Source organism: Streptomyces sp. NPDC057438, assembly GCF_042802995.1.
In the GTDB taxonomy this organism is placed as follows: Bacteria; Actinomycetota; Actinomycetes; order Streptomycetales; family Streptomycetaceae; genus Streptomyces.
Genome location: NZ_JBHVDD010000019.1, coordinates 1 through 113,171, shown reverse-complemented (window position 1 = coordinate 113,171; position 113,171 = coordinate 1). Strand labels below are relative to the sequence as shown.

Below are 113,171 nucleotides of genomic sequence, written 5' to 3'. Positions count from 1 at the left end.
CGTCCGACCTTCGGGCAGCCGCCCTCCTCATGTGTCCCTGCGCGCCGCCTCGCGTCTCCGCGTGGTCACAGACCCCGGCGCGGGTTCGGGGGCAGGGGCGACGGGATGTGGTGCATTCCCGTCTGTCCCGTGGGGATGCGCCCGACCGGCTGCCACACGGCCGTCGTGCCGGACGTGTGACCGGGCTGGGTCTCGCGCTGGGTGGCGAGGTGCCCCGCCGCGTGCCGGGCGCCGTACGAACCGGAGGTGTACGACCCGGTGGTGCGTGGTCCGCCGGAGCCGTGCGACAGGGTGCCGAAGCCCGTGAACCCCAGATCCTCCTCCCCGTGCCGGTCGCCCGGCAGGGTCCGGTAGCTCCTGACCCACTCCGCGTAGAGCGTGTCGTAGATGGGCGTGGCCGAAGGGTCCTGGGTCGGCCGCATGGACGGGATCGACTGGTAGGACGGGCGGCGGGGAGCGTCGTATGCGTGCACGCCTGTGCCAACGACCCCGCCCCGGAAGGGATGCGCTGCCTCAACCATTCAGCCTCCGGGAAGTCGGGCTCCGGGAAGGGATCACACCCCGAGGGGCGGGTCGTCGGGCTCCGGCGGGCGGTGGGCTCAGGTGCCGGCCAGCGGCAGGGTCGCCGCCACCAGCTTGCCGTTCGCCGCGGCCTTGTCGAGCGCGTCCCGCAGCAGGTCCTCCCGCGGCTGCCGCCCGATCGACCCCACCGGCGCGGCGAACATGAGGACCTGCTGGTGCTTGTTGGCGGCGGCCCGCCACGCGTCGGCGACCTGCAGGGCCTGGTGGGCCTGCCACCACGCGACCGGCGAACCACCGGTGGTGCCCGGCTGCAGGATGGCGTGCAGCTGCCCCATGGCGAGCAGGACCGACCAGCCGTGCAGCACGGGCGGCACGGAGTCGATCTGGGGGAGCGGCATGAAGCCCTGCTCGATGAGCAGCGGCAGGAAGTCGTCGCCGGCACCGGTGGTGCCGGGGCGGGCGATGGGGGCGGTCGGTTCGACGACCAGCGCCGGGTGCAGCTCGCCGCTGAGCAGGATCAGTCCGCTGGTGACGCCGAGCACGGCCTGCTCGGGCGCGGCCTGGGCCGGGCTGTCCCCGGCGATGGAACGGGCGGCGCCCTGCAACTGCTCCTCGGTGACCTGGACGACCTGGGAGGGCAGACAGGTGGAGTGGGCGAAGGCGAGCACGGCTGTCTCGTCGCCCACGAAGAGGACGGTGCTGGTGCGCTCCTGCTCGGAGTCGCCGGGGGTGCGGCACGACGTGCAGTCGTAGCCGCCGGGGGCGTTCTCTCCGGCGAGCAGCCGGTCGGCCTCTTCGTCGCCGATCTCGGCGCGTACCTCGTCGCTGACGTCGAGCATGCGCGGCACGGTGGCTCCTCGGGATGCGGTGCGTGTCGGTGCCGGGTGGCGCCCGGCCCATGAGCACGGAGGTTCCGGCTCATGCAGAAGACAACGGGCGATCTGTGGCCGGAGTCACGCCCGACGACGAACGGAATCGAACCAACCGCAGCGCAGGGTGAATCTCTGGGCGGAATCGGTCACTCCGCGCCAACTTCCGGGAGGTCCGGGGAAGTTGATCCGGTGAGGTGGGTCACAGGTCAACGGGTCACTTGGTCGACATATCCGGAAATCAGGGAATGAATTGGGTGGCTTGATCTGGCCGCTACTTGCGGTAACGGTGAACTGGCCTCGCAGGACAAGCGATTGCTTGCTGACAGCTCGTCAATCTCCCTACATTCCCGGCCGTGTGCAACGAGCACCGCTCGGGTACGTCCGCCGGCCGCGCAGAGCCAGACAGCGCGCAGCACCACCTCCGGCGGACGGGGCGGAGCGCGACACCCGCGTCCATGCGCGGGAAGCGCCCCGCTCCGGGGGACCCCGGGTCCGTGGAGAGGGATCTTCATGTCCGAATGTGCCGATACCACGCGCGGCAGCTCTCGCAGGACGCGTACGACGGCGGTCCTCGCCGGGGCGGCGCTGCTCGCCCCGCTGGGACTCCTGGCCCTGACCGGCACCGCCTCGGCGGCCGACAGCGGGGTGTGGGACCGCATCGCCAAGTGCGAGAGCGGCGGCGACTGGCACATCAACACCGGCAACGGCTACTACGGCGGCCTCCAGTTCGCCGCCTCCACCTGGCGCGCCTACGGGGGCACCGCCTACGCGGCGACCGCCGACCGGGCCTCCCGGTCCCAGCAGATCGCGGTCGCCACCAAGGTCCAGCGGGCCCAGGGCTGGGGAGCGTGGCCCACCTGCTCCCGCCGTGCCGGGGCGACCGGCAGCGCACCCGGCGCGCCCTCCGCCGACGCCGCCACCACCGGACCGACCCGGCGAGCCGCTCCCGCGCGGCCGGAGAAGTCCGCCGGGCAGGCCCCGTCACGTCCCCTCGGCCACGCGGACCGGGGCTCGTCCCGCGGCGACTACACCGTCCGGCAGGGCGACACGCTGAACGGCATCGCCGCCCGGCACGGAACCACCTGGCGGCAGGTCTACGCCGCCAACCGGGCCGTCATCGGGGGCGACCCCGACCTGATCGTGCCGGGCCAGCGGCTCGACCTCTGAGCCGTCCGCCGGGCCCGTCAGGGGAGTTCGGCCGCCTCGCCGCCGAAGACCACCGTCCCGCGCCGCAGTTCGTACACGAGGACGCCCGGCACGTCCCGCAGCCCCGGCGGCAGGCGCTGCTCGGCGACGACCACACAGGCGTCGAGGCGGCCCAGCAGCGCGTACGTGTGCGCCGCGACCGCCGGTGACATGCCCTGGGAGGGTTCGTCGACGAGCACGACCCGCAGCGCGGGCACCGAGAGGGCACGGGCGAGGGCGAGCATGCGCTGCTCTCCCCCGGAGAGGGTGCCGGCGCGGCGGGGGAGCAGGGGCCCGAGCCGCGGATAGGCGTCCAGGGCGTACGAGAGGTCCGGCGTGGCCAGTTCCAGGTTCTCGCGCACGGTGAGCGAACCGAAGACGGCCCGCCGCTCGGGGACGAGGACGAGGCCCCGCCGGGCCCGCTCGTACGCCGGTGTCCGGGTGATGTCGGTCCCGTCCCACACCACGGCGCCGCCGGCGAGCGGGACCGTGCCGGCGAGGGCTCGCAGCGCCGTCGTCCGGCCGGAGCCGTTGCGGCCCAGCAGGACGGTGAGGCCGGGGCCCGGGGCGGCGAGGGTGATGCCGTGCAGGGCCTCCAGGGGGCCGTAGCGGACGCGGACGTGGCGCAGGGAGAGGAGGGTCACCGGTCCACCGCCGGATCGAGCGGGCCGTGCGGGCCCGGTGCGCGCAGGACGTGGCCGGCGGGGCCGGAGGTGACGATCCGGCCCGCCGCCATGACGTGCACGACGTCCGCGATGTCCGCGACGAGGTCCAGGTCGTGCTCGACGACCAGCAGGGCCGTACCGTCGTCGGCGAGGGCGCGCAGCACCCGGGCGAGGGCGGCCACCTCGGCCGTGTCGAGCCCGGCGGCGGGCTCGTCCAGCAGCAGCACACGGGGACTCCCGGCGAGGGCCCGAGCCAACTCGACCCGCCGCAGCGTGCCCGTCGGCAGCCCGGCCGCCGGCTCCGTCCGTACCGCGCCGTCCAGCCCGAACAGCCGCAACGCCCGCTCCACGGCCGCGGGATCCGCGACACGCCCCTGCTCGGCGCCCACCCGTACGTTCTCCGCCACGGTCAACGACGGGAAGACGGCGAGGTGTTGGAACGTCCGGGCGATGCCGAGCCGCGTGCGCGCGTGCGCCGGAAGCCGCGTGATGTCCCGCTCGCCGAGCCGCACCCGCCCCTGCGCCGGCCGCAGCGTCCCGGCGAGACAGTGGAAGAGGGTGCTCTTCCCGGCCCCGTTGGGTCCCACCACCGCACTGACCCGCCCCGGGAGGACGTCGAGGTCGACACCGTCGAGGGCGGTGAAGCCGCCGTAACCGACGCGGAGGTGGCGGGCCTGCAGGAGGAGGGCCGGGGGCGGGGCGGCCTTATGGGCTCGGGGCTGCACGGGTTCGGTGCCGGTGCCGGTGCCGGTGCCGGTCTCGGACGGGGACGGAGGCGGTTGGCGCGGAGTGCCGGGTCGCTCCCCGTGGCGAGCTGTGGGCCCGGGCTCGCCCGACCCTTCCGGCGACTCTCTCGCGCCGGCGGAAGGGTCGGTTTCGGTCCCGGCCGGTCCGGCGGCGCGGGCGGTGCCGGGCGTGTTCCTGGTGTGCGGCGGCTGTGGCGGCTGTGCCGCGTCGGATCCGCCCCGGCCCGCCTCGGCCGTACGTGGCTCGCCTTGGCTCGCCTCCGGCGCGTGCGGTGTGTCCGGGGCCGTTCCTGTCGCGTCGGGCTCGTTCCCGGCCGGTTTCTCGGCGCGGACCGCGCCGGGCTCGTTCCCGGCCCGTGGCAGCAGCGGAGCATCGGGCCCGCCTCGGTCTGCCTCGGTGGTGCTCGGCGCGCCGCGGTCCGCCTCTGCCGTGCACGGCCCGCCCCCGGCCGCCGTCGTCGCACCCAGGCCCGCCCTCGCGGCACCCCCGCCGCTCGCCCTGTTCGCCCGGACCCGCTGCCGGGCCCGTACCCCGGTCGGCGTCAGTGCGTGCCGGCCGCCAGGCCCGGGACGCAGTCGCGCCAGCGCCTCGTGGGGACCGCCGGGGAAACGGCCCACCAGGGCCGCCAGGAGGCCGATGAGCGCCGCCGCCACGCCGCCCTTCGTCCCCGCGTCCAGGCCCACCAGGAGGGCGGCCGCCGCGAGGGCGCCGAGCGTGCTGTCGGCGCCCAGGACGACGATCGCGGCGAACCAGAGGAGGCCGCGGACGGGGTCGTAGGCGGTGGGGTCGAAGGCGCGGACGCCCATGGCGAGCATGCCGCCGCCGAGGGCGGCCAGCGCGGCGCCCGTCACGAACATGGCCAGCTTCAGCGACGGCACCCGCACACCCGCCGCCGAAGCGCCCGACTCGTGGTCCCGCAGGGCGGAGAGGGCCCGACCGGTGCGGCCCCGGCGCAGGGCGTGGGTGGCCAGCAGGGCCAGGGAGAGCAGGATCAGCTCCAGGACGTAGTAGGCGCGGTCCCCCTCGAAGCCCGTGGGACGGGTCGGGGCCGGACCCGAGGTCGCGTAGGGCTGGGCGAGGACGAAGCGGCTGACGCCGACGCCCACGGCGAACGTGGCGAGGGCCAGCGCCAGACCGTGGCGGCGGATGGCCGGACCGCCGGTCAGCAGACCGAGCGGGGCCACCAGGAGGACGGCGGCCAGGAGAGCGGCCGGCTCGGGGAGCGCCGGGAGGAGGGGGAAGCGGCCTGCCGACAGCAGGGTCGTGAGGAGCGCGCCCAGGCCCGCGTACGCCGCCTGACCGAGGGAGATCTGGCCGCCCCGGCCCGTCACCACCACCAGGGAGAGCAGGACCACGCCCAGCGCCGGGACCTGGACGGCGGTGCGCAGGTCCTCGCCCGCGAAGCCCAGCGGGATCAGGAACAGCGCGAGGGCCACGATCCAGGCGCCGGCGGGGGTGCGGGCCCTCGGGGCAGCCGTGCGGGGCAGCGCGTCGCTGGTCCCCACACCGGGCAGGACGAGGGCCGCGACCAGCAGGGCGACCACGAAGAGGTTGGCGCTCACGGCCTGGAGCAGCGGCTCCGCCGGGCCCGACGGGTGGAACCGGGTCAGCTGGCTCTGGGCGACCCCGATGCCGAGCGCGACCAGCACGGCCACCGGGAGACTGCGCATCCGGGCGGCGACCGCCACGGCGAGCACCTCCATCACCAGCAGCGGCATGCCGTACGGGTCGAGGCGGACGTAGGGCGCCAGGAGCACCCCCGTCAGGCCCGCCGTGAAGGAGCCGAACGCCCAGCCCGCGGCGGCCACCCGGTCCGCGTCGACGCCACCGAGGACGGCGAGGGAGCGGTCGTCCACGACGGCCCGCAGTTCCCGGCCGAAGCGCGTCCGGCGGGTGACCACGCCCACGGCCACCGCGACCGCCACGGCCACCGCCAACGGGCCCCACGGGTCGCCCGGCACCAGCGTCGGCGCGTCGTCCCGCGCCCCCTGCCCCCACACCAGCACGGCCCCGCCGACGAGGAGGACGAAGACGCCGATCGAGGCGACCAGCGTCCGGGCCGGGTCGCCGCCGAGCACGGCGAGCGGGCGGAAGACGAGGCGTTCCAGGGCCAGGCCGAGGGCGGGGGCGGCCAGCAGCAGGGTCACGAGGGCACCGAGCCAGAGCGGCCACCCCCACTCCACGGTGCACTGGCGCAGCAGATACGCGCACACCATCGCGATCGCCCCGTGCGCGAAGTTGAGCACGCCGGTCGCCCGGTAGGTGACGATCAGGCCGATTCCGGTGAGGGCCGCCGCGCTGCCGACCGACAGCCCGGCCAGCGTGAGCTCGTACGTCAGCGAGGCCATCAGCTCTCCGGGGGCCCTGCGGGGCCGCCTGCGCCCGGTGCCTCGCAGATCGGGCAGGGGCGCAGTTCACCGCTCGCCAGGACCCGTGAGTCCACCGGCACCGCCTCCGCCTTCCCCGCCACCAGCGGGCAGTCCGCGCGGTGCCAGAGGGTGCCGCCGGGCACCATCAGCAGCCTGCCGCTGGTGGCGAGCGGCGCGGTGGCCGCCTGCCCGGCCGCCTCGGCCTCGGCGCCGAACGGTTCGGGGGCGACCAGCAGGCCGTACAACTCCTCGACGCGCGAGGCGGCCAGGGCGTCCCGGCCGTGGGCGAGGAGGACCGCGCCCGCGATGATCAGCGCGGCGCCGGGGACCGTGCAGGAGGCCAGGTAGGGGAGCTGACGTTCGGCGAAGCGCTCGCCGGAGACCCCGTACCAGCCGACGACGCACAGCACCGCGCCCCCTGCGAGCGCGGCCCAGCCGGCCCAGCCGGCCCAGCCGGCCCAGGCGGCCCGGAGGACGGGGTACGCGGTGCGCGGTCGGGCTGTCCGCATCAGGGCCTCCACACGTCGTGTGTCTGTCCATCTCAGCCGATGGCTTGCACTATGCCCCCTGCAACCTGACCCTGAAAGCACCGGGCGCGCACCGCCCGGACCGACACCCGGTGGTGAGCCAGATGGTTCTCGGGAGCGACCTCAGGCGGGCGAACGGACGGCGGGCCCACGGCCCGCGTGCGGCGGGACGGGGTACGGCCCTCGCGGCCGCCCTTGTTCTCCTCCTCGCCCCGGCCCTCGCGGCGTGCAGCGACGAGAGCGGGGGAGGCGGCGACACGGCGCCGCCCACGCCGACCGTGGAACGGACGACGGCCGAGCCCGGTGAAACGACCGTGTCCGCGAGCGGACCCGCCGACACCGCGGCCGCCGAGAAACAGATCGAGAAGAACTGGAAGACGTTCTTCGACCCGTCCACCTCCACCAAGGAGAAGCAGGCCGTGCTGGAGAACGGCGAGGAGATGGGCCCCGTCCTCGCCGCGTTCAGCGGAGACAAGCGCGGCGGGCAGGTGGAGGCCGAGGTCAAGAAGGTGACGTTCACCTCGGCGACCGGCGCCGACGTGACCTACACCCTGCTGCTGGAGGGTGCCACGGCCCTGCCGGACGCGGCGGGCACGGCCGTCGAGCAGGACGGCACCTGGAAGCTCTCCGTCAAGACGCTGTGCGGACTGGTCGCGCTGAGCGGCAATGCGACACCGGGTCCGGGCTGCTGAGACGGTCGCCGCCGCGCTGCTGCTCCTGCTGGTGACGGCCTGCGGCAGCCGGCTCCCGGAGAGCGACTTCGAGCACCGGGGGCGCACCACGGCGCCGGCGGACACCGCGCCGCTGCGCGTCGGGATCATCACCAGCGTCACCAGCCCCGTCGGCGGCACCGCGTTCACCGGGCCGCGCGACGGGGCGAGGGCCTACTTCGCCGCGCTCAACGCCCGCGGCGGTGTCGACGGCCGCCGCGTCGAGGTACGGGAGTGCGACGACGGGGGCAGCGGCGTCGGCAACAACGAGTGCGTGCACCGGCTCGTCGAGGAGGACGGCGTGGTCGCGCTGGTCGCCACCACCGCCCTCGACTACGCGGGCGCCGCCCGGGTCGCCCGCGCCCGCGTGCCCGACATCGGCGGCCAGCCCCTCGGCCCGGCCTACGACACGTATCCGTACCTCTACAGCGTCTACGGCAGCCTCGCGCCCCGGAACGGCACGACGGGCTGGGGCGGGAAGCAGTACGGCGGCACCGAGGTCTACCGCTACTTCCGGCGCGAGCACGGCGCCCGTACCGCGGCCGTCGTCTCGTACAACCAGCCCGCGTCGGCCGCGTACGCGCGCCTGGTCGTGCGGGGACTCAGGGCGGAGGGGTACGAGGTCGTCACCGAGCAGGTCGACTTCGCGCTGCCCAACTTCCGCGCGGTCGCCGCCGACATCGAGGAGCGGGGCGTGGACCTGGTCTTCGACGCCATCGACGGCCACGGCAACGCCCGGCTCTGCGCGGCGCTGGACGCGGCGGGCGTCGACCTCACCGCCAAGGTCACCAACGTGCAGAACTGGACCTCCACGATCGCCGAGGACCACGCGGACGCCCCGCGCTGCCGCAACGCCCTGTGGGCCACCGGCTCCAGCCGCAACCACGCGGACCTGCGGGACGAGGCCGTACGCGAGTTCCGGGACGCGACGAAGACGCTGAAGGCGCACTCCCAGTGGCAGCTGGAGGGCTGGGCGGCCGCGATGTGGTTCACGGACGCGGCGCGCTCGTGCGCCGGAAGCCGGGCAGGCGTCACGCGCGCGTGCGTCGACCGGTTCATGAACCGCGACGAGCCCTACAGCGCCGACGGGCTGCTCCTGCCCGTCCGCTTCGAGCGGCTCACCGAGCCCCCGCGCACCCGTCGGAGCTGCGTGTCCGTGGCCCGCTGGCAGGACGGGAAGGGCTGGGTCGCCCAAGGGGACATGAACGAGAACTGCTTCGACGTCCCGCAACTCCCCTACAGCCCCTGATGCGTTGAGCGGCGAACAGGTTCCCTCGTCCGGCTATCGATCGGGCAACCGTTCCGGCACAAGTTGATGATGCCTTCCAACCATCCCCGGGGAGACCGGGTCTAACCGGGTGGTGGTGGACCAGCACCGCCATGGACGGATGACCGGGGAAATCAACGGATGACCAGCGAAATCTGGGGATTCGGGGGACGCATGCACATTTCATTCCTCATACACAACGCGTACAACATCGGTGGAACGATCCGCACGACGTTCAACCTCGCGAACACGCTGGCCGAACAGAACGACGTGGAGATCGTCTCCGTCTTCCGCCATCGTGACGGGCCGGTCTTCGACGTCGACCCGAGGGTCCGGCTGCGCGGCCTCGTCGACATCCGCAAGGGCGGCGCGGACAAGGGCCACGCCGACCTGGAACGCCCCGCCAAGGTGTTCCCGCGCGCCGAGGGCCGGTACGGCCAGTACAGCGCCCTGACCGACCGGCGCATCGCCGAGTACCTCTCCTCGGTCGACGCCGACGTCCTGGTCGGTACCCGCCCCGGGCTTAACGTCCACATGGCCCGGCAGACCCGCCGCGGCCCGGTCCGGGTCGGCCAGGAGCACCTCACACTCGACAGCCACTCCCCGGCCCTGCGTGCCACCCTGCGCGGTGCCTATCCGCGGCTCGACGCGCTCACCACCACCACCGAGGCCGACGCGCGCGCGTACGGGAGGATGCGCCTGCCCGGCGTGCGCGTGCAGGCCGTGCCCAACCCGGTGCCCGCGCCGGGCGTCGACCCGGCCGACGGCTCCGGCAAGTGGGTCGTCGCCGCCGGGCGGCTCGCCCCCGTGAAACGCTACGACCTGCTCGTGCGGGCCTTCGACAAGGTCCGCCGGGAGCGGCCCGACTGGCGCCTGCGGATCTACGGCAGCGGCAAGCAGAAGGAAAATCTGCGTTCCCTCGTCGACACGATGGGCCTCTACAACCACGTGTATCTGATGGGCCCCGCCACCCCCATCGAGCCCGAGTGGGCCAAGGGTTCCATCGCGGCCGTCACCTCCAGCCTGGAGTCCTTCGGCATGACGATCGTCGAGGCCATGCGCTGCGGACTGCCGGTGGTCTCCACCGACTGCCCGCACGGCCCCGGCGAGATCATCGAGGACGGCGTCGACGGCCGCCTGGTCGAGGTCGGCAGTGTCGAGGCCATCGCCGACGGCCTGCTGGAACTCATCAACGACGACGACAAGCGGCGGCGGATGGCGCACGCCGCGCTCCAGGACTCCGAGCGCTTCGACCCGGCCCGTATCGCCGAGCGGTACGAGACGCTGTTCGGCGACCTGCTCGCGCGGGGCGGCGCCTCGCCGGTGGGCCGGGTGCGCGGCTCACTGCACCGCACCCGTGGCGCTCTGCTCGGCAGTGCGTACGCCGTTCGGGATGCCGGACGTGCCGCGCGGTCCGCGATCAGGAAGGGCCGCACGGCATGATGATGACGGCTCCACGGCAGCCCACGCACCGCGACGACCCGGGGGACCGGGCCACACCCCCGCGCGCCGACTGCGCCGCCGACCTCGCCGGCGGCCTGACCTTCGACATCGCCGACCCGGGCGTGACCGACGCCGCCCACCTCGTCCTCCTCCGGCGCCGCGGCGACCGCAGGACGCGCCTGCCGTTGACCCCCGCCGGCAACGGCCGGCTGCGGGCCGCGCTGCCCAGCGGCACGGACCTCCCCGAGGGCCGCTGGGACGTCTACCTCCAGATCGCCGACGACGAGCCGCACCGGCTCGCCCCCGGCCTCAACGACCTGCGCTCCCTCGTCGACCGCACCCCGGCCCCCACCGCCGGCCGGGTCGCCGTCCGCATCCCGTACGGCACCAAGCACGGCAACCTCAGCATCCGCAGCTGGGAGCGCTCCCCGCACGCCGAGGCGGGTGCGCTCCACATCGGTGACGGCGGACTGGAGGTCACCGTCCGGGCGTACGGCGCCGAGCCCACGCCCGAGGCGTACGCCGAGTTCACCGACCGGGCGGGGGCCTCACCCGCCGTCCGGGCCGGCCTGACCCCGGACGACCGGGGCGGCCTCCGCTTCACCGTGCCCTACGGCGAACTCCGGCCCGGCACCTGGGCCCTGTGGCTGCGCCCGCGGGGGGAGTCCGGCCCGCGGGCGCGCGTCGCGCGGCTGCTCGACGACATCGTCGAGAAGACCTCCGTCCTCGTCTATCCCGGGAAGCGGGTCGAGTCCGGGCACGGGCCGGTGCGGGCCGTGCCGTCCTACACGGCCGACAACGACCTGTCCGTCACGGTCACGGTCGTCCCCGTGAGCTGAGCCAAGCGGGCCGCGGTGGTCGAGGACACAACCTGTCCTCGACCACTGCCACACTCCTCCCATGTTGGAGACATCGGCACGGCTGCTCCGCCTGCTCTCGCTGCTGCAGGCCCACCGCGAATGGTCCGGCTCGGAACTGGCCGGCCGCCTCGGGGTCACCGCGCGCACGGTCCGCCGCGACGTGGACCGGCTGCGCGAGCTGGGCTACCCCGTCAACGCCAGTCCCGGCACGGGCGGCGGCTACCAGCTCGGCGCCGGGGCCGAGCTTCCTCCGCTGCTCCTCGACGACGAGGAGGCCGTCGCGGTGGCCGTCGGGCTGCGCTCGGCCGCAGGCCAGGGCATCGACGGCATCGGCGAGTCCTCCGTCCGCGCCCTCGCCAAACTCGAACAGGTACTGCCGCACCGCCTGCGCCGCCGGGTGGGCGCCCTGAACGCCTTCACCGTGCCGCTGCTGCGCGGCCCGCAGCTCTCCGCCGTCGACCCCGAGGTGCTCACCGAACTCGCCAACGCCTGCCGGGACGCCGAGCGGCTGCGCTTCGAATACCGCGACCACGGCGGCACGGCCACCCGGCGTACCGTCGAGCCGCACCGTCTGGTGTGCACCGAGCGCCGCTGGTACCTGGTCGCCTGGGACGTGGACCGCGCCGGCTGGCGCACCTTCCGCGTCGACCGCGTCAGGCCCACACCGCCGCACGGCCCGCGCTTCACCCCGCGCGAGCCACCCGCCGAGGACCTCGCCGCGTACGTCTCACGCGGGGTCTCCACGACCGTGTACGCCGCGCACGCCGTCGTACGGCTGCTGGTGCCCCTGCACGAGGCCGCCGAACTGATCTCGCCCTCGGCGGGCACCCTGGAGGCGTACGACGAGCACAGCTGTCTGCTGCGCACCGGGGCGCCGACCCTGGACGTGATGGCCATTCACGTGATGATGACCGGCGTCGACTTCGAGGTCGTCGAACCGGCGGAGCTGACCGGGACCATCAGGACTCTCCGGGACCGGCTGTCGGCCGCTCTTGACCGAACCGGGGATGCGGCGTCCGCTCCTGGCCCTTCCGGGTCTGGGGCGGCGTGATCGCCGCGAACCTCGGATGGTGCAGGTCGAACGCCGGTGCCTCGGAGCGGACCCGGGGCAGCGTGACGAAGTTGTGGCGCGGCGGCGGGCACGAGGTCGCCCATTCCAGCGACCGGCCGTAGCCCCAGGGGTCGTCGACGTCGACCCGTACCCCGTACCGGGACGTCCGCCAGACGTTGTAGAGGAACGGCAGCGTGGACAGGCCCAGCAGGAACGCGCCGATCGTCGAGAGCGTGTTCAGGGCCGTGAAGCCGTCGGCGGCCAGGTAGTCGGCGTACCGCCGGGGCATGCCCTCGGCGCCCAGCCAGTGCTGGACCAGGAACGTGGTGTGGAAGCCGACGAACAGCGTCCAGAAATGGATCTTGCCCAGCCGTTCGTCGAGCATCTTCCCGGTGAACTTGGGCCACCAGAACGAGAAGCCCGCGAAGGTCGCGAAGACGACCGTGCCGAAGACGACGTAGTGGAAGTGCGCGACCACGAAGTACGAGTCGGTGACATGGAAGTCCATCGGGGGCGACGCCAGGATCACCCCGGTCAGGCCGCCGAACAGGAAGGACACCAGGAAGCCGGTCGCCCACAGCATCGGTGTCTCGAACGACAGCGAGCCCTTCAGCATCGTCCCCGTCCAGTTGAAGAACTTCACCCCCGTCGGCACGGCGATCAGGAAGCTCATGAACGAGAAGAACGGCAGCAGCACCGCGCCCGTGGCGAACATGTGGTGCGCCCACACCACGATCGACAGCCCGGTGATCGCCATCGTGGCCCCGACCAGCGTCAGATAGCCGAAGATCGGCTTGCGGCTGAAGACCGGGATGATCTCCGTGATGATCCCGAAGAAGGGGAGGGCGATGATGTAGACCTCGGGGTGCCCGAAGAACCAGAACAGGTGCTGCCAGAGCAGCGCGCCGCCGTTGGCGGCGTCGAAGACCTGCGAGCCGAACCGCCGGTCCGCCTCCAGCACCAGCAGCGCCGCGGCGAGCACCGGGAACGCCATCAGGATCAGGATCGACGTGAACAGCGTGTTCCAGGTGAAGATCGGCATCCGGAACATCGTCATCCCGGGCGCGCGCATCCCGATGATCGTGGTCAGGAAGTTCACCGCGCCGAGGATCGTCCCGAACCCCGACAGCGCGAGCCCCATGATCCACATGTCGGCCCCGATTCCCGGTGACCGTTCCAGGCTGTTCAGCGGCGCGTAGGCGAACCAGCCGAAGTCGGCGGGCCCGGACGGCACCAGCAGTGAGCCCATCACGATCAGCCCGCCGAACAGGAACAGCCAGTACGACAGCATGTTCAGCCGGGGGAAGGCGACATCGGGCGCGCCGATCTGGAGCGGCATGATCTCGTTGGCGAACCCGGCGAAGGTCGGTGTCGCGAAGAGCAGCAGCATGATCGTGCCGTGCAGCGTGAACAGCTGGTTGAACTGTTCGTTGTCCACGATCTGCGTGCCCGGCCGGGCCAGCTCGGCACGCATGACCAGCGCCATCAGACCGGCAGCCAGGAAGAAGAGGAACGACGTGACCAGGTAGAGGTGGCCGATCTTCTTGTGGTCCGTCGTGGTCAGCCAGTCGACCACCAGCCGCCCCGGCGCCTTCGCCCGGACGGGTCGTGCCACCGCCTGTGCGGTCTCGGTCCCCATCGCTCGCCCCTTCGCCGCCGCGTCCTGGGCCCGTGCCGCACGCCATGATGCTCGCGCCCCCGCCGCTCCGGCAGGGGGCGTACGGGGGAAGTGTGCGGGAACCGTGAATTTCCCCTGAGGTGGGGGCTTCCGGCAGCCGTCCGGGAATCGGTGGGAAAAGGCTGGACATGCACCGGACGCACACGTCCCGGACTGCTTTCCTACGGGCTATTCGCGATGGTGCCGAAGCGGCCGCGAATTGCGTCCGGCAGCGCGAGGAAGGCGTGAGGAACCGCTCGAACGTGTGACTGCGTTGGGCCGAAACGGGTGTCGTGGTTCTGTGACAGAAGCGTGACTGCGGGAGGACAGGGGCGCTCCGGCCGCCTACCGTGGCGGCCATGGCACCGATTCCCACCCCCTCCGAAGAGCCCCGGGACGACCCTGACGCGTACGTCGGACTTCAGGCACCGGACGCCGAGCGCCGAGCCGTGGAACGCGGCTGGTCCACCGTCAGAAAGCTGCCGCCGGGCGCGATCATCACCATGGAGTACCGCTTCGGGCGGCTGAACCTGGAGGTCGAGGACGGCCGGGTGAAGCGCGCCTGGAAGGGCTGAGACCCGGCAGCGAAGGACAAGGGCCGAGATCCGGCATCACGACGGACGCCTGACGGACGAAGGCCCGGCTCACGGGGAGCCGGGCCTTTCACCGTGCGGGGCATGGGCTGTGCGTACCGGCCCCGCTGTCGGGTGGCTGTCTCGTGTCAGCCGCCCGCGACCGGGCGGGCCGGGGCCGCGTTGTGCGCGACCCGGTCGGCGTGGGGCGGCCGGCGGGAGCCCGTCGGGGTGACCGGAGCCCTGTCCGACCTGGCCAGATGCGGTCCGGTGGACAGGTGCAACGGCACGATCGGCGGATGGGCGGCGCGGGCCGCGACCTCGGTCTCCCGCAGGCCCGCGGACTCCTCGACGGGCCCCCGTGCCACGGCCGTTCCCGCGGCGGCGGGTGCGGGCGCCTGCGCGGGTGTCCTGCGACGGTCGCGCAAGGAGTCGCGCAGCGAGAGGATCCAGGCCTCGGCCCGGGCGATCAGCGGCTCGAACCAGGGCAGCGCCAGCATGATCAGCAGACCGGCGGCCCAGCCCAGCAGGACGTCGCTCAGCCAGTGCGTCCCCAGGTAGACCGTGGTGAGGCCGACCCCGAGCGAGATCACGGCGGACAGCGCCGACAGCCAGCGCCGGGCCCGCGGCGTCGACGCCAGATAGGCCAGGATGCCCCAGGTCACCACGGCGTTGGCGGTGTGTCCCGAGGGAAATATGTCGCCGCCGAGCCACATCTCGTTGGCGCCGATCTCGGTGGCGTAGTGCGGGCCGAGCCGGCCCATGCCGATCTTGGCGGCGCCGACCGTGATGTTCAGCAGCAGCAGCGAGACCCCGAGCGCCAGCATCGGACGCAGGGTGTGCTGTCTCCAGGAGCGCCAGCCCAGCCAGGCCGCGACCATCACGGCGGTGGGGCCGCGCTGGCCCAGGACGACGTAGTAGTCCAGGAAGGCGTGGATCTGCTGCCACTGCTGGTACGGCCGGAAGAACATGATCTGCCAGTCGAGGCGGACCAGCCACGAGGTGATCACGACGGCCCACACGATGGCCACGTAGAAGGCCAGGGTGGAGGCGAAGAGGACCACCCGGTGCCGGGTCATCACCGGCACATCGATGTGAGCCGGTCGTTCCGGCTCACGGTCCAGCCTGGAGAAGACCCGGTCCAGACGGGTCGGCTTTGGTTCGGTACGCACTCAATCGACGTTACAGCGAGTGAGCTCCGGCGCGACGTGAATCACCGGCTTTGTGATGACGCCGTGATGTGGGATTGCTCTCATATTGATGTTTATTTCTGCTGAATGACGAATGGTTGCGCGACTCGGCCTTCAATTCTATGGGCTCGTACGGGGTTCCCTTTTGCAGCCCTTTTATATTCGTTCACCGAATGCTTGCGTGGAATTACCCGTTCGCTCGCGGTCCGTGGTCGGCCGGTCGGCCGAACGGTCAGGGCGGACCCGAGCCGTTCAGCCAGAACGCCCCGTAGAGCGCCGACACCACTGCGGCGGCCCCCACGATCGCCGCCGACCTGGACACCCGGGTCCCGGCGAGGGCCCGGGCGAGCGGCAGCAGCAGGGGGAAGGCGGGCATCAGCAGCCGGGGCTTGGAGCCGAAGTAGCTCGACGCGCACAGCGCCAGCGCGGTGACGACCCCCGTGTAGACCAGCAACGGCAGCGGCTGTCCCTGCCGTACGCACACGACGTACAGCCAGATGATCAACGCCACTCCGATGATCAGTCCGACTCCCGCCAGGGCCGACGGGAACGAGGTGAACTTGTCGGCGACGAAGCGGGCGAAGGCGTAGCCGCCGTCGAAGCCGTTGCGCCAGCCGGCTTGGACGTCGAGATAGCCCAGGGGCCCCCTGCCCGTGTGCCGGCCGACCCACAGGACGTAGCCGACGGCTCCCAGCGGTGCGAGGAACATGCCGAGGGCGCGTGACGCAAGGCGTGCGCTGTCCGGTGCCTCCGTACTCCGGTTCCGTCCGGACGGGGGAGCGGACTCGGGCCGCCGATCCCGTACGTACGACACGATCGCGGCCGCCCAGAGCGCCGCGACCACCGCGAGCCCCACCGGGCGGGTCAGTCCGGCCAGGGCCGCCAGCGCGCCCGCCACCACCCAGCGGCCGGTCAGGACGGCGTACAGCGACCAGGCGGCCAGCGCGGTGAACAGCGACTCCGTGTACGCCATCGACTGCACGATCCCCACCGGCAGCACGGCCCACAGCAGCACGGCGCAGACACCGGCCCGCCTGCCGTACACATGGTCGGCGACCGCGAAGATCCCCCAGGCCGCGACGAGCGAGGCGAGCGTGGCGACGGCGAGGCCGGCGTGCGCGTACGACAGCGGGGTCACCGCCGAGACCGCGCGCTCCAGCCAGGGGAGCAGGGGGAAGAACGCCAGGTTCGAGTGGACGTCGCCGTTCGGCAGGCGCACCTCGTAGCCGTAGCCGAGTTCGGCGACGCGCGTGTACCAGAGCGAGTCCCAGCGGGCCGACAGCAAGATCAGTGCGCTCTTGTCGCGTGCCGCGCTCCACCCGGCGAGGGCGACGAGGCCCAGGGTGCGCACGGCGGCGTACCCGAGGAGTGCGGGGGCGGCCCGCCTCAGGAGGGGCGGCGCCGGGCGCGTGGCAAGATCGGTCACGCGCTCGATTATCGGCGGAGCCGGGAACCGGCAGGGACCTGACGGCGTGGTGGGTCCGTGATGGACGGTGGCGGACGTGCCACGGACGACCGCGGGTCGACCCACGGACGACCGTCGGTCGGCCCACGGACGAGTGATGAAGGAGCGGTGGGAGACCGGTGGGCGGGCCGGGGCGTGGCGTACGCCACAGGCCGCACGGGCTTCCATGAGACACCCGCCACGCTGCACCCGCCGGGACTCGCGTACGCTGACGGCTCGCTCGCCGTTCGTTGCGCGGGTCCGGGACGCCGCTCCTCCCGGGCCGTGGCCGCAGGGGAGTCCCCGCCCCGTGGTTCCGCCGAACGCGAGAGCATTCTGGGAGGTACGTACATGTCCGGGACGCCCACGGCCGCCGCGCGACGCCGTCGGGGCACCGGGGCCGGTGCCAACCGCTGGGTCGTCCTCGTCGTCCTCTGCGTCAGCCTGCTGCTCGTCGCCGTCGACGCCACCGTGCTGCACGTGGCGGTCCCCGCCGTCACCGAGGACATCAGGCCGAGCGGCATGGAGCTGCTCTGGATCGTCGACGTCTACCCACTGGTCTGCGCCTCGCTGCTGATCCTCTTCGGCACCCTCGGCGACCGGGTCGGCCGCAGACGGATCCTCCTGCTCGGCTACGCCCTCTTCGGCGTCGCCTCCGCCCTCGCGGCCTTCGCCGACAACCCGCAGGTCCTGATCGCGGCCCGCGCTCTGCTCGGCGTCGGCGGCGCGATGATCATGCCCGCCACGCTGTCGATCCTGCGCCAGGTCTTCCCCGACCGGCGCGAGCGGGCGCTCGCCATCGGCGTGTGGAGCGCGGTCGCCGCCGTCGGCGCGGCCGTGGGACCGCTGCTCGGCGGGTTCCTGCTGGAGCACTTCTGGTGGGGCTCGGTCTTCCTGGTCAACATCCCGCTGATGCTCGTGAGCCTGCCGATCGGACGGCTGCTGCTGCCCGAGTCGACGGGCGAGCGCGACGGGCCCTGGGACGTGGTCGGCGCCCTGATGGCCGCCGTCGGTCTCTTCGGTGTCGTCCTCGCGGTGAAGCGGCTCGGCGGCGGACACCCTCCCTTCGACCCGGGCACCGCGCTCGCCCTCCTCGGCGGCGGCGGGCTGCTGGCCGCGTTCGTACGGCGGCAGCGGCGCCGGAGGCGTCCGCTGGTCGACCTGCGGATGTTCGCGCGGCCCGCGTTCAGCACCTCGGTCGGCTGCATCGTCCTCGCGATGCTCGCCCTGGTGGGCCTCGAACTGATCGCCGCGCAGTATCTGCAACTCGTCCTCGGGCTGTCCCCGCTGGAGACCGGGCTGCGTCTGCTGCCCCTGACCGTCGCCGCGATGGCCGCCGGGCTCGTCGGCTCCCACCTGCTGCACCGCTTCGGGCCGCGCCGCATGGTCTGCGTCGGCTTCTGCCTCACCGCCTTCGCGGTCGTCCTGCTGACGGGCATGGGACGTCACGACAACGCGGGGCTGCTGCTCACCGGGTTCGTGCTGCTGGGCTTCGGCCTGGAGACGACCCTCTTCGGCGCGTACGAGTCGATGCTGAGCGAGGCCCCCGCGTCCTCGGCGGGCGGGGCGGCGGCGATCGGCGAGACGTCGTACCAGTTGGGCGCCGGTATCGGGATCGCGCTCCTCGGGAGCGTGATGAACGCGGCGTACGCGCCGGGGCTGGCCGCCGTGCCGGGGGTGCCGTCGTCGGCCTCCGCCGCCGCCGGGCACTCGCTCGGCGAGGCGTACGAGGTCGCCGACCGGCTGGGCGGCCCCGCGGGCGAGGCGCTGCGGCATGCCGCCCGGGACTCCTTCGTCCACGGCCTGCACGTGACGCTGCTGGTGAGCGCGGCGCTGCTGGTGCTCGGCGCGGTGATGGCGCTGAGGTTGCCCCGGGGCATGGAGTGCGGGTCCACCGCCGAACTGCCGGGGCCGCGGGAGGCCAAGGCGGCGCCGTCCGTGCGCGCGGAGTCGATCCGCTGAGCCGCCGCGGCACTCTCGGTGTGTCCGGCCGGTAGGGCCGGGACGCCGGGCCATGGGTAATGTGCTGAGCATCGCTAGTTTTACGAGCCGGAGGTTGTCCCATGGCCGCGCCCGCGAAGTCGCCGTCCTTCGACCCCGCCGATTTCCTCGGCCTCGACGAACTGCTGGACCCCGAGGATCTCGCCGTGCGGGACACCGTGCGGAGCTGGGCGGCCGACCGGGTCCTGCCGCATGTCGCCGAGTGGTACGAGCGGGGGGAACTCCCCGGCATCCGGGAACTGGCCCGCGAGTTGGGCGCGATCGGGGCGCTGGGGATGTCGCTGGAGGGATACGGGTGCGCGGGAGCCAGTGCGGTGCAGTACGGGCTGGCCTGTCTGGAGCTGGAGGCGGCGGACTCGGGGATCCGGTCGCTGGTCTCCGTGCAGGGGTCGCTCGCCATGTACGCGATCCACCGCTTCGGCAGCGAGGAACAGAAGCAGGAGTGGCTGCCGCGCATGGCCTCCGGTGAGGTCATCGGCTGCTTCGGGCTCACCGAGCCCGACCACGGGTCCGACCCGGCGTCGATGCGCACGTACGCCGAGCGGGACGGCGGCGACTGGGTCCTGAACGGGCGGAAGATGTGGATCACGAACGGCTCCGTCGCCGGGGTCGCCGTGGTGTGGGCGCAGACCGGGGACGGTGTGCGGGGGTTCGTCGTCCCTACGGACGCGCCCGGGTTGTCCGCGCCGGAGATCAAGCACAAGTGGTCCCTGCGCGCCTCCGTCACCAGTGAACTCGTGCTGGACGACGTGCGATTGCCGGCGGACGCCGTGCTGCCGGAGGTCAAGGGGCTGAAAGGCCCGCTGAGTTGTCTCTCGCACGCCCGTTACGGAATCGTGTGGGGCTCGATGGGTGCCGCGCGGGCCAGTTTCGAGTCGGCCGTCGCCTATGCGAAAACCCGTGAGCAGTTCGGGAAGCCGATCGGCGGATTCCAGCTCACCCAGGCCAAACTCGCCGACATGGCGGTCGAGTTGCACAAGGGGATTCTGCTCGCCCACCATCTGGGGCGGCGGATGGACGCGGGACGGCTCCGTCCCGAGCAGATCAGCTTCGGCAAGCTCAACAACGTGCGCGAGGCGATCGAGATCTGCCGTACCGCCCGGACGATTCTCGGCGCGAACGGGATCTCCCTGGAGTACCCGGTGATGCGGCACGCGACGAACCTGGAGTCCGTGCTCACCTACGAGGGCACCGTCGAGATGCACCAACTGGTGCTGGGCAAGGCGCTCACCGGTCTCGACGCCTTCCGGTGAGTCGCGCGGGGTGACCCGGGCACCGCAAGGCAGGGCCGGCGAGCGGCCCTGCCTCAGCTCTGGTTGAAGAAACCGTCGACCGGACGGCTCGCGACCTCGCCGCTGACGATCTCCGTGTCGGCCGGGGTCAGCAGGAACACGCGGTTGGACACCCGCTCGATCGAGCCGCGCAGACCGAAGATCAGGCCGGCCGCGAAGTCGACGACCCGCTTGGCGTCGGCGGGCTCCATGTTCGTGAGGTTCATGATGACCGGGACGCCGTCCCGGAAGAGTTCGCCGATGTGCCGGGCGTCACGGAAGCTGTCCGGCGTGACCGTGCCGATCCGGCGGCCGTGGTCCTGTGCCGACTCGGACGCCACCTTGACGCGGGGGTCGGTGACCCATGCCTCGCCGGAGCCGGCCTCCCGCTCGTCGGCGTAGTCGTCGTCGTAGTAACGCTCGTCATCGTTGTCGTCGACGAGGCCAAGCCAGGCACTCGCCTTGCGCACCGATCCCATGGACGCCTCCTCTCGCAGCGGTCTTTCGTGCTTTCCGCATCCCTATCGTCGTCCATGATGCGGATGTCTCGCCAAGTGGATAGACGCCGCACGGGGGTTTCGTGACGGTACTGGTGCAGAACGAATTCGTCGAGAGTCCATGTGCCCCAAGGGCTCCGCTGTACACGCCTGCTGACAGGGAGTGAAATAATATTGTTCGTGGCGTTTGGGTGAGTCGCGGGCCGTCCGGGTGAACGTTCCGGCGGCTACGATGCCGCGACGCCGACGAGCGCGCGGCGACACGGCGAGACACGGGGGAGTGTCGTGTTCGGAATCGTGAGGCCCTGCGGTCATCGCCTCGGCGAAGGGCTGCGCACCCAGTGGATGGCGCATCTGTGCGGTCTCTGTCTCGCACTGCGCACGGATCACGGGCAGTTCGCCCGGGTCGTCACTAATTATGACGGTCTGCTCGTCTCGGTTCTGACGGAGGCTCAGACCGAGCGCGTCAGCGACGGGCGGCGCACCGCCGGACCCTGCCCGCTGCGCGGGATGCGCACCGCCTCCGTCGCACACGGCGAGGGCGCGCGGCTCGCCGCCGCCGTCTCGCTGGTGCTCGCCTCGGCCAAGGTCCGTGACCACGTCGCCGACGGGGACGGACTGCTCGCGCGCAAGCCGGTGGCGCGCGCCGCGCGCCGGATCGCGACGAACTGGGGGCGCGCGGGGGCGCGTACGGGATCGGACATCGGGTTCGACACGGCCGTGCTGGTCGACGCGGTGGACCGGCAGACCGGCGTGGAGGCGCTGGCCGGACCGGGTACCCCGTTGCTCGCGGTCACCGAACCGACCGAGACGGCCACGGCGGCGGCCTTCGCGCACACCGCGGTCCTGGCCGGACGGCCGGGCAACGCCGAGCCGCTCGCCGAGGCCGGACGCCTTTTCGGGCGGCTCGCCCATCTGCTGGACGCGGTGGAGGACCGGACCGCCGACGCCGCCGCGGGCGCGTGGAACCCGCTGACCGCCACCGGGACCTCGCTCACCGAGGCCCGACGGCTCGCCGACGACGCCCTGCACGGCATCCGGCTCGCCCTGCGCGAGGCCGACTTCGTCGACGGCGGGCTCGCCCATCTGCTGCTGGTGCACGAGGTGCGCAGGTCGGTGGACCGGGCGTTCGGAGCGGTGCCGGTGTGTGCGAGCCATCGGCACGGCGGGGTGCCGGGGCCGGGGAATCCGTACGCGGGCGGCGCCGGTGATCCGTATGCCGGAGCCGGTGGGAATCCGTACGCCGGCGGCGGTGGGAACCCCTTCGGCGGTGGCAGCGGTGGCGGGGGCGGTGGCTTCGGTGTGCCGCAGCCGCAACCGCCGCGGCGCCGGGGGTTCTGGGCGGGGTGCGGGATGTTCACCCTGCTGTGCTGCACCTGTCGGCTGTGCTGTGCGAAGGAGTACGAGGGTCCCTGGTCCCGGAAGAAGCGCGAGGGCTGCTGCCGGGACTGCGACTGTGACTGCTGCGACGCGTGCGAGTGCTGCGGTTGCGACTGTTGAGGACAGGAGGGAACGCGAGGGGGGCGCGTGCGTGAAGGCCAAGGGGGAGAACACGAACGGCGCCCCTCGGGAACCGGGGCGCGCAGGGGGTCGGCTCAGCTCAACAGGAGGAGGACCACACTCGACCGAGGTCGATGTGGGAGCGCTTGACCGGCCACTGCTGCGGATGCGTGGAGCAGTGGAACAGGCATCCGAAAGCGAGTCAACCGACCTGAGACGTGCCGCTCACAGTTCGGACAGCCTTGACAGCGAGGGGAAAGGCAGCCGTTCGCTCGGCGCAGACCGCTGCCGAGGGGCTCGGTCGCCCGCGTCCGTCCCGCCGGACGCGCCCGTGTGAAGGCACCCGTGTTCGACTCGGACACCACGGAGCCTTTCGCGTGCCGTCTGCCTCTTCCTCTTGCTCCCCCCTGCCCTCTTCGCGCCCGTCCCTGGTGATCGTCGGCGCCGGACCGCGCGCCACCGGACTGATCGAGAGGATCGCCGCCAACGCCGGTGCGCTGTACGCCGGCGAGGGCTTCGACATCCACCCCGTCGACCCGCATTCGCAGGGGCGGGCGCATCTGGCGGGCCGACCAGTCGCCGCTGCTGTGGATGAACTCGCAGGCCGAGGGCATCACCATGTTCACCGACGAGACGGTGCGGACGGACGGACCCGTGCGGGAGGGGCCCACGCTGCACGAGTGGGCGGGGCTCGACGGGCGGCTCTTTGCCGACCGGCGTGTGCAGGGCGAGTATCTGCGCTGGGTGCACCGGAACGCCGTCGCCGATCTCCCCGAGAGGGTCGAGGTCCACCATCACCCGCGGCGGGCGTTCCGGGTGAGCGGACCGCCCGGAGGACGTCAGCAGGTGTGGCTCGACGGGCGTCCGCGTCCGCTGCCCGCGGACCTCGTCATCCTCGCGCTCGGCCATCTGGACGCCGAACTGGACGACGACCAGCGGGAACTGGCGGAGTACGCCCGTGCCCATGGGCTGGTCCACATGCCCCGGACTTCACCGCCGACAGCGACCTGTCGCCGCTGGCCCCGGGGAACCGGTGCTCGTGCGGGGCTTCGGGCTCGCCTTCGTCGACTGCCGAGGTTCTTCGGGCCGGGCCGGGGCCGTCGACGGCTTCCACCTCGTCCCCGTCGAGCCGCGCCGGGATCTGGAACGGCTCGTCAACGGGACGGTGGCGCTGCTCCAGCACCGTGGCCTGTTCCGCACCTTCCACCCGGCAGCACGCTCCGCGAGCACCTGGGCCTGACCCGGCCGCCGACCGTTACGCCGTCAGGGAGAGTGCGGTGGGAGGAGGGCGGGGAAGGCGACGGGGGTGACGAAGGACTGAACGGCCCAACGGACGACTTCCGGACACCCCCGGGCGGTGGACCCGCGTACTCCGACCGGGCGCCCCGGGGGGTGTCGCGTGCCGCGGCCGACGATAGTGGTGCTCGACGCTCCCGGGCCCTGCGGCCTGCTCCGACGACCCGTCATCCGGCCCCGCCGGGAGCCGATCAGGATTTACACAGAACCCGCACATATGGCCTGACGGGGTCAACTGGAGTGGAGGGCGCGCCGGTTGGGCTTCCGAGAGGCCGAAAGGCACCCTTGCGTGGGTCGGCGGTACGACCGAATACTTCCCCCCAGCGCCTTGTCAGGGACACGGCGTGTCCGGAATCCGGACCGTCGCCCTGATCTGCGCCTCACGGGCCCCGACCCCACGCGGGCCCCCGACTTCCCTTTGGAGGGAACGAACAGTGAGGATCAAGCGCACCACCCCCCGCAGCGGCATAACGAGACGGACCCGGCTGATCGCCGTGACCACCGGACTCGTCGCCGCTGCCGCCGTCACGGTCCCCACCGCCAGTGCGGCAGGCACCCAGACGTTCAGCGCGTCCGAGCTGAAGAGTGCCAGCTCATCGGTGCTCAAGGCTGATGTCCCGGGCACCGCCTGGGCGATCGACCCGGCGACGGACAAGCTCGTCGTCACCATCGACAGCACCGTCTCCCGGGGCGAGCTGGCGAAGATCAAGGAGGCGGCGGGCGAGAACGCCGGCGCTCTGACGATCAAGCGGACCCCTGGCAAGTTCAATAAGTTGATCAAGGGCGGCGACGCCATCTATGCGAGTAGCTGGCGCTGCTCCCTCGGCTTCAACGTCCGCAGCGGCAGCACCTACTACTTCGTGACGGCCGGTCACTGCACCGACGGCGCGGGCACCTGGTACTCCAACTCCGGCCGCACCACGGTCCTCGGTTCGACCGCCGGGTCGAGCTTCCCGACCAACGACTACGGTCTCGTGCGCTACAGCAACACGTCCATCGTCAAGGACGGCACCGCGGGCGGCGTCAACATCACCAGCGCGGCCACCCCGAGCGTGGGCACCAACGTCATCCGCACCGGGTCCACCACCGGTACCCGTACCGGACGGGTGACCGCCCTCAACGCGACCGTGAACTACGGTGGCGGCGACATCGTCTACGGCATGATCCAGACCACGGTCTGTGCCGAGCCCGGCGACTCCGGCGGCCCGCTCTACGGCAGCAACGGCGTGGCGTACGGTCTGACCTCCGGCGGCAGTGGCAACTGCTCCTCCGGTGGTACGACCTTCTTCCAGCCGGTCACCGAGGCCCTGAGCGCGTACGGGGTCAGCGTCTACTAGGCCGAACGGGATCCAGGCCGAACGGAACCGGCGCTCTTCCCCCCGGCGCCGGCCCCCCACCCGGCGGCAGCCGGCGATCACAGGCGAGCCCCCGCACACATGGTGTGCGGGGGCTCGCCCTCGTTCGGGCGGCGGAGTCACCCGGGGCGGTCCTCCGGCTCGCCCGGCTGAGGAGGAAGGTCGACCTGCGGATCGTGCCGATGCCGGTGCCCGCGCAGGAGGGCGCCCGGGACGGCGTCACGGTCCGGGGTGGCGCCGTGGTCTGGTTCGAGGTGACTTCGCCGGTGGACGCGATCGTGCCGGTGGAGGACCGCCGCTTCGCCGTCTCCCGGGCCTCGCTGCGGTTCACGGCGCGGCAGGCCGAGGCCGACCGCCGCAGTCGGTGAGTCGGCTGCGGGTCGGTGAGGGCTGGTCGCGCAAGTTCCCCGCGCCCCTGATGGGGCGGGGCTGCGCTCCTGCCTTTTCAACGGCCCGCAGGGCCGTTGTTCTCAGGGGCGCGGGAAACTGCGCGAGAAGCCCCACCGACCCGCAGCCGACGATGCTCCCGTCGAGTCCGGCCTCCGGATGGGCTGTTTCAAGACAGGACTAGACCTCACCCGGTGCGAAGGAGGTCGTTGCTTCCTGTGTTTGCAGTGTGAATTTCCGTGGGGGCAGGGCGGAGCCTTACCGGACGGTAATGACATAGGGGGCGTGCGCCCTCGTGGTGCGGGCGGCCGGAAGTCGACCTTGTGTGCCCCCTGTGCGCCTAGGAATAGTTGGCGCCGCACAGTTGGCATGGACGCGGCGTTTTCTCTTGTTCGCCGCCTCCTTGCCCGCATGAATTCCGGCCGGGCGGGGCCCCCACGCCCCTCTCGGTCAACCCCCCCACAGGAGGACACGAGTTGAAGCACCGACGCATACCCAGGCGCCGTGCCGTCGTGACGGGTGCCGGCATCGCCGCACTGGTCGCCGCGGGAGTGACCTTCCAGACTGCGAACGCGAGCGAGACCGCGCCGACCGCCGAGCCGAAAGCGCTCTCCGTCCTGGCGGCCGGAAAGCTCGCCCGGACGCTCGGCACGGACCTCGGCGCCGACGCGGCGGGAACGTACTACGACGCGAAGAGCAGGCTCCTCGTCGTGAACGTGCTCGACGAGGCCGCCGCCGAGACGGTCGAGGCGGCCGGCGCCAAGGCCCGTATCGTCGAGAACTCCCTCGCCGAACTGAAGGGCGCCCGGACGACCCTCAAGGCGGACGCCACCATCCCCGGCACCGCCTGGGCCACCGACCCGACCACCAACAAGGTCGTCGTCACCGCGGACCGCACCGTCTCCAAGGCCGAACTGGCGAGACTCACCGAGGTCGTGGACGGCCTCGGCGCCAAGGCCGAACTCAAGCGCACCAAGGGCGAGTACAAGCCCTTCGTGGCGGGCGGCGACGCCATCACCGGCGGCAGCGGCCGATGCTCCCTCGGCTTCAACGTGGTCAAGGGCGGCGAGCCGTTCTTCCTGACGGCCGGTCACTGCACCGAGGGCATCTCCACCTGGTCGGCCGGCGGCCAGGTCATCGGCGAGAACGCGGACTCCAGCTTCCCGGGCGACGACTACGGTCTGGTCAAGTACACCGCGGACGTCGACCACCCGAGCGAGGTCAACCTCTACGACGGCTCCACGCAGGCCATCTCCGGGGCCGCCGAGGCGACCGTCGGTATGAAGGTCACCCGCAGCGGCTCGACGACCCAGGTGCACAGCGGCACGGTCACCGGTCTCGACGCCACCGTGAACTACGGCAACGGCGACATCGTCAACGGCCTCGTCCAGACCGACGTCTGCGCCGAGCCCGGTGACAGCGGCGGCTCCCTCTTCTCCGGCGACAAGGCCATCGGCCTCACCTCCGGCGGCAGCGGCGACTGCACGTCGGGCGGGGAGACCTTCTTCCAGCCCGTCACCGAGGCGCTCTCGGCGACCGGCACGCAGATCGGCTGACAGCCGGTCAGTCGGTCAGTCGGTCAGTCGGTCAGTCGGTCGGCCGGCCTGTCGGCTGACGGCGGATCCGCCGGATTTCTCCTCAGGGCCGCCATCACCACGGTGATGGCGGCCCCCGCCACTGCCCAGGCGGAGAGCACCAGAAGCGGGCCGGTGGTGTCGTTGCCCTCGAAGTAGGCGATCGAGCGGGCCACCCAGACACCCGCGCCCGGGGGCAGCGCCGGGCCGATCGCCGCCCAGAACGGTGGCAGCAGCGGCGGCGGCAGCGCACCGCCGGCGCTCGGGTTGCCCGCGATCACCACCAGCAGGACGGCCACGCCGATGCCGGCGATCCCGAAGACGCACTGGAGCGCCAGCGTGGCCGCGCCCACCGCGAAGACGACCAGCGCCCCCAGCCCCCACAGCGCCGCCACGCTGCCCGGCAGGGCGGTCAGGACCGGCCCGGCGATGACCGCGCCGCCGAGTCCGCCGACGATCGCGAACAGGGCCAGGGCGCCCAGCCGGATGATCCCGCGCCGGATGTTGGTGGGTCGTGCCCCGGCGCTCATCGCCAGCGCCGACGCGCACAGATAGCCGCCCACGCACCAGCCCACGACCAGGTAGAAGGACGTGAGCCCGTTGGCGTCCCCGAGGTCGGCCGGGGCCACGTCCACCGTGCGCAGGGCGCGGCCCTCGGACCGCTCCAGCGCGGTGACGAGCGTGGCCAGCGCGGTGGCGAGGGAGCGGCCGCCCCCGGAGGCGACCAACAGGGTGTCGGTGGTGCCGGCCGGGTCGATCAGCAGGGCGCCGTCGATCTCCCGGTCCAGGATCCGTTCGCGCGCCGCCGTCCGGTCGGTCACCGTGCGCGGGTCCAGCGGCTCGCCCGGCAGCCGCTCCAGCCGGTCCACCGCCTGCTCGGCCGCCGCGGCCCGGGGCGCGACCACGCCGAACGGCACGTCCCTGAGCTTCGGGTGGTGCAGTGCCCCCACGTACGAGGCGATGAAGAGCAACTGCAGGGCGAGGACCCCGACGACGAGCAGGGTGGCCCGCGGTGTGATCCCGTCCTTGAGTTCGTCGACGAAGGATCTGGGGGCGGGCCCGGCCGTCTGTGTCATGTCCCCACGGTCCGAGGGGGGCGGTGTTTGCGCAGGTGGGACGGGGCCGAATGGCTATCGTACAGAAGTTCGAAAAGTGGTCTATGGTGGAGACGAGGGAGCTGTGAACTGATGTTCGAGCCGAGCGGCTGACCGGGGACCGGACGAGTGGCCGGTCGAGTGGTGGATCGAGTGCGGGAGGTGTGTGTGCCGGGGTTCACGCATCTGCGCACCGCCTCCGGGTTCTCGTTGCGCCACGGGGCCTCGCATCCGGAGCGGCTGGCCGAGCGTGCCTCCGAGCGGGGCATGGACGCCCTCGCGCTCACTGACCGGGACACCCTCGCGGGTGCCGTCCGGTTCGCCAAGGCATGTGCCGGTGCCGGGATCCGTCCGCTGTTCGGGGCGGAGCTGGCGGTGGAGGTGCCCGAGGCCGCCGTACGCCGTGCGCGGCGGCGCGCTCCCGTGCGCGGGGGCGCCTTCATCGACGAGTCGACCCCCCGGGTGACGTTCCTCGCGCGCGAGGGCGCGACCGGCTGGGCCGAGCTGTGCAGAATCGTTTCGGCGGCGCATGCGGACCGCGGCCCGGGCGGCGGCGGGAGCGAGGTCCCGCCGCTGCTGCCCTGGTCGGAGTCGGCCGCCGAGGGTCTGACCGTGCTCCTGGGCCCCGCCTCCGACGTGGGGCGCGCGCTGGCCGCCGGGCGACCCGACCGCGCCGCGAAGCTCCTGGTGCCCTGGCGGGAGAGGTACGGCGACGCGCTGCGCCTGGAGGCGATGTGGCACGGCCGTGAGGGCACCGGCCCCGGCTCGCTGCGGCTGGCCGCCCGGACCGTCGGGTTCGCCGCCGAGCAGCGTGTACGTCCCGTGCTCAGCAATGCCGTCCGGTACGCCGACCCCGGTATGGGCCCGGTCGCCGACGTCCTGGACGCGGCCCGGCGGCTCGTCCCCGTCGACCCCCGGGGCGAGCTGGACTCCGGCGAGGCCTGGCTCAAGGGCGCGGACGCCATGCTGGGCGTCGCCGAGCGGGTCGTCGAGGCCGCCGGGTTCCGCCGCGACACCGCGCACCGGCTGCTGGAGCAGACCCGGGCCACGGCCGCCGAGTGCCTGGTCGACCCGGAGGACGACCTCGGTCTCGGCACCGTCCACTTCCCCGAGCCGCGCCTCGTCGGCGCCGGCCGCCGCACCGCCCAGCGGGCGCTGGCCTCACGGGCCGCGGCCGGGATGGTGCGGCACGGCTACGGCGCCCGGCGCGCCTACTGGGAGCGGATGCACCAGGAGCTGGACGTGATCGCCCACCACGGCTTCGCCTCCTACTTCCTGACGGTCGCCCAGGTCGTCGACGACGTACGGAGGATGGGCATCCGGGTCGCCGCGCGCGGTTCCGGCGCGGGCTCCCTGGTGAACCACCTCCTGGACATCGCGCACGCCGACCCCGTCGAGCACGGTCTGCTGATGGAGCGGTTCCTGTCCAGGCGGCGGGTCGCGCTGCCCGACATCGACATCGACGTGGAGTCCGCGCGCCGCCTGGAGGTCTACCGCGCGATCATCGGCCGCTTCGGCACCGAGCGGGTCGCGACCGTCGCCATGCCGGAGACGTACCGGGTCCGCCACGCCGTCCGGGACGTGGGCGCGGCCCTCTCCCTGGACCCCGCCGACATCGACCGGATCGCCAAGTCCTTCCCGCACATCCGGGCCCGCGACGCGCGCGCGGCGCTCGACGAGCTGCCCGAGCTGCGGCAGTTGGCGGGGGAGAAACAGAGGTACGGCAGGCTGTGGGAGCTGGTCGAGGCCCTCGACGCCCTCCCGCGCGGAGTCGCCATGCATCCGTGCGGGGTGCTCCTGTCCGACGCCTCCCTGTTGAGCCGTACGCCGGTGATGCCGACCAGCGGCGAGGGGCTGCCCATGTCCCAGTTCGACAAGGACGACGTGGAGGATCTCGGGCTGCTCAAACTCGATGTGCTGGGCGTGCGGATGCAGTCGGCGATGGCGCACGCGGTGGCGGAGGTGGCCCGGGCGACGGGGGAGCGGGTCGACCTGGACGCGCTCGACTTCGAACGTGGCGCGGGCGATCCGGCGACGTACGAACTCATCCGCTCCACCGAGACGCTGGGCTGCTTCCAGATCGAGTCGCCGGGGCAGCGGGACCTGGTGGGGCGGCTGCAGCCGGCCACGTTCCACGACCTCGTGGTCGACATCTCCCTCTTCCGGCCCGGTCCGGTCGCCGCCGACATGGTGCGGCCGTTCATCGCGGCCCGGCACGGGCGGGCGCCGGTCCGTTACCCGCACGAGGATCTGGCGGAGCCGCTGCGGGAGACGTACGGCGTGGTCGTCTTCCACGAGCAGATCATCGACATCGTGCACCTCATGACCGGCTGCGGCCGGGACGAGGCGGACCGGGTGCGGCGCGGGCTGTCCGACCCGGAGTCGCAGGGGCGGATCCGGGTCTGGTTCGCCCAGCACGCCGCCGCGAAGGGATACGACGCCGAGACGATTCGGCGGACCTGGGAGATCGTCGAGGCCTTCGGGTCGTACGGCTTCTGCAAGGCGCACGCGGTGGCGTTCGCGGTGCCGACGTACCAGTCGGCGTGGCTGAAGACGCACCATCCGGCGGCGTTCTACGCGGGGCTGCTCACGCACGACCCCGGGATGTATCCGAAGCGGCTGCTGCTGGCGGACGCGCGGCGGCGGGGGGTGCCGGTCCTGCCGCTGGACGTGAACCGGTCGGCGGTCGCTCATCGTATCGAACTGGTGTCTGAATCAAAGGGGTCGGGGGAGGAGCGGACCTGGGGGATCCGGCTCGCCCTCTCCGACGTCCACGGCATCAGCGAGGCCGAGGCGGCGCGGATCGCGGCCGGGCAGCCGTACGCCTCGCTGCTGGACTTCTGGGAGCGGGCGCGGCCGAGCAGGCCCCTGGCCCAGCGGCTCGCCCAGGTCGGCGCGCTGGACGCCTTCGGTGCCAACCGGCGTGATCTGCAACTGCACCTGACCGAACTGCACCGGGGCGCCCGGGGCGCGGGCGGCGGGCAGCTGCCGCTGTCCGGCGGTCGCAGGACCGCCCCCGCCGGGCTGCCGGACCTGTCCTCCGCGGAACGGCTCAGCGCCGAGCTGGGCGTGTTGTCGATGGACGTCTCCCGCAATCTGATGGACGACCACCGGGCGTTCCTCGACGAGCTGGGCGTGGTGTCGGCGCGGCGGCTGCGCGAGACGCGGCACGGGGAGACGGTCCTGGTCGCGGGCGCCAAGGCGGCGACCCAGACCCCGCCCATCCGCTCGGGCAAACGGGTCGTCTTCACCACCCTCGACGACGGCACCGGCCTGATCGACCTCGCCTTCTTCGACGACTCCCACGACGCCTGCGCCCACACCGTCTTCCACTCCTGGCTGCTGCTGGTGCGCGGGGTGGTGCAGCGGCGCGGCCCGCGCAGTCTCAGTGTGGTGGGCGCCGCCGCCTGGAACCTCGCCGAACTGGTGGAGCTGCGGCGCGAGGGCGGCCTCGACGCGGTGGCACCCCGGCTGGCGGAGCCCGTGGACACCGGTGCCGCCCCCGAGGACGCGGCCTCCGACGGCGGCCGGCGCGGTGACTCCGGCCGGCGGATCCGTATGTCCACCGGCTATCAGATGAATCCATGGGCCGATCTGCGGCCCGCGGGCGACGAGCCCTCACAAGGTCCTTCTCGGATACGGAAGTTGTGGCACCAGAGTCCAGGGAGTGCGGGATGACCATCCTCTGCGTACGTTTCCAGCTGCCGCCGAAGTACGAGGCCGCCCTGCCCGGTCTCCTCGGTGTGGTCGAGGACTTCACCCCGGTCGTGGAGGCGCTGCCGCCGGACGGGGCACTGGCCGATCTGCGGGGCGCCGAACGGTACTTCGGCCGGGACGCCGGGGAGCTGGCCCGGCTGATCCGGGTCCGCGCCCTCGCGCTGTACGGCGTCGACTGCCTGATCGGCGCCGGGCCCGGACCGCTGACGGCGCGGCTGGCGCTGGGTGCGGCGGCGCCCGGGTCGCCGTGCGCGGTGCCCGAGGACCTCGTCGTGGACTTCCTCGCCGAACTGCCCGTCGCCGCACTGCCCGGCGTCGGCACCGCGACCGCCCGCACCCTGTGCGAGTACGGCCTGGAGACCCTCGGTGCCGTCGCCTGCGCCCCCCTGTCCACGCTCCAGCGCCTGGTCGGGGCGAGGGCCGGCCGCGACCTGCACGAGAAGGCGAACGGCGTCGACCGGGGCCGGGTCGTACCGAACGCCGCCGCGCGCTCCCTCGCCACCGAACAGACCTTCTCCCGTGACGAGTTGAACCCGGACCGGCACCGCCGCGCCCTGCTCGCCGGCACCGCCGAACTGGGTTCCCGACTGCGCGCCCTGGAGAAGGTCTGCCGCACCCTGACCCTCACCGTCCGCTACGCCGACCGGTCCTCGACGACCCGCACCCGCACCCTCGGGGAACCGACCGCGCACTCCCCGGCGCTGACCTCGACGGCCTACGCCCTGTACGACGCCCTCGGCCTCCAGCGGGCCCGCGTCCGCGCGATCGCCCTGCGCGCCGAGGGCCTCACCCCCGCGGACCGGGCCTCCCACCAGCTCGCCTTCGACCCCGTCGACGAGAAGGTCCGCCGTATCGAGGAGGTCGCCGACCGTGCCCGGGCGAAGTTCGGCCCCCGGGCGGTGATGCCGGGGACGCTGGCCGCGTGACTCCGCCTCGTGGCGCGGTCAGTTGGCCCACGGCGGCACGATCCGGGTGCCGTCGGCCAGCTCCGCCTCCAGGCCGAGCGAGGTGGCGACCCAGGTGACGGCGGTCTTCGCCGTCGGGTTCTCGACGGCGAGGGTGGCCCCCGCGTTGACGATCAGCGTGTCACCGGCGGCGACCCGCTCGGTGCGGCCGTCCAGTGTGACCACCAGCTCGCCGCTGAGCAGATGCAGGATCTCCTCCCTGGTGACGGTGTGCGCGGGCGCCTTGGTCCCCGGCGGGATCTCGCCCCGCCAGGCGGCCAGTTCCCGGCTGCCGGTGCGGGGAGTGGCGTGCGAGACGAAGCGGGCGCCGTGGATCTCGTGCGTGACGGCTTCGGACGGGCGGACGACAGGCATGGGGGCCTCCTGGGACGAACGGGTCGGGCGGACGGGCGGATGGACAGATGATCAAGTGGCTTGACCATCTGGTCATATAGTCAAGTTGCTTGACCAATTCGTCAAGGGTGTTTCAATGCAGGCGTGCAGAACTCCGAAGCCCTGGCCCTGACCGCCGCCCTGCTCGCCGCCGCCGGCGACCTGACGCGCCGCATCGACGAGGGGGTCGCCGCCCGCGGCTTCGAGGCGCGGACCTCGTACGGCTTCGCGTTCACCCGGCTCGCCCCGGACGGGGCCACGGTCACCGACCTCGCCGCCCACCTCGGGGTGACCAAGCAGGCGGCCAGTCAGCTCGTCGACGAGCTGGTGCGCAAGGGGTACGTCGAGCGGCGGCCGCACCCCGCCGACGCGCGGGCCCGACTGGTCGTGCTGACCGAACACGGGTGGGCCTGCACCCGGGCGGCGGAGGAGGCGGCGGCCGAGGTCGTCGCGGAATGGGCCGCATCGCTCGGCGGGGAGGGTGAGGTGCGGGCGTTGCGCGACCGGCTGGCGCGGATCGCGCCGTACGGTCCGATCAGGCCCGCCTGGTGACGGTTCCGCGTCACGTGTCAGTGTTCCCGACCTTCACTTGAAGTTTTTACTGACGCGTAACTTCCCACTTTTTCTACTCGCCCGTAACTTGGCGAAGAAGAACAGCATCCTCGTGATCCGGATCACAGGGCGTACGCCGTCGCACATCCCTTGAGCCGCAAGGAGATCACTCGATGCTGCCCTGGAAGCGCCTGATCAGACCGCTGGCCGCCCTGTGCCTGGCCGCCGCGGCGACCGTCGTCCCCGCCACCGCCGCCGAGGCCGCCGACACGGCCGCCGCACCCAGCCGTGGCTGGAACGACTACTCCTGCACACCCTCCAGCGCCCACCCCCGCCCCGTCGTCCTCGTCCACGGAACGTTCGCGAACTCCGTCGACAACTGGCTCGGCCTCGCCCCCTACCTCGTGAACCGGGGCTACTGCGTCTACTCGCTCGACTACGGCCAACTCCCCGGCGTCGCCTTCTTCAACGGGCTCGGTCCCATCGAGAAGTCGGCGGAGCAGCTCGACGCCTTCGTCGACCGCGTGCTCGCCGCGACCGGCGCCGCCGAGGCCGACCTCGTCGGCCACTCCCAGGGCGGCATGATGCCCCGCTACTACCTCAAGTTCCTCGGCGGAGCCGCGGAGGTGAACGCCCTCGTCGGCATCGCCCCCTCCAACCACGGCACCACCCTGAACGGCCTCACCGGACTGCTCCGGTACTTCCCCGGCGCCGGCGACCTGCTGTCCCGCGCCACCCCGGCCCTCGCCGACCAGGTGGCCGGTTCCCCCTTCCTGACGAAGCTCAACGCGGGCGGCGACACCGTCCCCGGTGTCACGTACACGGTCCTCGCCACCAAGTACGACGAGGTGGTCACCCCCTACCGGTCCCAGTTCCTCAGCGGACCGAACGTACGCAACATCGTCATCCAGGACCTGTGCGCGCTCGACCTCTCCGAGCACGCGGCGATCGGACTGCTCGACCGCGTCGCGTTCCACGAGGTCGTCAACGCCCTCGACCCGGCCCACGCCACCCCGACGAACTGCCTCTCGGCCGTCGGCTGACACGTGTGCGCACACACCGCCGGGGCCGCCCGGCGGTGCGTACGCGTGCTGCCGGGGCCTGTCCGGCCTGAGCCGCCCGACAGGCCCCGGAAGTTCCTCAGCGACCGTGCCGCCCGCCGGTCGTCGCACGGCGGCGGGCCGCGGCGAAGAGCAGGGCGGAGCCGAGGGCCAGGACCGCCCCGCCGCCGAGCGCCACGTAGGGGGTCATGCCCTCGCCGCCGGTGTCGGCGAGAGCCTCCGCACCGCCGACGGGCTCCGCGAGGCGGCCCGCGCCCCCCTCCTCCGCGGCCCGCCCGGTGTCCGTCGTCGACTTCGCGGTCGGTGCCACGTCGGCGGCCACCTTCTCGGACGTCCTCGCCGACGCCTTCGCCGATGCCTCCGGCGCGGGGTCCGTCGTCGTGCGCGTGGCGTCGTCGCCGTGACCGCCGTGACCGACCGTCGACCTGTCGGTGCCGTCCTCGATCTGCTCGTCGGAGGGCGCGGACGCGCCCGGCCCGGCCGCGGTGCCGCCGAAGGTGACGTCCGAGCAGGAATAGAACGCCTCCGGGCTGTCCGAACGCTGCCACACCGCGTACAGCACATGCCTGCCGGAGCGCTGCGGGAGAGTGCCGGAGAACGTGTAGAAGCCGCCCGACGCGACCGGGTCGGTGGCCTTCGCGACCGGGTGCGCGAGGTCGAGGTCGTCCCAGCCGAGCGGCCGGGACGGATCGTGGCCGGGCTTGGTGACGTACACCTCGAAGGTGCCCTTGTGCGGGGCCGTCACCGTACCTGAAGGTGTACGACCCGGCACGCACGCCGGTCGCCGGCCAGTCGGCACGGGCCAGGTCCAGGCCCCGGAACGCCTCGTCGCCCGCGCCGCACAGCTCGCCGTCGGGGATCAGCTCACGGTGGCGGCCGGCCGCCTCGCCGATCCGTACGCCGTTCCAGTCGTAGAGCGCCTGGGTGCCGCCGGCCGCGACCGCCGCCGCGCACGCCGCCGACCCCGGGCTCTCGGGCCCCTCCGCGTAGCACTGCGCCACCCGGCTCACCGGGTCGCTCATCGAACCGTGCGCCGCGGCCGGCCCGGCGGCGCACACGGCCAGGGCGAGCGGGGTGACACCGGCGACGGCCGCGGTGGCGAACGCGGCGGCCTTGCGGCGGGCGGCGGGCACGGGCATGGCGGTGCGCTCCTCACACGGTCCTGTACGGCTCCGGGGTGGGTCCCGGACACCGGGGGCGATCAGCAAGCTAGCCCCGGAGAACCGTGGAATCGCCTGTCGGGGGCGAGTGCGGCGGATCCTTATGGTGGCGTTAAGGAGGGGCTAACCGAGGGCTCAGGAACGGGCGTTCCCCTCCGGTCCGGTGATCCCTCTCTTACCCGGGCGCGGAACAATGCGGTCGCCCGCGTCCGTTGACGACCGGACGAGGACCGGTCGCCCAGAGGAATGAGGAACGCCCATGACCGCCGTACGCGGAACCACCGTGGACATCACCACCGAGGACGGCACGGCCGACGCCTACCTCGTCCACCCCGACGACGACACCACGCATCCGGCGGTCCTGTTCTACATGGACGCGTTCGGACTGCGGCCCCATCTGCGGGGCATGGCCGACCGGCTGGCCGCTGCCGGATACACGGTCCTCGTGCCCAACGTCTTCCACCGGTCGGGACGGACCCCGCTGTTCGACCTGCCCGAGTTCATCGACCCGGCCGCACGGCCGGAGATCTGGGGCCAGATCCTCCCGGCCATGCAGGCGCTGACACCGGAGCTCGCGCTGCGGGACGCGCCGGCCTGGCTGGACACGCTGGCCGGCAGCCCGCATGCCGCCGCCGGGCCCGTCGGGATCACCGGGTACTGCATGGGCACCCGGCTCGCCCTGCACACCGCCGGTGCCTTCCCGGAGCGGGTCGCCGCCGCGGCCGGCTTCCACGGCGGGGGCCTGGCCACCGACGCGCCCGACAGCCCGCACCTGGCGGTGGCCCGGATCACCGGCGAGGTGTACCTCGGCCACGCCGACGAGGACCCGTCCCTGCCGCCGGAGCAGATCGACCTGCTCGACAAGGCGCTCACCGCGGCGGGGGTCCGCCATCGCACCGAGGTCTACACCGGCGCCTCGCACGGTTACACCCAGGCCGACACCGCCGCCTACGACGCCGAGGCGACGGCACGCCACTGGACCGCGCTGCTGGACCTGCTGGACCGCAACCTCAAGCGATCCTGATCCGGAACCGGCTCCGACCCGGCCCGTACACGGAGGTGCCCCCGGTCCGGGCCGAGGGCACGCTCCACACCGACACACAGACGCGGTGGGTGACGCGGTGGGCGGAGACACGAAAGGGATGACGTGGAGGGCCGTCCGGACGGCGTGGGCGGATGGCCGGCGGGGCCGACCGGCCAGGGGTGCCGGGTCAGCCGTCCGGCCACCAGGTGCGCGCGATGTCCTTGCGCACTTCCCGGCGTTCGACGGGACGTTCCTCGGCCTCGTCCCGCACCCGGCGGGAGGTGGACTTCCTCAGGGGCTTCTGCACGGTCGTACGGCGCATGGCTGCCTCCTTGCGTCTACCGGGTTCCGCGTTTTCACGGAGGTAGACCCTTTCCGGGAGCGTTACTCATCGTTCGTGCTGTGTCAGTGGCGGCTGTCACCATCTGGACTGTCAGTGGCAGGTGTCACTCTGGCGGCATGACCAACATCGACGACGGTGAAACCTCCCCGGCCCTTCGAACACCGGACAACCCGGGGGCAGATGACCCTCCGGGAGCCGTCGACTGGGACGCCGAAGCCCCCTCTTTCGACGACGAACCCGATCATGGCCTGCGGGAACCCGCCGTCCGGGAGGCCTGGGCGGCCCGCCTGCGGGACTGGCTGCCGCGCCGCGGCTGCGACGTGCTGGACCTCGGCTGCGGCACCGGGAGCCTGTCACTCCTCGCGACCGAGCAGGGGCACCGGGTGACCGGCGTCGACGCCTCCCGGGCCATGGTCTCCCTCGCCCGCGCCAAGCTCGCCGGACGCCCCGCGGTGTTCCTCGTCGGCGACGCGGCCGCCCCGCCCGTGGGCGAGGAGCGCTTCGACGTGGTCCTCGTCCGTCACGTGCTGTGGACCCTGCCCGATCCCGGCCGCGCCCTGCGCCACTGGTGCGGCCTGTTGCGGCCCGGAGGCCGGCTCGTGCTGGTCGAGGGGGTGTGGGGCACGCTCTCCCCGGCCGGCATACCCGCCGGGCGGCTGTACGGGCTGGTGGCGCCGCTGGTGTCGGACGCGCGGGTGGTGCGGCTGGAGGACGACTCCGCGCTGTGGGGGAGGGAGGTCGAGGACGAGCGGTACGCGGTGGTGGCCCGGCTCAGCCCAGCAGGGCCGTGAAACCGCCCTCCCGCGCCAGGAGTTCCAGTTCGTCGAGGGCCGCCACGGCCGCCGCCGCGGCCTCCGGGTCGCTCTCCACGAGCCCGCTCTCCGCGAACTCGTCCTCGTCCAGCCGCACGACGTCCGTGCCGTCGGCGGAGCGCCACAGGTCCAGGTCGAGGTCCTCCACGACGAGTTCCCCGCCGGAGAGGGTGGCGGGCCTGGTGATGTCGCAGTACCAGCCCTTCAGCGTGCCCCGGGCGTCCCTGACCTCCTTCACCGCGTACCACCGGTCGCGCCAGTAGTGCTCGGTGAACACGTCACCGGGCTCGAAGCGTACGAAGCCGAAGTCCCGTACGCCCTCGCTCGCCCAGGCGGCGCGGACCACGACCCGGACGCCGTTGTCGCTCACCAGCCGCGCGGGGTAACGGATCTTCGTACGGCCCGCCTTGAGCAGGACCACTTCCACCTCCGCCGCCGGCTCAGCCGAGTTCACGGACATACCGCACCTCCGTCGCACAGACCTCGTACCCGAACCACTTGTTGACCGCGAGCATCGGGCCGTTGCCGGTGTCGTTGCCCGTGAACGCCTCCGTACAGCCGGCCGCACGCGCGCGGTGCAGGGAGTCGTTCTTGGCGAGCTTGGCCAGACCCCGGCCGCGGAAGGCGCGGGCGGTGCCCGTCATCCCCGTGAAGTAGCGGTCCCGGCCGTCGGTGCGGACCGCGGTGAACGCGGCGGGTCTGCCGTCCACGACGACCACCGTGCTCAGGGCGTGGTCCAGCAGGGGGTGACGGTAGGTCTCCGCGAGCCACGACTCGTAGTCGTCGAACTCCGCTTCGAGGTCGCCGGGTTCGTCCGCCGAGACCTCCGCGTCCAGGTCGAACAGGGGGCGCGGGTCGTCGGCGAAGTCGGCGGCCGTGCGCAGTTCCACGCCCGGGGGCGGGTCCGCGAGCGGCGGGAGGGTGCCGTGGGCCAGGTCCAGCCGGAGGAAGTGCGCGGAGCGGCTGGACGTGTAGCCGCGCCGCTCCGCGAACGCCCGGTTCTCCGGGGTGTCCAGCACCCAGGCCAGCAGCCGCTTCGCCCCCACCGCCGCCAGCCGCTCCTCGGCGGCGCGCACCAGGAGCCCGCCGGCCCCCCGGCGTGGACGGTCCGGGTGCACGTACACGTTCAGGTAGCCCTGGCCCGGTTCGGGGCTGTCGTCGGCGATGCCCAGCTGTACGGTGCCGATCACCTCGCCGTCCGCCTCGGCGACCAGTTGCCGGTAGTGGGCCTCGGGAGCCGCGTGGGTGACGTCGTGGAGCAGGGACTCGGCGGTGCTGACCATGAAGGGCAGGGCCAGGCGCCGTACCTCGACGAAGGCCCCGGCGTCCACGGGGTCGGCGGCGCGGAGGGCGCGCACGATCACTGTCATGGGTGCGCACGCTACGGGGCCGCGCGGTGGGCTGCCTCCGAATTTCCGCCGGGTACGGGACAATCGCCGCGTGACCTTGAAGATTCGCATCGTGGAGGGGGGCGCGCCCTACGAGCAGGTGCGCGCCCAGATCTCGGAGCAGGCCCACTCCGGCGTGCTGCCCGTGGGGTACCGGCTGCCGACCGTACGGGGGCTGGCCGAGCAGCTCGGGCTCGCGGCCAACACCGTCGCCAAGGCGTACCGGGCGCTGGAGACGGACGGGGTGATCGAGACGCGGGGGCGCAACGGCACGTTCGTGGCGGCCGCCGGCTCGGCCGCGGAGCGCGAGGCCGCGGCGGCCGCCGGGGCGTACGCGGAGCGCGTGCGCCGCCTCGGCCTCGACGAGGCCGAGGCGCTGGCGGTGGCCCGGGACGCGCTGAGGGCCGCGTACGCGGAGTAGGGCCCTTTCACGGAGGGGGAGCAGAGCCTCTGGGCGGGGCTCGCGCCGGTGGCTCGGATCCATGTGCGGCCGCTCGGGTCTCCGTGCCGACGGCTCAGGTCCGCTGCGGTCGGACCGGTTCCGGTGTGCGGGTCGGCCGCAGGCCCGCCCCTCGTGCCGCGCTCGCGAACACCGTCGCGTCCCGCACCGCCGCCGCGTGGGGGTCGTTGTTGAAGTAGACATGGGCGTCGGCGTCGGCGGGCCAGGTGTCGGCGATGCGGTGGGCCCAGGTCGTCAGGGCCTGGCGGCCGTAGTGCGGCCAGGGGCGCGCCCGGCCCTGGTGGAGGCGGAGGTAGCACCAGTCCGTGGTCCGCCACAGGGGGGTCGCCGGGCGGGACCGGGAGTCGGCCCAGCACAGGGCCGCGCCGTGGGACTCCAACACCTCGCGGATCCCGGGGGTCCACCAGGAGTCGTGGCGGGGCTCGACCGCGATCCGGGTGCCGGCGGGGAAGCACGCCAGGCAGGCGCTCAGGAGGTCCGCGTCGGCCCGCAGGGTGGGCGGCAGCTGGAGCAGGACCGGGCCCAGCCGGTCGCCCAGGCCCCGCGCGTGGCTCATCAGGCGGTGCACCGGCTCCTCGGGGTCCCGCAGCCGCTTGATGTGGGTCAGGTACCGGCTCGCCTTCACCGCGACGACGAAGTCCTCCGGCACCCTCTCCCGCCACGCCTCGAAGTTCTCCCGCGTGGGCAGACGGTAGAACGCGTTGTTGATCTCGACCGTGGCGAAGCGGGCCGCGTACTCCTCCAGCCACAGCCGGGCCGGGCAGCCCTCGGGGTAGAGGGCGCCGCGCCAGTCCTTGTACTGCCACCCCGACGTGCCGACGAACAGGGTCATACCTTCATGTAAGCACCGGGAGGCCGGGAGAACACCGCGACGGGACCGCCTGGGCGCCATCGCCTACCGGCACCACCGCCTACAGGTACAGGCCCGCGTCCGCTCCGCCCCTCGGCTCCGGGACGGACGTCGGTGACGTGCCGCGGCGCAGCGCGTACAGCTCGGCCAGCGTCGCGCCCTCGCGGCCGACGCCCTCCTCGGTGCCGAGCCAGCCCACCGCCTCCGCGCGGGTCAGGGCGCCCACCTCGATCCGGGCGAGACAGCGGCCGGGGCGCACCACGGCGGGGTGCAGGCGCTCCAGGTCCTCGTTGGTGGTGACGCCGACGAGGACGTTGCGGCCCTGTCCGAGGAGGCCGTCCGTGAGGTTCAGCAGCCGGGAGAGCGCCTGGCCCGCCGTGTGCTTGGCCTCGCCCCGGATCAGTTCGTCGCAGTCCTCCAGGAGCAGGAGCCGCCAGCGGCCCTTGCCGTTCGAGTCGTCCTCGCCGATCGCGATGTCCATCAGATATCCGACGTCGGAGAACAGCCGCTCGGGGTCCAGGACGCAGTCGACCTGACACCAGTCCCGCCAGGAGCGGGCCAGCGTGCGCAGGGCGGAGGTCTTGCCGGTGCCGGGCGGGCCGTGCAGCAGCAGGAGGCGGCCCGCGATGTCCTCGGGGGTCGTCTTCATCAGCCGGTCCATCGCGTCCGCCACGGGCGCGGTGTAGTTGGGCCGCACCTCTTCCCAGGTGCCCGCCGAGATCTGCCGGGTCGTGCGGTGCGGGCCCCGGCGTGGCGAGACGTACCAGAAGCCCATCGTCACGTTCTCGGGCTGCGGCTCGGGCTCGTCGGCGGCGCCGTCGGTGGCCTGGCCGAGCACCTTCTGGGCCAGCTCGGCGGTGGTCGCGGTGACCGTGACATCGGCGCCCCTGTTCCAGCGGGAGACCAGGACGGTCCAGCCGTCGCCCTCGGCGAGGGTCGCGCTGCGGTCGTCGTCCCGCGCGACCCGCAGCACGCGGGCGCCCGGCGGCAGCAGGGTGGCACCGGACCGTACCCGGTCGATGTTCGCAGCGTGCGCGTAAGGCTGCTCGCCCGTCGCGAAACGGCCGAGGAACAGCGCGTCGACGACATCGGACGGGGAGTCGCTGTCGTCGACGGTGAGCCGGATCGGCAGAGCGTCGTGTGGGTTGGCAGACATGGCGCCATGATCCGTCACCGGGGGCTCCCCGTGCACCCGCTTTCCGCGGCGCGCCGCCGGACACGGGAACTCCCTGGAGGAGGCACGCCTCCTCCAGGGGAACTCCTGTTCACATGGCGGCGGTTGCCGTTACGGGACGATCTGCAGCAGCCGGTTCGGGGAACCGGTTCCCGGGCCGGTGACCTTGCCGGTGACGGCACCGGCGGTCAGGGCCGAGGCGACCTGGGCCGGGGTGGCCGAGGGGTGGCCGGCCAGGTAGACCGCGGCCGCGCCCGCGACGTGCGGGGTGGCCATCGAGGTGCCCGAGATGGTGTTGGTCGCGGTGTCGCTGGTGTACCAGCCGGCCGTGATCGACGAGCCCGGCGCGAAGATGTCCAGGACCGAGCCGTAGTTGGAGTAGCTCGCCCGGGCGTCCGTGTTGGTGGTGGCGCCGACCGTGATCGCCTCGGTGACGCGGGCCGGTGAGTACGAGGAGGCATTGGCGCTGCTGTTTCCGGCCGCGACGGCGTAGGTCACGCCGCTGGATATGGAGTTGCGGACGGCCGTGTCGATGGCGGTGGAGGCGCCGCCGCCGAGCGACATGTTGGCGACGGAGGGGCCGCTGTGGTTCGCGGTCACCCAGTCGATACCGGCCACGACACCCGCCGTGGTGCCCGAGCCGGCGTTGTTGAGCACGCGCACGGCCACGATCCTCGCCTGCTTGGCGATGCCGTAGGTCGAGCCCGCGATGGTGGAGGCGACGTGCGTGCCGTGGCCGTTGCCGTCCTGCGCCACGTTGTCGTTGGAGACGGCGTCGTAGCCGTTGAAGGCCCGGCCGCCGAACTGGGCGTGCGAGATGCGTACGCCGGTGTCGATGACGTACGCCGTGACTCCGCTGCCCGCGCTGTCCGGGTAGGTGTACGTGCCGGAGAGCGGCAGCGACGCCTGGTCGGAACGGTCCAGGCCCCATGGGGCGTTGGTCTGGGTGGCGTCCGCCGTGACGACCTGGTCGGCCTCGACGGAGGCGACCGCGGGGTCGGCGGCGAGTCTCTTCGCCTCGGTGGCGGAGAGCCGGGCCGAGTAGCCGTTGAGCGCGGACTTGTAGGTCCGCTTCACCGTGCCGCCGTACTCCTCGACCAGGTCCTTGCCGGCACTCGACGCGGCCTTGAGGCCCGCGCCCTTCTTGAGCGTGACGATGTAGCTGTCCTTGACGGCGGTGGGGGAGCCGGCCGCGAGCACTGTGCCCTCGGCCGGGGCGGCCTGGGCGGGGAGCGCGGTCAGACCGCCGAGCAGGGCGGCGGTCGCCAGGGTGGTGACGGCGGCGACGCGGATGTTCTTGATACGCAGGTGTGCCATTACGAGGGTTTCCTCCTCATAGGCGACGCGCGTCTGGGTGGGGCGCGCGTTCGTGGGGGGTGCGTGCGGGATCGCGCGCACGGCCGGGAACGTCGCGTTCCGCTCGCGGCTGTAAGCAGACTGAGTGCTCTACGGGTGCAGCTCAAGAGAGTTGAAGCGTTGTCATGTTTCTGTCACACACCCGAAATCGAACGCGAGTGGAACACGGTGGGTACGTTCGCTTGCGGACCGGAAAGTATTGACATGGACACTTCCGATCAACACGCGTAGTTGCTACGACGGTTGAGGCAGAGATCCTGCTAAAGGGAGGTTCCATGAGACGTTCCCGACTTGCGGCATACCTGACCTCACTCCTCCTCGCCGCCGGCGTCGCCCTCACCGGGGCCACGACGGCGCAGGCGTCCCAACAGGCCGCCGCCACCGGCTATGTGGCCCTCGGAGACTCCTACTCCTCGGGCGTCGGCGCGGGGAGCTACATCTCCTCCAGCGGCGACTGCAAGCGCAGCACGAAGGCCTACCCGTACCTCTGGGCGGCCGCAAACTCACCCTCGTCCTTCACCTTCACGGCCTGCTCGGGCGCCCGAACGGGTGATGTTCTGGCGAACCAGCTGGGACCGCTCGGCCCGGGCACGGGGCTGGTCTCCGTGAGCGTCGGCGGCAACGACGCCGGCTTCGCCGACGTGATGACCACCTGCGTGCTGCAGTCCGACAGTTCCTGCGTCGCGCGCATCAACACCGCGAAGGCGTACGTCGACTCGACGCTCCCCGGTCGGCTCGACGAGGTCTACTCGGCGATCAGCGCCAAGGCACCGGCCGCCCATGTGGTGGTGCTCGGCTACCCCCGCTTCTACCAGCTGGGCGGCACCTGCCCCGGCCTCTCGCAGACCAAGCGGTCCGCCATCAACAAGGCGGCCGACTACCTGAACACCGCGATCGCCAAGCGCGCCGCCGACCACGGCTTCACCTTCGGCGACGTCCGCTCCGCGTTCACCGGGCACGAACTGTGCTCGGGCAGCGCGTGGCTGCACAGCCTCAACCTGCTGAACGTGGGCGAGTCCTACCACCCGAAGGCCGCCGGGCAGTCGGGCGGCTATCTGCCGGTCTTCAGGAGCGCTGCCTGACGGCTCCGTCCCGGGCCCCGGTGAGGGCACCGGCCTCGTCGTCGTAGTCGGCGTCGGAGTCGCCGTACTCGCCGGGGTTCTCCCCGTCGTCGCCGGGGGAGGTCCCGCCCGTGGTCGGGGACTCCGTCTCGCACGTCACCGAGAACGAGACGGAGTTGGACTTCTTGTTCACCGGACCGCGGACCTCGACGCTGATCTCGTCCTCGTGACTGCCGTTCGTCGAGACGACGACCTGGTCCCGCTTGGTCTTCTCGCCGCCGGCCGGGAAGGACAGCGTCTTCCAGCCGGTGTCGTCGATCTGCCCGTTCTTCGCCACCCAGCGGTACTGGACGTCCACGGGGACGTTGCCCACGGTGAACGTCGCGGTGAAGTTGGGCACCTGGTCGTCCGGCGGCGGACAGGTGCCGGAGTAGTCGGTGTTCGCGCCCGTCACCGTCACGTCGACCGTCTGCGCGGGCGGCTTGCCGGTCGGCTTCTCCTCCGGTGTCTCGGAGGGGGTCTCGCTGTCCTCCTCCGTGGCGCCGCCGCCGGGCTCCTCCTCGCCCGTACCGCCGTCCGCCGTCCCCCCGTCGGTCCCGCCCACCGTGCCCGCCCCGTTGGTGGGGTTGCCGTCCTTCGCTCCGTCGTCACGGTTGACCCAGGCGTACGTCAGTCCCGCGACGGCGAGGGCGATCGCCGCGATACCGGCGACCAGGAAGACGAGGGCGCGGCGGTTGCGCTCCGGCCCGTCGGCCGGCACCGCGGAGCGGCGGGTCGCCGCCGCGGCCGGGAGGGGACGCGGCGGGGTCGGCGGCCCGGACCGGCTCGTGCCCCCCGCGCCCGCCGCGGGGAGGCCGGTCGCCGTCGGGCTGTAGGGGCCGGGCGCGACCGTGCCGGAGCGCGTGGTGCCCGCGCCGGAGGGCGTACCGCCGGCGCCGATGATCCGCAGGTCCCGCTCCGCCTGCTCGGCGGACGTCCGGTCGGCAGGATCCTTGCGCAACAGCCCCTCGATCACCGGGGCCAGCGGACCGGCCCGGTGCGGCGGCGGAAGCTCCTCGTCGACGACCGCGCGCAGGGTGCTCAGCGGGGTGTTCTGCCGGAACGGGGAGTTGCCCTCGACCGCCGCGTACAGCAGCACGCCGAGCGACCACAGGTCCGACTCCGGGCCGAACGCGCGGCCGAGCGCGCGTTCGGGAGCGAGGAACTCGGGGGACCCGATGACCTCGCCCGTCATGGTCAGCGCGGAGCTGCCCTCGACCGTGGCGATACCGAAGTCGGTGAGGACGACCCGGCCGTCGTTGGACATCAGCACGTTGGCCGGCTTCACGTCCCGGTGCAGCACCCCGGCCTCGTGCGCGGCGCGCAGCGCGGACAGCACCTCGGCGCCGATGTGCGCGGCGCGCTGCGGGTCCAGCGGGCCCTCGGCGTCCAGGAGGTCGGCGAGCGACACGCCGCGCACCAGCTCCATCACGATCCACGGGCGGCCGTCCTCCATGGCCACGTCGTACACGGTGACCACGTTGCGGTTGGCGACCCGGGCGGCCGCCCACGCCTCACGCTCCAGCCGGGCGTACATCCGCTCGACGTCGGACACCGGGATCCCGCCCGGAGCCTTCACCTCCTTGACGGCGACCTCGCGGTGCAGGACCTCGTCACGGGCCCGCCACACGGTCCCCATGCCGCCCTCGCCCAGCGGGGTCAGCAGCCGGTACCGGCCCGCGATCACCCGTTCACTGCCCGGTTGTTCGGACACGGCCACCCCTCGTCACTCGCATCCGTCCGCAATCTCCACTCCGAGCGATTTCCCCACAAAAGTAGCTCAGCCTAGGGCGGATGTTGCCCCCCTGAACACCAAACCAGCCCCCAGGGCGACAACCAGCAGGGCCGAAGCCAGCGGCACGGTCCTGCGCACCAGCGCGGCCGTCGGCCCGCCGAGCCTGCCCTCGCCCCGGTCCATCACCCGCGTCACCCAGCCGCCCGCCTTCACGACGGCGTACCCGGCCGCCGTCAGCGTGAGGGCCAGCCCGATGCCGTACGCCACCACGAGCAGCAGCCCGAACCACGCCTTGCCCAGCGCCGCCGCGCCGACCAGGACGACGACGGCCGACGGGCTCGGCACCATGCCGCCCGCGAAGCCGAGCAGGATCGTGCCGCGCAGGGTGGGGGCGGTGGGGTGGGTGTGGGTGAAGCCGCCGTGGGTGTGCGTGACGCCACCGCCGAAGAGGGAGCGCTTCTGGTCGGGGGTGTGGTCGTGGTCGTGCGTGTGGGTGTGATCGTGGCTGTGCGAGTGGTCGTGCCCGTGGTCATGGTCGTGACCGTGGGTGTGCTTGTGGTCGGTGCCGTGGCTGTGGGTGTGTGTCTCGGCCGGCGTGTGTTCGTGGGTGTGGGGCGCGACCGACGCGTGGGCGTGCGCGTGGGTGGGTGACGGGGAGGCCTGGGCGAGGACGAGTTCGCGGTCAGGCTCGGGCGCGTGGGTGTGCGTGTGGGAGTCGCCGTCGCCATGGCCGTGGGAGTGCTCGTGACCGTGCTCGTGGTCATGGCCGTGGTCGGGCTCGTGCTCGTGGTCATGGCCGTGGTCATGGCCGTGATCGTGCGTGTGGCCGTGGCCGTGGGCCTTCGCGTGCGTGAGCGTCAGCTTGCGGTTCAGCCAGGCGCGTCGGGCGAGCGTCACCCCCGCGCCCATCACGAACAGGCCGCTGGCGATGCCCAGCCAGGTGATCACGGACGGGGCGGCGGCGGAGCCCGCGAGGACGAGCAGGCCGAGGGCGACGACGCCCAGGGTGTGGGTGACCGTCACGGACGCGGCCATGGGCAGCACGTCGCGCATCCGGGCCCGGTCGCGGGCTGCGGCCGTCGCGGCCATCAGGGTCTTGCCGTGACCCGGGCCGAGCGCGTGCATGGCGCCCAGGAACATGGCGATGCCGAAGGCCAGGGCGCCGAAGCCGAGGGTGAGGTCGTGGCTGGAGACCAGGTCGTCCAGGGCCCTGGTCCAGCGGTCCGCGCCCCGCGGGAGGATCGAGGCGCCGGGCGCGTCGCCCCGCTGCTCGGCCAGCGCCGGTCCGCCCGGCTTCACCTGGAGGGAGGCCGTCGCCGTGTCCTCCGGCGACTGCAGCAACTCCTCCGGGTAGCTCGTGAGCCGCTTCGAGACCGACTCCTCGGGCACGTCCGACCCGGTCAGGGTCGTCCGGTCGCCCTGCGCGGTGACCTCGCGCCACCCGGGCCCGGAGTCGACGGCCGCGTGGAAGCGTACGTCGGCGGCCCGGTCGGGCAGCGCGGCCGTCAGCCGGCACTCCACGCGCAGTGTCTTCAGCCCCGCCTGGCCGGGCCGTTCCTCGGCCCGGCTCGACCCGAGCGCCAGGTCGACGGCGCTCCCGTCGACGGTGACCTCGCTGCCCTCGGCGGCCTTCTCGCACCGCTCCCGGGCCCAGTCGCGCACGCCCTGCCGCTCGATGGCGGGCGCGGCCTGGGTCGCCGGGATCTCCGCGAGGTCCTCGACGTGGAGGATCCTCAGCTGCCCGGGGGTGGCGACCAGACCGTCGTACCGGTTGACGGTGAAGTTGCCGAGCGGGTGCGCGCTCGCCGTCCCGGTGGGGACGAGGACGAGTGCGCAGGCGGCCAGGAAGACCGCCGTGCCGGAGGCGAACAGGCGCCGGGGAGTGGTCACTTGGCGGACTCCAGGGACTTCAGGGTCTTACGGGCCTGTGCCGCGCCGAGCGGTGAGAAACCGGCGTTGAGGCCGAGCGCCTCCTTCAGCGAGGCCCTGGCCGCCTTCTTGTCGCCGGCCGCGTTCTCGACCATGCCCCGGTGGTACAGGAACGTCGCGTCCCGGTAGCCGGTGGCGGTGGCGCGGCGGGCGTACGGCAGGGCCTCGTCGTCGCGGCCGTTGACGTGCAGCGCCCAGGCGAGGGCGTCCGCGGTGTGGACCGTCTCGCGGCGCTTCCACTCGGCCTCGGCGGCCTTGAGCGCGGCCTTGCGGTCACCGTGGTCGGCGGCGGCGAGCGCGGTGTCGAGGTCGGCGTTGACGCCGTAGGACCGGGCGATGGCGGTGTAGGCGTCGACCAGCGCGTACTGGTCGCCCGCCTTGGCGCGGTCGCCCTTCGCCTCGTACAGCTCGCCGAGGACGACGAGCGGTCCCGGCAGCGGATAGGCGGCCACGACCTGCTCCAGGCCGCGGATCGCCTCCGCGGTGTCGCCGCTCGCGGCCTGCGCGCGGGCGCGGCCCTCCAGGGCGGGAAGGTAGGTGTCGTCGGCGCCGAGGGCGCGCGCGTAGTGGGCGAGCGCCGCCTTGTAGTCGCCCTGCCGCCAGGAGAGCTGGCCGAGCTGGGTGGCCACGTAGGCGATGTCGCCCCGGCCGGCCGCCGAGTCCAGGGCCAGGTTCAGCACACGGCGGGCGGTCTTCACATCGCCGCGCAGCTCGTGGACGTAGGCGTACCGGGTGAACACCGGGATGCCGGGGCGGCGGGTGTCGGCGAGCTTCACGGCCTTCAGCGCGTCGTCGTAGCGGCCCAGTTCCACCAGGGCGTCGACGCGGCTGCACAACGCCCGCTCGCTGTACGGGTTCTCCTTGAGGGCCCGGTCCGCGTACCGCAGCGCGTCGCCGAACTCGTGGCGGGCGGCGGCGAGGGCGGCGAGGCCCGCGAGCGCCGGGTCGTTGTCCGGCCGCAGCTTCAGCGAGCGCCGCAGGGCCTTCTCCGCCTGGGGGTAGCGGGAGGAGTCGCCCTTGACGCGGGCCTGCTCGACGTAGGCGAGGCCGAGAGTGGACCAGGAGCCGAAGTCCTTGGGCTGTTGCCTGAGGTGGGCCTGGAGCTGCTTGACGCCCGTGTCCAGGTCGCCGTGGGAGAGCTGGGCGGCCGAGACTCCCGGCGAGGTCGACACGGCCACCGTCGCCCGGTCGTCGTCCTTGGCCCCCAGCGCCACGGCGAACCCGGTGAACGCGACGGCCAGCGCGGCCGCGCAGGCGGTGAGCCGCGCCGCCCGCCGCCGGGCGGACTCGGGCCGACGCCCGCGCCCGGAACCGACGGGCGCCGACTCGGGCTCGGCCGCGGGGGCCGGAACGGACGCGGCGGTGCGGGCCTCGGCGTCGGCCGGGGTGGCACCGGCCGAGGCGGCGTCCGGCTCGGAGCCGGACGCCGAGAGGTCGGCCGAGGCGGCGTCGGACTCGGAGCCGGCCGCGGTGACACCGGAAGGGGAGACGCCGGCGGAGGACAGGTCAGGAGAGGACACGTCCGGGCAGGACCCGTCGGGTCCGGCGGCGGAGGCGGACGCGCAGCGGTCGCCGGCGTCGGCCTCGGGAGCCCCTTCGCCGGGACGCGGACGCCCGTCCTGCGACGCGCTGTCGTTCGTACGCGGGGACATGCCCTCTCCTCAACATCCTTGCCGGGCGCGGTGTTCGTGATCGTGGGGCGCGGCCCGCACCGTGGGGGATGGATACGGGCGGGCCGCGCCGGCCTCGGTGGCCGGGCCCCCTGGGGGAGGGCCCGGCCGGTCCGGCCTAGTAGTAGGCGCGGTCGTTCCGGCGGCGCCACCACAGCAGGCCGCCGCCGACGAGCAGGACACCGGCCGCGCCGGCGCCCGCCGAGGCGGCGATCAGCGTGGTGTCGTCGCTGCCGCCCTCGACACCGGTGCCGATCGCGCTGCGGACGCTGTTGGTGGTGTTGCCCTTGACGGTCTTGCCACGCGAACCGGCCGTCGGCAGACCGACGTACGGGAAGGAGTGGCCGAACTTCTTGTCGTTCTTGTTCACCGCGTCACCCAGGTCGTTGGGTGCGTCGACGAGTTCGCCCTCGACGACCTGCAGCGCGATGTCGATCACGTCGTCGGTGAGCCGGCGTCCGTTCGGGAAGCCCTGGTTGTCGCCGTCCAGCACACCGAGCCGCTTCGGCTTCTTGGTGGGCTTGATGGAGGTGTTGAGGCGCAGCTGCTCCGACGGGGTCACGCGCGGCGGCTGGTTGAGGCCCTCGACACCCTTGAGGAAGACGTCGACGAGGTCGTTGCGCGGCTCCTTGGGCGCGGGGATCTTGTAGATCGCCTCGATGAGCTTGGGCAGCTCCGGCTCGGTGACGTTCTTCAGGAACTGGGCGTCGTCCGACGGCGAGGACGCGTTGAACTTGTCCTTGTCCCCGATGGGGTTGACGACCTCGTTCACCAGCGGCATGCCGAGGCGCGAGACCTGGCGGTACTGGCCGTCGGCCCCCACCCGCTGGGTCGTCGACCAGATACCGACGATCGGCTGGTCCTTGGACTGCACGAGCGCGGCGCTCGGGACCTGCAGGGCGATCGAGTTGACGTTGTAGCCCTTGAGGGTGTCCCGCCCGACCTCGGAGAGGTCGCCGCCGTACAGCAGGTCGAAGACGCGCAGGTCCAGGAAGAACGGGTCGTCGGCCTGGCCGGCGTACGTCGTCACCCCGCTCGCCGTCTTGTAGACCGCCTCGTCGCGCAGCTTCCTGAAGTTCGGCATCGACGCCTTGCCGACGTTGGACGGCGCCACCCACACGTCGTCCGCGAGCTTCGTCTTGGAGACCACGCGGCGGTTCTTCAGCTTGAAGAGATCGATGTCGTAGGTCTGCGTGATGTTGAGGTCCGGGTCGTCGAGGCTCTCCACGACGCCCGTGTTGTACAGGAAGGTCTTGTCGTTCTTCGTCTTCGTGTCGAACGTGTACCGGAAGACCAGGTCTTCCCGCGCGTCGCCGTCCTGGTCGACGCGGATGTCGTACTGCGCGTCCTCGGAGAAGGTGAAGAAGTTCGGTCCGCCCGCGGGCTCCTCGAAGGGGATCCAGTTCGCGATGACCGTCGTCGTGTCCGGCTTGTCGGGGCTGACGAAGGCGTAGACGTCGGTGTTGTCGAACTGGGGCTGCCCCGAGATCAGCGGAGCCTCGCGGTGGCTGGAGGCGGAGGCGGCCCCCGGCTCCAGCACGGTCACGCCGGCGGCTGCGAGCCCTCCGGCGGCCAGCGAAGCACAGATGAGGGACGCGATGCTCCGCCGTCCCGAGCCGCTCCTGGAAGTAGGTGTCGTCATGCCGTCCGTCCTCTGTCCCAACTTGCCTGACGAACGCCATTCGGAGCGGTCGGCAGGGTGGATTGGTCGAATCCCAAACGTTCTTACGGAGCGTTTGAAAGGTTGTCTCAGCGGAGAGCACGATTCGTTGATCCGATGTTCGGATCGGTCGACCGGAGACCCGCGTTTTGGGCAGTCCGATCCGTACCCCCATCCGGAGGTGGGTCGGTTGCGAATGCCTTACGCGCGGGGATGGCCGTGCTCGGCCGGAGACGAGGGGGAGCGTGTGGAGGCGGACAAGCTTCTGGTCCGGGTGGCCGGGGGCGACCAACGGGCGTTCGAGGAGCTGTACGCAGTGGTGTCCGGCCCGGTCTTCGGGCTGGTCCGCCGCGTCGTACGCGACCCCGCGCAGTCGGAGGAGGTGGCTCAGGAGGTGCTGCTCGAACTCTGGCGTTCCGCGGGCCGGTTCGATCCGGCCCGGGGCAGCGCCCTGTCCTGGATACTCACCCTCGCGCACCGGCGGGCGGTGGACCGGGTGCGCAGCGCCCGTGCCGCCACCGAACGCGAGCAGCGCGAGGGACGGCGCCACCACCACCCCGCCTTCGACCAGGTCGCCGAGGAGGTCGAGGCCGGCCTCGAACGCCAGTGGGTGCGCCACTGCCTCGACAGGCTGACCACCCTCCAGCGCGAGTCCGTCACCCTCGCCTACTACGACGGCTACACCTACCGTGAAGTGGCCGAGCGGCTCTCCTGCCCGCTCGGCACGGTCAAGACCCGTATGCGCGACGGACTCACTCGGCTGCGCGAATGCCTGGGAGGAGTCGCATGAGCGCCCTGATCCGCCGCGTGGGATCCGGGGGTCCGCGCACCCGCGCGGCCCGCCGGGCGTGTGGGCCGAGGGGAGGCGCGGCATGAGCCTCTTCCGACGCGAGGATCTCCACTCGCTCGCCGCTCCCTACGCGCTCGACGCCCTGGAGCCCGACGAACGGCGACGCTTCGAGAAGCACCTGGAGGGCTGCGACCGCTGTCCCGCCGAGGTGCGCGCCCTGTCCGAGGACGCCGTCCGCCTCGCCTGGTCCACGGCCGCCCCGGCGCCGGCGGCGCTGCGCGACCGGGTCTTCGCCGCCGTACGCAACACGCCCCAGGAGTACCGTTCCTGGAGCGCGCAGCCCTCGCGGCCGCAGCATCTGCCGCGACATGTGTGGGGCACCGAGCCGCCGCCGAAGTCGCGCGCCCGTGCGCCCCGTCTGCGCTCTTGGCTCGTTCCGCTGGCCACCGTCACCGCCGCCGCCGCGCTCGTGGTGGCCTCCCTCTTCGCCGTCCAGGCCGACCGCTCCCGGGACGAACTGGCCTCCGAGCGGGCACGGGCCAGTGAGATCGCCCACGTTCTCGCCGCGCCGGACGTCCGCGCGAGCAGCGACCGGGACACGGAGGGGCATGCGATCGGAGTGATCGCTTCCGCGGAGGAGGGGAGCGCGATCGTGACCCTCAGCGGATTCGAGAACCTGCCGAAGAACCGGGTGCACCAGCTCTGGCTCATGCGCCCCGACGTGCAACCACGCTCCCTGGGTCTCTTCGTCGGCGACACGCCCTTGGTCGCCGACGGAATGAACACCGACGCGACGTCACTCGCCGTGACCGTCGAACCCGACGGAGGATCAGCGCAGCCCACCGGCCAGCCAGTTGTCCAACTCGCCCTGGAATCGGTTGGATTCGGAGAGTAGTCAACAACCTCCTTGCGGGGTAGAGGAATAGCGGGGCCGTGATTCCCGAGTGCTCCAACGGGGCGATATGGTTACGCTGCCCGGGCCGGGTGGACTCGTACGGGTGGGGAGTGACATGGAACAGATAGCAGTGCGCAGGGCGCGAGTCCCTGCGGTCACATGCGGGAGCACCGCGACCAGTTCGCGGCTCGACCGCCATCTCTCGGTGCTGAGCGGCCCCGCCGTGCCGCAGCGTGAGGCCGCCGAGGCGACCTCGCTGATGCGCGAGCTGACGTCACGTTCCCCACAGGAGCGCAGCAGCCGCAAGGACACGCGCGTCGGCAGGGTCTCGCTGTTCGCACCCCTGAAGAGGCTGCGCCGCTCGCTGTTCGGCAGCCGCTAGCACCTTCCCGCACCTCAAGGGCTTTTCCGCAGGAGGCCCGCGTTCAGGCGACCACACCGTCCCGGCGCAACGCTGCGATCTCTTCGTCCGTCATCCCCGCGGCACGGAGCAGCGACCCGGTGTGCTCCCCGAGCGCGGGCACCGCTCCCATCCGCGCCTCGTCCCCGCCCGGCAGCGTGATGGGCGGCAGCAGTGCCCTGAGCGGCCCCACCGGTGACGCCACGTCCCGCCACCGGTCCCGCGCCGCCAGCTGCGGATGCTCCGCCACCTCCGTGACGTCCCTCAGCCGCGCACAGGCGATCCCCGCCGCCTCCAGCCGCTCCAGCGCCGTGACCGTGTCCAGCTCCCCGAGCGCCGTCGCGACCAGTTCGTCGGTACGCTCCCGGCGCCGGACCCGCGCCGGATTCGTCGCGAACGCCGGATCGTCGGCCAACTCCGGCCGCCCCAGCACCCGTTCGGCGAGCCGCCGCCACTCCCGGTCGTTCTGCACCGACAGCAGCACCCGGCCGCCGTCCGCCGTCGCGTAGGCGTCGTACGGCGCGATCACCGCGTGCCCGAGCCCCGTGCGCGCCGGCGCGGTCCCGCCGTGCAGGGTGTGGTGCAGCGGATGCCCCATCCACTCGGCCAGCGCCTCCAGCATCGACACCTCCACCGGCCCGCCCCGCCCGGTCGTCCCCCGCCGGACGAGCGCCGCCAGCACGCCCGAGAACGCGTACATCCCGGCGGCGATGTCCGCCGCCGGGATGCCCGCCTTCACCGGCTGCTCCGGTGTCCCCGTCACCGACACCAGACCGGCCTCGCACTGCACGAGCATGTCGTACGCCCGCTTGTCCGCGTACGGCCCCGACGCCCCGTAGCCCGAGATGTCCACCGCGACCAGCCGGGGGTGCGCGGCGCACAGCGTGGCCGCGTCCAGACCGAGCCGGGCCGCCGCGCCCTGCGCGAGGTTCTGCACGAACACGTCCGCGTCCGCCACCAGTCGCGTGACGACGGCCAGGCCGCGCGGGTCCTTCAGGTCCAGCGCCAGCGACTCCTTGCCCCGGTTGCACCACACGAAGTGCGAGGCCAGGCCCCGTGCGGCGGTGTCGTAACCGCGGGCGAAGTCGCCGCCGTCCACCCGTTCGACCTTGATCACCCGCGCCCCGAGGTCGGCGAGCTGCCGGGTGGCGAAGGGGGCGGCGACGGCCTGTTCGACGGCGACGACGGTGATGCCGTCGAGGGGCAGCGGATCGCCGGTGCGGGGGAGTGGGCGCATGCCGTGGATCATGACCCCGCCGGGACGCCGTTGTCATCAGGGCGTGCCGAGTCTCACGTGCCCCGGGGACCGGCCGCGTAGGTGCGGACCGTGAGCGGCACGAACACCGCGAGCAGGACGCCGCACCACAGCAGCGACCCGGCGACGGGATGGGCCACCGGCCAGGCGGCGCCCTCGGGGACGGGCGCGTTGCCGAAGAGATCGCGCAGGGCCGTGGCGACCGCGCTGATCGGGTTCCACTCGGCGGCCGTGCGCAGCCGGCCGGGCAGGCCCTCGGCCGGGATGTACGCGGTGGACAGCAGCGGCAGCAGGAACGTCGCGCCGCCCAGCTGCCCGGCCGCCTCCTCGTTGCGGGTCAGCAGGCCCAGGAAGATGCCCGTCCACACGGCGGCGAAGCGGAACAGCAGCAACAGCCCGAACGCCCCCACCGCCGCGAGCGCGCCCCCCTCCACACGCCAGCCCACCGCGAGCCCGACCAGCAGGAACAGCGCGGACCCGGCGGCCGTGACGAGCACGTCGGCCAGCGCCTGCCCGAGCGGCACGGCGGCCCGGCTCATCGGCAGGGCGCGGAAGCGGTCCATCACGCCCCGGTGCGTGTCCCGGGCGGCCTCGAACATGCCGGTCATGATCCCGCCGGCCGCCGTCGCCACCAGCAGACCGGGCACCAGGAAGCGCCGGTACTCCTCGCCCGGCACCGCGAGCGCGCTGCCGAAGACATAGCCGAAGAACAGCAGCATCGACACGGGCATGGTCTGGGTGAGGATCAGCAGCCCCGGGTTGTTCCGCAGCCGCCGCAGCTGCCGGCCCAGCATCGCCGTGCCGTCGTACGCCAACGCGTTCACGCGGCACGCCCCTTGAGGCCGGCGGAGCCCTCGGCGCGGTCCGCGCCGGAGCCCTGCGTGAGACGGAGGAACACGTCGTCGAGGGTCGGCGGGCGCAGGCCGGCGTCCAGCAACGGCACGCCCGCCGCGTCGAGTTCACGCACCAGGCGGGGGAGCGTGAGCGTCGGGTCGAGGGTGACCACGCCCACCGCGCGCCGCTCGTCGTCGAACGAGGGCCGCGCCGCGGTGAGTCGGTCGAGGACGGCCGCCGCCCCGGCCATCGCGCCCGCGTGGGCGACGACGACCTCCGCGTACGAGCCGACGAGCGCCTTGAGCTCGGGCGGTGAGCCGCTGTGCGCGATCCGGCCCCGGTCCATCAGCACGATCCGGTCGGCCAGCTGGTCGGCCTCCTCCAGGTACTGCGTGGTGAGCAGCACGGTCGTCCCCTCCTCCTTCAGGTCGCGCACGGCGTCCCGGATCCGGTTGCGGCTGGCCGGGTCCAGCCCGGTGGTGGGCTCGTCGAGGAAGAGCACCGCCGGACGCCGGATCAGACTGACCGCCAGATCGAGCCGGCGGCGCATACCGCCCGAGTAGGTGGAGGCCGGCCGGTCGGCGGCCTCCGTCAGCCCGAAGCGGTCGAGGAGGTCGCCCGCGCGGCCCGCCGTGTCGCGGACGCGGTGCAGCCGCGCGAACAGCCGCAGGTTCTGCCGCCCGGTCAGATCGCCGTCCACCGACGCGTACTGCCCCGTCACGCCGATCGCCCGCCGGACCGCGCCCGGCTCCCGCACCAGGTCGTGACCCGCGATCCGTGCCGAGCCCGCGTCCGGCCGCAACAGCGTCGCCAGCAGCCGGACTGCCGTCGTCTTGCCCGCCCCGTTCGGGCCGAGCATCCCGACCACCGTGCCCTCCGCCACGGCCAGATCGAGGCCGCGCACGGCGTGGACGTCTCCGAAACGCTTCTCCAGACCCTCACTAAGTACAGTGTACGTAGTTGTCATGGGGTGACCATAGCGCACTACGTACGCCGTACGTAACTAGGATGGTGACCGAGGTGATGATCGATGGCTGGCCGAGCGGACGAACCCGCTGTGATCTGGGCGCGTCCCGAGCGCACCGGCCGGGGCCCCCGACCCGCGTTCACCCGCGCGGACATCGCGGCGGTCGCGGTCCGGCTCGCCGATGCGGGCGGCCTCGACGCGGTGTCCATGCGGCACGTCGCGGCCGAACTGGGCTGCGGCACGATGTCGCTGTACAACTACGTCCCCCGCAAGGAGGACCTGTACGAGCTGATGGTCGACGCGGTCGGCGGCGAGCACGAGCTGTGGGAGCCCGGCGAGGACTGGCGGGCCGAGATGCGGCGGGTGGCGTACCAGACGCGTGACCTGCTGCGCCGGCACCCGTGGATGCCCCGGCTGATGTCGCCGGTCTACGGGTTCAGCCCCCACGCGATGCGCTACCTGGAGCACTGCCTCGCCTGCATGGACCCGCTCGACGCGCCCTACGGGACGAAGATGCAGCTCCTGGGCATGCTGAACGGGTGCGTGACGACCTATGTGGCGAACGAGCTGGCGACGGCCGAGCGGGTGCGGTCACTGCCGTGGTCGGAGGACCGGGAGAACGAGATCCGGATCGCGTATCTCGGGGCGCAGATCGCGAGCGGGGCCTATCCCCGACTCGCCGCGGCGTTCACGGAGGACCCGGGGCCGATCGATCTGGAGGCCGTGTTCGATCGGATGGTGGGCAGGGTCCTGGATTCGTTCGCACCCTGAGGTCTACAGCAGTGTGAACTGGCCCTCCGGGCCCTCCTCCCGGTGGTCCAGGACCGAGGCAGGCCTGCGGGACGGCTCCGGGACCGGGAGTACGCCGGCCTCGCGCAGGTCTCCCGCCGTGATCGGGCGGCCGACCGTCAACTCGTCCGCAGCGGGGCGGGCTTCCGCCAGCAGTGCCAGCACCGTGACCAGCTCCAGCAGCTCCGACGTCCAGGTCTGCGGCCAGGTCGCCGGGCGGATCGCCTCCAGCGTGCCCGGCTCCGCCTCTTCCGTCCTGCGGGCCAGCCACGCCTCCAGCACGCGGACACCGCCGACATGGAGGTCCCAGGCCGTGGACGGGACGGGGGAGATGCGGCCCTCGTCGACGAAGAGGGTCTCCTCGTCACGGTCGTAGCGGATCTCGACCGGCCGGGCGGGCAGCGGTGCGCGCACGTACGGGCGGCGGCCGCCGGGCAGCTTGGGCCGGTCGCCGTCGCGGCGCATCAGCCACAGGGTCCGCCGGCCCAGCTCCACGCCACGGGACCAGACGTCCGGTTCGGTGGGCAGCGGAACCCCGACGCCGTGCGGGCCGGAGCGCGCGACGGCCAGGATCCAGGCGAGGACGTCGACGGGACCGACGGGGCCGGTGCCCAGGCGCTCGCCGAGGTACTCCGGCAGGCCCGGTGCGAGGTTCGGCTCGACGGCCCCCGGGCGGCGGTACAGCGGACGGACGCGGCCTGCGCGGGGGCCGTGCGGCGGGGCGAGCGGGAGGACGGCCGACGCGAGGAGTGGGGGGCCGGGCGCGTCCGGGGCGGCCGTCTGCTCGACCACGAAGACCTGCCGCTCGTCCGCCACCCGCCACAGCTCGGGGCGGGCGGCGTCGATCAGCCGGTGGTCGGGGAGGAGCCACTGTTCGTCGAACGGGGCGGCGAGGACCCGGACCGGCTCGGCGCAGGGCCCCGACTCCCGGGCCAGCCGGCCGGTGCCGCCGGACCGGCCCGGCAGCTGGGCCACGGCCGAGGCCGGGGTCCGGGAACGGGTGGGGACGAACAGGGCCTCGCGGTCCGGGCCCTCCGCCTTCATCAGCGCGTCCCAGCGGGCCTTCAAGGATGCCGCGTCCGGGGCCGCCGGCCACCCCCGGCCCAGCCGTGGCGGTGCGACCGACCACGGCATGAGGTCCGCGAGGAGCGGAGTGTCGTCGAGCGTCACGCTGGGCATCGTACGACCTGGTCCTCCGGGTCAGTGGGCGTCGAGGGTGACCGTGAACGAGAAGCGGTCGCCGCGGTAGTGGATGACCGCCACGTCGAGGACGCGGCCGGTGTCGTCGTAGGTGACACCCGTGTAGTGGAGGATCGGGCTGAGCAGCGGGACCTGGAGGAGGCGGGCCGTCTCCGGGTCGGCGATGCGCGCCTCGACGGTGTCGGTGATCCGGCCGATGGCCACGCCCACGACATCGCGCAGGACCTTCGTCATCGGCCAGCGGAGCAGGTCGTCGCGGTCGATGCGGGCGGCCAGCTCGGGACGGACGTAGTTGCGGGCGTGGTTGGTGGGCTCGCCCGTCTTCTCGTCACCGCGCAGCCGGTGGTACGTGGCGACCTCGGTCAAGTCCGGGAAGTAGTCGGCGAGTTCACCCGACAGGGGGGCGCTGCCCTGGTCCAGCAGCTCGGTCGTCATGCCCGACTGCTGGGCCACGATCGCATCCACCGAACCGAGCAGGCGCACGGGCGAACCCCGCCGGGCGCTCGGCTCGATGAACGTGCCGCGCCGGCGGTGCCGGGTGATCAGCCCCTCGTCCTCCAGCTCCTTCAGCGCCTGCCGCATGGTCAGCACGCTCACCCCGTAGTGCCCGGCCAGCTGCTCCTCGGTCGGCAGCCGCAGGGGGTCCCGGGGCGACCGGCCGAGTATCGAGGCGCGCAGGGACTGCGAGACCTGATACCAGAGCGGCAGTTTGCGGTTCAGGACGATCGAGTCCGGAGCGAATGAGGTCACGACGCTATCCGTACCCGGCGGGACACGTTCAGTGCAACGGGCCGAAGTGGCGCCGCAGCCCGGACCACACGTCGTCGTACCCCCGCTGCAGGTGCTCCGCGCGGGCCGCCTGCGCGGTCACGAGGATCGGCCAGCGCGTCTCGAACATGAAGGCGAGACCGTCGTCGACCCGCTGCGGCTCCAGCTCCGCCGCGCTCGCCCGGTCGAAGGTCTCCCGGTCCGGCCCGTGCGCGGACATCATCGTGTGCAGCGAACCGCCGCCGGGCACGAACCCTCCTTTTCCGGCTGCCTTCGCGTCGTACGCGCCCTCGATCAGCCCCATGTACTCGCTCATCACGTTCCGGTGGAAGTACGGCGGCCGGAACGTGTCCTCGCCGACCAGCCAGCGCGGCGCGAAGACGACGAAGTCCACCCCGGCCAGACCGGGGGTGTCGGTCGGCGACGTCAGCACCGTGAAGATCGACGGATCCGGGTGGTCGTACGAGATCGTCCCGATGACGTTGAAACGGCGCAGGTCGTAGACGTACGGCGTGTAGTTGCCGTGCCAGGCGACCACGTCGAGGGGGGAGTGGTCGTAGGTGGCCGTCCAGAGGTTGCCGCAGTACTTGTTCACCACCTCCACCGGGCCCTCGACGTCCTCGTACGCGGCCACCGGCGCCCGGAAGTCGCGGGCGTTCGCCAGACCGTTGGCGCCGATCGGGCCGAGGTCGGGGAGGCGGAAGGGAGCGCCGAAGTTCTCGCAGACATAGCCGCGGGCGGAGGCGTCGAGGAGGTCGACGCGGAAGCGGACGCCCCGCGGGATCAGGGCGATCTCGCCGGGCTCGGCGTGCAGCAGCCCGAACTCGGTGCGCAGGAGGAGGCCGCCGCGCTCCGGGACGATCAGGAGTTCGCCGTCCGCGTCGCTGAACACCCGCTCCATCGCGGAATCGGCGTGGTACAGGTGCACGGCCATGCCCGTGCGCTGCGCGGCGTCGCCGTTGCCGCCGAGGGTCCACAGGCCGGCGAGGAAGTCGGTCCCGGCCGGGGGCTCCGGGAGGGGGTTCCAGCGCAGGCGGTTGGGGTCGGGGACCGTCTCCGTGAACGGGGCCGTGCGCAGGGTGCCGTTGTCCGTGCGGGTGAAGGCGGGATGGGCGGCCGAGGGGCGGATGCGGTAGAGCCAGGAACGGCGGTTGTGGGACCTCGGCTCGGTGAACGCGGTGCCGCTGAGCTGCTCCGCGTAGAGCCCGAGCGGGGCGCGCTGCGGGGAGTTGCGGCCGTGCGGCAGTGCGCCCGGGACCGCCTCCGAGGCGTGCTCGTTGCCGAAACCGGAGAGGTACTCCAGTCCCTCGGCCGTCTTCCTCACGTCCCCGCTCATGCCTGCTCCCTCGCCGTCCTCGATTCCTATGCTTCACCGTAGGATTCCATCGGGGCGGGCGCAAGGGGACCGGGTGGCAACCGGACGCCTGTGTGCGTCGGCGGATCGGGTGCATCGGGCGGAGAGGGAGAACCGGATCGCCGGGGGATCCGTCCTGTCAGTGCGGTGCTCTACTCTCCCGGAAGGCGGTGGACGTGCGGATGTCCGCCGCTCACCCGTGCGCCGCTGAGCGGGAGCGGCGGTACCGGCCGTACTGATATTCGGACAGCTCATCGGACCTAGGCGGAAGGCATCATGAAGCCCGTGTCCCAGGCGACCTCCCTGCGCCGCGCACCCGTGCAGCGGCGCAGTGCCGAACGACTGACCAGGATCCTCGACGCGTGTGCCGAGCTCCTCGACGAGGTGGGCTACGACGCGTTGAGCACCCGCGCGGTGGCGCTGCGCGCGGGTGTGCCCATCGGCTCCGTCTACCGCTTCTTCGGCAACAAGCGCGCGATGGCCGACGCGCTCGCCGAACGCAACCTGGACCGCTTCACCGACCGGGTCACCCGCCGCCTGCGGGCGACGGGCGGCCGGGACTGGCGCACCGCGATGGACGCGGTCCTCGACGAGTACCTCGACATGAAGCGCAACGCCCCCGGCTTCGCGCTCATCGACTTCGGCAACCAGATCCCGGTCGGCGGCAGCCGGCAGGAACCCAACCACCTCGTCGCCGACCGGCTGTCCGACCTGCTCTCCGCCTTCATCGACCGCACCCCCGACGAAGACCTCCGCCGCACGTTCCTCATCGCCGTCGAGACCGCCGACACCCTCGTCCACCTGGCCTTCCGGGTGGCCCCGCAGGGCGATCCGCGGATCATCGAGGAGATGCGGGCGCTGCTGCGGGCGTATCTGGCGCGCGTGCTGGACTGACGGTCTCGCGCCCGTGCCGCACCAGCCGCTGGCGTGCCGGCCCGCCCGACCGACGGCTCGCGTGCCCGCCCGACGGCCTGCCGGCTCGCCTGCGCGTCCCGGATCGACCGCTGGTGCGCCGGCCCGACGGCCCGACCGCTCGTCTGCGCGTCCCGGATCGACCGCTCGCGTGCCGGCCCGACGGCCCGACCGCTCGTCTGCGCGTCCCGGATCGACCGCTCGCGTGCCGGCCCGACGGCCTGACGGCCCGACGGTCCGACCCGCTCGCCCCCGACCGGCCCCGCCCGGAGGGCCCCGTGCCCGGCGCGGACCGTGGGCCAGGGTCGTCCGGCCCGCCTCCCTCCGGCCGCGGGCGGTAGGGGCCCGGCACCGAGGGCGGCGGCCTCGCGGATTCTCGACAGGACCCCGAAGGGCCTCCCCTCGGTGCATACCGGTCGGTATGCTCGGCCTCGGTGCCGCGGGCCTCACCGCCCGCCGCCCCTGTCCGAGCGTCACCGTCGCCGCCGTCCCTTCGGGAGGACCCGTGTCCACCACCACCGACTCCCGCACCGCCCTGCGCGTCTGTCCACTCTGCGAGGCGACCTGCGGGCTCACCCTCACCATCGAGGGCACGCGGGTGACCAAGGCCCGCGGCGACCGGGACGACGTGTTCAGCAAGGGGTTCATCTGCCCGAAGGGCGCCTCGTTCGGTGCCGCCGACGCGGACCCCGACCGGCTGCGCACCCCGCTGGTCCGCGAGGACGGCGAACTGCGCGAGGCCACCTGGCAGGAGGCGTTCGACGCCGTCGCGGCGGGGCTCCGGCCCGTCGTCGAGGCCCACGGCCCCAACGCCGTCGGCATCGTCCTCGGCAACCCGAACGTCCACACGATGGCCGGCGCCCTCTACCCGCCCGCCCTCATCGCCGGCCTCGGCACCCGGAGCCTGTTCAGCGCCTCCACGGTCGACCAGATGCCCAAGCACGTCTCCAGCGGACTGCTCTACGGCGACGCCAACGCCATCCCCGTCCCCGACCTGGACCGCACCGACCACCTGCTGCTCCTCGGCGCCAACCCGCTGGAATCCAACGGCAGTCTGTGCACCGCCCCCGACTTCCCCGGCAAGCTCAAGGCCCTCAAGGCACGCGGCGGCACCCTCACCGTCGTCGACCCGCGCACGACCCGTACGGCCAGGCTCGCCGACCGGCACGTGGCGATCCGCCCCGGCACGGACGCGCTGCTGCTCGCGGCGATGGCGCAGGTCCTCTTCGAGGAGGGGCTCGTCGGCCTCGGCGACCTCGCCCCGCTGGTGCTCGGGGTCGAGGAACTGGCCTCCGCCGTAGCGGAGTTCACCCCCGAAGCCGTCGCGGCGGCCTGTGACGTCGACGCCGGGACCATCCGCGCGCTCGCCCGCGAACTGGCCGCCGCGCCCACCGCCGCCGTGTACGGCCGCATCGGCAGCTGCACCGTCCCGCACGGCACCCTCGCCAGCTGGCTCGTCGACGTGCTCAACATCCTCACCGGCAACCTCGACCGGCCCGGCGGCGCCCTCTTCCCGCGGTCCGCGACCGACAAGCCGACCCGGCCCGCCGGACCGGGCCGCGGCTTCGCGCTGGGCCGCTGGCGCAGCCGGGTCAGCGGCCACCCGGAGGCGAAGGGCGAACTGCCGCTGTCCGCGCTCGCCGAGGAGATCGACACCGCCACTCCCGAGGGCACCCCGGTCCGCGCCCTCATCACGATCGCCGCCAACCCCGTCCTCTCCGCACCCGACGGCGACCGCCTCGACAAGGCCCTCGACTCCCTGGACTTCATGGTCAGCGTCGACCCCTACCTGGGCGAGACCGCCCGCCACGCCGACGTCGTCCTGCCGCCGCCCCCGCCCTCCCAGGCCCCGCACTACGACTTCGCCTTCAACTCCTTCGCCGTGCACAACCAGGTCCGCTACAACCGTGCCGCCGTCCCCCTGGAGGACGGCCGCATGGCCGAGACGGAGATCCTCGCCCGCCTCGTCCTCGCCGCCACCGGCATGCACGGCGCCGACCCCTCCGCCGTGGACGACCTGGTCATCGGCCAGACCCTGGGCAAGGCCGTCAAGGAGGCCCACTCACCCGTCCACGGCCGCGACCCGAAGGAACTCGCCGGCCTGCTCACCGGCGACAGCGGCCCCGAGCGCCGCCTCGACATGATGCTGCGCCTCGGCCCGTACGGCGAGGGCTTCGGCGCGGAGCCGGACGGGCTGACGCTGGACAAGCTCCTCGCCCACCCGCACGGCATCGACCTCGGTCCGCTGCGGCCGCGACTGCCGCAGCCGCTGAAGACGGTCAGCGGCAAGGTGGAGCTGCTGCCGCAGCCGATCGTCGACGATCTGCCGAGGCTCCGCACGGCCCTGCGGGAGCGCCCGGCCGGTCTCGTCCTCATCGGCCGCCGCCATCTGCGGTCCAACAACAGCTGGCTGCACAACATCCCCGCCCTCACCGGCGGCTCCAACCGCTGCACCCTGCACATCCACCCGGACGACGCCGACCGCCTCGGCATCGGTGACGGCGACGCCGTTCGGATCAAGGGCGCCGGGGGAGAGGTCACCGCTCCCGTCGAGGTCACCGACGTCGTACGACGGGGTGTCGTGAGCCTTCCGCACGGCTGGGGACACGACCGTCCGGGCACCCGGATGAGCCACGCGGCGATCGACCCCGGGGTCAACGTCAACCAGCTCCTCGACGGCTCCCAGCTCGACCCGCTGTCGGGCAACGCGGTCCTCAACGGCGTCCCCGTGGAGCTGGCCCCTGTCACCGCCCGAGCAGGTGCAACGCTGTGACCAGGAGTTCTGCTCTTATTGCTCGCATGTCAACGTCTTGTTAACGCTTGTGGAGCCGCCCTAACGTCGTCGCACCGCCGGTGCCCTGGTGGGAGTTCAAGGGCGAACGTTAGGTATCCACATGCTGACCATCCTCGGCTTCGCCATGATCGCGACCTTCCTGGTCCTGATCATGATGAAGAAGATGTCGCCGATCGCGGCACTCGTACTGATCCCCGCGCTCTTCTGCGTCTTCGTCGGAAAGGGAGCCCATCTGGGCGACTACGTCATCGAGGGGGTGGGCAACCTCGCGCCCACCGCCGCGATGCTGATGTTCGCCATCGTCTACTTCGGCCTGATGATCGACGTCGGTCTCTTCGACCCGATCGTCCGGGGCATCCTGAAGTTCTGCAAGGCCGACCCGCTGCGCATCGTCGTCGGCACGGCCCTGCTCGCCGCGATCGTCTCCCTCGACGGCGACGGCTCGACGACCTTCATGATCACCGTCTCGGCGATGTACCCGCTCTACAAGCGCCTGAAGATGAGCCTGGTCGTGATGACCGGTGTCGCCGCCACCGCCAACGGCGTGATGAACACGCTGCCCTGGGGCGGCCCGACGGCCCGCGCCGCCACCGCGCTCAAGCTCGACGCCGCCGACATCTTCGTCCCGATGATCCCCGCGCTGCTCGTCGGCCTTCTCTTCGTCTTCATCCTCGCCTACTTCCTCGGCCTGCGGGAACGCAGGCGCCTCGGCGTGCTGAGCCTCGACGAGGTGCTGGAGCAGGAGAAGATCGTCAAGGACGAGGAGACGTCCGGCTCCGAGGAGAGCGTGCTCGTCGGCGCCGGCACCTCCGCCGCGGGCTCCGGCTCCGGCGACGACAAGGTCCGTACGGCGAAGACCTCCGGCGGCGCGGGTTCCGGCACCGACGCGGACGGCGACGACGACGAAGCCGACGACGTCCGCCTCCAGGGCCTGGACCCCAACCGCCCGACGCTGCGCCCCAAGCTGTACTGGTTCAACGCGCTTCTCACGGTCGCGCTGCTCACCGCCATGATCATGGAGTGGCTGCCGATCCCGGTCCTCTTCCTGCTCGGCGCCGCGCTCGCCCTGACGGTCAACTTCCCCCACGTCCCGGACCAGAAGGACCGGCTGGCCGCCCACGCCGACAACGTCCTCAACGTCTCCGGCATGGTCTTCGCCGCCGCCGTCTTCACCGGCGTCCTCCAGGGCACCGGCATGGTCGACTCGATGGCCAAGTGGATCGTCGACGGCATCCCGGGCGGCATGGGCCCGCACATGGCCCTCGTCACCGGCTTCCTGAGCCTGCCGCTCACCTACTTCATGTCCAACGACGGCTTCTACTTCGGTGTCCTCCCGGTCCTCGCCGAGGCGGGTGCCGCCCACGGGGTCTCGCCGCTGGAGATCGCCCGCGCCTCCCTCGTCGGCCAGCCGCTGCACATGTCCAGCCCGCTGGTGCCGGCCGTGTACGTGCTCGTCGGCATGGCCAAGGTCGAGTTCGGCGACCACACGAAGTTCGTGGTGAAGTGGGCGGCGGCGACCTCTCTCATCATCCTCGGCGCCGGTGTGCTGTTCGGCATCATCTGAACCCGGGAGTCCGCTTCTCCACAACCCGACTCCCCCGCGCCGGTGCGTAGTTCGCCCGCACCGGCGTGAACGTCCCCAGGAGGAACCGCATCGTGAGGCCCGGCAGGAACCGCGGCTGGCTGCTCCGCCTCGTCATCGCCTTCGGCTTCGCGCAGGGGGCGGTGTCGATGGCCCGGCCCGCCGTGTCCTACCGGGCCCTCGCGCTGGGCGCCGACGAGCGCGCCGTCGGTGTGATCGCGGGGGTCTACGCCCTGCTCCCGCTGTTCGCCGCGGTGCCGCTCGGCCGCAGGACCGACCACGGCCGGTGCGCGCCCCTGCTGCCCGTCGGCGTCGTGCTCATAGCCGGCGGCTGCGTCCTGAGCGGCTTGGCGAACTCGCTGCCGGCGATGGCCGTGTGGAGCGGGGTGATGGGTCTCGGCCACCTCTCTTTCGTGATCGGCGCCCAGTCGCTGGTGGCCCGCCAGTCCGCGCCGCACGAACACGACCGCAACTTCGGTCACTTCACCATCGGCGCCTCCCTCGGCCAGTTGGTCGGCCCGATCGCCGCGGGCGCCCTGATCGGCGGCTCGGACATGGCCCGCACCAGCGCCCTGGCGCTGGTGGTCGCGGGTGCCGGGGCCGCGGTCGCGTTCACCTCGCTGTGGCGGATAGAGCGCCCGGTGGAGCCCACGTCCCGTACCGGGCGGGGGGACAGGGTGCCGGTGCACCGCATCCTGCGCACCCGGGGCGTGCCGGGCGGCATCTTCATCAGCCTCGCCGTACTGTCGGCGACCGACGTCCTCACCGCGTATCTGCCGGTGGTCGGTGAGCACCGGGGTATCGCACCCTCGGTGATCGGTGTCCTGCTCAGCCTGCGGGCGGCGGCGACCATCGCGTGCCGTCTGGTGATGACGCCGATGCTGCGCCTGCTCGGCCGGACCGCCCTGCTCACCGTCACCTGTGTGCTCGGGGCCGTGCTGTGCGCCGGGATCGCGCTACCGGTACCGGTGTGGGCGCTGGCTCTGATCCTCGCCGCGCTCGGGTTCTGCCTCGGGGTCGGACAGCCGCTGTCCATGACGACGGTGGTGCAGGCCGCGCCGGACGAGGCCCGCTCCACCGCCCTCGCGCTGCGGCTGACGGGGAACCGGCTCGGGCAGGCCGGGGCGCCCGCCGCCGCCGGTCTGGTCGCCGGAGTCGCCGGCGTGGCCGCGCCGTTCGTGATGCTCGGCGCGCTGCTGCTGGTGTCGGCGGGCATCGCCCTGCGTTCACCGGCCCGGCCGGGGGCGAGCGGCGAGCCGGAGGCAGGGCCGGGTGAGGAGAGGGGGCCGGAGACCGGATCGGGCGAGGAGAAGAGGCCGGAGGCAGGGGCGGGCGAGAAGAAGTAGGGGAAGGCTGCCCGGTTCGGTGCCCGCCTGGGCCGGAAGGGGGACATCTGACGGGGTGTCGGGCGCGGCTCCTCCCGTGCCCCGTGTGATGTGACAGAGAGTCAGGCGAAAGAACGATTTGTGTGAAAATCGTCTGACTCGGAGGTTCTGCATGCCCACCTCGTCCCGCCCGCGTCCCGCCGGAGTGCGCGCGAGTGCCGCCACCGTCCTCGCGGCACTCACCGTCACGGGAGCCAGCCTGATCACGGCACCGGCCGCCGTCGCCGCCCCGGGCGACCCCGACGTCGTGATCCACAAGGTGGGCTTCCCGTTCGACAACCAGCGCAACCAGCCGCTGGTCTGCGACTTCTATCTCTCCGCCTTCAACTTCCCGGCGGACCCCACGCCGTCGCAGCGCATCAGCTGGACCATCGACAACCAGCCCCCCGCCCCGCGCACCGACCCCGTCGCCACGGGCGAGATCACCCTCGCGGCCGACGGCACCGGACACAGCACGCCCGTGGCACCGGAGAACGCGGCGCGGCTTCCCGACGGGGAGTACGTGCTGACCTGGCGGACCATCGGCGGCACGCTGGAGGAAGGGCGCAGGAGCATCAACGTCAACTGCCCGCCCCCCGGTCTCGCCGGTCCCGAGGGCGCCGTCCCGGCGGGCGCCGGGGGTCTCGCCCTGACCCAGGACTTCGCGCCGGTCGGGGGCGCGGCCGCCGTGGGCCTCGCCGCGGTCGGCGGGGTGGCCTACCTGCGGCTGCGCCGTCGCCGCGCCGATGGCGCCGCGTAGACGCCGGCCGAGGCCCTGGTACCGGACGCGCGCCTACCGCCTGGTGCGGACGGTCGTGATGACCGTCGCGCTGGTGGCGGGCGGCGTCCACCTGGCGGAGCACAGGGAGCGGGCGACGGCCGCCGAGGCCCTCTCCGGGGCGCCCGGAGCCCAGGCGTCCCTGTACTTCACGCCCCCTCCACCGGGCGAGCCCGCGCGCACCCCGTCGTCCGCCGCGCCCGCCCGCACCGCGCCCCCGGCCTCGGCACCCGGCCGTGGCGCCGAGCCCGGCGGGCGCACGCCCCCGGCCGGGCGGGTGAGCCGGGCTCCCGCCGAGGCGGCGCCGTCCGCCCCCACCACCGGACCGGCCGTGCCGAAGCGGCCCGCCCGGCCCCGTACGCTGCCGCCCTCCCCGGCGAAGACCGTCACCATCCCGTACCTCGGCATCGAGGCACCGGTGACCGGGCTCCGCCTCGACGGCCGGCGGCGGCTTCCCGCGCCGCCGGACGACAAGCCCACGCTGGTCGGCTGGTACGTCCAGGGGCCCGCTCCCGGTGGGCCCGGCACGGCGGTCGTCGTCGGCCACCGGGACACCCGGACCGGTCCGGCCGTCTTCGCCGCGCTGGACGTGATCAAGCCCGGGCGGATCGTGGAGGTCCTGCGGGCCGACGGCCGCACGGCCGTCTACACCGTGGACGCCGTGCGGACGTACGACAAGAGCCGCTTCCCCAGCAAGAAGGTGTACGGGCACCGCGGCCGGCCCGAGCTGCGCCTGATCACCTGCGGCGGCACCTACGACCGGCGGAAGGGGTACGCGAGCAACGTCGTCGTCTTCGCCCATCTCACCGCCACCCGGGAGCCCGCGCGCACCCCGTGAGTCCGGCGTGCGGAGTGCGTGCCGTACGCCCCCGGCGGGCCCCGGGGGGCGTACGGGCGCACCCGCGGACCGGTACCGGCGCGGCCGACGGATCCGGAGCGGGTGACCCCGCTAGAGCTGAACGCATGACCCAGCACTCCAGCCCCACCCGTACCCGCGTGCCCCTCGGGGTCGCCGTCTGCCTGCTGGCCGTCGGCGCCCCGGCCGCGTACGCCGCCCTCGCCGAGGACGTGCCCACCGGCTCCGTGGTCGCCCCGGCGCGCGGGTTGCCGTACATCGAGACGCGGCTGTTCTTCGGCACCGAGCGCCCGGGCGGCGGTCCGGCCGTCACCGCGGAGCAGTTCATGGCGTTCGTCGACCGCGAGGTCACCCCCGGGTTCCCGGCCGGGCTGACCGTGCGCGAGGGGCGCGGGCAGTGGCGGGACGCGCACGGCACGATCGAGAAGGAGCGGTCGTACGAGCTGATGCTGCTGTATCCGGTGACGGCGGCCGCCGCGAGCGACCGGAAGATCGAGGAGATCCGCGGCGACTACCGCGCGGAGTTCGCGCAGGAGGCGGTGGCGCGGGTCGACGACCGGACGCGCGTCGATCTCTGAGACGGCCCCGCCACGCCCGGTGCGACGCTCCGTGACCGATGGCGAGAAGAGTCCTGCCTCACGGCCCGGGGCTCTGGTGCCGGAAAACTATCAGGGCTAGTTTTTGGGGCGGACGACCACGCCCGCTCGGAAGGCAGCACGATGAAAGCACACGACGGCATGTACATCGACGGCGGCTGGCGGCCCGCCGCCGGGACCGGCACGATCGAGGTCGTGAACCCGGTCGACGAACAGGTGCTCGACCGGGTGCCGGCGGGCACCGCCGAGGACGTCGACGCCGCCGTACGCGCCGCGCGCGCCGCCCTGCCCGCCTGGGCGGCGACCCCGCCCGCCCAACGGGGCGCGCGCATCGGAGCGCTGCGCGACGCGCTCGCCGCGCGCCGGCAGGAGATCGCCGAGACGGTGACGGCCGAGCTGGGCGCGCCGCTGCCGTTCTCCCAGCGGGTGCACGCGGACCTGCCGGTCGCGGTCGCCGCGTCCTACGCCGAACTGGCCGCCGAGCACGTCTTCGAGGAGCGGATCGGCAACTCGACCGTCCACCACGAGCCCATCGGCGTCGTCGGCGCGATCACCCCCTGGAACTACCCCCTCCACCAGATCGTGGCCAAGGTCGCCCCCGCCCTCGCCGCCGGTTGCACGGTCGTCCTGAAGCCCGCCGAGGACACCCCGCTGGTGGCCCAGATCTTCGCCGAGGCCGTCCACGAGGCGGGCGTACCCGCCGGGGTGTTCAACCTGGTCACCGGTCTGGGCCCGGTCGCCGGGCAGGCGCTCGCCGAGCATGACGGCGTCGACCTGGTCTCCTTCACCGGCTCCACGGCCGTGGGCCGGAGCATCGCCGCGACGGCCGGGGCCGCCGTCAAGAAGGTGGCGCTGGAACTCGGCGGCAAGTCCGCCAACGTCATCCTCCCGAGCGCGGACCTGGGCAGGGCGGTCGCCACCGGCGTCGCCAACGTCATGTCCAACTCGGGCCAGACGTGCAGCGCCTGGACCCGCATGCTCGTCCACACCTCCCAGTACGACGAGGCCGTCGCGCTGGCCGCCGAGGCCGCCGCGAAGTACGGCGACCGCATCGGCCCGCTCGTCAGCGCCAGGCAGCGGGACCGGGTGCGGGGCTACATCGAGAAGGGTGTCGCCGAGGGCGCCCGGCTGGTCGCGGGCGGCCCCGAATCCCCGCGCGAGCGCGGCTGGTACGTCAGTCCCACCGTCCTCGCCGACGTGACGCCGGAGATGACCGTCGCCCAGGAGGAGATCTTCGGCCCGGTCCTGTCGATCCTCCGCTACGAGGACGAGGAGGACGCCCTGCGGATCGCCAACGGCACGGTGTACGGGCTGGCCGGCGCGGTCTGGGCCGGCGACGACGGCGAGGCCGTGGCCTTCGCCCGCCGGATGGACACCGGCCAGGTCGACATCAACGGCGGCCGCTTCAACCCGCTGGCCCCGTTCGGCGGTTACAAGCAGTCGGGGGTGGGCCGCGAACTCGGTCCCCACGGCCTGGCGGAGTACCTGCAGACCAAGTCCCTTCAGTTCTGAGCGACACGGTTCCGAGCGCCCCGGCTTCGAGCGCCCCGGCTTCGAGCGCCCCGGTTCCGAGCGCTCCGGCTTCGAGCGCCCCGGTTCCGAGCGCTCCGGCTTCGAGCGCCCCGGTTCCGAGCGCACCGTCACCCCCTCCCGCGAACACAGGAGAGTCATCCCCCATGGCCGTCCGAGCCGCCGTACTGCCCGCCGTCGGTGCCCCGCTGGAGATCACCGGGATCGAACTGCCCGAACCCGGGCCCGGCCGGGTCCGGGTGCGGCTCGCCGCCGCCGGGGTCTGCCACTCCGACCTGTCGCTCTCCGACGGCACCATGCGGGTGCCGGTGCCCGCCGTGCTCGGCCATGAGGGCGCGGGCACCGTCCTCGCGGTCGGCGAGGGGGTCACCCATGTCTCGCCCGGCGACGGCGTGGTCCTCAACTGGGCGCCGTCCTGCGGGACATGCCACGCCTGCTCGCTCGGCGAGGTGTGGCTGTGCGCGAACGCGCTGCTCGGCGCCGCAGAGGTGTACGCCCGCCGGGCCTCCGACGGCGCTGACCTCCACCCCGGTCTGAACGTGGCCGCCTTCGCGGAGGAGACGGTGGTCGCCGCCGGGTGTGTGCTGCCCGCCCCGGACGGCGTCCCGCTCGCCGACGCCGCCCTGCTCGGCTGTGCCGTCCTCACCGGATACGGCGCGGTCCACCACTCGGCGCGGGTCCGGGAGGGCGAGACCGTCGCGGTGTTCGGGGTGGGCGGTGTGGGGCTGGCCGCCCTGCAGGCCGCGCGGATCGCGGGCGCGTCCCGGATCTTCGCCGTGGACGTCTCCCCGGCGAAGGAAGGACTGGCCCGTGCGGCGGGAGCCACGGACTACGTGACCGCCTCCGAGAACACGGCCCGCGAGATCCGTGGCCTGACCGGCGGGCAGGGGGTCGACGTCGCCGTGGAGTGCGTCGGCCGCGCGGTCACCATCCGCACCGCCTGGGAGTCGACCCGGCGCGGCGGCCGCACCACGGTCGTCGGCATCGGCGGCAAGGACCAGCAGGTCACCTTCAACGCGCTGGAGATCTTCCACTGGGGCCGCACCCTCTCCGGCTGCGTCTACGGCAGCTCCGACCCGGCGCGCGACCTCCCGATCCTCGCGGAGCACATCAACGCCGGCCGCCTGGACCTGGGCGTTCTGGTGACCGACCGCATCTCCTTGGACGACATCCCGGCGGCTTTCGACAACATGCGGGCGGGCAAGGGCGGCCGGGCGCTGGTGACGTTCTAGTTCGGCTGCCCGAGCAGACCCCCGCCCACCCGCGAAAAGCACCCACCGAACTGATACACGCACGACCGTTGACCTCCATACCGTCCGGTCAGTACGTTCCCCGGAACGTCCCCGCACCCACCGGAGTGTGCTCGTATGGACACCGCTCCCGCCCCCGTCACCACCTCCCGTCCCCAGAGCCATCGCAAGGTCGCCACCGCCGCGGCCCTCGCCTCGGCCGTGGAGTGGTACGACTACTTCGTCTTCGGCATAGCCGCCGCCCTCGTCCTGGGCGATCTCTACTTCCCGGCCGGCAGCTCCTCCGCGGGTGTGCTCGCCGCGTTCGCCGCCTTCGCCGTCGGCTTCCTCGCCCGCCCCCTCGGCGGCATCGTCGCCGGTCACCTCGGCGACAAACGGGGCCGCAAACCCATGCTGGTGCTGGCCCTCACCCTGATGGGCCTGGCCACCACCGCCATCGGCCTCCTCCCCACGTACGAGACGATCGGGATCGCCGCTCCGATCCTGCTCGTCCTCCTGCGTGTCGCCCAAGGGGTCGCCGTCGGCGCCCAGTGGGGCGGCGCGATGCTGCTGGCCACCGAGTACGCCCCCGAGGGCAAGCGCGGGGTGTACGGCAGCTTCGTCCAGCTCGGCGTCCCCATCGGCGTGGTCAGCGCCAACACGATGTTCCTCGTGGTGGGCGCGAGCACCGACGACTCGGCCTTCACCGCCTGGGGCTGGCGCGTGCCCTTCCTGGTCGGCCTGTTCGTCCTCGGCCTCGCCTGGTACATCCACCGCCATGTGGAGGAGACCCCCGAATTCCGCGCGGCGGAACGGAAGCTGGCGGAGCAGGAGAGGGGAGAGAAGAGTTCCCCGCTCAGGACGATCCTGCGCGGTCATCTCGGCACGGTCTTCCTGGCGGGCGGCTCCTTCGCCGTCAACACCGCGACCTTCTACATCCTCATCACCGGCGTCCTCGACTACACCACCCGCGAACTCGACATGGAACGCGGCGCGGTCCTCGCGGTCTCCCTCTGCGTCAGCCTCACCCAGCTGGTGCTGATCCCCGCCGCCGCTGCCCTCTCCGACCGGGTGGGCCGGATCCGGATCTACGCGTTCGGCGCGGCCGGCATCGCCCTGTGGGCCGTCCCGCTGTTCCTGCTGATCGACACCGGCTCGCTGCTGTGGCTCGCCGTCGGCACCTTCGTCGCCAGCTGCTTCCTCAGCATCATGTACGGGCCGCAGGCCGCCCTGTTCGCCGAGCTGTTCACCCCGGAGATGCGCTACACGGGTGCCTCCCTCGGCTATCAGATCGCCGCGGTCCTCGGCGGCGGCCTCGCCCCGTTCCTGATGGTCCTGCTCCTGGAGGCCACCGACACGTCCATGTCGGTCTCCGCGTACATCATCGGGCTGTCGGTCATCGCCCTGGTGTCGATCAAGATACTCGCCAAGAGGGCGAGTTCACGGGTGGAGGACCGGGACGCGACGTCCTAGGGCCCCGTCTGCCGGATCTCCGCGGCGTCGTGACGCCCGGCACTCCTTCTCCCACGGAGACCCGTCAGACGGGCACTAACCCCGCGCCGGCGGCCCTGGCCGCGGTTCCGGAACGACATCCGGGGCCGCGGCCCCGGCGTCCGGCGCCGCCGGCCGCGTACGCGCCCGGGACCGTGACACCGCCACCCCCGCCAGGCACAGCGCGCCACCGGCCAGCGTGAGCGGTCCCGGTACCTCGCCCAGCGCCAGCCAGGACATCAGCACGACCAGCGCGGGCACGGCATACGTGGTCGCGCCCATCCGGCTCGCCGTCGTACGGGCCAGGGCGTACGCCCAGGTCGTGAAGGCCAGCGCGGTCGGGAACACGCCCAGGTACACCATGTTGAGGGTCGACTGGACGGGAGCGGCGGCGGCCTCCCGCACCAGCTGCCCGGCGAACGGCAGACACACCACGGCCCCCACGAGACAGCCGAAGGTGGTCACCTGGAGCGGACTCGCCGCGCCCAGCACGGGCTTCTGGGCGACGACCCCGGCCGCGTAGGCGACGGCGGCGAGCAGGCACAGGACGACACCCAGGACCGAGGCGCCTCCCTCGCCGGACATCGACAGGCCGACGGCGACCGCCCCCGCGAACGACACCGCCATGCCGGCGAGCAGCCGGGGCGGCATCGGGTCGCCGAGCAGCCGGGCGCCGAGCAGCGCGATGAGGATCGGCCCGATGTTCACGACCAGGGCCGCCGTGCCCGCGTCGACCCGTTGTTCGCCCCAGTTCAGGGCGACCATGTAGAACCCGAACCACAGCACCCCGGACACGGCGATGCCCCGCCACGCGCTCCGTGGCGGCAGCCCCTCCCCGCGCCACCACCAGATCGCCCCCAGCACCACCACCCCGGCCAGCAGCCGTCCGAGCGCCAGCGCGCCGGGGGAGTACGCCTCTCCGGCGCTGCGGATCGACACGAAGGCCGACGCCCACAGCACGACGGTGACGGCGGCCGCCCCCGCCGCGAGCAGTTCGACCGTGCGGGTGGGTGCGACCCGGGGAGTGTTCGCCATGGGGTCGAGGCTAGGCGGGGGAACCCTGCCGGGGCTCGCGGTTTTCCGACGCGGGCCTCGACTCGGCCATCCGTGTGGCTTCCTAGCCGTTCCGCCGCCCGGCCACCGCCGCGTACTGCTGCTCCAACCCGTCCAGCAGCGCCCGCAGGCCCACTTCGAACGCCCGCTCGTCGATCTTCTCCTGCTGCTCGGCCAGCAGGTGCGCCTGCCCGAGGTGGGGATAGTCGGCCGGGTCGTAGGCGCTCTCGTCGTCCACGAAGCCCCCGGCGAACGACCCGACCGCGGACCCCATGATGAAGTACCGCATCAGCGCCCCGATGGACGTGGCCTGCGCCGCCGGCCAGCCCGCCTCGACCATCGCCCCGAACACGACGTCGGCGACCTTCAGTCCGGCGGGCCGCCTTCCGGGCCCCCGCGCGAGGACCGGCACGATGTGGGGATGGTCGCGCAGGGCGGCCCGGTACGAGACCGCCCAGTCGTGCAGCGCGGTCCGCCACGGCCGCCCGTCCTCGAACATCGACAGGTCGACCTGCGCGCTCACCGAGTCGGCGACGGCCTCCAGGATCTGGTCCATGGTGCGGAAGTGGTTGTAGAGCGAGGGCCCGCTCACGCCCAGCTCGGCGGCCAGCCGTCGTGTGGAGACGGCCGCCAGCCCCTCCTCGTCCACCAGCGCCCGCGCCGTCTCCACGATGCGGTCGGTGCTCAGCAGGGGCTTGCGCGGTCTGGCCATGGCGCACATAGTAGGGGCTGCGCGCTTAAAACTAGCAGTGGTAATTTAATGGAGAACGGACGAGAGGCGGGTCGTGTGAACCTGGAGCTGAGCGAGGAGCAGACCGCCGTGCGCCGGCTCGCACGGGACTTCGTGGAGCGCGAGATCGCCCCGCACGTCATCGCCTGGGACCGGGCGGAGCAGGTCGACCGGGCCGTCGTGAAGAAGCTCGGCGAGGTCGGCTTCCTGGGGCTGACCGTCGACGAGGAGTACGGCGGCTCCGGCGGCGACCATCTCGCGTACTGCCTGGTCACCGAGGAGCTGGGCCGGGGCGACTCCTCCGTGCGCGGGATCGTCTCCGTCTCCCTCGGTCTCGTCGCGAAGACCGTCGCGGCCTGGGGTGACGAGGAGCAGAAGCGCCGCTGGCTGCCGGGGCTCACGGCGGGGGAGTACGTCGGCTGCTTCGGCCTCACCGAACCCGGCACCGGCTCCGACGCGGGCAACCTCACCACCCGCGCGGTCCGCGACGGCGATGACTTCGTCATCAGCGGCACCAAGACGTTCATCACGAACGGCACCTGGGCCGACGTCGTCCTCCTCTTCGCCCGATCCACCGACGCCCCCGGCCACAAGGGCGTCTCCGCCTTCCTCGTCCCCACCGACATCCCCGGCCTGACCCGCCGGGCCATCCACGGCAAGCTCGGCCTGCGCGGCCAGGCCACCGCCGAACTGGTCCTGGAGGACGTCCGCGTCCCCGCCTCCACCCTGCTCGGCCCGGAGGGCAAGGGCTTCACCGTCGCCATGTCCGCGCTCGCCAAGGGCCGGATGTCGGTCGCGGCGGGCTGCGTCGGCATCGCCCAGGCCGCCCTGGACGCGGCAGTCCGGCACGCGGGCGAGCGCGAGCAGTTCGGCAGGACGATCGCCCATCACCAGCTCGTCCAGGAACTCATCACCGACATCGCGGTCGACGTCGACGCCGCCCGGCTCCTGACCTGGCGCGTCGCCGACCTCGTCGACCGGGGGCAGCCCTTCGCGACCGAGGCCAGCAAGGCCAAACTCTTCGCCTCCGAGGCCGCCGTGCGCGCCGCGAACAACGCCCTCCAGGTCTTCGGGGGCTACGGCTACATCGACGAGTACCCGGCCGGGAAGCTGCTGCGGGACGCCCGCGTGATGACCCTCTACGAGGGCACCAGCCAGATACAGAAACTGCTCATCGGGCGGGCGCTGACGGGGGTTTCGGCGTTCTGAGCCGTGCGCACCGGTCTGAGTACCCGGGAGCGCCGTCTGAGTATCCCGACGGATGTGGCGCGGGCCACAGCTGCCTGACCATGTCCCCATGAGTGAGACACCGGTCAAGCAGCAGAACACGGCGGCCTTCTACGGTCAGTCCGTCGCGTCCTTCGGCGTCGCCATGACGGCGACCACCGTCGGGATCTACCACCTCGACGCCGACACCTGGGTCCGGGCCTTCCTGGCCGTCGCCGTCCTCTACCTCGTCACGTCGTCCTTCACCCTGGCCAAGGTGATCCGTGACCGTCAGGAGGCCGGGCGCATCGTCAGCCGGGTCGACCAGGCCAGACTGGAGAAGCTCCTCGCGGAGCACGACCCCTTCGAAAAGCTCTGACCCGCCCCGGCCCGGCGGGGCGCTGCTCCTGCGGCACAGCCCTGAACGGGCCTTCTAAGCGCTCGCTCACCCTTCGGCGGTATGGTGGTGACCAGCCATCGGAAGGGGCGAACGAGCGATGAGTACGGCGGAGGAGACGGCGGGCCGCGAGCCGCAGCCGTGGGGCGAGGTCAACCCGGACGCGGCCCGGCGGCTGCTGGTGGCCGCCGTGGAGGCCTTCGCCGAGCGTGGCTACCACGCGACGACGACCCGTGACATCGCGGGCCGCGCGGGCATGAGCCCCGCCGCGCTGTACATCCACTACAAGACGAAGGAAGAGCTGCTCCACCGGATCAGCCGCATCGGCCACGAGAAGGCCCTCGACGTACTGCGTACGGCGGCCGAGGGTGACGGCAGCCCGGCCGACCGCCTCGCCGAGGCCGTCCGTTCCTTCGTCCGCTGGCACGCGGGGCAGCACACCGTGGCCCGTGTCGTGCAGTACGAGCTGGACGCCCTCGGCCCCGAGGCCCGCGCCGAGATCGTCGCCCTGCGCCGTCAGAACGACGCGGCCGTGCGCGGCATCATCGAGGACGGCGTCGCCGCCGGTGACTTCGACGTTCCCGACGTACGCGGCACCACCGTCGCCGTCCTCTCCCTCTGCATCGACGTCGCCCGCTGGTTCAACGTCAACGGTTCGCGCACCCCCGACGAGGTCGGCTCCCTGTACGCGGACCTCGTCCTGCGCATGGTGACCGCGCCCAAGTAGCCGGGGTCGGCGGGGTGGCGGCCCGTTCGGCTCCTGGCCGGCCGGATGCGCCGGGCCGGCTCGCTCTCGCGCTCAGTCCGTTCAGCCTGCGCTCCGCGCATGCTCCCCGCGCTCCCCGTCGGCCCCGTTCTCCCTGGTCGGTTCGGTCGGCAGATTCCTCGAAACATTCGAGGAATCGAGGAGCGAAAGCGATCGGCGTCCAACGGATCCGATGGATCATGGCTGGTACAGCCCGCGAATGTTTCGGGATCACTGCCGAAACCATTGACAGTTGACAGGGGCAGGCCAACACTCCGGGGGTGACAGGGCGAACCCCCGACAGCCCGAGGAGGACGCGCGCATGAACGACGCATCCGCACCCACTCCCACCCCGCCCCCGAGCCGCAGGCTCTTCATCGGCGGTCTCTGCACGACCGCGCTGGCCGCCGCGACCGCGGTGGCCCTGCCCGGCACCGCCCACGCGGACACGGTCATCACCAGCAACCGGACCGGCACCGACAACGGGTTCTACTACTCCTTCTGGACCGACGCCCCCGGCACGGTCTCCATGACCCTGGCCTCCGGCGGCAACTACCGGACCTCCTGGAACAACACCGGGAACTTCGTCGCGGGCAAGGGCTGGAGCAACGGCTCCCGCAGGACGGTGCGTTACTCCGGCTCGTTCAATCCGTCCGGCAACGCCTACCTGACCCTCTACGGCTGGACGGCCAACCCGCTCGTCGAGTACTACATCGTCGACAGCTGGGGCAACTACCGGCCCACCGGCACCTACCGGGGCACGGTCAACAGCGACGGCGGCACGTACGACATCTACCGCACGACGCGGTACAACGCCCCCTCTGTCGAGGGCGTCCGCACCTTCGACCAGTACTGGAGCGTCCGTCAGTCGAGGCGGACGGGCGGGAGCATCACCACCGGCAACCACTTCGACGCCTGGGCCCGCGCCGGCATGCCCCTCGGCAGCTTCCGCTACTACATGATCATGGCCACCGAGGGATACCGGAGCAGCGGCAACTCCTCCATCACGGTGGCCTCGTGACCACCGGACCGCACCGCTCGCTCCGGCGCGCGGTGAAGCGGTCGCTCGTCGTCGCCACCGCCCTCGCGAGCACCGCGCCCCTCGTGCTCACCGCCGCCGAGGCGTCCCCGGCACGGGCCGCGGCCTGCAGCGGGTATGTCGGTCTCACCTTCGACGACGGCCCGTCCGCGAACACGCCGGCCCTGCTCAACTCGCTCCGGCAGAACGGGCTGCGGGCCACGATGTTCAACCAGGGCCAGTACGCCGCCGCCAACCCCGCCCAGGTCCGGGCGCAGGCCGCCGCCGGCATGTGGGTGGCCAATCACAGCTACACCCATCCGCACCTGACCCGGTTGAACCAGGCGCAGATCGACTCGGAGATCTCCCGGACCCAGCAGGCCGTCGCCGCGGCGGGCGGCGGCACGCCCAGGCTGTTCCGGCCGCCGTACGGAGAGACCAACGCGACGGTACGGTCGGTGGCCGCCAGGTACGGGCTGACGGAGATCCTCTGGAACGTCGACTCGCAGGACTGGAACGGGGCGTCCGCGGACGCCATCGTGCAGGCCGCCGCCCGGCTCACCAACGGCCAGGTCATCCTCATGCACGACTGGTCCGCGAACACCCTCGCGGCCGTTCCGCGCATCGCGCGCGGCCTGGCAGGCCGGGGCCTGTGCGCCGGGATGATCTCACCGCAGACCGGTCGGGCCGTGGCGCCCGCGTAGGGGAGCGGTCGCGGCGCCCGCACGGCACTCCGCGAGGGTGCGGTGCGGGCGCCGCTCGGCTTCACAACCTCAGAAGTAGTACCGGGACACCGACTCCGCGACGCACACCGGCTTGTCCCCGCCCTCGCGCTCGACGACGACCGCGGCCGTGACCTGTACGCCGCCGCCGACCTCGGTGACCTCCTGGAGGGTCGCCGTGGCGCGCAGCCGGGAACCGACCGGCACCGGCGACGGGAAACGGACCTTGTTGGTGCCGTAGTTGACGCCCATCTTCACGTTCTCGACCCGGAGGATCTGCGGCACCAGCAGGGGGAGCAGCGACAGGGTCAGATAGCCGTGGGCGATGGTCGTGCCGAAGGGGCCGGCCGCCGCCTTCTCCGGGTCCACGTGGATCCACTGGTGGTCACCGGTGGCCTCGGCGAAGAGATCGATCCGCTTCTGGTCGACCTCCAGCCAGTCGCTGTGCCCCAGCTGCTCACCCACCGCCGCCTTCAGTTCCTCGGCGGACGTGAAGATCCTCGGCTCTGCCATGTCCCGGCCTCCCTGCTTCCACATCTCTAAGCGACTGCTTAGCATGGTCGGCGGCGCAGTCCCTGTCAACGGACCGTGGCCCTTTCGGGTGTGGGTAGGCTCGGAGGGGTGCCCCAGATCCCTGAGAAGATCCACGAGTTGACCGTCGGCCAGCTGTCGGCCCGTAGCGGTGCCGCCGTCTCCGCGCTGCACTTCTACGAGTCCAAGGGGCTGATCAGCAGCCGCCGCACCACCGGTAACCAACGCCGCTACAGTCGAGACGCCCTGCGCCGGGTCGCCTTCGTCCGGGCCGCGCAGCGCGTCGGCATCCCCCTCGCCACCATCCGTGAGGCGCTCGCCGAGCTGCCCGAGGAGCGGACGCCGACCCGCGAGGACTGGGCCCGTCTCTCCGAGGTCTGGCGGTCCGAACTGGACGAACGGATCAAGCAGCTCAACCGTCTGCGCGACCACCTCACCGACTGCATCGGCTGCGGCTGCCTCTCCCTGGCCACCTGTGTGCTGTCCAATCCCGACGACGCCTTCGGCCAACGGCAGAGCGGTTCCCGCCTGCTGGTCGAGCGCCGGAAGGAGACGACCGGGCCGGAGCGGGGGAAGCCGGCGCCGGAGCAGCAGAAGGAGCCCGGGAGTTGCCGCTGAGCGGTTCCTCCCGGGCCCCCGGTGCCCCGTTCCTCACTCGTACTCGGTGCCGCCCTTGCGGGTCAGATACGCCGGGCTGACCGCCTTGGCCACGGCCCGCCCGCCGGTCACCGGGCTGTACCGCTCGGTGACCGGCCGGATCACGACGCCCTCGCGCAGATGCAGACCGCTCCCGGAGACCGTCTCCCGGCCGGTGGCCACCTCCAGCACCCGGTCGACGGCGTACGGGCCCTCGTACAGCCGTGGCACCAGCGGCAGCTCGCCGTCGAGAAGTTCGGACAGCTCGGCCTGGTCCAGCCAGCGGACCCGGCCGTCGATGTCGGCGGAGACGTCGAACACGGCGTACCCGAGCGTCTCGCGACGGCCGTCGGCGCCGTACGACAGGTCCTGCACCCCGGCGCCGTAGACCTCGCCGAAGATCCCGACCCGGCGGGCCCCCAGCCGCTCGGCGAGCCGGGCCGCGGCCTCGGTGACCCCGTGGCCGCGGACGGCGCGCCAGTACAGGTTCCGCGGGTCCTCCTTCAGCGCGAGGGACTTGGCGCCGAAGCCCTTCGAGGAGACCTGCACGCGGCCGTCCTCGGCGAAGTACGTCACCAGGCAGGCCGTGCCGTGCAGTTTCTCCGTCAGGACGACCGGTTCGCCGGGCGTGAAGATGTCGGGGTAGCGCTGGACGTTCTCGATGTCGACCCAGGGCAGCAGATCCGGGGCCGGCTCGACCTCGCCGCTCATCGTCGGCGGGATCGGCGGCACCCACTTGACGATGCCGAGCCGCTCCGCGAAGTCCGTGCCCTCCGTGACGGCGGCCGTCAGGTCCACGTCCGCGAGTGCCCGCGGCAGGCAGACGATGCCCTGCGACAGCTCGCCCCGCAGCCGTACCGCCTTCACCCGGTCCGCCCCGCTCCCCGCGAGCCGCCCCGTCAGCCCCAGCTCCTCGATGAGTTCGGCCGGGAGCACGGACTGTTCGGGGATGTAGACGGCGGTGTCCCCGGTGCGGTACACCCCCTTCGCCACGACGGCCCGGTACAGCCCGACCTGGGCCAGTTCGAGCGCGTCGGCGTTCGGGTGGTCGTGGATCGTCAGCACTTCGGCGGTGACGCGCAGCGTCGACATCGGGGCTCTCCCTCGGTTCCTGGGTCGCTCAGGGCGGTGTCATCGCCCTCAACTGTCGTCGGGGGAAAGGGGTGGAGCGAGGGGATTTGCCGCTGGTACAGTCCCGCGCCCGGCCGGCGGCCGCCGCCCGGCGCGCCCGGCGCGAACCTGTGAGTCTCCGGCTCCCCGACGCGTTCTCGTCCTGCGCCGCAACCGCTTCCCCCGCAACCGTGTCATGCGCACGAGAGGGTGGAACGGCATCCTCCGTAAAGGGAAAGGGGCGGCGATGAGCGTCGTCATATGTTCGCTGAAGTGGGAGAAGGCGCTCTCCGGCGGGCAGCGGATCACCTACGACTCCGACGGCTACCACCTGGTGCGCTTCCCGTACGCGAAGACCGCGGAGTCCTACGACCCCTGGAAGATGCACGACCCGGCGAACGGCGGCGGCACCGCGTCGAGGTTCCCCGATCCGCGTTCCGGTCTGATCTGGCCCAGCCACGACGGCTGGGGCGTGCTCTCGGCGATGGTCTTCTGGGAGGCGGACCCGAGAGCGCTGGAGTACCGGGCGCGCTTCGTACGCGATCCGCTGAACCTGACGAAGGAGAAGTACGACTCGACCGGCACGACGGACAGCGTGTCCACCCGGGGCGGGCAGTACCGCACCTTCATGTGGCAGATGTTCGTGCACAAGGGCATGCCGCTCGGGCTGAAGACAACCGCGCGCGGGCCGGGAGACGCCAGGCGGGCCACGGCGCTCACCCTCGCCGAGTTCAAGCTCGCCATCCACACGGACGTCGCGGAGCCGTAGACGGCACGCCGGGCCGGTGGACGTGCCCTCGCGCCGTACCCGCGCGGACACCGGGGCCCGCGCCGTCGCATCCGCACATACACGGGGGGTGCGGCATCCCCGGCGCACCCCCGTCGCGCTACGCCGAGATCAACAGCCGTCCGCGCCTGGACTCCGCCAGGGCCTCGGGTGTGAGCACCGGTCGCGGCACCACGATTCCGCACTCCGTGCAGACCGGGCCGGAGGACGGTTCGTGGGCCAGGTCGTACCTCCAGACGAGCCGCTCGCCCTCGCACACCGGGCAGGTCGAGCCCGGCTCGCGCTCCAGTGCGGCGATGAGCCGGCGCAGCACCTCCGCCAGCGGTTCACGCGGGTGGACCCCCGGGTCGTCGCACCAGGCGACTCCGAACCCTCCCCAGGTCAGCCGGTGCCAGTCGTCCACACTGCCCGGCCTGCGCAGCCCGTCGTGCTTCTCCCGCTTGCGGCGCCGCGCGAACTGCACCTCGTAGTCGAGCCACACGGAGCGGGCCGCCTCCAACTCCTCCAGTGCGGCCACGAGCCGCGCCGGGTCGGGGTTGCGGTCCTCGGGGCCGAACCCGGCCCGTGAGCACAGGTGGTCCCAGGTCGCCCGATGCCCGTAGGGGGCGAAGCGCTCAAGGCACTTGCGCAGCGAATAACGCCGCAGCGCCAGATCGCACCTGGGATCTCGCACCTGTCTTGCCAGACTCCGGAAACCAGCCATCGCCCTGCACCTCCGTCACACCTGCACCTGTACTTCGGTCACTTCGGCGTCGTCGTCGGGACGTCGCCGAATAGACGTATCGACACGCGATTCGGCTCCATCCGATTTCCGATGACCTCCATAAGTCGTCTACTGAGTCGTTCATGGGCCGTTCCTGCCTACGTCTGACTGCCTCTTACTTCTTCTTGTCTGCTTACGACTACTTCTGAGTACCCGTTCACGCTGTGCGTTGCCTGTCCGAGGATGTTGATCCAAAAAACGTGACGCATGTTCATCTTCAAAGCCGGGGATACCGGCGGTAACATCCGGCCCACCCTCGTCGGCAGGAGCTGCCATGCACCGGCGCACCCCACGCACCTCACGCAACGCCCTCGACAGACTGAGAACTCCCCGCAGATTCCCGGAGTTCCTCAAGGCCGCTTCGATATGCGCACTCGTTGCCGGTCTTTTGTCGCCTCTTTCCCCTGCTGCCCCGGCCGCGGCGGCCGACACGTCCGCCGACGCGGCAGCCGCGGTCACCGACCACTGCGGCGGACAGTGCTCCGACATCCTGCCGCCCGGCCAGAACGGCAACGCCACCCTGGCCCAGATCCTGCTCAACCAGGCCTTCGGCTCCATGCCGGAGAACGCGAGCAACCAGCTGGGCCCCTACAACAACCTGGCCACCGGCTACCCGGGCCTCACCAACTCCTCGATCAACACCTTCTTCAACGACGCCTCCTTCGGCGTCCCCTCCGGCCAGGTCGCCTCCACCCTGAGCCCGGCGGGCCGCACGGACGTCACGATCGTCCGCGACAAGAAGACCGGTGTGCCGCACATCACGGGCACCACCCGGTACGGCACCGAGTTCGGCGCGGGCTACGCGGCGGCCCAGGACCGGCTGTGGCTGATGGACGTCTTCCGCCACGTCGGCCGCGGCAAGCTGACCCCGTTCGCCGGCGGGGCCCCCTCCAACCAGGGCCTGGAACAGGAGTTCTGGCGCCACGCCCCCTACACCGAGGCCGATCTCCAGGCCCAGATCGACAAGGCGGTCGCCGCCAACGGCGAGCGCGGGAAGCTGGCCCTCGCCGACGTCAACGCCTACGTCGCCGGCATCAACGCCTACATCGACGCCTCCGACAGCGGCCGCTACTTCCCCGGCGAGTATGTCCTGACCGGCCACAAGGACTCCGTCACCAACGCCGGCACCATCGAGAAGTTCAAGCCCACCGACCTGGTCGCCCTGGCCTCCGTCATCGGCGCCCTCTTCGGCTCGGGCGGCGGCGGCGAGGTCAACAACGCCCTCTCCCTGCTGGCCGCCCAGGAGAAGTACGGCGTCACCGAGGGAACCAAGGTGTGGGAGTCCTTCCGCGAGCGCAACGACCCCGAGGCCGCCCTCACCGTCCACGACGGCAGCTTCCCGTACGCCACCAAGCCCGCGGACCCGCAGGGCATGGCCCTCCCCGACGACGGCACGGTGGCCGAGGAACCCCTCGTGTACGACCGCACCGGCAGCGCGGCCACGTCGGCCTCCAAGGGCCTGTCCGCCGAGGCCACCGACAACGCCCTCAGCTCCGCCCGGCGCGGGATGTCCAACGCCCTCGTCGTCAGCGGCAAGCACACCGCGAGCGGACACCCCGTCGCCGTCTTCGGCCCGCAGACCGGCTACTTCGCCCCGCAGTTGCTCATGCTCCAGGAGATCCAGGGCCCGGGCATCAGCGCCCGCGGCGCCTCCTTCGCGGGCCTGAGCATGTACGTCGAACTCGGCCGGGGCCAGGACTACGCCTGGAGCGCCACCACCTCCGGCCAGGACATCATCGACGCGTACGCGGTCGAACTGTGCCAGGACGACGTCCACTACCTGTACCACGGCACCTGCACGCCCATGGAGAAGATCGAGCAGACCAACTCCTGGAAGCCCACCACCGCCGACTCCACCGCGGCCGGCTCCTACCGCATGCAGGTCTGGCGCACCAAGTACGGCCCCGTCACGCACCGCGCCACCGTCGACGGCAAGAAGGTCGCCTACACCACCCTGCGCTCCTCGTACATGAACGAGGCCGAGTCGATCATCGGCTTCCAGATGCTGAACGACCCGGACTACGTCAAGGGCCCCGAGAGCTTCCAGAAGGCCGTCCAGAACATCAACTACACCTTCAACTGGTTCTACGCCGACTCCACCCACACCGCCTACTACAACAGCGGTGACAACCCGGTGCGGCCCGCGAACGTCGACCCCGAGTTCCCGGCCTGGGCCCGGTCCGCGTACGAGTGGCGGGGCTGGAACCCGACCAGCAACACCGCCGACTACACCCCGCCCTCCCAGCACCCCAACTCCATGGACCAGGACTACTACATCTCCTGGAACAACAAGCAGGCCGCCGACTACACCACCGCCCCCTGGGGCAACGGCTCCGTCCACCGGGGCAACCTCCTCGACGACCGGGTGAAGAAGCTGGTCGCCACGGGCGGGGTCACCCGGGCCTCGCTCACGAAGGCCATGGCCGAGGCGGGCCTCGCCGACCTGAGGGCCGAGGACGTCGTCCCCGACCTGCTCAAGGTCATCAACAGCAGCACGGTCACGGACTCGGCGGCCGCAGCGGCGGTCACCAAGCTCCAGACCTGGGTCACCTCCGGTTCGAAGCGCACGGAGACCTCCGCCGGCTCCAAGACCTACGCCAACGCCGAGGCGATCCGCATCCTGGACGCCTGGTGGCCGCTGCTGGTGAAGGCCCAGTTCGAACCGGGCCTCGGCACCGACCTGTACACCGCCATCACCGCCAACCTCCCCATCGACGAGTCCCCGTCGGCCTCGCACGGCCCGACCGGCTCCCACGCCGGCAGCTCCTTCCAGTACGGCTGGTGGAGCTACGTCGACAAGGACATCCGCTCGGTGCTGGGGGAGACGGTGCGGGGCCCGCTGGCGAACCAGTACTGCGGCGGCGGCAGCCTCGGCGCCTGCCGCACCCTCCTGATCAACACCCTCAAGGAGGCGGCCGGCAAGACCGCCGCACAGGTCTACCCCGGCGACGCGAACTGCTCGGCCGGCGACCAGTGGTGCGCCGACTCGATCATCCAGCGGACCCTGGGCGGCATCAAGCACAACAAGATCAGCTGGCAGAACCGGCCGACCTACCAGCAGGTCGTGGAGTTCACCTCGCACCGGTGAACACACCGGTGTGCGCACGGGCGAACGCGCCGGTGTGCGCACCGGTGTGAGCGAGTCGGAGTGAGTGCGGCGGGCCGGGATCAGGCGATACGGCCCGCCGCCAGCACCACCCGCGCCAGCTCCCCGTGACAGATGTCGCCGTGCGCCCCGGACGGCGCCCCGCCGCGTCGCACCACCGCCGACGCGTCGACGTTCACACAACCCGAGGCCGGCAGCCGGGCCCGCAGGGCGTCGGCCAGCGTGAGCGACCGGGTGCCCTCGACCGCCCGCACCCCGCCGTAGCCGAGGGCCCCCCACTTGGCGCCGAGGAGGCTGTTCACACTCAGTCCCAGCACCGTCCGCGCGTCGCCCGCCATCCGGGAGGCCAGCGGGTAGATGGTCCCGAGCGCCGAGTCGTGCCGGGAGTGACAGCACACCAACGGCCCGTCGATACGCCTGTGCCGGCCGTCCAGCACCCCGCTCGCGCCCCGGTCGTGGGGCAGGCGCGCCGCGAACGCGTAGTGCGAGAAGGCCGCCTGGAGGAGCGTCACCGACTTCACCGTGCGCACGCCCTCGGGCAGCCCGCGCAGCGCGAACGACACCAGGCGCGCGCCGAAGCTGTGCCCGACGAGGTGCACCCGCACGTCCGGTGCGGTCCGCGCCAGCTGTCCCAGCAGCCGCCCGAGCCCCCGCTCGCCGACCGCCCCGGCCCGGCGCTTCATCGCGAAGTACGTCGCCTGCCGCAGGAGTTCGTGCGCCCCGTCCCACACCCGCGGAGGGGCGGGCACGGTCCCGGTCATCACCTCCGAGGTCCCGACCTCCGCCAGGGCCGCCGCGAAGTCCGCGCACACGGCCGCCGTGTCCCCGCACAGCATCCCGGGAAGGCCCTGCGGCGCCCCCGCCGTGACCGTGTCCGCCGCGCACGCGCCCTGCGGCCCCTGGGGCGGCACCTCCACCAGCAGCCGCACCAGCCGCCCGAACTCCTCCAGCGACGGGCCGTCGTCCGCCCGGCTCTCCAGCAGCCCGGCGAGCCGCTCGACGACGACCGACCGCCCGGGAAACACCTCGGAGAGCGCGTTGCGGGTCCTCTTGTCGAGCGCGGGGCGGCCGGGCGCCACGGCCGGGGCCGGTTCGATGTCCGGGATCGGCTCGTCCGAGAACCGCATCGAGGGCCACAGCACGCCCACGTACCCGAGCCGTGCGCGCGGCGCGAGGTCCGGGAACGGGGCGAAGAAGCGGCTGTAGAGCGCGCTCGCGCCGGACCGGTCGCTGTTCCAGCCGTGCGCGAAGACGACCAGGTCGGCGATCCCGCTCCTGCGGACCCCGGCGAACAACCGGTCCCGCTGACCGGTGTCGACGTCACCGTCGGCGTCGAAGGTCAGTTCCCAGTAGGGAGTCACGCTCATCACCGGATCCGCCACGACGAGCCCCCTTCGGCCCCGCTGGTGCTGCGCTCACGCGCATGGTCCTGCAGGCGGCGAAGGATGGCCATAGTCGCGTACGCATGCCGTCGGCGCCCCCCGCTACCGGTACAGCAGATACTCCTTGCGCACCCTGCGGAACGCCGCCAGCTCCTCCTGCCAGCCCGCCACGACCTCGTCGGTGTCCGCCCCCGCGTCGATCATGGTCCGTACCCGCGCCGAGCCGGTCAGCCTGTCGATCCAGTTGTCCGGCCGCCAGGCGAACCCGCTCCACACCCGCTTGGCGGTCACGAGGAGACCGATCCCGGTGCGCACGGGGTCGTACGCGGCGCGGTCGTGGACATGGATCTGTACGCCCCCGATGGTCTTCCCCTGGAACTTCGAGAACGTCGGCGCGAAGTACGCCTCCCTGAAGCGGGCGCCCGGCAGGCCGAGTTCGTTCACGGCGGCCGACCACCGCCGGTCGACGCCCTCCGCGCCCAGCAGCTCGAACGGCCGCGTGGTGCCGCGCCCCTCCGACAGGTTCGTCCCCTCGAACAGACACGTCCCCGCGTACACGAGGGCGGTGTCCGGTGTCGGCATGTTCGGGCTCGGCGGCACCCAGGGCAGCCCGGAGTCGTCGAAGAACCGCGACCGTTTCCACCCCGACATCAGGACGGTCTCCAGCGGTACGGGCGAGGTGAGGAACTCACCGTTGAACAGCCGGGCCAGCTCCGCGACCGTCATCCCGTGCGCCTGCGAGACGGGCTGCCGCCCGACGAACGTCGCGAACTCCTTGTGCAGCACGGGCCCCTGGGCGCTCCGCCCGGTCACCGGGTTCGGCCGGTCCAGCACGACGAAGCGCTTCCCCGCCAGCTGGGCCGCCTCCATGCAGTCGTACAGCGTCCAGATGTACGTGTAGAAGCGGGCGCCCACGTCCTGGATGTCGAAGACGACCGTGTCCACGCCGGAGGCGGTGAAGATCTCGGCCAGGGGGCGGCCACTCTTCAGATAGGTGTCGTAGACCGGCAGCCCGGTCGCCGGGTCGTCGTGCCGGCCCTCGGAGCCGCCGGCCTGGGCGGTGCCCCGGAAGCCGTGCTCGGGGCCGAAGACGGCCCTGAGGTCCACGCGGTCGTCGGCGTGCATCACGTCGACGATGTGGCGGGCGTCCCGGGTGACGCCGGTGGGGTTGGTGACGATGCCGACCTTCTGGCCGTCGAGGACGCCGTAGCCGTCCCGTACGAGACGTTCGAACCCGGTGCGGAGCCCTGTGCGGGCAGCCTCGGCCGGGGGTGCGGTGGTGAGGCCGGCGGTGGCGGTGGCCGCCGTGGCCGTGGAGGCGGCGAGGAAGGAGCGGCGGGAGAGGTGCATGGGGGTGACCTCCGGGTCGCGGACACGGGCGAGGGAAGCGGTGTTCGGTGCAAGCTAAGCGCTTTCGCGGGTGGTTTGTCGTCCGCGGGCCGCGTGCGGCCGGTCGCGCGGTTTCCCGCGCGCCCTTCGGGGCGGGCCGGGCCTCACCCTTCCTCGGAGACATACCGACCGGTTAGTCTGGTCGTCTTGGTGGACCGAGTCTTGATACGTCGTGTCGAAGGAGACCGATCGTGGGAGCCGTGCAGGGTGCGGGTGTGGTGGTCACGGGGGCCGGTGGCGGGATCGGGGCGGCCCTGGCCCGCCGGTTCGCGGCCGAGGGAGCGCGGGTCGTCGTCAACGACCTGGACGGCGACCGGGCCGAGGCCGTGGCCGACGAGATCGGCGGGATCGCCGTCCCCGGGGACGCGTCCGCGATCGTCCCGGTGGCGCGGGAGGCGCTCGGCGGCACCGTCGACGTGTACTGCGCGAACGCCGGACTGGCCTCCGGCGGGACGGAGGCGGCCGACGAGAAGGTCTGGGCGCTCGCCTGGGACGTCAACGTCATGGCCCACGTCCGGGCGGCCCACGAACTGCTGCCGGCGTGGCTGGAGCGGGGCAGCGGGCGTTTCGTCTCGACCGTCTCGGCCGCCGGGCTGCTCACCATGATCGGCGCGGCGCCCTACAGCGTCACCAAGCACGGGGCGTACGCCTTCGCCGAATGGCTGTCCCTCACCTACCGCCACCGGGGCGTCAAGGTCCACGCGATCTGCCCGCAGGGGGTGCGCACCGACATGCTGACCGCCTCCGGCAGCGCGGGCGACCTGGTGCTCGCGCCCACCGCGATCGACCCGGAGGACGTGGCCGACGCGCTCTTCGACGGCATCGACAAGGACCGCTTCCTGATCCTGCCGCACCCCGAGGTGGCCGGTTTCTACCAGGCCAGGGCGGCCGACCCGGACCGCTGGCTGACGAACATGAACCACATCCAGCAGAAGTGGGAGACGACGGGCTGACCGCCCTGCCCGGCGGGCGCGTGCCGGAGAGTGGGATGATCCTCCGGCGGAAGCGCCCGATTCCGGCCGGTCGGGGACCGGCCGAGGGCCGACGGGCGGCCGGCAGGCGACGACAGAACCTCGGAAGGCAGGTGGCGGAAGTGCCCAGGACGACGGACGGAGACGGTACGCCCGTCCCGCAGCGGCTGCTCGCCGCCGCCACCCGGCTTTTCGCCGAGCGGGGCTACGACCGCACCTCGGTGCAGGAGATCGTCGAGGCGGCCGGCGTCACCAAGGGCGCGCTGTACCACTACTTCGGCTCCAAGGACGACCTGCTCCACGAGGTGTACGCGCGCGTGCTGCGCATCCAGCAGGAGCGGCTGGACGCGTTCGCGGGGGCCGACGCGCCCGTCGAGGAGCGGCTGCGGGGTGCCGCCGCCGATGTCGTCGTCACCACCATCGACAACCTCGACGACGCGATGATCTTCTTTAGGTCCATGCACCACCTGAGCCCGGAGAAGAACAAGCAGGTCCGCGCGGAACGCCGTCGGTACCACGAGCGGTTCCGGGCGCTCGTGGAGGAGGGCCAGGAGGCCGGTGTCTTCTCGAAGGCGACCCCGGCCGACCTGGTCGTCGACTACCACTTCGGCTCGGTCCACCACCTGTCGACGTGGTACCGCCCGGACGGCCCGATGGGCCCACAGGAGGTCGCGGACCACTTGGCGGACCTGCTGCTGAGGGCGCTGCGCCCCTAGGACGGGCCGAGGGGGGTGCGTTGTCGGGTGCGGCTCCGGTGGGAGCCGCACCCGCCGACGCACCCGCACCCCCGACCCATGAGGCGCCCGGCCTCACACGTACCGCTTCAGCTCCCGCCGCGCCAGCGACCGCTGGTGCACCTCGTCCGGCCCGTCCGCGATCATCAGCGTCCGCGCCGCCGCGTACAGCTCGGCCAGCGGGAAGTCCTGGCTGACACCCCCCGCGCCGTGCAACTGGATCGCCCGGTCGAGGATGCCCACCACCGTCCGCGGCGTGGCGATCTTGATCGCCTGGATCTCCGTGTGGGCCCCCTTGTTGCCCACCGTGTCCATCATCCACGCCGTCTTCAGCACCAGCAGCCGCAGCTGTTCCACCGCCACCCGGGCGTCGGCGATCCAGTTGTGCACGACCCCCTGCTGGGCCAGCGCCTTGCCGAAGGCCTCCCGGGCCACCGCGCGCCGGCACATCAGCTCGATCGCCCGCTCGGCCATCCCGATGAGCCGCATGCAGTGGTGGATGCGGCCCGGACCGAGCCGCGCCTGCGCGATGGCGAAACCGCCGCCCTCCTCGCCGATCAGGTGGGAGGCCGGCACCCGCGCGTTCTCGAAGACCACCTCGGCGTGGCCGCCGTGCGAGTGGTCCTCGTACCCGAACACCTGCATCGCGCGCTTCACCGTGACACCCGGAGTGTCACGCGGAACCAGGATCATCGACTGCTGGCGGCGGATGTCGGCCCCGTCCGGGTCCGTCTTGCCCATGACGATGAAGATCTTGCAGTCGGGGTTCATGGCCCCGGAGATGTACCACTTGCGCCCGTTGACGACGTAGTCCCCCGTGCCGTCGGAGGCCCGCTCGATCAGCGTGGTGATGTTGGTGGCGTCCGAGGAGGCCACCTCCGGCTCGGTCATCGCGAACGCCGACCGGATCTCACCGGCGAGCAGCGGCTCCAGCCACTGCTTCCTCTGCGCCTCGTCGCCGAACTGGCTCAGCACCTCCATGTTGCCGGTGTCGGGCGCGGCGCAGTTCAGCGCGGTCGGCGCCAGCTGCGGGGAGCGGCCCGTGATCTCGGCGAGCGGCGCGTACTGCAGGTTGGTGAGCCCCGCCCCGTACTCGGAGTCGGGCAGGAAGAGGTTCCACAGGCCCTGCCGACGGGCCTCGGCCTTCAGCTCCTCCACCACGGCGGGCGTGTCCCAGGGCGAGGCCAGCCGAGCCCGTTGCTCCTCGGCCACGGCCTCCGCCGGGTACACGTACGTGTCCATGAAGGCGAGGAGCCTGGCGCGCAGCTCCTCCGTGCGGGCGTCGAATGCGAAGTCCATGGCGGGTCAGCCTTCCTGGGTGCCGGCGCGGAGAGTCGTCAGGCCGTGTTCGATGAAGACGGGGACCAGGTCGCCGATGCGGTCGAAACCGCGGCCGACCGTCTGGCCGAGTGTGTACCGGTAGTGGATGCCCTCCAGGATCACGGCGAGCTTGAACCACGCGAACGCCGTGTACCAGGACACCGAGGAGACGTCACGGCCGGACCGGGCCGCGTACCGCTCCACGATCTCCGACGGATCCGGGTGCCCGGCGGCCGTCGCGGTCGTGGAGACGGGCGAGTCGGGCGTGGCGAGCGGGACGCTGTACATCACCAGCAGGCCCAGGTCGGTGAGCGGGTCGCCGAGAGTGGACATCTCCCAGTCGAGGATGGCCCTGATCCGGTCGTCGTCGCCGAGCAGCACGTTGTCCAGGCGGTAGTCGCCGTGGACGACGGTGGGAGCGGGGGAGCGGGGCAGCCGGCGTCCCAGCATCGCGTGCAGTTCGTCGATGCCGGCCAGGTCACGGTTGCGGGACGCGTCCAACTGCTTGCCCCAGCGCCGCAGTTGCCGGTCCAGGAAGCCCTCAGGGCGCCCGAAGTCGGCGAGGCCCACCTCGGCGGGGTCGACCGCGTGCAGCTCGACGAGGGTGTCGACGAGGCCCAGTACGGCGGCCCGGGTGCGCTCCGGGCCCAGCGGGGCCAGCTGCTCGGCGGTGCGGTAGGGGGTGCCCTCGACGAAGTCCATGACGTAGAAGGGCGCGCCGAGCACGTCCTCGTCGTCGCAGAACAGCACGGGGCTCGGCACCGGCACGTCCGTGGCGTGCAGCGCGCTGATCACGCGGTGCTCGCGTCGCATGTCGTGCGCGGTCGCCAGCACATGGCCCAGCGGAGGCCGCCGTACGACCCACTTGGCGGTGCCGTCCGTGACCTCGTACGTCAGGTTCGACCGTCCGCCCTCGATCAGCCGGCCGGTGAGCGGGCCGCTCACGAGTCCGGGCCGCTCGGCGTCGAGCAGGACGCGGAGCCGGTCGGGATCGAGACCTGGCGGGTGGTCTGGGTGCATCATCGCTCCTACACACGGCGTACCGGGACCCGTCCATGATGCCGACCGGTCGGTATGTCGTCCAGTGGGTGACCCGAAAGTGATCGGAGTCTCGGCCGGATCGCGGGCGGCGCGGCGGGATCCCGACGGGATCCCGGGGAACTCTGCGCGAGCGCACCGCTGTCCGGCCGGACCCGGCGGTCCTGCCGTCCTGCCGTCAGGCGTGGCAGGTCATCATCTCCCCGCCGTTGACGGTCGCCATGTCCATGAACCCGGCGAACGGGGCGACGCCCTCGCCCTCGGGCTTCCCGTCCAGTTCGGCGTAGGCCCGGTGCAGGTTCGCCACCAGCCGCTCGCTCTCGGGAAGCGCGCCGTACTCGCCGAGATCCGTGCTCCGCGCGGCCTCCAGCGGTGTCAGACCCGCCGCGTGCGCCTTCTCGGCGACCTCGGCCACGAACCGGATGTAGCGCTCGGCCCTGTCGAACGCCGACGGGTCGGTGACCGGGCCGTGCCCCGGTACGACGGTCTCGGCTCCCAGTTCGCGCAGCAGCGCCAGCGCCCGCAGCGAACCGCTGAGCGAGCCCATCAGGAAGAACGGCGTTCCGCCCTCGAAGACCAGGTCCCCCGCGAACAGCACCCGCCGGTGCGGCAGCCACACGACGGAGTCGCCCACGGTGTGCGAGATGCCGGGGTGGATGACCTGGGCCTCGATGTCACCGACGTGGAGCGTCACGCGCTCGTCGTACGTCAGGTCCGCGCCCTGGATCTCCACATCGCCGAAGTCGGTCCCCGGCCACAGCGGATGGAGGTGCCGCCCGCCGGCGAGGGCCTCGCGGCGGCAGGCCGTGTGCGAGACCAGCGTGGCGGAGGGGGTGAAGAAGCCGTTGCCGTAGGTGTGGTCGCCGTGGTGGTGGGTGTTGACCAGGAGACGGGGCCTCGGGACCCCGGTCGCGTCCAGCGCGGCGCCCAGGGCGCGGGTCCGGCGCTCGGTCGCCGCCGTGTCCACCAGCAGCGTGGTGGTCCCGTCGCTCACGAAACCCGAGTTGTTCAGACACCATCCGCCGTCCGGCTGCACATACGCGTACACGTCGCTCGCGAGCTCGACGGTGTACGGCTCCCGCGCGGTCATCGTGACCCCTTTCGTCCCCCCGGTTCGTCGCCAACTGGTGGACAGAGCCTGCCAGTCGACGACGAACCGGGGGAAACCGGGGTACGGAAGCGGCGCGGGCGACGGTGCCGGAATCAGCGCCGGGAACCGGTGCCGGGCGCCGCCCGCCGAGAACGCCGTACGAGGCGTGCGTGCCGTACGGACGTGCGTCAGTGGTCGTCCCAGTGCCCGTCGTGGGCGGCGTGCCGGTGTCCGTCGTGCACGTAGTCCACATGGTCCCCGTGGGTGACCGCCTGGTGTCCGCAGTCCTCACCGTGCTCGTGGGAGTGCCCGTCGTGCGCGGTGTGCCCGCTGGGCTCGCATTCGTCCCAGTGGCCGGAGTGCTCGCGGTGGAGATGTCCGTCGTGCGCGTAGTCGGTGTGATCCCCGTGCGACACGGGGGTGTGCCCGCAGGCCGGCCCGTGGTCGTGGTCGTGGACGGGGTGCTCCTGGTGCAGGGTGGTCATCGCGCTCACCTTCGGTGGGACAGGGGGTGACAAATCCAGGCTAGTCACACAAGCCCCAATTCTCCCTTTGGAAACTCCACGCCCAGACCAAGATCTGCCCAGGCTTTGGTTGTCCCGACCGCTCCTCGTCGCGTCCGCGCGGTCAGAGGACCAGGGCCGCGCCGCACACCGCGAGGGCGATCACGCACAGGGCGGCCGTCGTGGCGATCCGGGGTGCGAGGACGGGCGGGCGGGGGACCGCCAGGGCGTGGATACGGCGATGGGCGAGCGCCAGGCAGCCCAGCCACAGCACCGCGCACAGCGCCGCGGCCAGCATGCCGGCCGTCGACGGCCGGCCGTGCAGCGCGGACTTCACCGCGAGTACGGCGACCACGGCACCGGTGAGGGTCGTGCGCCGCCAGGCCAGCCGGGTGCGCTCGGGCTGGAGGCCGGGGTCGCGGTCGGCGGGCCCCGGGGGAGCGGGCGACGGGCTCACCCCTCCCCCCGGAGCAGCACCACGACGACCATGGCGACGGCCACCACGGCGACGACGATGCCGAGCACCGCCGGGAAGCGGGACACCGGAAGGTCCTCCCCGCGCCGCATAGCCCGCTCGCAGCGCACCCAGTGGTTGACCGCCCGCAGCGCGCACAGCACCCCTGAGGCCAACAGGACCAGGGCGAGCCCGACGCGCCAGCCCCAGCGCAGGTCCGGCAGGAACTGGTCCACCGCGAAACCGCCGCCGATCAGGGCGAGCGAGGTGCGCAGCCAGGCCAGGAACGTCCGCTCGTTGGCCAGGGAGAACCGGTAGTCCGGGGTCCGACCCTCCGCCCGGACCTCCTCGGGGACGAACCAGAGGCGGACGTTCCGTGCAAATTCGATCACGTGCAGGACATTACCGGTCGACCACGGAGCCCGGACCGCCCCTCCCGGCACGTCATCCGGCGGCCCCGTGCGCCCTCAGCCGCTCGTACGCCGCCGCCCCGTCCGGTACCCACTCCCACTCGCCCAGGCGCCGTTCCAGCTCCGCCTCCGGCAGGAAGCCGTGCCAGGCGACCTCCTCCGCCTGCGGGTTCACCGGCAGCTCGCAGCGGACCTCGTACACCGCCGACCACCAGGTGCGCCCGGCCCCGTCGTCGTACAGGAACCGGAACAGCGGGGCCGGGCGGGGCAGCCCGGAGACGCCCAGCTCCTCCTCCGCCTCACGCAGCGCCGCGTCGTCGTAGGACTCGCCCGCTCCGACGACCCCGCCCACGAACATGTCGTACAGCGAGGGGAAGATCAGCTTCGTCGGGGTCCGGCGGTGCACGAACACCCGCCCGGCCCCGTCCCTGACCAGCACGAACACAGCCCGGTGCCGCAGCCCCCGGGCATACACCTCCCCCCGCGGAAGCTGCCCGATGACCTGGTCGCTCTCGTCCACGATGTCGAGGATCTCGTCGGCGGCACTCATGGCCCCATTGTGGGTGCCCGAGAACAGGGGGTACCGCCCCCGCCCGTCAGGGGCGGGGAGAACCGCGCGCCCCCGCTCGGCCGCGCGCCCCCGCTCCGCGACCCGTGCCCCCGAGCTATACGGCGCTCGCGCCCGCCCCCACCACGCCCTCCCGCGCCCCGGCGGGACCGCACGGCATCGCCGGATGCATCCCGAGGAGCACCACCCCCACCACGGCCCCCGCCAGCCCGGCCGCCTCCCACGCGAGCGCCCCCGTGTCCGTCCGCAGCCGGTCCCCGAGGAACCCCACCCCGCACGCGATCCCCGCCAGCGGCTGCGCGGCGGTCAGCGCCGGCAGCGACATCCGCAGCGGCGCCGCCTCGAACGCGCTCTGCACGAGGAGGAGTCCGGTCACCCCGAGCAGCAGGACCCCGTACGGCTGCCACGAGGTGAACAGCCCGCTCCAGCCGCCCGCGCCGAACAGCTGTCCGCTGACCCGGGTGAGCGCGTCCTGGATGCCGTACAGGAGCCCGGCGGCGACCGCCAGGAGCACCGGCGCGGCGCTCGACCGGGACCGCTTCGCGTAGACGGTGAGCAGCAGCGCCAGTCCCGTCATGACGCCGATGATCAGCCACTGGCGGAAGGGGCCGCCGACCGCCGCCCCGCCCTCCGGCTGTCCGGCGACGATGAACGCGGTGACCCCGCCCGCGAGCAGCACCAGCCCCGCCCACCCCTGGCGGCCCAGCGACTGACGGGTCTGCCAGCGGGAGAGGGCGAGCGCGAAGAGGAGGTTGGTCGCGAGGAGCGGCTCCACGAGGGTGACCTCGCCCCGGCCGAGCGCGACCGCGCCCAGCGCCATCCCGCAGACCATCAGCCCGATCCCGCCGAGCCAGCGCGGCACCCGGATCAGGTCGAGCAGCAGCCGGGGCGAGAGGAAGTCGCCCAGCGGGGCGTGCGCGGCGGCCTGCTGCTGGAGGACGAAGCCGAAGCCCAGACAGCAGGCGGCGCCCACGGCGAGAAGGAGAACGAGAACCGACACGCGGAGTACCTCGGGTCGTCGGACGGGCCGCGGCGGAGTCTCTCGGGGGCATCCGCCGGACATCCCGGCCGGGGCGCGATATGTGCCCCGACGGGCGGCCCGATACGTATTGGACCGACTGTAACCGCCCCGGCCGGAAGCTGTCGGCGGGAGGAGACACACCTTGGCAGTTGACTAGGTCACTCCTTCTGCCGAAGGATCTGATGCCAGCGCAGCTGACCGGCCGGTAACAAGGCGCGACGCCGCACCTGGCCCTCTTCGGCCTGCCCTTCTCCGCCCGACCCGTTCCCGAGAGGACGTCCTCGAATGTCGTACGACGCAGATGTGATCGTGATCGGGGCGGGCCTCGCCGGGCTCGCGGCGACCGCGGAGCTCGTCGACGCGGGCCGCAAGGTGATCCTTCTCGACCAGGAGCCGGAGCAGTCCATCGGCGGCCAGGCGCACTGGTCCTTCGGCGGACTCTTCTTCGTCGACTCGCCCGAGCAGCGCCGCCTGCGGATCAAGGACAGCCACGCGCTCGCCCTCCAGGACTGGATGGGCACGGCCGCCTTCGACCGCGAGGAGGACCACTGGCCGCGCAAGTGGGCCGAGGCGTACGTCGACTTCGCGGCCGGTGAGAAGCGGTCCTGGCTCCACGGGCAGGGCGTCCGGTTCTTCCCGGTCGTCGGCTGGGCCGAGCGCGGCGGCTACGACGCCAACGGACACGGCAACTCCGTCCCCCGCTTCCACATCACCTGGGGCACCGGCCCCGGCCTCGTCGAGCCCTTCGAGCGGCGGGTGCGGGAGGGGGTGGCCCGGGGACTGGTCCAGCTGAAGTTCCGGCACCGGGTGACCGGCCTCGCGCGCAGCGCGGGCTCCGTCGACACCGTCACCGGCGAGATCCTGGAACCGTCGACGATCGAGCGCGGTCAGCCCAGCAACCGCGACGTCGCCGGCGCCTTCGAACTGAAGGCCCAGGCCGTGATCGTCACCTCCGGGGGCATCGGCGGCAACCACGACCTCGTCCGTGCCAACTGGCCCGAGCGGCTCGGCAACCCCCCGGAGAAGATGATCTCCGGCGTGCCCGCGCACGTCGACGGACGGATGCTCGGCATCGCCGAGGAGGCGGGCGCCCACCTCATCAACCGCGACCGCATGTGGCACTACACCGAGGGCATCCAGAACTGGAACCCCATCTGGGAGAACCACGGCATCCGTGTCCTGCCCGGCCCGTCCTCGCTCTGGCTGGACGCCCGCGGCAAGCGCCTCCCCGTCCCGCTGTTCCCGGGCTTCGACACCCTCGGCACGCTGGACCACATCATGAAGACCGGGTACGACTACACGTGGTTCGTGCTCGACCAGAAGATCATCGGCAAGGAGTTCGCCCTCTCCGGCTCCGAGCAGAACCCCGACCTGACGGGCAAGTCCGTCAAGGATGTCTTCGTCCGGGCCCGCGCGGACGTGCCCGGCCCGGTGAAGGCCTTCATGGACCACGGCGTCGACTTCGTCGTCGAGAAGGACCTCGGCTCCCTCGTCCGCGGGATGAACGCCCTCACGAAGGAACCACTGATCGACGAGGCCGAGCTGCGCCGAGAGATCGTCTCCCGGGACCGGGAGGTCGCCAACCCCTTCACCAAGGACCTCCAGGTCATGGCGATCCGCGGGGCCCGCAACTACCTCGGCGACAAGCTCATCCGCACCGCCGCCCCGCACCGCATCCTCGACCCCAAGGCCGGTCCGCTCATCGCGGTCCGCCTGAACATCCTGACCCGCAAGACCCTCGGTGGCCTGGAGACCGACCTGTCCTCCCGCGTCCTCACCGAGGGCGGCGACCCGCTGGAGGGCGTGTACGCGGCGGGCGAGGCCGCGGGCTTCGGCGGCGGCGGTGTCCACGGCTACCGCTCCCTGGAGGGCACGTTCCTCGGCGGCTGCCTGTTCTCCGGCCGCACCGCCGGCCGGGCGGCGGCGAAGGCGACGGGCTGAGCCCAAGGCCCGGACATAGCGCGCCGAAGGCCCCGAGAGGCTTACGGAATCCTGACGAATCTCCGCCGTCGCTGGCCCGACGGGGGCGGCGGATGTTCGAATCAGTGGGTGAACCCCGAACATCCCACGGCGCGGCAGGCGCCGGCGGAACATCCCGAAGACACGGACAGGGAACCGGGGCGCGGCGCGCCCGTCGGCCGCCGTGTCCTCCTCGGCACCCTCGGGCTCGGCGCCCTCGGCGTGGTCGCCGCGCCCGTACTCCAGCGCGGTATGGAGGCGTTCCTCGGCGAGGCGGCCGAGAAGGACCCCACCGGCCTGACCGGCCTGCTCCCCAACGGCGGCGGCTTCCGCTACTACTCGGTGACGTCGTCCGTCCCCCGCAAGAGCGCGGAGAACTACCGCCTCAGCGTCGGCGGCCTGGTCGAAAGGCCCGGCTCCTACACCCTCGCCGACCTGCGGGCCCTCCCGCAGACCCGGATGGTCAAGGACGTCCAGTGCGTCACGGGCTGGCGGGTCCCGGACACCCCGTTCGAGGGCGTACGGCTCTCCGCGCTGCTGGACGCGGCCGGGGTGCGCTCCTCGGCGGGCGCGATCCGCTTCACCTGCTTCGACGGGGCGTACAGCGAGAGCCTCACCCTGGAGCAGGCGCGCCGCGCGGACGTTCTCGTCGCCCTGCGCATGCAGGACAAGGACCTCAGCCACAACCACGGCGGCCCCGTCCGTCTGTACGTCGCCCCCATGTACTTCTACAAGTCGGCCAAGTGGCTCTCCGGCATCGAGGTCACGGAGAACGTCGAGCCGGGCTACTGGGAGGAGCGGGGCTACGACATCGACGCGTGGGTCGGCCGATCGAACGGGCGGGACGATGCACCCACTACTTGACGAGCCGCCGGTGCGGGACAGGGCCCGCGTCCGCCGCTTCACCACCGCCGAACGCTGGATCCACCGCACCACGGCCGCACTGATGGGCATCTGCGTGGCGACGGCGGCCTGTCTCTACGTCCCCGCCCTCGCCGAACTGGTCGGCCGCCGGGCCCTGGTGGTGACGGTCCACAAGTGGACCGGACTGCTGCTGCCGGTGCCGGTCCTCGCGGGCCTCGCCTCCCGCGCGTTCCGCGCGGACCTCGGCCGGCTGAACCGCTGGGGCCCGCACGACCGCGTCTGGCTCCGCGCCGCGCGCCGCCGCACCCCCGGCAGCCGCCCGGCGGCCAAGTTCAACGCCGGCCAGAAGCTCTACGCCTCCTGGATCGCGGGCGCCACCCTCGTCATGCTCGCCACGGGCCTGATGATGTGGTTCACCCACCTCACCCCGCTGGTGTGGCGCACCAGCGCGACCTTCGTCCACGACTGGCTGGCGCTGACCATCGGGATCGTCCTCGCGGGCCACATCGGCATGGCCCTCGGCGACCCGGAAGCCCGCCGGGGCCTGCGGACGGGCTCGGTGAGCAGGGAATGGGCGGAACGCGAACACCCGCTGTGGCGGCCATAGCGCCGCACACGGCCGGGCGCCCCCGGTTCCGCACCTCCTGGACCACCGGGGTCGCCTGGACCACCGGCGTCACCGGCGTCACCGGCGTCACCGGCGTCACCGGCGTCATCGGCACCACCGGCGTCACCGGCGCGTCGGTGTCCCGTACGTCTAGATCAACAACGACAACAGCAGCACGATCGCCCCGGCCACCACCGAGATGATCGTCTCCATCACCGACCAGGTCTTGATGGTCTGGCCGACGCTCATCCCGAAGTACTCCTTCACCATCCAGAACCCGGCGTCGTTGACGTGGCTGAAGAACAGCGAGCCGGCGCCGATCGCGAGGACCAGCAGGGCCGTGTGCGTGGTCGACATGTCCGCGGCGAGCGGGGCCACCAGCCCCGCCGCCGAGATCGTGGCGACCGTGGCCGAGCCGGTGGCCAGCCGGATCGCCACCGCGATCAGCCAGGCCAGCACGAGCGCGGGAATCGACCAGTCCTCGGAGATCTCCAGGATCATCTGCCCGACCCCGGAGTCGATGAGGGTCTGCTTGAACCCGCCGCCGGCGCCCACGATCAGCAGGATGCCCGCGATGGGCGCGAGGGACTTCTCGACCGTCGACCCCAGCCGCTCCTTGGTGAACCCGGCCGCCCGCCCCAGCGTGAACATGCCCACGATCACGGACGCGAGCAGCGCGATCAGCGGCGAACCGGCCACGTCGAAGACCCGCTGGACCATCTGCTCGGGGTCGTCCACGACGATGTCCACCAGCGCCTTGGCCAGCATCAGCACCACCGGCAGCAGCATGGTCGCGATGGTCGCGCCGAACCCCGGCCGCTTCTCCAGCTCCTCCGAGGCCCGCACGGGGATCATGCGCTCGGGGACGGGGACGTCCACCCAACGCGCCGCGTACTTGGAGAACAGCGGTCCGGCGATGATCACGGTCGGTATCGCCACCAGCAGCCCCAGCGCCAGCGTGACGCCCAGGTCGGCCTTCACGGCGTCGATCGCGACGAGCGGGCCGGGGTGCGGTGGGATCAGCCCGTGCATGACGGACAGACCCGCCAGGGCCGGGATGCCGATGCGCATCAGCGAGTAGTTGCCGCGCTTGGCGACCATCAGCACCACCGGGATCAGCAGCACGATCCCGACCTCGAAGAACAGCGGCAGCCCGATCACGGAGGCGATCAGCACCATCGCCCAGGGCATCGCCCGTCCGCCCGCCTTGGCGAGGATGGTGTCCACGATCTGGTCGGCGCCCCCGGAGTCCGCCAGCAGCTTGCCGAGGATCGCGCCCAGCGCGATGAGCACACCCACCCCGGCCACGGTCGACCCGAGCCCGGTGGAGAAGCTCAGGATCGCCTTGTCCAGCGGCGCCCCGGCGAACGCGCCGAGCGCGAGCGAGCCGATGGTCAGCGCCAGGAAGGCGTGCACCTTGAACCTGGTGATGAGAACGACGATCACGGCGATGCCGGCCAGTACGGCCAGGCCCAGCTGCGCGTGTCCCGCCGAGGTGATCGGCTCGACGGGGTCCGCTGCCAGCAGCTCGACGTTGAGTCTGGTCACGGTGAGTCCTTGAGTGGGGAAGGTGAGGGAGGGGGAGAGGACGGCGAGGACGAGAGGGGGAGAGGACGGCGAGGACGAGAGGGGGAGGAGGACGGCGAGGACGAGAGGGGGAGGAGAACCGTCGACCGCGGCCCTACGGCGCGGCCGGGCCGATCTCCCGCAGCGCCGCGACCGCCCGTTCGGCGATCTCCTCGGGCGAGCCCGCCACGTCGACCACGACGCCCGCCTCGTCCGCCTGGAGCGGCTGGAGCGTGGCGAACTGCGAGTCCAGGAGCGCCGTCGGCATGAAGTGGCCCTGCCGGTGGGACATCCGGTCCTCGATGAGCGCCCGGTCGCCCGCGAGGTGCAGGAAGACGACACCCGGCGCGGAGGCCCGCAGCCGGTCCCGGTACGCGCGCTTCAACGCGGAACAGCTGACCACCCCGCCGAGCCCGTCCCGGCCGTGGGCCCACGCCCCGATGGCGTCCAGCCACGGCCCCCGGTCCGCGTCGTCCAGCGGCGTCCCGGCAGACATCTTGGCGATGTTGGCCTCGGGGTGGAAGTCGTCGCCCTCGGCGTACGGAACGCCGAGCCGGGACGCGAGCAGGGGACCGATCGTGGTCTTCCCGGTTCCTGCCACGCCCATCACCACGACGACATGAGGGGTACGCATCACTACCTCGCTGTCTTCGTCGACATCGTGACGTCACCCGACGTCGACGACACTGAAACCCATTAGGTACGACGAATTCAAGCCCTGGACCCAAATAAGTCTGACTTTTTGTTCGCCCTCCCCTCCTCGTACCCTGATCCCCATGAGCACACCGGGCCGGGGGCTGCACGGCCGAGTACTGGAAACCCTCGGACCGGCGATCACGGCGGGCGAGTACCCGCCCGGCAGCGTGCTGCGCACGGACGAACTCGCCCAGAGCTTCGCGGTGTCCCGCTCGGTGATGCGGGAGGCGGTCCGCGTCCTGGAGTCCATGCACCTGGTCGAGTCCCGCCGCCGGGTCGGCGTGATCGTCCGCCCGTCCGCCGCGTGGAACGTCTACGACCCGCAGGTCATCCGCTGGCGCCTGGCCGGCGCGGACCGCCCCCGCCAGCTGCGCTCGCTGACCGTGCTGCGCGGCGCCGTCGAACCGATCGCCGCGGGCCTCGCCGCCCGCCATGCCACGGCCGAGCAGTGCGCCGCGCTCACCGAGTGCGCCATCGGTATGGTCGCCCACTCACGCGGCCACAAGCTGGAGGGCTACCTCCACCACGACGTCGCCTTCCACCGCCTGATCCTCGACGCCTCCGGCAACGAGATGTTCGCCCGCCTCGGCGACGTCGTCGAGGAGGTCCTCGCCGGCCGCACCCACCACGACGTCATGTTCCACGACCCCGACCCGGCAGCCGTCAGCCTCCACGTGCAGGTGGCCGAGGCCATCCGGGAACACGACGCCCCCCGGGCCGAGCGGCTCACCCGGGAGATCACCGCGGGCGCCCTCCAGGAACTCGACATCCTGGCCCCCAACGGCCACTCGCCGACCGCCGGTTGACCGGGGCTGCCTAGCCCAGGAACTCCCCGTCCACGTACACCCAGGCCCCGTCCACCCGCTCGAACCGGCTCCGCTCGTGCAGCGAGCCGCCCCGGAACGAGGCGCGGAAGGTGACCGTGCCGGTGCTGTGGAAGGCCGTCCCGTCCCGGGTGTCCAGGATCTCCAGGCCGGTCCAGCGCATGGTGGTGTCGAAGTCGACGGCGGCGGGCCGCGTCCGGGGGTGCCAGCTGCGCAGCAGATACGCCTCGTCCCGCACGACGAACGCGCTGTACCGCGACCGCATCAGCGCCTCGGCGGTCGGGGCCGCGGCAGCGCCCGCGTGCCGGCGCCCGCAACAGGCCTCGTACGCCTCGGGCAGCCCGCAGGGGCAGGCACGGGGGACCGGCGAAGGCACCCGTGCGGCACTCCTCGACCCGGCCCCGGAACCACTGCGACGCGATGACATGGCAGCCATTGTGCCCCGCCTACGCCGACCCCGCGTTCGTCGGCGGATACGGCGGCCGCGCCGGAACCCCGGGGCTCCGCACGGCAGGCGGCGATGGTAGGGGCGGCAGCCCGGGCTCCTGGAGCCAGGCCCGGAACAGGGCGTCCAGCGGACCGTCCGCGTAGCGGCCGGCGTGGGCCGTGAACCCGGCCGTCGTGACGGCGCCGCCGCGGTGGACGCCCGCCCAGCCGCGCAGCATCCGGAAGAACGCCTCGTCGCCGAGCGCGCAGCGCACCGCGTGGACGGTCAGACCACCGCGCTCGTAGAGCCGGTCGTCGAACATCAGCTTGCGGCCCGGGTCCGCGAGCCGCAGGTCCTGGGGGAGCGCGGCGAGCTTCTGGTGCGCGGCGGCGGCCAGTTGCTGCGCGCTGCGCCCGCCGGAGCGCTCCGACCACAGCCACTCCGCGTACTTGGCGAACCCCTCGTTCAGCCAGATGTGCCGCCAGTCGGAGATGGACACACTGTTGCCGAACCACTGGTGCGCCAGCTCGTGCGCGACCAGCCGCTCCGAACCCCGCGCCCCGTCCACGTGGTTGGCGCCGAACAGCGACAACCCCTGGGCCTCGACCGGGACGTCGAGCTCCTCCTCGGTCACCACGACCGCGTACTCCCCGAAGGGATACGGCCCGAACAGCTCCTCGAACAGCTCCATCATGGCGGGCTGCCGCGCGAAGTCCCGCGAGAACTCCGTGAGGAGGTGGGCCGGGATGTGCCCGTGCTGCGGCACCCCGCCCGGCCCGGGGTCGCCCAGCAGCACCGTCTGGTACTTGCCGATCGACAGGCCGACGAGATAGCTCGACGTCGGCGCCGACTGCTCGTACACCCAGGTCGTCGTGGACGCCTTCGCCGTCCGGGTGAGCAGCCGCCCGCCCGCCACCACCTGGTACGCGGACGGCGTCGTGACCGAGATCTGGTACGAGGCCTTGTCGGCGGGCCGGTCGTTGCACGGATACCAGGACGGCGCCCCGACCGGCTGGCTCGCCACCAGCGCCCCGTCCGTCAGCTCCTCCCAACCGAGCCCGCCCCAGGGGCTGTTCACCGGCTTGGGATTGCCCGACCAGTGGACCTCGACCGTGAACGCGGCCCCCGGCCGGACCGGCTTCGCGGGCCGGACGCGCAGCCGGCCGCCCCGGTGCGTGTAGTGCGGGGCCCGGCCGTCGACCCGTACCCGGCCGATCTTGAAGTCGGCGAGGTTCAGCTGGAACTCGGTGAGCGCGGCCCGGCCCGCTATGGCGTTGAGCCGCGCGGTGCCCGACAGCCGGTTCGGCCCCGGCCGGTAGTCCACAGCCAGCTCGTACCGATGCACCCGGTAACGGGCATCACCGTTCGCCGGGAAGTACGGGTCCGGACCCACTGACTGCTGAACCGCCACTGCCGCTTCTGCTCCCCGCTCCGCATTCGTACGACGTCCATCGTCCCCCGAGACCCCCGCCGCCGCACGAGCCGCACTCAGCGGCGCCATGCCTCGATCGGGTTGCCCAGCCACCGGGTGTCGTCGGGAACGGACTCCGCGGCCATGACCAGCGACGCCGGTCCCAGCGTGGTGCGGGCCCCGACCACGCTGCCGGGCAGGACGATTCCGCCCGGGCCCAAGGTGGCACCCTCACGGAGTTCAACAGTATCCGTCCGCAAGATCCGGTCGTGGAAGAGGTGGGTCTGGAGCACGCACCCCCGGTTCACCGTCGCCCCGTCGCCGAGCGTGACGAGGTCGGTCTCGGGTAGCCAGTAACTCTCCACCCATACCCCCCGGCCGATGGTCGCCCCGAGCCCGCGCAGCCAGACGTTCAGCACCGGCGTCCCGGGCACCGACCCGGCCAGCCACGGCACGGCCAGCACCTCCACGAAGGTGTCCGCCAGCTCGTTGCGCCACACGAAACCGCTCCACAGCGGATGCTCACCCCTGCGGTGCCGCCCCACGAGCAGCCACTTCGCGACGACCGAGAGCAGACATCCCAGAGCACCGACGCCCAGCAGCACCACCCCGCCCAGCGGCCACGCCCAGCCGCCCAGCGCGCTCAGCGCCGCCACCGTCAGCAGCGCGAGACCCGCCGAGCAGAACACCGGCACGATCCGGCACAGCTCCACCAGGGCCCGCGCCCACAGCAGCCGCGCGGGCGGCTCGTACGTCAGGCTCTGGTCACCGTCCGCGGCGGACCGGGGCAGCCGCACCGGCGGCAGCCCCAGGTACGAGCTGCCCTTCTTGGCCTTCTTCGGCGTCGCCGACAGCACACCCACCAGACCGCCGTCCGGCACGGACCGCCCCGGCGCGGTCATCCCGGAGTTCCCGAGGAACGCCCGCCGCCCGATCTCCGCCCGCCCGATCCGCAGCCACCCACCACCCAACTCGTACGGCGCGGTCAGGGTGTCGTCCGCGAGGAACGCCCCGTCGCCGACCGTCGTCAGACTCGGCAGCGCCAGGACGGTGGACACCTCGGCGCCCTTCCCGATCCGCATCCCGAGCAGCCGCAGCCACACCGGTGTCACCAGCCCGGCGTACAGCGGGAACAGGGTCTGCCGCGACCGGTCCATCAGTTGCGTGACCGTCCACGCCTGCCACCCGATCCGGCTGTGCGTCGGATGTGTGCCCTCCCGCAGCCCCAGACTCAGCAGCCGTACGGCCGCGAGCAGCAGCAGCGCGTACGCCGCCCCGAACGCCAGCGTGGCCGGCACCAGCCCCAGCGCCCCGCCCCGCAGAGCGGCCCCGAGCCCGGCGTCCGGGTCCACGAACAGACTCAGCACGGCCAGCGCGGCACACCCGGCGAGCACCGGCAGCGCGGTCAGCCCGAACCCCGTCACGCCGTACGACACCCGCCAGAACAGGCCACGCTGCGGCCTCTCCTTGGGCCAGTTCCGCTTCGCCTTGCCCAGCTTCCCCGCGGGCGCCCCGGCCCACCGCTGCCCGGTGGGGATCTGCCCGGCCACCGCCGACCCGGGCGCCACCTCGGCCCGCTTGCCGACCCTGGCACCCGGCAACAGCATGCTCCGCGTCCCCACGACCGCGCCGGCCCCGACCTTCACGGCCCCGATCTCCAGCCGGTCCCCGTCGAGCCAGTACCCGGAGAGGTCCACCTCGGACTCCACGGCCGCACCCCGCCCGAGCTTCAGCATCCCGGTCACCGGCGGCAGCGCGTGCAGATCGACGTCCGTGCCGACCTTGCAGCCCAGCGCCCGCGCGTACCGTTCCAGCCACACCCCGGTCAGCGAGGTCGCCCCGCTGAACTCGGCCAGCCGCTCCGCCGCCCACAGCCGCAGGTGCACGCTCCCGCCGCGCGCGTGCCGCCCGGGCACGACCCCGCGCAGCAGCAGCCGCGCCCCGCCGGCCGCCACCGCCAGCCGGCCCGGCGGGGTGTAGAACAGCACCGCCCCCACCGCCACGGCCCACCAGGGCGCGGTCGGCAGCCAGGCGTATGGCGTCAGCAGATTCCCGAGCGCCGCCAGCGGAACGACCCAGCGCAGCCCGAGCAGCGTGAACAGCGGGACGAGCAGCGCCAGCTGCACGAGCCGCGCCCGCACGGGCACCGGCGCCACGTCCCGGCCGGGACCGTCCTGCCCGCCGGACTCCTCCAGATACCGGGCCAGCTTCCGGAGCGTGGGCCGCTGGTAGATGTCCACCACCGCGACGCCCGGATACCGGGTCCGCAGCCGGGTCGTCAGCTGGGCGGCGCCCAGGCTGCCGCCGCCGATCGCGAAGAAGTCGTCCTGAGCACTGCCCACCGGGACGCCCAGCACCTCGGCCCACTGCTCGGCGAGCCACGCCTCCGTCCCGTACAGCTCCTCGGCCGGCCCGGTGCTCTCCTGCTCCGCCAGCGGCCACGGCAAGGCGTCGCGGTCCACCTTCCCCGACGTCCGGGTCGGCAGCTCCGCCACCGGCGCCAGCAGCGGCACCAACGCCGCCGGCAGCTCCGCCCGCAGCTTCTCCACGGCCGCCGCCCGATCCCAGCCGTCCTGGGTGACCACATAGCCGACGAGCAGCTGATTGCCGCTCCGCGCCGTCCGTACGGCCGCCGCGGCGCCCGCGACACCGGGCAGCGCCTGCAGCGCGGCGTCGACCTCGCCCAGCTCGATCCGCCGCCCGCCGAGCTTGATCTGCTCGTCGGCCCGCCCGAGGAACACCAGCCCCTCCGGCTCCGCCTTCACCAGGTCGCCGCTGCGATAGGCGCGCTCCCAGCCCAGCGACTTCAGCGGCGCGTACTTCTCCGCGTCCTTCTCGGCGTCGAGATACCGCGCGAGCCCCACGCCACCGATCACGAGCTGCCCGCTGCCGCCCATCGGCACGGGCTCCCCGGCCTCGTCGACGACGGCCAGTTCCCAGCCGTCGAGCGGCAGCCCGATCCGGATCGGCTCCTCGCCGGACATCAGCGAGGCGCAGGCGACGACGGTGGCCTCGGTCGGCCCGTAGGTGTTCCAGACCTCGCGGCCCTCCGTCACCAGCCGCTGCGCCAGCTCCGGCGGGCAGGCCTCACCACCGAAGATCAGCAGCCGGACGTCGTTGAGGGTCTCGGGCTCCCAGAGCGCGGCCAGCGTCGGCACGGTCGACACGACCGTGATCTCCTGCTCGACCAGCCAGGGCCCCAGGTCGGCGCCGCTCCTGACCTGCGCACGCGGCACCGGCACCAGACAGGCCCCGTGCCGCCAGGCCAGCCACATCTCCTCGCAGGACGCGTCGAAGGCCACGGACAGCCCGGCCATCACCCGGTCCCCGGGCCCGATCGGCTCCTCGGTCAGGAACAGCCGCGCCTCGGCGTCCACGAACGCGGCGGCGCTGCGATGGCTGACCGCCACGCCCTTGGGCTTCCCGGTCGACCCGGAGGTGAAGATGATCCACGCGTCGTGCCCGGCCCCGGGCCGGGCGGCGGGCACCTCGGACGCGCCGTCCACGGTCAGCTCGTGCCCGGCCCCGACGACGGCCCGCACCCGCGCCTCCCCGAACACCAGCTCGGCCCGCTCGTCGGGGTCGTCGGCGTCGACGGGCACATAGGCGGCGCCGGCCGCGAGCACCGCGAGGATCGCGACATACAGGTCGTTCGTGCCCGACGGCACCCGCACCCCGACGCGGTCGCCCCGTCCGACCCCGGCCGCCCCGAGGCGCTGCCGCAGGTGCTCCACCTCGACCGCCAGTGCGCGGTAGGTCAGCCGGCGCCTGCCGTCGTCCAGCGCCGGCTCGTCCGGGAACGACCGCACGGACGCCTCGAAGACGTCCACGAGCGTGCGCGGCGAGGCCGCCGGACCGGCCGAGAAGATCGCCGTCCCGCCGAACCCTCCGGCTGCCTCGGCCAGCTCACCGTCGAGCAGCGTCAGGTCAGGACTCTCGTGCACGGCGGCCATCGGATCCTCGCGTCTCGAACCCGGACCATCCGGGGGCGCCGACGGGCCCGCAGGTCTGCCTGGGGATATTTCCGGTATCGGCACCGAACAAGCCCAATACTCTAGTGCTCGGGTGACTACGGCCTGTCGTGTCGGCCAAGCGGGGGCGTCCACCGGGCGGCCCGGAAGGGCGGAAGGGCGGGCCGTGACCTGGGGTTTTCCTGATGGGGGGAGACGTCGCCCACATTTCCTCGGCTCAACGCGACGAAGGCCACGACCTGATGGTCGCGGCCTTCGCCCCTGTGTGTCCGAGGGGGGACTTGAACCCCCACGCCCGATAAAGGGCACTAGCACCTCAAGCTAGCGCGTCTGCCATTCCGCCACCCGGACAAGGTGTCTGTCGCGCGGGGTTCCCCCCGTGGCGACGAAGGAAACATTACCAGGCTTTCCCAGGCCCCCGATCACCCCCCGTCCCCGGGCGGCCGGGTGTGAACGGCGTGTGACCCGGCCGGTCCCGGTCTTGGGACGGGCGGTGGGGCAGGAGGAGGATGAGGGGGAACCACCAGCAGCGACAGCGGGAGGAACCAGCGTGAACGAGACGGACACGGGCAGGCGCGTGACCGGTGAGGACGAGGTCGTCGACCTCTGCCGCGAGCTGATCCGGATCGACACCAGCAACTTCGGCGACCACTCGGGGCCCGGGGAGCGCAAGGCCGCCGAATACGTCGCCGAGAAGCTGGCCGAGGTGGGGCTGGAGCCACAGATCTTCGAGTCGCACCCGGGCCGCGCGTCGACGGTGGCCCGGATCGAGGGCGAGGACCCCTCGCGGCCCGCGCTGCTCATCCACGGCCACACCGACGTCGTTCCGGCCAACGCCGTGGACTGGACCCACCACCCGTTCTCCGGCGAGGTCGCGGACGGCTGTGTCTGGGGCCGGGGCGCCGTCGACATGAAGGACATGGACGCGATGACCCTGGCGGTCGTCCGCGACCGGCTGCGCAGCGGCCGCAAGCCCCCGCGCGACATCGTGCTCGCCTTCCTCGCGGACGAGGAGGCCGGCGGCACCTACGGGGCGAAGCACCTCGTGAAGAACCACGCCGACCTCTTCGAGGGCGTCACCGAGGCGATCAGCGAGGTCGGCGGCTTCTCCTTCACGGTGAACGAGCAGCGGCGGCTCTATCTGATCCAGACGGCCGAGAAGGGCATGCACTGGATGAAGCTCACCGTGGCCGGCACGGCCGGGCACGGTTCGATGATCCACCGGGACAACGCCATCACCGAGCTGTCGGAGGCCGTCGCCCGCCTCGGCCGCCACCAGTTCCCGGTACGGGTCACCCAGACCACCCGGGCCTTCCTCGACGAACTGGGCGACGCCCTCGGCACCACCCTCGACCCGGAGGACATGGAGGGCACCCTCGCCCGGCTCGGAGGGATCGCCAAGCTGATCGGCGCGACCCTGCGCAACACCGCCAACCCCACCCAGCTCGGCGCCGGCTACAAGGTCAACGTCATTCCGGGCGAGGCGACCGCGCATGTCGACGGGCGGTTCCTGCCCGGATTCGAGGAGGAGTTCCTCGCCGACCTCGACAAGATCCTCGGCCCGAACGTGCGGCGCGAGGACGTGCACTGCGACAAGGCGCTGGAGACGTCCTTCGACGGGGCGATCGTCGACGCCATGCAGTCGGCGCTGCTTGCCGAGGACCCGGCCGCGAAGGCGGTCCCGTACATGCTCTCCGGCGGTACGGACGCCAAGTCCTTCGACGACCTCGGGATCCGGGGCTTCGGCTTCGCGCCGCTCAAGCTGCCGCCGGAGCTGGACTTCGCGGGCATGTTCCACGGCGTCGACGAGAGGGTGCCGGTGGACGGTCTGAAGTTCGGTGTGCGCGTCCTCGACCGTTTCATCGACGCGTCCTGAACCCGTCCGTACCCGGCGAGACGTGTCGACACGTGTTCGGCTTTTATTCGGCTGCGCGTACGAGGATCGACCGGGTCGAGTGAATCGGACCATAAGCTCGTAGCTCCAATACTCCCTCCTCGTTACAGGTGGTGTGACTCGCTACTTGGGGTCGCTTTGCCTACAAGGAGGAATAATGCTCAAGAAGGTCGTCGCCGCTGCGGCTGCCACCGGTGGTCTGGTTCTCGCGGGCGCGGGTCTGGCCGTCGCCGACGCCGGGGCTCAGGGTGCCGCCGTCGGCTCCCCGGGTGTCGCGTCCGGCAATGTCGTCCAGGTGCCGGTTCACGTCCCCGTGAACGTGTGCGGCAACACGATCTCGGTGATCGGGCTGCTGAACCCCGCCTTCGGCAACACCTGCATCAACAAGTGACGTCGTACCTCACCAGGTGAGGGTCTGAAACAACCGCCGGCCCCGGAGTGCGCGCCATGCACTCCGGGGCCGACCGGTATTCCCGCAAGGCGCAGAAAATCAGAACATCAGGGCTAAGGCAGGTAATTCAGCAATGCGACAGGTCACCCGCAAAGGCCTCATGACCATGGCGGCCGCGTCCGGTGTGCTCGCCGCGGCGGGCGGTGCCGCGCACGCCGACGCCGGTGCGCAGGGATCCGCCACCCACTCGCCCGGCGTGCTCTCCGGCAACACCGTGCAGGCGCCGGTGGAGACCGAGGTCAACGTCTGCGGCAACACGGTGAGCGTGGTCGGACTGCTCAACCCGGCGGCCGGCAACAAGTGTTCCAACGGCGGCGGCGGCAAGCACGCACGCGGCGGCCAGGGGGCGTCGCACGGCGGCTCCCACGCGGGCGGTCACACCAGTGACTCGCCGGGTGTGGCCTCCGGCAACCACGTCCAGGTTCCGGTGCACGTCCCGGTCAACGTGTGCGGCAACACCGTCGACGTGGTCGGCGCCGCCAACCCGGCCACCGGCAACGACTGCTCCAACGGCGGGGGCGGCGGCGGTTACGGCGACCACGGCCACGGCGGTCACGGTCCGTCGTACGACGGCTCGCACGCGGACGGTCACACCGGCGGATCGCCGGGCGTGGGCTCGGGCAACAGCGTGCAGGTCCCGGTCGACGTCCCGATCAACCTGTGCGGCAACAACATCGGCGTGATCGGTATCGGCAACGGGGTCACGGGCAACGACTGCGCGAACTCGGGCGGCGGAGGGGCGCACGAGAACCCGGGCGGCGGCCGGCAGACCCCGCCGGGCGACTTTGAGGAGGCGTCCCCGCAGACACCGGACAAGCCGGTCCGGCCCGGCGACGAGGTCCCCCGCGGTGACACCAACACCCCGGGCCCCCAGACCGACGGTGTCGCGCAGCTCGCCCAGACCGGCGGCGACCTCCCGCTGGGCCTCGTCCTCCCGCTGGGCGCGGGCGCTCTGATCGGGGGCGCCCTGATCTACCGCAAGGCACGGGCGGCCGCTCTGTAACCGGCCCCGCCCCGCCACGACGGAAGCGGGCCCCGCAGTCGCGGGG

The 113,171-nt window shown here is 72.5% G+C and carries 99 protein-coding genes, 1 tRNA gene and 2 pseudogenes; 53 read left to right on the top strand and 49 right to left on the bottom strand.

From position 1 onward, the window contains the following. Positions 1–65: 65 nt before the first annotated feature. Together ACFU5F_RS14040 and ACFU5F_RS14035 are read right to left on the bottom strand one after the other, a co-directional pair. Positions 66–422: a hypothetical protein gene (locus ACFU5F_RS14040; protein WP_383886560.1), complete on the bottom strand. Its 357-nt coding sequence runs from the start codon at positions 420–422 to the stop codon at positions 66–68. Between the two features lie 177 nt (positions 423–599). Continuing rightward, positions 600–1,370: a hypothetical protein gene (locus tag ACFU5F_RS14035; protein WP_383886558.1), complete on the bottom strand. Its 771-nt coding sequence runs from the start codon at positions 1,368–1,370 to the stop codon at positions 600–602. 534 nt (positions 1,371–1,904) lie between these two features. Here ACFU5F_RS14035 and ACFU5F_RS14030 point away from each other — a divergent pair. Further along, positions 1,905–2,561, top strand: a complete 657-nt coding sequence (locus ACFU5F_RS14030; protein ID WP_383886556.1) for a transglycosylase family protein — start codon at positions 1,905–1,907, stop codon at positions 2,559–2,561. 17 nt (positions 2,562–2,578) lie between these two features. Here ACFU5F_RS14030 and ACFU5F_RS14025 read toward each other — a convergent pair whose 3' ends face one another. The 3 genes from ACFU5F_RS14025 to ACFU5F_RS14015 are packed head-to-tail and all read right to left on the bottom strand — an operon-like array spanning position 2,579 to position 6,869. Continuing rightward, positions 2,579–3,223: an ABC transporter ATP-binding protein gene (locus ACFU5F_RS14025; RefSeq protein ID WP_383886554.1), complete on the bottom strand. Its 645-nt coding sequence runs from the start codon at positions 3,221–3,223 to the stop codon at positions 2,579–2,581. Next, entirely contained in the window at positions 3,220–6,339 is a 3,120-nt protein-coding gene (locus ACFU5F_RS14020) for an ATP-binding cassette domain-containing protein (RefSeq protein WP_383886552.1), read from the bottom strand. Before ACFU5F_RS14020 ends, ACFU5F_RS14025 begins: the two co-directional genes overlap by 4 nt. Continuing rightward, the gene (locus ACFU5F_RS14015) at positions 6,339–6,869 is read right to left on the bottom strand and encodes a hypothetical protein (protein ID WP_383886550.1); all 531 of its coding nucleotides are present in this window, start codon (positions 6,867–6,869) and stop codon (positions 6,339–6,341) included. Before ACFU5F_RS14015 ends, ACFU5F_RS14020 begins: the two co-directional genes overlap by 1 nt. Positions 6,870–6,991: 122 nt before the next feature. Between ACFU5F_RS14015 and ACFU5F_RS14010 the strand changes: the two genes are divergently transcribed. The 5 genes from ACFU5F_RS14010 to ACFU5F_RS13990 all read left to right on the top strand — a co-directional run bounded on the left by ACFU5F_RS14010 (position 6,992) and on the right by ACFU5F_RS13990 (position 12,218). After that, entirely contained in the window at positions 6,992–7,579 is a 588-nt protein-coding gene (locus ACFU5F_RS14010) for a hypothetical protein (RefSeq protein ID WP_383886548.1), read from the top strand. Then, positions 7,554–8,846: an ABC transporter substrate-binding protein gene (locus ACFU5F_RS14005; RefSeq protein ID WP_383886546.1), complete on the top strand. Its 1,293-nt coding sequence runs from the start codon at positions 7,554–7,556 to the stop codon at positions 8,844–8,846. Before ACFU5F_RS14010 ends, ACFU5F_RS14005 begins: the two co-directional genes overlap by 26 nt. Positions 8,847–9,038: 192 nt before the next feature. Next, on the top strand, positions 9,039–10,307 hold the full coding sequence (locus ACFU5F_RS14000) for a glycosyltransferase family 4 protein (RefSeq protein ID WP_383886544.1): 1,269 nt from the start codon (positions 9,039–9,041) through the stop codon (positions 10,305–10,307). After that, the gene (locus ACFU5F_RS13995; protein ID WP_383886566.1) at positions 10,307–11,146 is read left to right on the top strand and encodes a hypothetical protein; all 840 of its coding nucleotides are present in this window, start codon (positions 10,307–10,309) and stop codon (positions 11,144–11,146) included. Before ACFU5F_RS14000 ends, ACFU5F_RS13995 begins: the two co-directional genes overlap by 1 nt. Positions 11,147–11,207: 61 nt before the next feature. Continuing rightward, positions 11,208–12,218 (top strand): helix-turn-helix transcriptional regulator, encoded by a 1,011-nt coding sequence (locus ACFU5F_RS13990; protein WP_383886542.1) that lies wholly within the window; start codon positions 11,208–11,210, stop codon positions 12,216–12,218. On the opposite strand, the gene ctaD is transcribed toward ACFU5F_RS13990, so the two are convergent. Continuing rightward, on the bottom strand, positions 12,127–13,857 hold the full coding sequence (gene ctaD / locus ACFU5F_RS13985) for a cytochrome c oxidase subunit I (RefSeq protein ID WP_383886540.1): 1,731 nt from the start codon (positions 13,855–13,857) through the stop codon (positions 12,127–12,129). The two genes, ACFU5F_RS13990 and ctaD, sit on opposite strands and share 92 nt — an antisense overlap. Before the next feature lie 377 nt (positions 13,858–14,234). On the opposite strand from ctaD, the gene ACFU5F_RS13980 reads away from it, so the two are divergent. Next, positions 14,235–14,450 (top strand): I78 family peptidase inhibitor, encoded by a 216-nt coding sequence (locus tag ACFU5F_RS13980; RefSeq protein ID WP_383886538.1) that lies wholly within the window; start codon positions 14,235–14,237, stop codon positions 14,448–14,450. Between the two features lie 146 nt (positions 14,451–14,596). On the opposite strand, the gene ACFU5F_RS13975 is transcribed toward ACFU5F_RS13980, so the two are convergent. Further along, entirely contained in the window at positions 14,597–15,619 is a 1,023-nt protein-coding gene (locus tag ACFU5F_RS13975) for a phosphatase PAP2 family protein (protein WP_383886536.1), read from the bottom strand. Between the two features lie 250 nt (positions 15,620–15,869). Next, positions 15,870–17,063 carry a glycosyltransferase family 39 protein gene (locus tag ACFU5F_RS13970; RefSeq protein WP_383886534.1) on the bottom strand — a complete coding sequence of 398 codons (1,194 nt, stop codon included), beginning with the start codon at positions 17,061–17,063 and terminating at the stop codon, positions 15,870–15,872. 369 nt (positions 17,064–17,432) lie between these two features. On the opposite strand from ACFU5F_RS13970, the gene ACFU5F_RS13965 reads away from it, so the two are divergent. Both ACFU5F_RS13965 and ACFU5F_RS13960 read left to right on the top strand, forming a co-directional pair. Beyond that, positions 17,433–19,043, top strand: a complete 1,611-nt coding sequence (locus ACFU5F_RS13965) for an MFS transporter (RefSeq protein ID WP_383886532.1) — start codon at positions 17,433–17,435, stop codon at positions 19,041–19,043. A gap of 101 nt (positions 19,044–19,144) precedes the next feature. Next, positions 19,145–20,335 carry an acyl-CoA dehydrogenase family protein gene (locus ACFU5F_RS13960; RefSeq protein ID WP_383886529.1) on the top strand — a complete coding sequence of 397 codons (1,191 nt, stop codon included), beginning with the start codon at positions 19,145–19,147 and terminating at the stop codon, positions 20,333–20,335. Positions 20,336–20,388: 53 nt separating this feature from the next. On the opposite strand, the gene ACFU5F_RS13955 is transcribed toward ACFU5F_RS13960, so the two are convergent. Next, complete coding sequence (locus ACFU5F_RS13955) at positions 20,389–20,832, bottom strand: cell division protein SepF (RefSeq protein ID WP_383886526.1); 444 nt, start codon at positions 20,830–20,832, stop codon at positions 20,389–20,391. A gap of 303 nt (positions 20,833–21,135) precedes the next feature. Here ACFU5F_RS13955 and ACFU5F_RS13950 point away from each other — a divergent pair, with 303 nt between their 5' ends. The 5 genes and pseudogenes from ACFU5F_RS13950 (at position 21,136) to ACFU5F_RS13930 (ending at position 26,944) form a co-directional block, all read left to right on the top strand. Next, the gene (locus ACFU5F_RS13950) at positions 21,136–22,350 is read left to right on the top strand and encodes a DUF5685 family protein (protein WP_383886524.1); all 1,215 of its coding nucleotides are present in this window, start codon (positions 21,136–21,138) and stop codon (positions 22,348–22,350) included. A gap of 431 nt (positions 22,351–22,781) precedes the next feature. Continuing rightward, positions 22,782–23,458: pseudogene (locus ACFU5F_RS13945) on the top strand (FAD/NAD(P)-binding protein); the annotation flags it as partial. Positions 23,459–24,080: 622 nt separating this feature from the next. Further along, positions 24,081–24,983 carry a S1 family peptidase gene (locus ACFU5F_RS13940; RefSeq protein WP_383886523.1) on the top strand — a complete coding sequence of 301 codons (903 nt, stop codon included), beginning with the start codon at positions 24,081–24,083 and terminating at the stop codon, positions 24,981–24,983. A gap of 104 nt (positions 24,984–25,087) precedes the next feature. Next, a complete protein-coding gene (locus ACFU5F_RS13935; protein WP_383886520.1) occupies positions 25,088–25,369 on the top strand; it encodes a hypothetical protein in 282 nt (93 codons plus the stop codon). Positions 25,370–25,864: 495 nt separating this feature from the next. Beyond that, positions 25,865–26,944 carry a S1 family peptidase gene (locus ACFU5F_RS13930; RefSeq protein ID WP_383886518.1) on the top strand — a complete coding sequence of 360 codons (1,080 nt, stop codon included), beginning with the start codon at positions 25,865–25,867 and terminating at the stop codon, positions 26,942–26,944. A gap of 23 nt (positions 26,945–26,967) precedes the next feature. Here ACFU5F_RS13930 and ACFU5F_RS13925 read toward each other — a convergent pair whose 3' ends face one another. After that, positions 26,968–28,038: a DUF3533 domain-containing protein gene (locus ACFU5F_RS13925; RefSeq protein WP_383886515.1), complete on the bottom strand. Its 1,071-nt coding sequence runs from the start codon at positions 28,036–28,038 to the stop codon at positions 26,968–26,970. 186 nt (positions 28,039–28,224) lie between these two features. On the opposite strand from ACFU5F_RS13925, the gene ACFU5F_RS13920 reads away from it, so the two are divergent. Together ACFU5F_RS13920 and ACFU5F_RS13915 are read left to right on the top strand one after the other, a co-directional pair. Beyond that, on the top strand, positions 28,225–31,734 hold the full coding sequence (locus ACFU5F_RS13920) for a DNA polymerase III subunit alpha (protein WP_383886512.1): 3,510 nt from the start codon (positions 28,225–28,227) through the stop codon (positions 31,732–31,734). After that, positions 31,731–32,699: a hypothetical protein gene (locus ACFU5F_RS13915; RefSeq protein WP_383886510.1), complete on the top strand. Its 969-nt coding sequence runs from the start codon at positions 31,731–31,733 to the stop codon at positions 32,697–32,699. The genes ACFU5F_RS13920 and ACFU5F_RS13915 overlap by 4 nt, the downstream gene beginning before the upstream one ends. Before the next feature lie 18 nt (positions 32,700–32,717). Here the strand turns inward: ACFU5F_RS13915 and ACFU5F_RS13910 are convergent, their stop codons facing one another. Then, a complete protein-coding gene (locus ACFU5F_RS13910) occupies positions 32,718–33,092 on the bottom strand; it encodes a cupin domain-containing protein (RefSeq protein ID WP_383886507.1) in 375 nt (124 codons plus the stop codon). Between the two features lie 123 nt (positions 33,093–33,215). Between ACFU5F_RS13910 and ACFU5F_RS13905 the strand changes: the two genes are divergently transcribed. Both ACFU5F_RS13905 and ACFU5F_RS13900 read left to right on the top strand, forming a co-directional pair. Further along, positions 33,216–33,662, top strand: a complete 447-nt coding sequence (locus ACFU5F_RS13905) for a MarR family winged helix-turn-helix transcriptional regulator (protein ID WP_383886504.1) — start codon at positions 33,216–33,218, stop codon at positions 33,660–33,662. Between the two features lie 173 nt (positions 33,663–33,835). Next, a complete protein-coding gene (locus ACFU5F_RS13900; RefSeq protein ID WP_383886501.1) occupies positions 33,836–34,705 on the top strand; it encodes an esterase/lipase family protein in 870 nt (289 codons plus the stop codon). Positions 34,706–34,802: 97 nt separating this feature from the next. On the opposite strand, the pseudogene ACFU5F_RS13895 reads toward ACFU5F_RS13900, so the two are convergent. Then, positions 34,803–35,862 (bottom strand): annotated as a pseudogene (locus tag ACFU5F_RS13895) (lytic polysaccharide monooxygenase). 280 nt (positions 35,863–36,142) lie between these two features. On the opposite strand from ACFU5F_RS13895, the gene ACFU5F_RS13890 reads away from it, so the two are divergent. Beyond that, positions 36,143–36,907, top strand: coding sequence for a dienelactone hydrolase family protein (locus ACFU5F_RS13890; RefSeq protein WP_383886498.1), 765 nt, complete (start codon positions 36,143–36,145; stop codon positions 36,905–36,907). A 187-nt stretch (positions 36,908–37,094) separates the two neighbouring features. Here ACFU5F_RS13890 and ACFU5F_RS13885 read toward each other — a convergent pair whose 3' ends face one another. After that, positions 37,095–37,229 (bottom strand): hypothetical protein, encoded by a 135-nt coding sequence (locus ACFU5F_RS13885; RefSeq protein ID WP_267892331.1) that lies wholly within the window; start codon positions 37,227–37,229, stop codon positions 37,095–37,097. A gap of 137 nt (positions 37,230–37,366) precedes the next feature. Between ACFU5F_RS13885 and ACFU5F_RS13880 the strand changes: the two genes are divergently transcribed. Continuing rightward, a complete protein-coding gene (locus ACFU5F_RS13880) occupies positions 37,367–38,041 on the top strand; it encodes a class I SAM-dependent methyltransferase (RefSeq protein ID WP_383886495.1) in 675 nt (224 codons plus the stop codon). On the opposite strand, the gene ACFU5F_RS13875 is transcribed toward ACFU5F_RS13880, so the two are convergent. Further along, entirely contained in the window at positions 38,022–38,522 is a 501-nt protein-coding gene (locus ACFU5F_RS13875; RefSeq protein ID WP_383886492.1) for a DUF402 domain-containing protein, read from the bottom strand. The two genes, ACFU5F_RS13880 and ACFU5F_RS13875, sit on opposite strands and share 20 nt — an antisense overlap. Continuing rightward, a complete protein-coding gene (locus ACFU5F_RS13870; protein ID WP_383886490.1) occupies positions 38,503–39,432 on the bottom strand; it encodes a GNAT family N-acetyltransferase in 930 nt (309 codons plus the stop codon). The genes ACFU5F_RS13875 and ACFU5F_RS13870 overlap by 20 nt, the downstream gene beginning before the upstream one ends. Before the next feature lie 70 nt (positions 39,433–39,502). Here ACFU5F_RS13870 and ACFU5F_RS13865 point away from each other — a divergent pair, with 70 nt between their 5' ends. Continuing rightward, positions 39,503–39,871, top strand: coding sequence for a GntR family transcriptional regulator (locus ACFU5F_RS13865; protein ID WP_383886488.1), 369 nt, complete (start codon positions 39,503–39,505; stop codon positions 39,869–39,871). Positions 39,872–39,965: 94 nt separating this feature from the next. Here ACFU5F_RS13865 and ACFU5F_RS13860 read toward each other — a convergent pair whose 3' ends face one another. From ACFU5F_RS13860 to ACFU5F_RS13850, 3 genes are all read right to left on the bottom strand, one after another. Then, complete coding sequence (locus ACFU5F_RS13860) at positions 39,966–40,742, bottom strand: DUF72 domain-containing protein (RefSeq protein WP_383886486.1); 777 nt, start codon at positions 40,740–40,742, stop codon at positions 39,966–39,968. 79 nt (positions 40,743–40,821) lie between these two features. Continuing rightward, complete coding sequence (locus ACFU5F_RS13855) at positions 40,822–41,916, bottom strand: DUF5925 domain-containing protein (RefSeq protein ID WP_383886484.1); 1,095 nt, start codon at positions 41,914–41,916, stop codon at positions 40,822–40,824. A gap of 129 nt (positions 41,917–42,045) precedes the next feature. Then, entirely contained in the window at positions 42,046–43,251 is a 1,206-nt protein-coding gene (locus tag ACFU5F_RS13850) for a S8 family peptidase (RefSeq protein WP_383886481.1), read from the bottom strand. Positions 43,252–43,565: 314 nt separating this feature from the next. Between ACFU5F_RS13850 and ACFU5F_RS13845 the strand changes: the two genes are divergently transcribed. Next, complete coding sequence (locus tag ACFU5F_RS13845; RefSeq protein WP_383886478.1) at positions 43,566–44,372, top strand: SGNH/GDSL hydrolase family protein; 807 nt, start codon at positions 43,566–43,568, stop codon at positions 44,370–44,372. On the opposite strand, the gene ACFU5F_RS13840 is transcribed toward ACFU5F_RS13845, so the two are convergent. The 4 genes from ACFU5F_RS13840 to ACFU5F_RS13825 all read right to left on the bottom strand — a co-directional run bounded on the left by ACFU5F_RS13840 (position 44,356) and on the right by ACFU5F_RS13825 (position 51,366). Then, positions 44,356–46,110 (bottom strand): serine/threonine-protein kinase, encoded by a 1,755-nt coding sequence (locus ACFU5F_RS13840; protein WP_383886476.1) that lies wholly within the window; start codon positions 46,108–46,110, stop codon positions 44,356–44,358. The two genes, ACFU5F_RS13845 and ACFU5F_RS13840, sit on opposite strands and share 17 nt — an antisense overlap. Positions 46,111–46,170: 60 nt before the next feature. Next, positions 46,171–48,015 (bottom strand): nickel transporter, encoded by a 1,845-nt coding sequence (locus ACFU5F_RS13835; RefSeq protein WP_383886475.1) that lies wholly within the window; start codon positions 48,013–48,015, stop codon positions 46,171–46,173. Beyond that, positions 48,012–49,706 carry a tetratricopeptide repeat protein gene (locus ACFU5F_RS13830; RefSeq protein ID WP_383886472.1) on the bottom strand — a complete coding sequence of 565 codons (1,695 nt, stop codon included), beginning with the start codon at positions 49,704–49,706 and terminating at the stop codon, positions 48,012–48,014. The genes ACFU5F_RS13835 and ACFU5F_RS13830 overlap by 4 nt, the downstream gene beginning before the upstream one ends. A 136-nt stretch (positions 49,707–49,842) precedes the next feature. Next, the gene (locus ACFU5F_RS13825) at positions 49,843–51,366 is read right to left on the bottom strand and encodes a DUF4331 domain-containing protein (protein ID WP_383886471.1); all 1,524 of its coding nucleotides are present in this window, start codon (positions 51,364–51,366) and stop codon (positions 49,843–49,845) included. Positions 51,367–51,631: 265 nt separating this feature from the next. Between ACFU5F_RS13825 and ACFU5F_RS13820 the strand changes: the two genes are divergently transcribed. The 3 genes from ACFU5F_RS13820 (at position 51,632) to ACFU5F_RS13810 (ending at position 53,451) form a co-directional block, all read left to right on the top strand. Further along, entirely contained in the window at positions 51,632–52,174 is a 543-nt protein-coding gene (locus ACFU5F_RS13820; RefSeq protein ID WP_383886470.1) for a sigma-70 family RNA polymerase sigma factor, read from the top strand. Positions 52,175–52,256: 82 nt separating this feature from the next. Beyond that, positions 52,257–53,069, top strand: coding sequence for an anti-sigma factor domain-containing protein (locus ACFU5F_RS13815; protein ID WP_383886468.1), 813 nt, complete (start codon positions 52,257–52,259; stop codon positions 53,067–53,069). 115 nt (positions 53,070–53,184) lie between these two features. Then, a complete protein-coding gene (locus ACFU5F_RS13810; protein ID WP_383886466.1) occupies positions 53,185–53,451 on the top strand; it encodes a hypothetical protein in 267 nt (88 codons plus the stop codon). A 43-nt stretch (positions 53,452–53,494) separates the two neighbouring features. Here ACFU5F_RS13810 and ACFU5F_RS13805 read toward each other — a convergent pair whose 3' ends face one another. The 3 genes from ACFU5F_RS13805 to ACFU5F_RS13795 are packed head-to-tail and all read right to left on the bottom strand — an operon-like array spanning position 53,495 to position 56,525. Next, positions 53,495–54,718, bottom strand: a complete 1,224-nt coding sequence (locus ACFU5F_RS13805; RefSeq protein WP_383886463.1) for a CaiB/BaiF CoA transferase family protein — start codon at positions 54,716–54,718, stop codon at positions 53,495–53,497. Positions 54,719–54,759: 41 nt separating this feature from the next. After that, positions 54,760–55,548, bottom strand: a complete 789-nt coding sequence (locus tag ACFU5F_RS13800) for an ABC transporter permease (RefSeq protein WP_383886460.1) — start codon at positions 55,546–55,548, stop codon at positions 54,760–54,762. Next, positions 55,545–56,525, bottom strand: coding sequence for an ATP-binding cassette domain-containing protein (locus ACFU5F_RS13795; RefSeq protein WP_383886457.1), 981 nt, complete (start codon positions 56,523–56,525; stop codon positions 55,545–55,547). Before ACFU5F_RS13795 ends, ACFU5F_RS13800 begins: the two co-directional genes overlap by 4 nt. Before the next feature lie 63 nt (positions 56,526–56,588). Here ACFU5F_RS13795 and ACFU5F_RS13790 point away from each other — a divergent pair, with 63 nt between their 5' ends. Beyond that, a complete protein-coding gene (locus ACFU5F_RS13790) occupies positions 56,589–57,296 on the top strand; it encodes a TetR/AcrR family transcriptional regulator (RefSeq protein WP_383886454.1) in 708 nt (235 codons plus the stop codon). Positions 57,297–57,299: 3 nt separating this feature from the next. Here the strand turns inward: ACFU5F_RS13790 and ACFU5F_RS13785 are convergent, their stop codons facing one another. From ACFU5F_RS13785 to hmgA, 3 genes are read right to left on the bottom strand one after another with little or no spacing between them, the layout of a single operon-like run. Continuing rightward, entirely contained in the window at positions 57,300–58,493 is a 1,194-nt protein-coding gene (locus tag ACFU5F_RS13785) for a type ISP restriction/modification enzyme (protein WP_383886452.1), read from the bottom strand. Between the two features lie 21 nt (positions 58,494–58,514). Continuing rightward, the gene (locus ACFU5F_RS13780; protein WP_383886450.1) at positions 58,515–59,264 is read right to left on the bottom strand and encodes a GntR family transcriptional regulator; all 750 of its coding nucleotides are present in this window, start codon (positions 59,262–59,264) and stop codon (positions 58,515–58,517) included. Between the two features lie 28 nt (positions 59,265–59,292). Then, positions 59,293–60,618: a homogentisate 1,2-dioxygenase gene (gene hmgA, locus ACFU5F_RS13775; protein WP_383886447.1), complete on the bottom strand. Its 1,326-nt coding sequence runs from the start codon at positions 60,616–60,618 to the stop codon at positions 59,293–59,295. A gap of 294 nt (positions 60,619–60,912) precedes the next feature. Between hmgA and ACFU5F_RS13770 the strand changes: the two genes are divergently transcribed. The 10 genes from ACFU5F_RS13770 (at position 60,913) to ACFU5F_RS13725 (ending at position 73,750) form a co-directional block, all read left to right on the top strand. Next, positions 60,913–61,530: a TetR family transcriptional regulator gene (locus ACFU5F_RS13770; RefSeq protein ID WP_383886445.1), complete on the top strand. Its 618-nt coding sequence runs from the start codon at positions 60,913–60,915 to the stop codon at positions 61,528–61,530. A 523-nt stretch (positions 61,531–62,053) separates the two neighbouring features. Beyond that, positions 62,054–64,321, top strand: a complete 2,268-nt coding sequence (locus ACFU5F_RS13765) for a molybdopterin oxidoreductase family protein (RefSeq protein WP_383886442.1) — start codon at positions 62,054–62,056, stop codon at positions 64,319–64,321. Between the two features lie 121 nt (positions 64,322–64,442). Further along, positions 64,443–65,906 (top strand): CitMHS family transporter, encoded by a 1,464-nt coding sequence (locus tag ACFU5F_RS13760; protein WP_383886439.1) that lies wholly within the window; start codon positions 64,443–64,445, stop codon positions 65,904–65,906. Between the two features lie 92 nt (positions 65,907–65,998). After that, on the top strand, positions 65,999–67,270 hold the full coding sequence (locus ACFU5F_RS13755) for an MFS transporter (RefSeq protein ID WP_383886436.1): 1,272 nt from the start codon (positions 65,999–66,001) through the stop codon (positions 67,268–67,270). 151 nt (positions 67,271–67,421) lie between these two features. Further along, positions 67,422–68,048, top strand: a complete 627-nt coding sequence (locus ACFU5F_RS13750; RefSeq protein WP_383886434.1) for a hypothetical protein — start codon at positions 67,422–67,424, stop codon at positions 68,046–68,048. A 58-nt stretch (positions 68,049–68,106) separates the two neighbouring features. Beyond that, positions 68,107–68,904, top strand: coding sequence for a class F sortase (locus ACFU5F_RS13745; RefSeq protein ID WP_383886432.1), 798 nt, complete (start codon positions 68,107–68,109; stop codon positions 68,902–68,904). Between the two features lie 125 nt (positions 68,905–69,029). After that, complete coding sequence (locus ACFU5F_RS13740) at positions 69,030–69,500, top strand: DUF3574 domain-containing protein (RefSeq protein WP_383886429.1); 471 nt, start codon at positions 69,030–69,032, stop codon at positions 69,498–69,500. A gap of 141 nt (positions 69,501–69,641) precedes the next feature. Beyond that, a complete protein-coding gene (locus ACFU5F_RS13735; protein WP_383886426.1) occupies positions 69,642–71,030 on the top strand; it encodes an aldehyde dehydrogenase family protein in 1,389 nt (462 codons plus the stop codon). A 164-nt stretch (positions 71,031–71,194) separates the two neighbouring features. After that, positions 71,195–72,280, top strand: coding sequence for a Zn-dependent alcohol dehydrogenase (locus ACFU5F_RS13730; protein ID WP_383886424.1), 1,086 nt, complete (start codon positions 71,195–71,197; stop codon positions 72,278–72,280). A 135-nt stretch (positions 72,281–72,415) separates the two neighbouring features. Beyond that, the gene (locus ACFU5F_RS13725) at positions 72,416–73,750 is read left to right on the top strand and encodes an MFS transporter (protein ID WP_383886421.1); all 1,335 of its coding nucleotides are present in this window, start codon (positions 72,416–72,418) and stop codon (positions 73,748–73,750) included. Positions 73,751–73,825: 75 nt separating this feature from the next. On the opposite strand, the gene ACFU5F_RS13720 is transcribed toward ACFU5F_RS13725, so the two are convergent. Beyond that, a complete protein-coding gene (locus ACFU5F_RS13720) occupies positions 73,826–74,803 on the bottom strand; it encodes a DMT family transporter (protein WP_383886418.1) in 978 nt (325 codons plus the stop codon). 82 nt (positions 74,804–74,885) lie between these two features. Then, on the bottom strand, positions 74,886–75,533 hold the full coding sequence (locus tag ACFU5F_RS13715) for a TetR/AcrR family transcriptional regulator (protein WP_383886415.1): 648 nt from the start codon (positions 75,531–75,533) through the stop codon (positions 74,886–74,888). 75 nt (positions 75,534–75,608) lie between these two features. On the opposite strand from ACFU5F_RS13715, the gene ACFU5F_RS13710 reads away from it, so the two are divergent. From ACFU5F_RS13710 to ACFU5F_RS13690, 5 genes are all read left to right on the top strand, one after another. Next, entirely contained in the window at positions 75,609–76,760 is a 1,152-nt protein-coding gene (locus ACFU5F_RS13710) for an acyl-CoA dehydrogenase family protein (protein WP_383886412.1), read from the top strand. Positions 76,761–76,848: 88 nt separating this feature from the next. Continuing rightward, entirely contained in the window at positions 76,849–77,136 is a 288-nt protein-coding gene (locus ACFU5F_RS13705; protein ID WP_383886410.1) for a YiaA/YiaB family inner membrane protein, read from the top strand. A gap of 118 nt (positions 77,137–77,254) precedes the next feature. Beyond that, positions 77,255–77,881 carry a TetR/AcrR family transcriptional regulator gene (locus ACFU5F_RS13700; RefSeq protein WP_383886407.1) on the top strand — a complete coding sequence of 209 codons (627 nt, stop codon included), beginning with the start codon at positions 77,255–77,257 and terminating at the stop codon, positions 77,879–77,881. Positions 77,882–78,221: 340 nt separating this feature from the next. Next, a complete protein-coding gene (locus ACFU5F_RS13695; RefSeq protein WP_383886404.1) occupies positions 78,222–78,920 on the top strand; it encodes a glycoside hydrolase family 11 protein in 699 nt (232 codons plus the stop codon). Beyond that, positions 78,917–79,621, top strand: coding sequence for a polysaccharide deacetylase family protein (locus tag ACFU5F_RS13690; RefSeq protein WP_383886402.1), 705 nt, complete (start codon positions 78,917–78,919; stop codon positions 79,619–79,621). The genes ACFU5F_RS13695 and ACFU5F_RS13690 overlap by 4 nt, the downstream gene beginning before the upstream one ends. Before the next feature lie 69 nt (positions 79,622–79,690). On the opposite strand, the gene ACFU5F_RS13685 is transcribed toward ACFU5F_RS13690, so the two are convergent. Beyond that, complete coding sequence (locus tag ACFU5F_RS13685; RefSeq protein WP_383886399.1) at positions 79,691–80,152, bottom strand: MaoC family dehydratase; 462 nt, start codon at positions 80,150–80,152, stop codon at positions 79,691–79,693. Between the two features lie 108 nt (positions 80,153–80,260). On the opposite strand from ACFU5F_RS13685, the gene soxR reads away from it, so the two are divergent. After that, complete coding sequence (soxR, locus tag ACFU5F_RS13680; protein WP_383886396.1) at positions 80,261–80,788, top strand: redox-sensitive transcriptional activator SoxR; 528 nt, start codon at positions 80,261–80,263, stop codon at positions 80,786–80,788. Between the two features lie 33 nt (positions 80,789–80,821). On the opposite strand, the gene ACFU5F_RS13675 is transcribed toward soxR, so the two are convergent. Continuing rightward, positions 80,822–81,898: an RNA ligase (ATP) gene (locus ACFU5F_RS13675; protein ID WP_383886393.1), complete on the bottom strand. Its 1,077-nt coding sequence runs from the start codon at positions 81,896–81,898 to the stop codon at positions 80,822–80,824. Positions 81,899–82,163: 265 nt separating this feature from the next. Here ACFU5F_RS13675 and ACFU5F_RS13670 point away from each other — a divergent pair, with 265 nt between their 5' ends. Then, on the top strand, positions 82,164–82,685 hold the full coding sequence (locus ACFU5F_RS13670; RefSeq protein ID WP_383886390.1) for a hypothetical protein: 522 nt from the start codon (positions 82,164–82,166) through the stop codon (positions 82,683–82,685). A gap of 118 nt (positions 82,686–82,803) precedes the next feature. Here ACFU5F_RS13670 and ACFU5F_RS13665 read toward each other — a convergent pair whose 3' ends face one another. Next, positions 82,804–83,406: a hypothetical protein gene (locus ACFU5F_RS13665; RefSeq protein WP_383886387.1), complete on the bottom strand. Its 603-nt coding sequence runs from the start codon at positions 83,404–83,406 to the stop codon at positions 82,804–82,806. Positions 83,407–83,740: 334 nt separating this feature from the next. Between ACFU5F_RS13665 and ACFU5F_RS13660 the strand changes: the two genes are divergently transcribed. Then, positions 83,741–86,554, top strand: coding sequence for a penicillin acylase family protein (locus tag ACFU5F_RS13660; RefSeq protein ID WP_383886386.1), 2,814 nt, complete (start codon positions 83,741–83,743; stop codon positions 86,552–86,554). 80 nt (positions 86,555–86,634) lie between these two features. Here the strand turns inward: ACFU5F_RS13660 and ACFU5F_RS13655 are convergent, their stop codons facing one another. Together ACFU5F_RS13655 and ACFU5F_RS13650 are read right to left on the bottom strand one after the other, a co-directional pair. Beyond that, positions 86,635–87,939 (bottom strand): serine-threonine protein kinase, encoded by a 1,305-nt coding sequence (locus tag ACFU5F_RS13655; RefSeq protein ID WP_383886383.1) that lies wholly within the window; start codon positions 87,937–87,939, stop codon positions 86,635–86,637. Positions 87,940–88,056: 117 nt separating this feature from the next. Further along, entirely contained in the window at positions 88,057–89,304 is a 1,248-nt protein-coding gene (locus tag ACFU5F_RS13650) for an exo-beta-N-acetylmuramidase NamZ domain-containing protein (RefSeq protein WP_383886380.1), read from the bottom strand. A 227-nt stretch (positions 89,305–89,531) separates the two neighbouring features. Between ACFU5F_RS13650 and ACFU5F_RS13645 the strand changes: the two genes are divergently transcribed. After that, positions 89,532–90,296: an SDR family oxidoreductase gene (locus tag ACFU5F_RS13645; protein ID WP_383886564.1), complete on the top strand. Its 765-nt coding sequence runs from the start codon at positions 89,532–89,534 to the stop codon at positions 90,294–90,296. A 140-nt stretch (positions 90,297–90,436) separates the two neighbouring features. After that, positions 90,437–91,030, top strand: coding sequence for a TetR/AcrR family transcriptional regulator (locus ACFU5F_RS13640; protein ID WP_326583914.1), 594 nt, complete (start codon positions 90,437–90,439; stop codon positions 91,028–91,030). Positions 91,031–91,123: 93 nt separating this feature from the next. Here ACFU5F_RS13640 and ACFU5F_RS13635 read toward each other — a convergent pair whose 3' ends face one another. The 8 genes from ACFU5F_RS13635 to ACFU5F_RS13600 form a co-directional block, all read right to left on the bottom strand. Further along, complete coding sequence (locus ACFU5F_RS13635) at positions 91,124–92,347, bottom strand: acyl-CoA dehydrogenase family protein (protein WP_383886377.1); 1,224 nt, start codon at positions 92,345–92,347, stop codon at positions 91,124–91,126. Between the two features lie 6 nt (positions 92,348–92,353). Next, positions 92,354–93,388: a phosphotransferase family protein gene (locus tag ACFU5F_RS13630; protein ID WP_383886562.1), complete on the bottom strand. Its 1,035-nt coding sequence runs from the start codon at positions 93,386–93,388 to the stop codon at positions 92,354–92,356. Between the two features lie 196 nt (positions 93,389–93,584). Continuing rightward, positions 93,585–94,496, bottom strand: a complete 912-nt coding sequence (locus ACFU5F_RS13625) for an MBL fold metallo-hydrolase (protein WP_383886374.1) — start codon at positions 94,494–94,496, stop codon at positions 93,585–93,587. Between the two features lie 188 nt (positions 94,497–94,684). Next, the gene (locus ACFU5F_RS13620; protein WP_383886372.1) at positions 94,685–94,981 is read right to left on the bottom strand and encodes a hypothetical protein; all 297 of its coding nucleotides are present in this window, start codon (positions 94,979–94,981) and stop codon (positions 94,685–94,687) included. A gap of 142 nt (positions 94,982–95,123) precedes the next feature. Beyond that, the gene (locus ACFU5F_RS13615) at positions 95,124–95,456 is read right to left on the bottom strand and encodes a DUF202 domain-containing protein (protein WP_383886369.1); all 333 of its coding nucleotides are present in this window, start codon (positions 95,454–95,456) and stop codon (positions 95,124–95,126) included. Continuing rightward, entirely contained in the window at positions 95,453–95,845 is a 393-nt protein-coding gene (locus tag ACFU5F_RS13610) for a YidH family protein (protein ID WP_383886367.1), read from the bottom strand. Before ACFU5F_RS13610 ends, ACFU5F_RS13615 begins: the two co-directional genes overlap by 4 nt. 52 nt (positions 95,846–95,897) lie before the next feature. Beyond that, positions 95,898–96,413: an NUDIX hydrolase gene (locus ACFU5F_RS13605; RefSeq protein WP_383886365.1), complete on the bottom strand. Its 516-nt coding sequence runs from the start codon at positions 96,411–96,413 to the stop codon at positions 95,898–95,900. A 115-nt stretch (positions 96,414–96,528) separates the two neighbouring features. Beyond that, the gene (locus ACFU5F_RS13600; protein ID WP_383886363.1) at positions 96,529–97,431 is read right to left on the bottom strand and encodes a DMT family transporter; all 903 of its coding nucleotides are present in this window, start codon (positions 97,429–97,431) and stop codon (positions 96,529–96,531) included. Between the two features lie 306 nt (positions 97,432–97,737). Between ACFU5F_RS13600 and ACFU5F_RS13595 the strand changes: the two genes are divergently transcribed. The 3 genes from ACFU5F_RS13595 (at position 97,738) to ACFU5F_RS13585 (ending at position 100,882) form a co-directional block, all read left to right on the top strand. Next, entirely contained in the window at positions 97,738–99,393 is a 1,656-nt protein-coding gene (locus ACFU5F_RS13595) for an FAD-binding dehydrogenase (RefSeq protein WP_383886362.1), read from the top strand. Between the two features lie 108 nt (positions 99,394–99,501). Continuing rightward, positions 99,502–100,275, top strand: a complete 774-nt coding sequence (locus ACFU5F_RS13590) for a molybdopterin-dependent oxidoreductase (RefSeq protein ID WP_383886359.1) — start codon at positions 99,502–99,504, stop codon at positions 100,273–100,275. After that, positions 100,259–100,882 (top strand): cytochrome b/b6 domain-containing protein, encoded by a 624-nt coding sequence (locus tag ACFU5F_RS13585; protein ID WP_383886356.1) that lies wholly within the window; start codon positions 100,259–100,261, stop codon positions 100,880–100,882. Before ACFU5F_RS13590 ends, ACFU5F_RS13585 begins: the two co-directional genes overlap by 17 nt. 150 nt (positions 100,883–101,032) lie before the next feature. On the opposite strand, the gene ACFU5F_RS13580 is transcribed toward ACFU5F_RS13585, so the two are convergent. Together ACFU5F_RS13580 and ACFU5F_RS13575 are read right to left on the bottom strand one after the other, a co-directional pair. Further along, a complete protein-coding gene (locus ACFU5F_RS13580) occupies positions 101,033–102,430 on the bottom strand; it encodes a GntP family permease (protein WP_383886353.1) in 1,398 nt (465 codons plus the stop codon). A gap of 133 nt (positions 102,431–102,563) precedes the next feature. After that, the gene (locus ACFU5F_RS13575) at positions 102,564–103,082 is read right to left on the bottom strand and encodes a gluconokinase (protein WP_383886350.1); all 519 of its coding nucleotides are present in this window, start codon (positions 103,080–103,082) and stop codon (positions 102,564–102,566) included. A gap of 142 nt (positions 103,083–103,224) precedes the next feature. Here ACFU5F_RS13575 and ACFU5F_RS13570 point away from each other — a divergent pair, with 142 nt between their 5' ends. Continuing rightward, on the top strand, positions 103,225–103,950 hold the full coding sequence (locus tag ACFU5F_RS13570; RefSeq protein ID WP_383886347.1) for a FadR/GntR family transcriptional regulator: 726 nt from the start codon (positions 103,225–103,227) through the stop codon (positions 103,948–103,950). Positions 103,951–103,960: 10 nt separating this feature from the next. Here the strand turns inward: ACFU5F_RS13570 and ACFU5F_RS13565 are convergent, their stop codons facing one another. The 4 genes from ACFU5F_RS13565 to ACFU5F_RS13550 form a co-directional block, all read right to left on the bottom strand. Then, positions 103,961–104,395, bottom strand: a complete 435-nt coding sequence (locus ACFU5F_RS13565) for a YchJ family protein (RefSeq protein ID WP_383886344.1) — start codon at positions 104,393–104,395, stop codon at positions 103,961–103,963. Between the two features lie 19 nt (positions 104,396–104,414). After that, positions 104,415–105,806 (bottom strand): M1 family metallopeptidase, encoded by a 1,392-nt coding sequence (locus ACFU5F_RS13560; protein ID WP_383886341.1) that lies wholly within the window; start codon positions 105,804–105,806, stop codon positions 104,415–104,417. A 77-nt stretch (positions 105,807–105,883) separates the two neighbouring features. Further along, positions 105,884–109,759 carry a Pls/PosA family non-ribosomal peptide synthetase gene (locus ACFU5F_RS13555; RefSeq protein ID WP_383886338.1) on the bottom strand — a complete coding sequence of 1,292 codons (3,876 nt, stop codon included), beginning with the start codon at positions 109,757–109,759 and terminating at the stop codon, positions 105,884–105,886. Positions 109,760–110,043: 284 nt separating this feature from the next. After that, positions 110,044–110,128, bottom strand: a tRNA-Leu gene (locus ACFU5F_RS13550). Between the two features lie 199 nt (positions 110,129–110,327). Between ACFU5F_RS13550 and ACFU5F_RS13545 the strand changes: the two genes are divergently transcribed. The 3 genes from ACFU5F_RS13545 to ACFU5F_RS13535 all read left to right on the top strand — a co-directional run bounded on the left by ACFU5F_RS13545 (position 110,328) and on the right by ACFU5F_RS13535 (position 113,125). Continuing rightward, positions 110,328–111,653, top strand: coding sequence for a M20/M25/M40 family metallo-hydrolase (locus ACFU5F_RS13545; protein WP_383886335.1), 1,326 nt, complete (start codon positions 110,328–110,330; stop codon positions 111,651–111,653). A 175-nt stretch (positions 111,654–111,828) separates the two neighbouring features. Continuing rightward, positions 111,829–112,062, top strand: coding sequence for a chaplin ChpH (gene chpH / locus ACFU5F_RS13540; protein WP_033531632.1), 234 nt, complete (start codon positions 111,829–111,831; stop codon positions 112,060–112,062). 133 nt (positions 112,063–112,195) lie between these two features. Next, positions 112,196–113,125 carry a chaplin gene (locus ACFU5F_RS13535; protein ID WP_383886330.1) on the top strand — a complete coding sequence of 310 codons (930 nt, stop codon included), beginning with the start codon at positions 112,196–112,198 and terminating at the stop codon, positions 113,123–113,125. Positions 113,126–113,171: the final 46 nt, after the last annotated feature.

Bases quoted from the DNA above. Each gene is read 5' to 3' on its own strand.
- ACFU5F_RS14040 (WP_383886560.1), bottom strand. From the start codon at position 422: ATGCGGCCGACCCAGGACCCTTCGGCCACGCCCATCTACGACACGCTC.
- ACFU5F_RS14030 (WP_383886556.1), top strand. From the start codon at position 1,905: ATGTCCGAATGTGCCGATACCACGCGCGGCAGCTCTCGCAGGACGCGT.
- ACFU5F_RS14020 (WP_383886552.1), bottom strand. From the start codon at position 6,339: ATGGCCTCGCTGACGTACGAGCTCACGCTGGCCGGGCTGTCGGTCGGC.
- ACFU5F_RS14015 (WP_383886550.1), bottom strand. From the start codon at position 6,869: ATGCGGACAGCCCGACCGCGCACCGCGTACCCCGTCCTCCGGGCCGCC.
- ACFU5F_RS14010 (WP_383886548.1), top strand. From the start codon at position 6,992: ATGGTTCTCGGGAGCGACCTCAGGCGGGCGAACGGACGGCGGGCCCAC.
- ACFU5F_RS14005 (WP_383886546.1), top strand. From the start codon at position 7,554: ATGCGACACCGGGTCCGGGCTGCTGAGACGGTCGCCGCCGCGCTGCTG.
- ACFU5F_RS14000 (WP_383886544.1), top strand. From the start codon at position 9,039: ATGCACATTTCATTCCTCATACACAACGCGTACAACATCGGTGGAACG.
- ACFU5F_RS13995 (WP_383886566.1), top strand. From the start codon at position 10,307: ATGATGACGGCTCCACGGCAGCCCACGCACCGCGACGACCCGGGGGAC.
- ACFU5F_RS13990 (WP_383886542.1), top strand. From the start codon at position 11,208: ATGTTGGAGACATCGGCACGGCTGCTCCGCCTGCTCTCGCTGCTGCAG.
- ctaD (WP_383886540.1), bottom strand. From the start codon at position 13,857: ATGGGGACCGAGACCGCACAGGCGGTGGCACGACCCGTCCGGGCGAAG.
- ACFU5F_RS13980 (WP_383886538.1), top strand. From the start codon at position 14,235: ATGGCACCGATTCCCACCCCCTCCGAAGAGCCCCGGGACGACCCTGAC.
- ACFU5F_RS13965 (WP_383886532.1), top strand. From the start codon at position 17,433: ATGTCCGGGACGCCCACGGCCGCCGCGCGACGCCGTCGGGGCACCGGG.
- ACFU5F_RS13960 (WP_383886529.1), top strand. From the start codon at position 19,145: ATGGCCGCGCCCGCGAAGTCGCCGTCCTTCGACCCCGCCGATTTCCTC.
- ACFU5F_RS13955 (WP_383886526.1), bottom strand. From the start codon at position 20,832: ATGGGATCGGTGCGCAAGGCGAGTGCCTGGCTTGGCCTCGTCGACGAC.
- ACFU5F_RS13925 (WP_383886515.1), bottom strand. From the start codon at position 28,038: ATGACACAGACGGCCGGGCCCGCCCCCAGATCCTTCGTCGACGAACTC.
- ACFU5F_RS13915 (WP_383886510.1), top strand. From the start codon at position 31,731: ATGACCATCCTCTGCGTACGTTTCCAGCTGCCGCCGAAGTACGAGGCC.
- ACFU5F_RS13910 (WP_383886507.1), bottom strand. From the start codon at position 33,092: ATGCCTGTCGTCCGCCCGTCCGAAGCCGTCACGCACGAGATCCACGGC.
- ACFU5F_RS13900 (WP_383886501.1), top strand. From the start codon at position 33,836: ATGCTGCCCTGGAAGCGCCTGATCAGACCGCTGGCCGCCCTGTGCCTG.
- ACFU5F_RS13890 (WP_383886498.1), top strand. From the start codon at position 36,143: ATGACCGCCGTACGCGGAACCACCGTGGACATCACCACCGAGGACGGC.
- ACFU5F_RS13885 (WP_267892331.1), bottom strand. From the start codon at position 37,229: ATGCGCCGTACGACCGTGCAGAAGCCCCTGAGGAAGTCCACCTCCCGC.
- ACFU5F_RS13880 (WP_383886495.1), top strand. From the start codon at position 37,367: ATGACCAACATCGACGACGGTGAAACCTCCCCGGCCCTTCGAACACCG.
- ACFU5F_RS13875 (WP_383886492.1), bottom strand. From the start codon at position 38,522: ATGTCCGTGAACTCGGCTGAGCCGGCGGCGGAGGTGGAAGTGGTCCTG.
- ACFU5F_RS13870 (WP_383886490.1), bottom strand. From the start codon at position 39,432: ATGACAGTGATCGTGCGCGCCCTCCGCGCCGCCGACCCCGTGGACGCC.
- ACFU5F_RS13860 (WP_383886486.1), bottom strand. From the start codon at position 40,742: ATGACCCTGTTCGTCGGCACGTCGGGGTGGCAGTACAAGGACTGGCGC.
- ACFU5F_RS13855 (WP_383886484.1), bottom strand. From the start codon at position 41,916: ATGTCTGCCAACCCACACGACGCTCTGCCGATCCGGCTCACCGTCGAC.
- ACFU5F_RS13850 (WP_383886481.1), bottom strand. From the start codon at position 43,251: ATGGCACACCTGCGTATCAAGAACATCCGCGTCGCCGCCGTCACCACC.
- ACFU5F_RS13845 (WP_383886478.1), top strand. From the start codon at position 43,566: ATGAGACGTTCCCGACTTGCGGCATACCTGACCTCACTCCTCCTCGCC.
- ACFU5F_RS13830 (WP_383886472.1), bottom strand. From the start codon at position 49,706: ATGTCCCCGCGTACGAACGACAGCGCGTCGCAGGACGGGCGTCCGCGT.
- ACFU5F_RS13825 (WP_383886471.1), bottom strand. From the start codon at position 51,366: ATGACGACACCTACTTCCAGGAGCGGCTCGGGACGGCGGAGCATCGCG.
- ACFU5F_RS13815 (WP_383886468.1), top strand. From the start codon at position 52,257: ATGAGCCTCTTCCGACGCGAGGATCTCCACTCGCTCGCCGCTCCCTAC.
- ACFU5F_RS13810 (WP_383886466.1), top strand. From the start codon at position 53,185: ATGGAACAGATAGCAGTGCGCAGGGCGCGAGTCCCTGCGGTCACATGC.
- ACFU5F_RS13805 (WP_383886463.1), bottom strand. From the start codon at position 54,718: ATGATCCACGGCATGCGCCCACTCCCCCGCACCGGCGATCCGCTGCCC.
- ACFU5F_RS13795 (WP_383886457.1), bottom strand. From the start codon at position 56,525: ATGACAACTACGTACACTGTACTTAGTGAGGGTCTGGAGAAGCGTTTC.
- ACFU5F_RS13790 (WP_383886454.1), top strand. From the start codon at position 56,589: ATGGCTGGCCGAGCGGACGAACCCGCTGTGATCTGGGCGCGTCCCGAG.
- ACFU5F_RS13785 (WP_383886452.1), bottom strand. From the start codon at position 58,493: ATGCCCAGCGTGACGCTCGACGACACTCCGCTCCTCGCGGACCTCATG.
- hmgA (WP_383886447.1), bottom strand. From the start codon at position 60,618: ATGAGCGGGGACGTGAGGAAGACGGCCGAGGGACTGGAGTACCTCTCC.
- ACFU5F_RS13770 (WP_383886445.1), top strand. From the start codon at position 60,913: ATGAAGCCCGTGTCCCAGGCGACCTCCCTGCGCCGCGCACCCGTGCAG.
- ACFU5F_RS13760 (WP_383886439.1), top strand. From the start codon at position 64,443: ATGCTGACCATCCTCGGCTTCGCCATGATCGCGACCTTCCTGGTCCTG.
- ACFU5F_RS13750 (WP_383886434.1), top strand. From the start codon at position 67,422: ATGCCCACCTCGTCCCGCCCGCGTCCCGCCGGAGTGCGCGCGAGTGCC.
- ACFU5F_RS13745 (WP_383886432.1), top strand. From the start codon at position 68,107: ATGACCGTCGCGCTGGTGGCGGGCGGCGTCCACCTGGCGGAGCACAGG.
- ACFU5F_RS13740 (WP_383886429.1), top strand. From the start codon at position 69,030: ATGACCCAGCACTCCAGCCCCACCCGTACCCGCGTGCCCCTCGGGGTC.
- ACFU5F_RS13735 (WP_383886426.1), top strand. From the start codon at position 69,642: ATGAAAGCACACGACGGCATGTACATCGACGGCGGCTGGCGGCCCGCC.
- ACFU5F_RS13730 (WP_383886424.1), top strand. From the start codon at position 71,195: ATGGCCGTCCGAGCCGCCGTACTGCCCGCCGTCGGTGCCCCGCTGGAG.
- ACFU5F_RS13725 (WP_383886421.1), top strand. From the start codon at position 72,416: ATGGACACCGCTCCCGCCCCCGTCACCACCTCCCGTCCCCAGAGCCAT.
- ACFU5F_RS13720 (WP_383886418.1), bottom strand. From the start codon at position 74,803: ATGGCGAACACTCCCCGGGTCGCACCCACCCGCACGGTCGAACTGCTC.
- ACFU5F_RS13715 (WP_383886415.1), bottom strand. From the start codon at position 75,533: ATGGCCAGACCGCGCAAGCCCCTGCTGAGCACCGACCGCATCGTGGAG.
- ACFU5F_RS13705 (WP_383886410.1), top strand. From the start codon at position 76,849: ATGAGTGAGACACCGGTCAAGCAGCAGAACACGGCGGCCTTCTACGGT.
- ACFU5F_RS13700 (WP_383886407.1), top strand. From the start codon at position 77,255: ATGAGTACGGCGGAGGAGACGGCGGGCCGCGAGCCGCAGCCGTGGGGC.
- ACFU5F_RS13695 (WP_383886404.1), top strand. From the start codon at position 78,222: ATGAACGACGCATCCGCACCCACTCCCACCCCGCCCCCGAGCCGCAGG.
- ACFU5F_RS13685 (WP_383886399.1), bottom strand. From the start codon at position 80,152: ATGGCAGAGCCGAGGATCTTCACGTCCGCCGAGGAACTGAAGGCGGCG.
- ACFU5F_RS13675 (WP_383886393.1), bottom strand. From the start codon at position 81,898: ATGTCGACGCTGCGCGTCACCGCCGAAGTGCTGACGATCCACGACCAC.
- ACFU5F_RS13670 (WP_383886390.1), top strand. From the start codon at position 82,164: ATGAGCGTCGTCATATGTTCGCTGAAGTGGGAGAAGGCGCTCTCCGGC.
- ACFU5F_RS13665 (WP_383886387.1), bottom strand. From the start codon at position 83,406: ATGGCTGGTTTCCGGAGTCTGGCAAGACAGGTGCGAGATCCCAGGTGC.
- ACFU5F_RS13660 (WP_383886386.1), top strand. From the start codon at position 83,741: ATGCACCGGCGCACCCCACGCACCTCACGCAACGCCCTCGACAGACTG.
- ACFU5F_RS13655 (WP_383886383.1), bottom strand. From the start codon at position 87,939: ATGAGCGTGACTCCCTACTGGGAACTGACCTTCGACGCCGACGGTGAC.
- ACFU5F_RS13650 (WP_383886380.1), bottom strand. From the start codon at position 89,304: ATGCACCTCTCCCGCCGCTCCTTCCTCGCCGCCTCCACGGCCACGGCG.
- ACFU5F_RS13635 (WP_383886377.1), bottom strand. From the start codon at position 92,347: ATGGACTTCGCATTCGACGCCCGCACGGAGGAGCTGCGCGCCAGGCTC.
- ACFU5F_RS13630 (WP_383886562.1), bottom strand. From the start codon at position 93,388: ATGCACCCAGACCACCCGCCAGGTCTCGATCCCGACCGGCTCCGCGTC.
- ACFU5F_RS13625 (WP_383886374.1), bottom strand. From the start codon at position 94,496: ATGACCGCGCGGGAGCCGTACACCGTCGAGCTCGCGAGCGACGTGTAC.
- ACFU5F_RS13620 (WP_383886372.1), bottom strand. From the start codon at position 94,981: ATGACCACCCTGCACCAGGAGCACCCCGTCCACGACCACGACCACGGG.
- ACFU5F_RS13605 (WP_383886365.1), bottom strand. From the start codon at position 96,413: ATGAGTGCCGCCGACGAGATCCTCGACATCGTGGACGAGAGCGACCAG.
- ACFU5F_RS13595 (WP_383886362.1), top strand. From the start codon at position 97,738: ATGTCGTACGACGCAGATGTGATCGTGATCGGGGCGGGCCTCGCCGGG.
- ACFU5F_RS13585 (WP_383886356.1), top strand. From the start codon at position 100,259: ATGCACCCACTACTTGACGAGCCGCCGGTGCGGGACAGGGCCCGCGTC.
- ACFU5F_RS13575 (WP_383886350.1), bottom strand. From the start codon at position 103,082: ATGCGTACCCCTCATGTCGTCGTGGTGATGGGCGTGGCAGGAACCGGG.
- ACFU5F_RS13570 (WP_383886347.1), top strand. From the start codon at position 103,225: ATGAGCACACCGGGCCGGGGGCTGCACGGCCGAGTACTGGAAACCCTC.
- ACFU5F_RS13565 (WP_383886344.1), bottom strand. From the start codon at position 104,395: ATGTCATCGCGTCGCAGTGGTTCCGGGGCCGGGTCGAGGAGTGCCGCA.
- ACFU5F_RS13555 (WP_383886338.1), bottom strand. From the start codon at position 109,759: ATGGCCGCCGTGCACGAGAGTCCTGACCTGACGCTGCTCGACGGTGAG.
- chpH (WP_033531632.1), top strand. From the start codon at position 111,829: ATGCTCAAGAAGGTCGTCGCCGCTGCGGCTGCCACCGGTGGTCTGGTT.
- ACFU5F_RS13535 (WP_383886330.1), top strand. From the start codon at position 112,196: ATGCGACAGGTCACCCGCAAAGGCCTCATGACCATGGCGGCCGCGTCC.